This window comes from Devosia sp. P2_G7 (genome assembly GCF_056403495.1).
This window is the reverse complement of the sequence record NZ_JBFUFI010000008.1, coordinates 114,121-222,874: the sequence shown is the minus strand read 5'-3', so window position 1 is coordinate 222,874 and position 108,754 is coordinate 114,121. Positions and strand designations below refer to the sequence as shown.

Annotated in this window: 114 protein-coding genes, 1 tRNA gene and 1 other RNA gene (1 of these 116 cut by a window edge); 67 read left to right on the top strand and 49 right to left on the bottom strand. The window is 65.9% G+C overall.

Annotation, left to right across the window (positions count from 1 at the left end; translation table 11 throughout):
* On the top strand, positions 1–1,489 hold a 1,489-nt coding region (locus AC1DWU_RS15095), incomplete at its 5' end, for a cobaltochelatase subunit CobN (protein ID WP_477150817.1).
* Positions 1,486–2,127: a cob(I)yrinic acid a,c-diamide adenosyltransferase gene (gene cobO / locus AC1DWU_RS15090; RefSeq protein ID WP_477150816.1), complete on the top strand. Its 642-nt coding sequence runs from the start codon at positions 1,486–1,488 to the stop codon at positions 2,125–2,127. The genes AC1DWU_RS15095 and cobO, both read left to right, overlap by 4 nt.
* A 56-nt stretch (positions 2,128–2,183) precedes the next feature.
* Here the strand turns inward: cobO and AC1DWU_RS15085 are convergent, their stop codons facing one another.
* The 5 genes from AC1DWU_RS15085 to AC1DWU_RS15065 all read right to left on the bottom strand — a co-directional run bounded on the left by AC1DWU_RS15085 (position 2,184) and on the right by AC1DWU_RS15065 (position 4,764).
* Positions 2,184–2,516, bottom strand: coding sequence for a cupin domain-containing protein (locus tag AC1DWU_RS15085; RefSeq protein ID WP_477150815.1), 333 nt, complete (start codon positions 2,514–2,516; stop codon positions 2,184–2,186).
* Positions 2,516–2,956 carry a hypothetical protein gene (locus AC1DWU_RS15080; protein ID WP_477150814.1) on the bottom strand — a complete coding sequence of 147 codons (441 nt, stop codon included), beginning with the start codon at positions 2,954–2,956 and terminating at the stop codon, positions 2,516–2,518. Before AC1DWU_RS15080 ends, AC1DWU_RS15085 begins: the two co-directional genes overlap by 1 nt.
* Positions 2,957–3,066: 110 nt before the next feature.
* The gene (locus AC1DWU_RS15075) at positions 3,067–3,237 is read right to left on the bottom strand and encodes a hypothetical protein (RefSeq protein WP_477150813.1); all 171 of its coding nucleotides are present in this window, start codon (positions 3,235–3,237) and stop codon (positions 3,067–3,069) included.
* Positions 3,238–3,371: 134 nt separating this feature from the next.
* Positions 3,372–3,542, bottom strand: a complete 171-nt coding sequence (locus AC1DWU_RS15070) for a hypothetical protein (protein WP_477150812.1) — start codon at positions 3,540–3,542, stop codon at positions 3,372–3,374.
* A 319-nt stretch (positions 3,543–3,861) separates the two neighbouring features.
* Complete coding sequence (locus AC1DWU_RS15065; RefSeq protein ID WP_477150811.1) at positions 3,862–4,764, bottom strand: cation diffusion facilitator family transporter; 903 nt, start codon at positions 4,762–4,764, stop codon at positions 3,862–3,864.
* Between the two features lie 250 nt (positions 4,765–5,014).
* Between AC1DWU_RS15065 and AC1DWU_RS15060 the strand changes: the two genes are divergently transcribed.
* The 7 genes from AC1DWU_RS15060 to cobM are packed head-to-tail and all read left to right on the top strand — an operon-like array spanning position 5,015 to position 12,502.
* On the top strand, positions 5,015–6,304 hold the full coding sequence (locus AC1DWU_RS15060) for a sirohydrochlorin chelatase (RefSeq protein WP_477150810.1): 1,290 nt from the start codon (positions 5,015–5,017) through the stop codon (positions 6,302–6,304).
* Positions 6,304–7,260, top strand: coding sequence for a hypothetical protein (locus AC1DWU_RS15055; protein ID WP_477150809.1), 957 nt, complete (start codon positions 6,304–6,306; stop codon positions 7,258–7,260). Before AC1DWU_RS15060 ends, AC1DWU_RS15055 begins: the two co-directional genes overlap by 1 nt.
* Positions 7,257–7,880, top strand: coding sequence for a precorrin-8X methylmutase (locus AC1DWU_RS15050; RefSeq protein WP_477150808.1), 624 nt, complete (start codon positions 7,257–7,259; stop codon positions 7,878–7,880). Before AC1DWU_RS15055 ends, AC1DWU_RS15050 begins: the two co-directional genes overlap by 4 nt.
* Positions 7,877–9,232 carry a precorrin-6y C5,15-methyltransferase (decarboxylating) subunit CbiE gene (cbiE, locus tag AC1DWU_RS15045; RefSeq protein WP_477150807.1) on the top strand — a complete coding sequence of 452 codons (1,356 nt, stop codon included), beginning with the start codon at positions 7,877–7,879 and terminating at the stop codon, positions 9,230–9,232. The genes AC1DWU_RS15050 and cbiE overlap by 4 nt, the downstream gene beginning before the upstream one ends.
* Positions 9,229–9,951 carry a precorrin-2 C(20)-methyltransferase gene (cobI, locus tag AC1DWU_RS15040; protein ID WP_477150806.1) on the top strand — a complete coding sequence of 241 codons (723 nt, stop codon included), beginning with the start codon at positions 9,229–9,231 and terminating at the stop codon, positions 9,949–9,951. The genes cbiE and cobI overlap by 4 nt, the downstream gene beginning before the upstream one ends.
* On the top strand, positions 9,948–11,723 hold the full coding sequence (locus AC1DWU_RS15035) for a cobalamin biosynthesis protein (protein ID WP_477150805.1): 1,776 nt from the start codon (positions 9,948–9,950) through the stop codon (positions 11,721–11,723). Before cobI ends, AC1DWU_RS15035 begins: the two co-directional genes overlap by 4 nt.
* Positions 11,720–12,502 carry a precorrin-4 C(11)-methyltransferase gene (gene cobM, locus AC1DWU_RS15030; RefSeq protein WP_477150804.1) on the top strand — a complete coding sequence of 261 codons (783 nt, stop codon included), beginning with the start codon at positions 11,720–11,722 and terminating at the stop codon, positions 12,500–12,502. The genes AC1DWU_RS15035 and cobM overlap by 4 nt, the downstream gene beginning before the upstream one ends.
* Positions 12,503–12,684: 182 nt before the next feature.
* On the opposite strand, the gene AC1DWU_RS15025 is transcribed toward cobM, so the two are convergent.
* A complete protein-coding gene (locus AC1DWU_RS15025) occupies positions 12,685–13,410 on the bottom strand; it encodes a cobalt-precorrin-6A reductase (protein WP_477150803.1) in 726 nt (241 codons plus the stop codon).
* Between the two features lie 134 nt (positions 13,411–13,544).
* On the opposite strand from AC1DWU_RS15025, the gene AC1DWU_RS15020 reads away from it, so the two are divergent.
* Positions 13,545–14,876 (top strand): cobyrinate a,c-diamide synthase, encoded by a 1,332-nt coding sequence (locus tag AC1DWU_RS15020; RefSeq protein ID WP_477150802.1) that lies wholly within the window; start codon positions 13,545–13,547, stop codon positions 14,874–14,876.
* Here the strand turns inward: AC1DWU_RS15020 and cobF are convergent.
* Positions 14,864–15,625, bottom strand: coding sequence for a precorrin-6A synthase (deacetylating) (gene cobF / locus AC1DWU_RS15015; protein ID WP_477150801.1), 762 nt, complete (start codon positions 15,623–15,625; stop codon positions 14,864–14,866). The two genes, AC1DWU_RS15020 and cobF, sit on opposite strands and share 13 nt — an antisense overlap.
* Before the next feature lie 45 nt (positions 15,626–15,670).
* On the opposite strand from cobF, the gene AC1DWU_RS15010 reads away from it, so the two are divergent.
* Together AC1DWU_RS15010 and cbiB are read left to right on the top strand one after the other, a co-directional pair.
* Entirely contained in the window at positions 15,671–17,122 is a 1,452-nt protein-coding gene (locus tag AC1DWU_RS15010) for a cobyric acid synthase (RefSeq protein WP_477150800.1), read from the top strand.
* A complete protein-coding gene (cbiB, locus tag AC1DWU_RS15005; protein WP_477150799.1) occupies positions 17,122–18,075 on the top strand; it encodes an adenosylcobinamide-phosphate synthase CbiB in 954 nt (317 codons plus the stop codon). The genes AC1DWU_RS15010 and cbiB overlap by 1 nt, the downstream gene beginning before the upstream one ends.
* Here cbiB and cobU read toward each other — a convergent pair.
* Positions 18,072–18,629: a bifunctional adenosylcobinamide kinase/adenosylcobinamide-phosphate guanylyltransferase gene (gene cobU / locus AC1DWU_RS15000; RefSeq protein ID WP_477150798.1), complete on the bottom strand. Its 558-nt coding sequence runs from the start codon at positions 18,627–18,629 to the stop codon at positions 18,072–18,074. The genes cbiB and cobU overlap by 4 nt on opposite strands.
* 231 nt (positions 18,630–18,860) lie before the next feature.
* Between cobU and AC1DWU_RS14995 the strand changes: the two genes are divergently transcribed.
* The 4 genes from AC1DWU_RS14995 to edd are packed head-to-tail and all read left to right on the top strand — an operon-like array spanning position 18,861 to position 23,846.
* Positions 18,861–19,787, top strand: coding sequence for a glucosamine kinase nucleotide-binding domain-containing protein (locus AC1DWU_RS14995; protein WP_477150797.1), 927 nt, complete (start codon positions 18,861–18,863; stop codon positions 19,785–19,787).
* A 36-nt stretch (positions 19,788–19,823) separates the two neighbouring features.
* Positions 19,824–21,305 (top strand): glucose-6-phosphate dehydrogenase, encoded by a 1,482-nt coding sequence (zwf, locus tag AC1DWU_RS14990; protein WP_477150796.1) that lies wholly within the window; start codon positions 19,824–19,826, stop codon positions 21,303–21,305.
* Positions 21,302–22,000: a 6-phosphogluconolactonase gene (pgl, locus tag AC1DWU_RS14985; RefSeq protein ID WP_477150795.1), complete on the top strand. Its 699-nt coding sequence runs from the start codon at positions 21,302–21,304 to the stop codon at positions 21,998–22,000. Before zwf ends, pgl begins: the two co-directional genes overlap by 4 nt.
* A 31-nt stretch (positions 22,001–22,031) precedes the next feature.
* On the top strand, positions 22,032–23,846 hold the full coding sequence (edd, locus tag AC1DWU_RS14980; RefSeq protein ID WP_477150794.1) for a phosphogluconate dehydratase: 1,815 nt from the start codon (positions 22,032–22,034) through the stop codon (positions 23,844–23,846).
* Here the strand turns inward: edd and AC1DWU_RS14975 are convergent.
* Complete coding sequence (locus tag AC1DWU_RS14975; protein ID WP_477150793.1) at positions 23,843–24,337, bottom strand: hypothetical protein; 495 nt, start codon at positions 24,335–24,337, stop codon at positions 23,843–23,845. The two genes, edd and AC1DWU_RS14975, sit on opposite strands and share 4 nt — an antisense overlap.
* 219 nt (positions 24,338–24,556) lie before the next feature.
* Here AC1DWU_RS14975 and AC1DWU_RS14970 point away from each other — a divergent pair, with 219 nt between their 5' ends.
* Complete coding sequence (locus tag AC1DWU_RS14970; RefSeq protein WP_477150792.1) at positions 24,557–25,141, top strand: hypothetical protein; 585 nt, start codon at positions 24,557–24,559, stop codon at positions 25,139–25,141.
* Between the two features lie 120 nt (positions 25,142–25,261).
* Here AC1DWU_RS14970 and AC1DWU_RS14965 read toward each other — a convergent pair whose 3' ends face one another.
* Genes AC1DWU_RS14965 through AC1DWU_RS14955 form a run of 3 tightly spaced genes read right to left on the bottom strand, consistent with a single transcriptional unit; the run spans position 25,262 to position 28,969 of the window.
* Positions 25,262–26,812, bottom strand: coding sequence for a hypothetical protein (locus AC1DWU_RS14965; protein ID WP_477150791.1), 1,551 nt, complete (start codon positions 26,810–26,812; stop codon positions 25,262–25,264).
* A 4-nt stretch (positions 26,813–26,816) separates the two neighbouring features.
* A complete protein-coding gene (locus AC1DWU_RS14960) occupies positions 26,817–27,758 on the bottom strand; it encodes a DUF6384 family protein (RefSeq protein ID WP_477150790.1) in 942 nt (313 codons plus the stop codon).
* A 26-nt stretch (positions 27,759–27,784) separates the two neighbouring features.
* On the bottom strand, positions 27,785–28,969 hold the full coding sequence (locus AC1DWU_RS14955; protein WP_477150789.1) for a cell surface protein: 1,185 nt from the start codon (positions 28,967–28,969) through the stop codon (positions 27,785–27,787).
* Positions 28,970–29,203: 234 nt separating this feature from the next.
* Here AC1DWU_RS14955 and AC1DWU_RS14950 point away from each other — a divergent pair, with 234 nt between their 5' ends.
* From AC1DWU_RS14950 to AC1DWU_RS14915, 8 genes are all read left to right on the top strand, one after another.
* Positions 29,204–29,665: a CoxG family protein gene (locus tag AC1DWU_RS14950; RefSeq protein WP_477150788.1), complete on the top strand. Its 462-nt coding sequence runs from the start codon at positions 29,204–29,206 to the stop codon at positions 29,663–29,665.
* Between the two features lie 332 nt (positions 29,666–29,997).
* On the top strand, positions 29,998–31,008 hold the full coding sequence (locus tag AC1DWU_RS14945; protein WP_477150787.1) for a BMP family lipoprotein: 1,011 nt from the start codon (positions 29,998–30,000) through the stop codon (positions 31,006–31,008).
* Between the two features lie 24 nt (positions 31,009–31,032).
* Positions 31,033–32,682 carry an ABC transporter ATP-binding protein gene (locus AC1DWU_RS14940; RefSeq protein WP_477150786.1) on the top strand — a complete coding sequence of 550 codons (1,650 nt, stop codon included), beginning with the start codon at positions 31,033–31,035 and terminating at the stop codon, positions 32,680–32,682.
* Entirely contained in the window at positions 32,679–33,812 is a 1,134-nt protein-coding gene (locus AC1DWU_RS14935; protein WP_477150785.1) for an ABC transporter permease, read from the top strand. Before AC1DWU_RS14940 ends, AC1DWU_RS14935 begins: the two co-directional genes overlap by 4 nt.
* 1 nt (position 33,813) lies before the next feature.
* Entirely contained in the window at positions 33,814–34,779 is a 966-nt protein-coding gene (locus AC1DWU_RS14930; RefSeq protein ID WP_477150784.1) for an ABC transporter permease, read from the top strand.
* Between the two features lies 1 nt (position 34,780).
* Positions 34,781–35,185, top strand: coding sequence for a cytidine deaminase (locus AC1DWU_RS14925; protein ID WP_477150783.1), 405 nt, complete (start codon positions 34,781–34,783; stop codon positions 35,183–35,185).
* A 56-nt stretch (positions 35,186–35,241) separates the two neighbouring features.
* On the top strand, positions 35,242–36,276 hold the full coding sequence (deoC, locus tag AC1DWU_RS14920; protein ID WP_477150782.1) for a deoxyribose-phosphate aldolase: 1,035 nt from the start codon (positions 35,242–35,244) through the stop codon (positions 36,274–36,276).
* Between the two features lie 99 nt (positions 36,277–36,375).
* Entirely contained in the window at positions 36,376–38,751 is a 2,376-nt protein-coding gene (locus AC1DWU_RS14915; RefSeq protein WP_477150781.1) for an aldehyde dehydrogenase family protein, read from the top strand.
* A gap of 59 nt (positions 38,752–38,810) precedes the next feature.
* Here AC1DWU_RS14915 and AC1DWU_RS14910 read toward each other — a convergent pair whose 3' ends face one another.
* Together AC1DWU_RS14910 and AC1DWU_RS14905 are read right to left on the bottom strand one after the other, a co-directional pair.
* On the bottom strand, positions 38,811–39,206 hold the full coding sequence (locus AC1DWU_RS14910; RefSeq protein ID WP_477150780.1) for an SRPBCC family protein: 396 nt from the start codon (positions 39,204–39,206) through the stop codon (positions 38,811–38,813).
* Between the two features lie 89 nt (positions 39,207–39,295).
* Complete coding sequence (locus AC1DWU_RS14905; RefSeq protein ID WP_477150779.1) at positions 39,296–39,727, bottom strand: VOC family protein; 432 nt, start codon at positions 39,725–39,727, stop codon at positions 39,296–39,298.
* Positions 39,728–39,802: 75 nt separating this feature from the next.
* Here AC1DWU_RS14905 and AC1DWU_RS14900 point away from each other — a divergent pair, with 75 nt between their 5' ends.
* Genes AC1DWU_RS14900 through upp form a run of 4 tightly spaced genes read left to right on the top strand, consistent with a single transcriptional unit; the run spans position 39,803 to position 43,833 of the window.
* Positions 39,803–40,633, top strand: coding sequence for a helix-turn-helix domain-containing protein (locus AC1DWU_RS14900; RefSeq protein ID WP_477150778.1), 831 nt, complete (start codon positions 39,803–39,805; stop codon positions 40,631–40,633).
* Between the two features lie 60 nt (positions 40,634–40,693).
* Complete coding sequence (gene deoA, locus AC1DWU_RS14895) at positions 40,694–42,007, top strand: thymidine phosphorylase (protein WP_477150820.1); 1,314 nt, start codon at positions 40,694–40,696, stop codon at positions 42,005–42,007.
* Between the two features lie 3 nt (positions 42,008–42,010).
* Positions 42,011–43,189, top strand: coding sequence for a phosphopentomutase (locus AC1DWU_RS14890; RefSeq protein ID WP_477150777.1), 1,179 nt, complete (start codon positions 42,011–42,013; stop codon positions 43,187–43,189).
* 14 nt (positions 43,190–43,203) lie between these two features.
* Complete coding sequence (gene upp / locus AC1DWU_RS14885) at positions 43,204–43,833, top strand: uracil phosphoribosyltransferase (protein WP_477150776.1); 630 nt, start codon at positions 43,204–43,206, stop codon at positions 43,831–43,833.
* Between the two features lie 169 nt (positions 43,834–44,002).
* On the opposite strand, the gene AC1DWU_RS14880 is transcribed toward upp, so the two are convergent.
* From AC1DWU_RS14880 to AC1DWU_RS14865, 4 genes are all read right to left on the bottom strand, one after another.
* Positions 44,003–44,626: an HAD family hydrolase gene (locus AC1DWU_RS14880; protein ID WP_477150775.1), complete on the bottom strand. Its 624-nt coding sequence runs from the start codon at positions 44,624–44,626 to the stop codon at positions 44,003–44,005.
* 59 nt (positions 44,627–44,685) lie between these two features.
* A complete protein-coding gene (locus tag AC1DWU_RS14875; RefSeq protein ID WP_477150774.1) occupies positions 44,686–45,264 on the bottom strand; it encodes a TadE/TadG family type IV pilus assembly protein in 579 nt (192 codons plus the stop codon).
* Complete coding sequence (locus tag AC1DWU_RS14870) at positions 45,246–45,857, bottom strand: TadE/TadG family type IV pilus assembly protein (RefSeq protein ID WP_477150773.1); 612 nt, start codon at positions 45,855–45,857, stop codon at positions 45,246–45,248. Before AC1DWU_RS14870 ends, AC1DWU_RS14875 begins: the two co-directional genes overlap by 19 nt.
* Before the next feature lie 108 nt (positions 45,858–45,965).
* Entirely contained in the window at positions 45,966–46,412 is a 447-nt protein-coding gene (locus tag AC1DWU_RS14865) for a pilus assembly protein N-terminal domain-containing protein (protein WP_477150772.1), read from the bottom strand.
* Between the two features lie 359 nt (positions 46,413–46,771).
* On the opposite strand from AC1DWU_RS14865, the gene AC1DWU_RS14860 reads away from it, so the two are divergent.
* From AC1DWU_RS14860 to AC1DWU_RS14825, 8 genes are all read left to right on the top strand, one after another.
* Positions 46,772–46,951 (top strand): Flp family type IVb pilin, encoded by a 180-nt coding sequence (locus AC1DWU_RS14860; protein ID WP_477150771.1) that lies wholly within the window; start codon positions 46,772–46,774, stop codon positions 46,949–46,951.
* 129 nt (positions 46,952–47,080) lie between these two features.
* Entirely contained in the window at positions 47,081–47,593 is a 513-nt protein-coding gene (locus AC1DWU_RS14855) for an A24 family peptidase (RefSeq protein ID WP_477150819.1), read from the top strand.
* 129 nt (positions 47,594–47,722) lie between these two features.
* A complete protein-coding gene (cpaB, locus tag AC1DWU_RS14850) occupies positions 47,723–48,592 on the top strand; it encodes a Flp pilus assembly protein CpaB (RefSeq protein WP_477150770.1) in 870 nt (289 codons plus the stop codon).
* A 17-nt stretch (positions 48,593–48,609) separates the two neighbouring features.
* A complete protein-coding gene (locus tag AC1DWU_RS14845; RefSeq protein ID WP_477150769.1) occupies positions 48,610–50,103 on the top strand; it encodes a type II and III secretion system protein family protein in 1,494 nt (497 codons plus the stop codon).
* 15 nt (positions 50,104–50,118) lie between these two features.
* A complete protein-coding gene (locus AC1DWU_RS14840) occupies positions 50,119–51,393 on the top strand; it encodes a CpaE/TadZ family protein (protein ID WP_477150768.1) in 1,275 nt (424 codons plus the stop codon).
* Positions 51,394–51,405: 12 nt separating this feature from the next.
* Positions 51,406–52,896 carry a CpaF family protein gene (locus AC1DWU_RS14835; protein WP_477150767.1) on the top strand — a complete coding sequence of 497 codons (1,491 nt, stop codon included), beginning with the start codon at positions 51,406–51,408 and terminating at the stop codon, positions 52,894–52,896.
* A gap of 9 nt (positions 52,897–52,905) precedes the next feature.
* Positions 52,906–53,886 (top strand): type II secretion system F family protein, encoded by a 981-nt coding sequence (locus AC1DWU_RS14830; protein WP_477150766.1) that lies wholly within the window; start codon positions 52,906–52,908, stop codon positions 53,884–53,886.
* A gap of 9 nt (positions 53,887–53,895) precedes the next feature.
* Positions 53,896–54,909: a type II secretion system F family protein gene (locus tag AC1DWU_RS14825; protein WP_477150765.1), complete on the top strand. Its 1,014-nt coding sequence runs from the start codon at positions 53,896–53,898 to the stop codon at positions 54,907–54,909.
* Between the two features lie 76 nt (positions 54,910–54,985).
* Here AC1DWU_RS14825 and AC1DWU_RS14820 read toward each other — a convergent pair whose 3' ends face one another.
* Positions 54,986–55,774, bottom strand: coding sequence for a tetratricopeptide repeat protein (locus tag AC1DWU_RS14820; protein ID WP_477150764.1), 789 nt, complete (start codon positions 55,772–55,774; stop codon positions 54,986–54,988).
* Between the two features lie 161 nt (positions 55,775–55,935).
* Here AC1DWU_RS14820 and AC1DWU_RS14815 point away from each other — a divergent pair, with 161 nt between their 5' ends.
* Positions 55,936–57,279, top strand: coding sequence for a leucyl aminopeptidase family protein (locus tag AC1DWU_RS14815; protein WP_477150763.1), 1,344 nt, complete (start codon positions 55,936–55,938; stop codon positions 57,277–57,279).
* A 35-nt stretch (positions 57,280–57,314) separates the two neighbouring features.
* Positions 57,315–58,229 carry a GNAT family N-acetyltransferase gene (locus AC1DWU_RS14810; protein ID WP_477150762.1) on the top strand — a complete coding sequence of 305 codons (915 nt, stop codon included), beginning with the start codon at positions 57,315–57,317 and terminating at the stop codon, positions 58,227–58,229.
* Here AC1DWU_RS14810 and AC1DWU_RS14805 read toward each other — a convergent pair.
* On the bottom strand, positions 58,226–59,173 hold the full coding sequence (locus AC1DWU_RS14805; RefSeq protein WP_477150761.1) for a 2-hydroxyacid dehydrogenase: 948 nt from the start codon (positions 59,171–59,173) through the stop codon (positions 58,226–58,228). The genes AC1DWU_RS14810 and AC1DWU_RS14805 overlap by 4 nt on opposite strands.
* 71 nt (positions 59,174–59,244) lie before the next feature.
* Positions 59,245–59,955: a c-type cytochrome gene (locus AC1DWU_RS14800; protein WP_477150760.1), complete on the bottom strand. Its 711-nt coding sequence runs from the start codon at positions 59,953–59,955 to the stop codon at positions 59,245–59,247.
* Positions 59,956–60,199: 244 nt separating this feature from the next.
* On the opposite strand from AC1DWU_RS14800, the gene AC1DWU_RS14795 reads away from it, so the two are divergent.
* Entirely contained in the window at positions 60,200–61,030 is an 831-nt protein-coding gene (locus AC1DWU_RS14795; RefSeq protein ID WP_477150759.1) for a prephenate dehydratase, read from the top strand.
* A 24-nt stretch (positions 61,031–61,054) separates the two neighbouring features.
* On the opposite strand, the gene AC1DWU_RS14790 is transcribed toward AC1DWU_RS14795, so the two are convergent.
* Both AC1DWU_RS14790 and AC1DWU_RS14785 read right to left on the bottom strand, forming a co-directional pair.
* Entirely contained in the window at positions 61,055–61,276 is a 222-nt protein-coding gene (locus AC1DWU_RS14790) for a hypothetical protein (RefSeq protein WP_477150758.1), read from the bottom strand.
* Positions 61,277–61,578: 302 nt separating this feature from the next.
* Positions 61,579–61,974, bottom strand: coding sequence for a hypothetical protein (locus AC1DWU_RS14785; protein ID WP_477150757.1), 396 nt, complete (start codon positions 61,972–61,974; stop codon positions 61,579–61,581).
* A gap of 97 nt (positions 61,975–62,071) precedes the next feature.
* On the opposite strand from AC1DWU_RS14785, the gene ffs reads away from it, so the two are divergent.
* From ffs to recR, 4 genes are all read left to right on the top strand, one after another.
* An RNA gene (gene ffs, locus AC1DWU_RS14780) (signal recognition particle sRNA small type) lies at positions 62,072–62,167 on the top strand.
* 82 nt (positions 62,168–62,249) lie between these two features.
* Complete coding sequence (locus tag AC1DWU_RS14775; protein WP_477150756.1) at positions 62,250–64,040, top strand: DNA polymerase III subunit gamma/tau; 1,791 nt, start codon at positions 62,250–62,252, stop codon at positions 64,038–64,040.
* On the top strand, positions 64,037–64,360 hold the full coding sequence (locus tag AC1DWU_RS14770; RefSeq protein WP_477150755.1) for a YbaB/EbfC family nucleoid-associated protein: 324 nt from the start codon (positions 64,037–64,039) through the stop codon (positions 64,358–64,360). Before AC1DWU_RS14775 ends, AC1DWU_RS14770 begins: the two co-directional genes overlap by 4 nt.
* An 8-nt stretch (positions 64,361–64,368) precedes the next feature.
* On the top strand, positions 64,369–64,962 hold the full coding sequence (gene recR / locus AC1DWU_RS14765) for a recombination mediator RecR (RefSeq protein WP_477150754.1): 594 nt from the start codon (positions 64,369–64,371) through the stop codon (positions 64,960–64,962).
* Here the strand turns inward: recR and AC1DWU_RS14760 are convergent.
* Entirely contained in the window at positions 64,959–65,423 is a 465-nt protein-coding gene (locus AC1DWU_RS14760) for a hypothetical protein (RefSeq protein WP_477150753.1), read from the bottom strand. The two genes, recR and AC1DWU_RS14760, sit on opposite strands and share 4 nt — an antisense overlap.
* A 198-nt stretch (positions 65,424–65,621) precedes the next feature.
* Here AC1DWU_RS14760 and AC1DWU_RS14755 point away from each other — a divergent pair, with 198 nt between their 5' ends.
* Positions 65,622–68,012 carry a bifunctional diguanylate cyclase/phosphodiesterase gene (locus AC1DWU_RS14755; protein WP_477150752.1) on the top strand — a complete coding sequence of 797 codons (2,391 nt, stop codon included), beginning with the start codon at positions 65,622–65,624 and terminating at the stop codon, positions 68,010–68,012.
* Positions 68,013–68,059: 47 nt separating this feature from the next.
* Here the strand turns inward: AC1DWU_RS14755 and AC1DWU_RS14750 are convergent, their stop codons facing one another.
* Positions 68,060–69,235 (bottom strand): DNA recombination protein RmuC, encoded by a 1,176-nt coding sequence (locus tag AC1DWU_RS14750; protein ID WP_477150751.1) that lies wholly within the window; start codon positions 69,233–69,235, stop codon positions 68,060–68,062.
* Positions 69,236–69,385: 150 nt separating this feature from the next.
* Here AC1DWU_RS14750 and def point away from each other — a divergent pair, with 150 nt between their 5' ends.
* From def to truA, 3 genes are all read left to right on the top strand, one after another.
* Complete coding sequence (def, locus tag AC1DWU_RS14745) at positions 69,386–69,907, top strand: peptide deformylase (protein ID WP_477150750.1); 522 nt, start codon at positions 69,386–69,388, stop codon at positions 69,905–69,907.
* A gap of 199 nt (positions 69,908–70,106) precedes the next feature.
* Complete coding sequence (gene fmt, locus AC1DWU_RS14740) at positions 70,107–71,027, top strand: methionyl-tRNA formyltransferase (protein WP_477150749.1); 921 nt, start codon at positions 70,107–70,109, stop codon at positions 71,025–71,027.
* A complete protein-coding gene (gene truA / locus AC1DWU_RS14735; protein WP_477150748.1) occupies positions 71,027–71,764 on the top strand; it encodes a tRNA pseudouridine(38-40) synthase TruA in 738 nt (245 codons plus the stop codon). Before fmt ends, truA begins: the two co-directional genes overlap by 1 nt.
* Here the strand turns inward: truA and AC1DWU_RS14730 are convergent.
* The 7 genes from AC1DWU_RS14730 to dapD form a co-directional block, all read right to left on the bottom strand.
* Complete coding sequence (locus tag AC1DWU_RS14730; protein WP_477150747.1) at positions 71,748–72,350, bottom strand: hypothetical protein; 603 nt, start codon at positions 72,348–72,350, stop codon at positions 71,748–71,750. The genes truA and AC1DWU_RS14730 overlap by 17 nt on opposite strands.
* The gene (locus tag AC1DWU_RS14725) at positions 72,350–72,889 is read right to left on the bottom strand and encodes a hypothetical protein (protein ID WP_477150746.1); all 540 of its coding nucleotides are present in this window, start codon (positions 72,887–72,889) and stop codon (positions 72,350–72,352) included. Before AC1DWU_RS14725 ends, AC1DWU_RS14730 begins: the two co-directional genes overlap by 1 nt.
* Entirely contained in the window at positions 72,886–73,434 is a 549-nt protein-coding gene (locus AC1DWU_RS14720; RefSeq protein ID WP_477150745.1) for a hypothetical protein, read from the bottom strand. The genes AC1DWU_RS14725 and AC1DWU_RS14720 overlap by 4 nt, the downstream gene beginning before the upstream one ends.
* Complete coding sequence (gene dapE, locus AC1DWU_RS14715) at positions 73,434–74,588, bottom strand: succinyl-diaminopimelate desuccinylase (RefSeq protein WP_477150744.1); 1,155 nt, start codon at positions 74,586–74,588, stop codon at positions 73,434–73,436. The genes AC1DWU_RS14720 and dapE overlap by 1 nt, the downstream gene beginning before the upstream one ends.
* Before the next feature lie 19 nt (positions 74,589–74,607).
* The gene (locus AC1DWU_RS14710; protein WP_477150743.1) at positions 74,608–75,165 is read right to left on the bottom strand and encodes a DUF805 domain-containing protein; all 558 of its coding nucleotides are present in this window, start codon (positions 75,163–75,165) and stop codon (positions 74,608–74,610) included.
* Between the two features lie 83 nt (positions 75,166–75,248).
* The gene (locus AC1DWU_RS14705) at positions 75,249–75,764 is read right to left on the bottom strand and encodes a DUF805 domain-containing protein (protein ID WP_477150742.1); all 516 of its coding nucleotides are present in this window, start codon (positions 75,762–75,764) and stop codon (positions 75,249–75,251) included.
* Between the two features lie 59 nt (positions 75,765–75,823).
* The gene (dapD, locus tag AC1DWU_RS14700; RefSeq protein ID WP_477150741.1) at positions 75,824–76,663 is read right to left on the bottom strand and encodes a 2,3,4,5-tetrahydropyridine-2,6-dicarboxylate N-succinyltransferase; all 840 of its coding nucleotides are present in this window, start codon (positions 76,661–76,663) and stop codon (positions 75,824–75,826) included.
* Positions 76,664–76,786: 123 nt separating this feature from the next.
* Here dapD and AC1DWU_RS14695 point away from each other — a divergent pair, with 123 nt between their 5' ends.
* Entirely contained in the window at positions 76,787–77,641 is an 855-nt protein-coding gene (locus tag AC1DWU_RS14695) for an LOG family protein (protein WP_477150740.1), read from the top strand.
* Here the strand turns inward: AC1DWU_RS14695 and AC1DWU_RS14690 are convergent.
* On the bottom strand, positions 77,638–78,018 hold the full coding sequence (locus AC1DWU_RS14690; RefSeq protein ID WP_477150739.1) for a VOC family protein: 381 nt from the start codon (positions 78,016–78,018) through the stop codon (positions 77,638–77,640). The genes AC1DWU_RS14695 and AC1DWU_RS14690 overlap by 4 nt on opposite strands.
* A complete protein-coding gene (locus AC1DWU_RS14685) occupies positions 78,015–78,719 on the bottom strand; it encodes a pyrimidine 5'-nucleotidase (protein WP_477150738.1) in 705 nt (234 codons plus the stop codon). Before AC1DWU_RS14685 ends, AC1DWU_RS14690 begins: the two co-directional genes overlap by 4 nt.
* A gap of 203 nt (positions 78,720–78,922) precedes the next feature.
* On the opposite strand from AC1DWU_RS14685, the gene AC1DWU_RS14680 reads away from it, so the two are divergent.
* The 3 genes from AC1DWU_RS14680 to AC1DWU_RS14670 all read left to right on the top strand — a co-directional run bounded on the left by AC1DWU_RS14680 (position 78,923) and on the right by AC1DWU_RS14670 (position 81,513).
* Positions 78,923–79,540 carry a TetR/AcrR family transcriptional regulator gene (locus tag AC1DWU_RS14680; protein ID WP_477150737.1) on the top strand — a complete coding sequence of 206 codons (618 nt, stop codon included), beginning with the start codon at positions 78,923–78,925 and terminating at the stop codon, positions 79,538–79,540.
* 2 nt (positions 79,541–79,542) lie between these two features.
* Positions 79,543–81,039 (top strand): MFS transporter, encoded by a 1,497-nt coding sequence (locus AC1DWU_RS14675; protein WP_477150736.1) that lies wholly within the window; start codon positions 79,543–79,545, stop codon positions 81,037–81,039.
* 105 nt (positions 81,040–81,144) lie between these two features.
* Positions 81,145–81,513, top strand: coding sequence for a YciI family protein (locus tag AC1DWU_RS14670; RefSeq protein ID WP_477150735.1), 369 nt, complete (start codon positions 81,145–81,147; stop codon positions 81,511–81,513).
* A gap of 9 nt (positions 81,514–81,522) precedes the next feature.
* On the opposite strand, the gene AC1DWU_RS14665 is transcribed toward AC1DWU_RS14670, so the two are convergent.
* Together AC1DWU_RS14665 and AC1DWU_RS14660 are read right to left on the bottom strand one after the other, a co-directional pair.
* Positions 81,523–81,681 (bottom strand): hypothetical protein, encoded by a 159-nt coding sequence (locus AC1DWU_RS14665; protein WP_477150734.1) that lies wholly within the window; start codon positions 81,679–81,681, stop codon positions 81,523–81,525.
* A gap of 11 nt (positions 81,682–81,692) precedes the next feature.
* A complete protein-coding gene (locus tag AC1DWU_RS14660; protein WP_477150733.1) occupies positions 81,693–82,925 on the bottom strand; it encodes an FAD-dependent oxidoreductase in 1,233 nt (410 codons plus the stop codon).
* Between the two features lie 52 nt (positions 82,926–82,977).
* Here AC1DWU_RS14660 and AC1DWU_RS14655 point away from each other — a divergent pair, with 52 nt between their 5' ends.
* Both AC1DWU_RS14655 and AC1DWU_RS14650 read left to right on the top strand, forming a co-directional pair.
* Complete coding sequence (locus AC1DWU_RS14655) at positions 82,978–83,451, top strand: MarR family winged helix-turn-helix transcriptional regulator (RefSeq protein WP_477150732.1); 474 nt, start codon at positions 82,978–82,980, stop codon at positions 83,449–83,451.
* A gap of 123 nt (positions 83,452–83,574) precedes the next feature.
* A complete protein-coding gene (locus AC1DWU_RS14650; protein ID WP_477150731.1) occupies positions 83,575–84,540 on the top strand; it encodes a hypothetical protein in 966 nt (321 codons plus the stop codon).
* 188 nt (positions 84,541–84,728) lie between these two features.
* Here the strand turns inward: AC1DWU_RS14650 and argB are convergent, their stop codons facing one another.
* The gene (argB, locus tag AC1DWU_RS14645) at positions 84,729–85,637 is read right to left on the bottom strand and encodes an acetylglutamate kinase (RefSeq protein WP_477150730.1); all 909 of its coding nucleotides are present in this window, start codon (positions 85,635–85,637) and stop codon (positions 84,729–84,731) included.
* Positions 85,638–85,778: 141 nt separating this feature from the next.
* Here argB and AC1DWU_RS14640 point away from each other — a divergent pair, with 141 nt between their 5' ends.
* The 5 genes from AC1DWU_RS14640 (at position 85,779) to AC1DWU_RS14620 (ending at position 89,398) form a co-directional block, all read left to right on the top strand.
* The gene (locus AC1DWU_RS14640; protein ID WP_477150729.1) at positions 85,779–86,327 is read left to right on the top strand and encodes a sigma-70 family RNA polymerase sigma factor; all 549 of its coding nucleotides are present in this window, start codon (positions 85,779–85,781) and stop codon (positions 86,325–86,327) included.
* A complete protein-coding gene (locus AC1DWU_RS14635) occupies positions 86,324–87,034 on the top strand; it encodes an anti-sigma factor (protein WP_477150728.1) in 711 nt (236 codons plus the stop codon). Before AC1DWU_RS14640 ends, AC1DWU_RS14635 begins: the two co-directional genes overlap by 4 nt.
* A gap of 319 nt (positions 87,035–87,353) precedes the next feature.
* Positions 87,354–87,917, top strand: coding sequence for a fasciclin domain-containing protein (locus AC1DWU_RS14630; RefSeq protein WP_477150727.1), 564 nt, complete (start codon positions 87,354–87,356; stop codon positions 87,915–87,917).
* Between the two features lie 148 nt (positions 87,918–88,065).
* The gene (msrB, locus tag AC1DWU_RS14625) at positions 88,066–88,569 is read left to right on the top strand and encodes a peptide-methionine (R)-S-oxide reductase MsrB (RefSeq protein ID WP_477150726.1); all 504 of its coding nucleotides are present in this window, start codon (positions 88,066–88,068) and stop codon (positions 88,567–88,569) included.
* Between the two features lie 124 nt (positions 88,570–88,693).
* Positions 88,694–89,398 carry a type 1 glutamine amidotransferase gene (locus AC1DWU_RS14620; protein ID WP_477150725.1) on the top strand — a complete coding sequence of 235 codons (705 nt, stop codon included), beginning with the start codon at positions 88,694–88,696 and terminating at the stop codon, positions 89,396–89,398.
* On the opposite strand, the gene yihA is transcribed toward AC1DWU_RS14620, so the two are convergent.
* The 5 genes from yihA to rpmH are packed head-to-tail and all read right to left on the bottom strand — an operon-like array spanning position 89,395 to position 93,205.
* Positions 89,395–90,045: a ribosome biogenesis GTP-binding protein YihA/YsxC gene (yihA, locus tag AC1DWU_RS14615; protein ID WP_477150724.1), complete on the bottom strand. Its 651-nt coding sequence runs from the start codon at positions 90,043–90,045 to the stop codon at positions 89,395–89,397. The two genes, AC1DWU_RS14620 and yihA, sit on opposite strands and share 4 nt — an antisense overlap.
* 37 nt (positions 90,046–90,082) lie before the next feature.
* A complete protein-coding gene (locus AC1DWU_RS14610) occupies positions 90,083–90,784 on the bottom strand; it encodes a hypothetical protein (protein ID WP_477150723.1) in 702 nt (233 codons plus the stop codon).
* Between the two features lie 18 nt (positions 90,785–90,802).
* The gene (gene yidC / locus AC1DWU_RS14605; protein WP_477150722.1) at positions 90,803–92,662 is read right to left on the bottom strand and encodes a membrane protein insertase YidC; all 1,860 of its coding nucleotides are present in this window, start codon (positions 92,660–92,662) and stop codon (positions 90,803–90,805) included.
* Positions 92,662–93,057: a ribonuclease P protein component gene (rnpA, locus tag AC1DWU_RS14600; RefSeq protein WP_477150721.1), complete on the bottom strand. Its 396-nt coding sequence runs from the start codon at positions 93,055–93,057 to the stop codon at positions 92,662–92,664. Before rnpA ends, yidC begins: the two co-directional genes overlap by 1 nt.
* Before the next feature lie 10 nt (positions 93,058–93,067).
* A complete protein-coding gene (rpmH, locus tag AC1DWU_RS14595; RefSeq protein ID WP_477150720.1) occupies positions 93,068–93,205 on the bottom strand; it encodes a 50S ribosomal protein L34 in 138 nt (45 codons plus the stop codon).
* A 277-nt stretch (positions 93,206–93,482) separates the two neighbouring features.
* On the opposite strand from rpmH, the gene AC1DWU_RS14590 reads away from it, so the two are divergent.
* The 6 genes from AC1DWU_RS14590 (at position 93,483) to AC1DWU_RS14565 (ending at position 99,698) form a co-directional block, all read left to right on the top strand.
* Positions 93,483–94,916 (top strand): dihydrolipoyl dehydrogenase family protein, encoded by a 1,434-nt coding sequence (locus AC1DWU_RS14590; protein WP_477150719.1) that lies wholly within the window; start codon positions 93,483–93,485, stop codon positions 94,914–94,916.
* A gap of 60 nt (positions 94,917–94,976) precedes the next feature.
* Entirely contained in the window at positions 94,977–96,407 is a 1,431-nt protein-coding gene (locus AC1DWU_RS14585) for a sensor histidine kinase (RefSeq protein WP_477150718.1), read from the top strand.
* A gap of 102 nt (positions 96,408–96,509) precedes the next feature.
* A tRNA-Arg gene (locus tag AC1DWU_RS14580) sits at positions 96,510–96,586 on the top strand.
* Between the two features lie 136 nt (positions 96,587–96,722).
* A complete protein-coding gene (locus AC1DWU_RS14575) occupies positions 96,723–97,805 on the top strand; it encodes a type III polyketide synthase (protein WP_477150717.1) in 1,083 nt (360 codons plus the stop codon).
* 1 nt (position 97,806) lies between these two features.
* On the top strand, positions 97,807–98,517 hold the full coding sequence (locus AC1DWU_RS14570) for a class I SAM-dependent methyltransferase (RefSeq protein ID WP_477150716.1): 711 nt from the start codon (positions 97,807–97,809) through the stop codon (positions 98,515–98,517).
* The gene (locus AC1DWU_RS14565) at positions 98,514–99,698 is read left to right on the top strand and encodes an NAD(P)/FAD-dependent oxidoreductase (RefSeq protein ID WP_477150715.1); all 1,185 of its coding nucleotides are present in this window, start codon (positions 98,514–98,516) and stop codon (positions 99,696–99,698) included. The genes AC1DWU_RS14570 and AC1DWU_RS14565 overlap by 4 nt, the downstream gene beginning before the upstream one ends.
* 52 nt (positions 99,699–99,750) lie before the next feature.
* On the opposite strand, the gene AC1DWU_RS14560 is transcribed toward AC1DWU_RS14565, so the two are convergent.
* The 7 genes from AC1DWU_RS14560 to AC1DWU_RS14530 form a co-directional block, all read right to left on the bottom strand.
* A complete protein-coding gene (locus AC1DWU_RS14560; protein WP_477150714.1) occupies positions 99,751–100,518 on the bottom strand; it encodes a GntR family transcriptional regulator in 768 nt (255 codons plus the stop codon).
* Positions 100,519–100,525: 7 nt separating this feature from the next.
* Positions 100,526–101,413, bottom strand: coding sequence for a carbohydrate ABC transporter permease (locus AC1DWU_RS14555; RefSeq protein WP_477150713.1), 888 nt, complete (start codon positions 101,411–101,413; stop codon positions 100,526–100,528).
* Positions 101,414–101,420: 7 nt separating this feature from the next.
* Positions 101,421–102,365, bottom strand: a complete 945-nt coding sequence (locus AC1DWU_RS14550) for a carbohydrate ABC transporter permease (protein ID WP_477150712.1) — start codon at positions 102,363–102,365, stop codon at positions 101,421–101,423.
* Positions 102,366–102,427: 62 nt separating this feature from the next.
* Positions 102,428–103,648 carry an ABC transporter substrate-binding protein gene (locus tag AC1DWU_RS14545; RefSeq protein ID WP_477150711.1) on the bottom strand — a complete coding sequence of 407 codons (1,221 nt, stop codon included), beginning with the start codon at positions 103,646–103,648 and terminating at the stop codon, positions 102,428–102,430.
* Between the two features lie 51 nt (positions 103,649–103,699).
* Positions 103,700–104,788, bottom strand: coding sequence for an ABC transporter ATP-binding protein (locus tag AC1DWU_RS14540; protein ID WP_477150710.1), 1,089 nt, complete (start codon positions 104,786–104,788; stop codon positions 103,700–103,702).
* Between the two features lie 8 nt (positions 104,789–104,796).
* Entirely contained in the window at positions 104,797–106,020 is a 1,224-nt protein-coding gene (locus tag AC1DWU_RS14535) for an enolase C-terminal domain-like protein (protein WP_477150709.1), read from the bottom strand.
* Positions 106,021–106,028: 8 nt separating this feature from the next.
* Positions 106,029–106,814, bottom strand: a complete 786-nt coding sequence (locus AC1DWU_RS14530) for an SDR family NAD(P)-dependent oxidoreductase (protein WP_477150708.1) — start codon at positions 106,812–106,814, stop codon at positions 106,029–106,031.
* Between the two features lie 142 nt (positions 106,815–106,956).
* On the opposite strand from AC1DWU_RS14530, the gene AC1DWU_RS14525 reads away from it, so the two are divergent.
* Positions 106,957–108,054 (top strand): lactonase family protein, encoded by a 1,098-nt coding sequence (locus AC1DWU_RS14525; RefSeq protein ID WP_477150707.1) that lies wholly within the window; start codon positions 106,957–106,959, stop codon positions 108,052–108,054.
* 45 nt (positions 108,055–108,099) lie between these two features.
* Positions 108,100–108,754 carry the 5' portion of a glycoside hydrolase family 38 N-terminal domain-containing protein gene (locus tag AC1DWU_RS14520; protein ID WP_477150706.1) on the top strand. It continues 1,970 nt past the right edge of the window, so 655 of the gene's 2,625 nt are visible here — the first part of the coding sequence; its start codon is at positions 108,100–108,102; the stop codon falls past the right edge of the window.

Genomic DNA, 108,754 nt, shown 5'->3' with positions numbered 1-108,754 from the left:
CCTTGATCCTCCCCCGCGGGGCGGGGGAGGGGGACCAGCGAAGCTGGTGGAGGGGGCGACCCCACGCACGGTCGGCGACGTCGTCGAATTCCTGGAAGCGCTGGCGGCAGAGTTGGTCGAGGGCAGGGCCCCTGACGCCGATTGGCACGCGACAAAGTCTGTTCTCGAAACGATAGAACACGTTATCCGCCCCCGCCTCGCCGCCTCCGGCCCGAACGAGCTCGCCTCCCTCCTCCTCGGCCTTGATGGCAAGTTCATCGCCCCCGGCCCGTCTGGCGCCCCCTCGCGCGGCCGCCTCGACGTGCTCCCCACCGGCCGCAATTTCTACTCCGTCGACATCCGCGCCGTGCCCACCCCCACCGCCTGGGAACTCGGCAAAAAATCCGCCGAGAACCTACTCACCCGCCACTTCCAGGACCACGGCCTCCCGCTCCGCTCGCTCGCCCTCTCCGTCTGGGGCACCGCCAACATGCGCACCGGCGGCGACGACATCGCCCAGGCCCTCGGCTTCATCGGCGCCAAGCCCGTATGGGACCCGTCCTCGCTCCGCATTTCCGGCTACGAGATCATCCCGCTGGCGAAACTCGGCCGCCCCCGTGTCGACGTCACGCTCCGCATCTCCGGCTTCTTCCGCGATGCCTTCCCGGCCCAGATCGCCCTGTTCGACAAGGCCGTCCGCGCCATCGGCGCGCTCGATGAACCGGAGGATCAAAACCCCATCGCCGCCCGCATGCGCACCGACGCGCTGGCCCTGATGAGCGCCGGCGCCGACGATCGCACGGCCGCCCTCGGCGCCGGCCACCGCATCTTCGGCAGCAAACCTGGCGCCTATGGCGCAGGCCTCCAGGGCTTGATGGATTCCGGCAACTGGGAGACCAAGGCCAACCTCGCCGAGGCCTTCCTCAATTGGGGCCAGTACGCCTACGGCGCCAACGCCGATGGCGTGCCCGAGCGCGCCCGCTTCGCCGCCCGCCTCTCCGACATCGAAGCCGTGGTCCACAACCAGGACAACCGCGAGCACGACCTGCTCGACAGCGACGATTACTACCAGTTCGAGGGCGGCCTCGCCGTCACTGCCGAAACCCTCACCGGCCGGGCCCCCGCGGCCTATCACAACGACCACTCCCGTCCCGACCGCCCGTTGGCCCGCACGCTGTCCGAGGAGATTTCGAAGGTCGTCCGCTCCCGCGTCGTGAACCCCAAATGGATCGATGGCGTGAAACGCCACGGCTACAAGGGCGCCTTCGAGATCATCGCCACGGTCGACTACATGTTCGCCTTCGCCGCCACCACCGGTGCGGTGAAGACCCACCATTTCGACCTCGCGTTCGAAGCCTTCGTCGAAGACGACGCGACGCGTACTTTCATCCAGCTCAACAACCGTTTCGGCTATGACGAGCTGATCGAAAAGTTCAACGAAGCCCGCCGCCGCGGCTTCTGGACACCCAGGTCCAATTCCGCCTACGCCTTCCTCGAGGAGTCCAAATGACCGACCGCGCCCCCAAGAAGACTGACCTGATGAGTGAAGCCGAGCGCGACGCCTATCACGCCGAAAAGATGCGCAAGAAGAAGGAGGCGCGGAACAAGATCCTCGCCACCAAGACTGAGGAACGCGGCCTGCTCATCGTCCACACCGGCAAGGGCAAGGGCAAATCCACCGCCGCCTTCGGCATGGTGTTCCGCGCCATCGGCCACGGCTTCAAGGTCGGGGTGGTGCAGTTCGTCAAGGGTGCCTGGTCCACCGGCGAGCGCGACGTGCTCGATAAGTTCCCCGACCAGGTCACCATCAAGGCGATGGGCGAGGGCTTCACCTGGGACACCCAGGACCGCCAGCGCGACCTCGCCGCCGCCCGCGGCGCCTGGGAGATGGCCAAGGAACTGATCGCCGACGAGAGCTACAAGCTCATCCTGCTCGACGAGCTCAACATCGTGTTGCGCTACGATTATCTGCCGCTCGACGAAGTGCTCGAGGTCCTGCGCAACAAGCCGCGCGACACCCACGTCATCGTCACCGGCCGCAATGCCAAGGACGAAATCATCGAATTAGCTGACCTTGTCACCGAAATGGCGGAGATCAAGCACCCGTTCCGTGCGGGCGTGAAGGCACAGGCGGGGATCGAGTTTTAGGAGGCGCTCCCTAAGCTCCGAAACGTCCGCCCCGGTGGATGGGCAAACCAGCCCGCTCACTCCAGCCACCGCGTCTCAAACTTCGGGCTCGCATGAATGTGCAGGCTCTTCATCGGCCCGAGCGTCCGGAACTTGTGCGGCGTGTTCGCCGGCACCACCAGAATCTGCCCCGGCCCGGCCTCGATCTCCTCGTCCCCCACCGTGAACACCGCGCGTCCCTCCTCGATGATGAACGTCTCGGGGTAGGGATGCGTATGCAGCCGCGGACCGTTGCCCGCCTCGACGCTGTCGTGCAGGATCAGCGTCACATTGGCGTCGCCCCCTTCCCACTCGCCGGAGCGGCGCGTCGGATGCACCGCCCAGTCCTCGCGCTGGTAAACCCGCACCATCAGCACCCTCCCTCAAGGCTCTGCACCAACCGATCCACCACCGGACCCAGCGCACCGATGTCGACCGCCGAGTATTCCAGCCGAAACGCCGCATATTGCCCGTCGCACAACGCGATCATCCGCTGGTACAGCACGCGCTGGCCCTGCGTGCCGGAGTAACTGGCCCAGCTCGGCGTCACCGCCTCATATGTGATGGTCCAGCCATCCCCGATCGCGAACGCCTTCGCTGCAGCGACCGCGCTTTCAAAACTGTGCTCGGTGATATTGCCACCCCACACCAGCAGCTTTCTGGCGCCATCGCGGAAGGCGCGGCCATCACCGTTGTCCGCCTCCTCGCCCCACTCGAACCCCGGCGGCACGTCGATCGTGTAGCCGAAGCGGGCGTTGCCATAGGTCTCCCACCCGGCGGCAAGCGCCGGGGCAGCGAGGGCGATAAGCATGAAACAAATCAGAACGCGCATGGCGGCGAGGATTGCCCGCCATGCGCTTGCCTGCAACCTCAAACCCCAAATGCTTTCGCCGTTTCACCAAACGGCGAAATGCCGGGGCGTCAGGCCCCCTTCATCATCACCGCTGCGGCGAGAATGATGAAGGCAACGATCAGAATCCAGAACGCGTAGGCACTGACGAAAGGTATCGCGACGATTGCCCCCAGCAACGCGATAACCGCGATGACGACGGCGACGATGAACATGGTCTGGCTAGGCGCATTGAGAGTCATAGAAGACCTCCTGGGTCATGCACACGAGCAGAAGCTTAGGCGCGCCGCTGAATCGCAGCCATGCCGCGAAGGCGGCTTTGCACAAGTTGTGCGGCGCGCAGCCGCCATGGGTTGCGCGCCGTTGCACCAGCGTATCAGGCGGTTTTCACCAGCACTGCGACGGCGAGCACGACGAACGCGATCACCATCAGCCAGAACGCCCAACCCACGATCGCGCCGAGCACGCCGAAATAGGCGAGCACGCCGACAATCGCGAGGAGCAGCGCCAGCAGGTACATCACCATGTTGGGAGCATTGAGAGCCATCTTAGCCTCCATGTGCCAAGATGCAGAGCCCGCGGATCGAGCCCGCATCGGCTGCTGAATATGTAGGAATGCGCCCAACCGGCTGCAATAGTTTGAAGTACTTAGGCTTTCACGGGCTGTGCTGGTGCGAAGCGCCGACGGTAGCGCCTCCTTCCTGACGCCGGTGTTTTGGTCTCCGTCCCCCTTGCGGGCTTCGAGCCGGCCGAAGGTAAAATCGCTCCAGTGGAGCGATTTTAGGGGAGAAGGCCATGAGAGCTATGCTCGAATGGCTTGGACAGGGGGTGGGGGGCGGCTCGCACCAGCTCATCGGTGCGCCCCCTCAGACCACCACGATCCCCGAGTGCTTCGCCTTGTTCTCCGGCTCGACATGGATGGTGATCTGCGCCCGCTCCACGGTCTCGCGCAGCTTCGCCTCGATCCCGTCGCAGATCGAGTGCGCCGCCTCGACGCTCATCGCGCCGGGCACCACGAGGTGGAAATCGATGAACGTCATCTTTCCCGCCTGCCGGGTGCGGATGTCATGCGCCTCGATCGCCCCCTCGGCATTGGCTGAGATGATCTCGCGGATCTGGTTGAGCAGCTTGGGCTCCACCGCCACGTCCATCAGTCCGATGACGCTCTGCTTGATCAGCTCCCACCCCGACCAGAGGATCGCGATACCAACCAACGCCGCGAGAATCGCATCAAGCTGCACCCAGCCGGTTGCCGCCGCCAGCGCCACGCCGATCAGCACGCCGAGCGTCGACACCACGTCCGTCCACAGGTGCCGCCCATCCGCCACCAGGGCCGGCGAGCCTTCCTGCCGCCCCCATCGCATCAGCCAGAACGCCCACCCGGCATTGATCGCCGTGGCCAGCAGGCTCATGCTCAGCCCCAGCGGATCGAGTTCGAACGGGCGCGGATGGATGAAGCCGAAATACGCCTCGCGGAAAATCAGCAGCGCCGCCACAGCGATGAAGATGCCGATCACCACGGCCGAGAAATACTCGGCCTTGTAGTACCCATAGGGCAGCGACGCATCCGCCGGACGTGCCGACAGCCGTACCGCGATCAGCGCCACTACCGACGTTACGAGGTTGACCACGCTCTCGAGCGCGTCCGAGTAGAGCGCGATCGATCCCGTCGACCATGCCGCAAAGCCCTTCAACGCCAGCACCAGGATGCCGATGGCGAGGCTGCCATAGGCGACACGGACGGCGAGGTTGGAAGAGCTGATGGCCATCAACGGCCAATAGACGAGCCGCCTCGCGCTGACAAGCTGCTGTATTTGCAAGTGATTTTCAGAAGCGTTCGCGGGTGATGGGGGAATCGTTTGACCCCTCATGGCCCCCTCACTACAACCCCTTGATAGCGCAGCGTTCCTTGATGGACTGAAACTCACGCTCGGTGCGGTCGACCCAAATCGGGGACCAAATCCGGGGCTGCTGGTTGGTCGAAAGCGAACTCTGCCTTTGTGATAAACAGAGGCGAGAATGGAAAAATCCCTGATCCTGCCGGCTGAGACCGGAATCATGCTGTGCGGCCATGGCAGCCGCAACCAACTCGCCGTCGGCGAGTTCGCCGTGCTGGCCGAGCGCCTGCGCGAGCGCCTGCCGGGCGTCCCGGTCGAGTACGGCTACCTAGAATTCGCCAACCCGGTGATCCACCAGGGCCTCGACAAGCTCCGCGCCGCCGGCGTCAAGCGGGTCCTCGCCGTCCCAGGCATGCTGTTCGCCGCTGGCCACGCCAAGAACGACATCCCCTCGGTGCTCAACACCTATGCCGCCGGCAAACCCGTCGAGATCACCTACGGCCGCGAACTGGGCGTCGACCTCAAGATGCTGCGCGCCGCCGGCGATCGCATCCAGGAGGCCATCGACTCTTCCCCCAACGACGTCCCGCGCCACGATACCCTGCTGGTCGTCGTCGGCCGCGGCGCTTCCGATCCCGATGCCAATTCCAACGTCGCCAAAGTCATGCGCCTCCTCTGGGAAGGCATGGGCTTCGGCTGGGGCGAGATCGCCTATTCCGGCGTCACCTTCCCGCTCGTCGCTCCGGCGCTCGATCATGCGGTGAAACTCGGCTACCGCCGCATCATCGTCTTCCCCTACTTCCTGTTCACCGGCGTGCTGGTCAAGCGCATCTACGACGCGGCCAACGAAGCCGCCGCCAAATACCCGCACATCGAGTTCCTCAACGCGCCCTACCTCAACGATCACCCGCTGGTGGTCGAGACCTTCGTCGATCGCATCCAGGAAATGCTGGTCGGGCAGAACCTGATGAACTGCGCCATGTGCAAGTACCGCGAGCAGGTCCTCGGCTTCGAAACCGAAGTCGGCCTCGCGCAGGAAAGCCACCACCACCACGTCGAAGGCATCGGCGGCGGCCTCGAGAACTGCCCCTGCAAGGGCGATTGCGACTCCTCCTGCCGCGACGAAGCCTTCTGCCTCAAGCACGGCCTGCCTTGGACCCCGCTCCCCAGCCATGATCATGGGCATGACCACAACCACGATCACGCCCACCCGCATGCGCACCCACACACCCACGCGCCGGCCCAACACGCCCTCGTCGCCAACCCTGCCTTCCCGGTGATCCGCCTGGGCGGCAGCCACGATCACGGCTACCCCGAAGATCACGGCCATCACCACGGCGACGGCCCCCATCACCACCACGATCACGCCGATCATCACCACCACCCCTATCCCCACGCCGACCACCCACTCGGGCCCGTGACCCTCCCCAAAATCCCCGGCCGCCTCGCTCGCGAGGACCAGGAGAGCTAATGCCGCTCTTCGATCGCTACATCGCGGTGGATTGGTCGGCGGCGAACACCCCGAAGCGCGGCAAGGACTCGATCTGGATCGGCGAACTCGGCCCCGACGGCCGCGCCCCGAGCGAGAACCCACCGACCCGCTACCTGGCGATGCAGCACATCGCCAGCCGCCTCCTCGCCGCCCGCCAGCGCAGCGAGCGCATCATGCTCGGCTTCGACTTCGTCTTCGGCTACCCCCGCGGCGCCGCGGCAGCCATCGCGCGAGCCACCGGCCGCTCAGACACCTCCCCCCTGGCGGGGGAGGATGGGTGGGGGGGCGATGAGCCCCGATGGCTGCAGTTGTGGTCAACGCTCCACCGCCTTGTGGTGGACGCCCCTGACAACCGCTCCAACCGCTTCCAGCTCGCCGAGTCCCTCAACCTCCGCCTCGCCGACGGCCCGCACTTCTGGGGCCACCCGCACCAGCACAGCTACCCCGGCCTAACCCCGAAGCGCCCCGCCACCGCTTACTCCACCATCCCGGAACGCCGCCTCGCCGAGCGCTATGTCCGCAGCGCCCAGCCGGTTTGGAAACTTACCGGCGTCGGCTCCGTCGGCAGCCAGGCCATGCTTGGCATCGCCCGCCTCGAAGCCCTGCGCACCGACCCGCGCTTCGCCGCCGACATCGCCGTCTGGCCATTCGAAACCGCCTTCGCCGACAATCTAGCCAAGCCCATCACCATCGTCGAAATCTACCCCTCGCTGTTCCCGGTCACCGATGCCGACGGCCTGCCGCGCGACCGCGCCCAGGTCGAAGTCACCACCAGCCGCTTCGCCGAACTCGACCGCGCCGGCCTCCTCGCCACGGTCCTCAGCCCGCCACCCGTGCTGGCCGCCGATGAGCGCGCCATCCTCCTCGCCGAGGAAGGCTGGATCGCCGGCGCTGGCCACGAAGCGCTGCTCGCCGAGCTGCGGAGCGCCGCATGAGCTACCTCCGCGACCCCGACGCCATCTACATCAAGAGCTTCGCCACCATCGCAGCCGAAGCCGACCTCTCCTCGCTGCCGCCCGAACTCCACCCCGCCGCCATCCGCATGATCCACGCCTGCGGCATGGTCGACCTCGCCGCCGACATCGTCGGCGATCCCTCCGTCGTCGCTGCCGCGCGCCACGCCCTCAACTCCGCCGCCCCAGTCCTCTGCGACTGCGAAATGGTCCGCTCCGGCATCATCCGCCGCCACCTTGCGGAGACCACCGAGCTCGTCCTCACCCTCAATGATCCGTCCGTCCCGGCTCTCGCCAAATCCCTCGGCACCACCCGGTCCGCTGCCGCCGTCGAACTCTGGCGCCCCCGTCTCGAAGGCGCCGTCGTCCTCATCGGCAACGCCCCCACCGCCCTGTTCCACCTCATCGAACTGATCGAAGCAGGCGGCCCGCGCCCCGCCGCCATCATCGCCGCGCCGGTCGGTTTCGTGGGGGCGGCTGAAAGCAAGGCCTTGCTCGCGACCAACGCGCTTTCTATTCCATTCCTCACGGTGCGCGGACGCCGCGGTGGCTCGGCCATCGCCAGCGCCGCCTTCAACGCCATTTCGAAAGACCTCGCATGACCGCCTGGCTGCACATCATCGGGGTAGGGGAGCGCGGCCCGAGCGAGCTGCCGGCGTCCTACAAGCTGCTGCTCAACTATGCCGACACCGTCATCGGCCCTGCCCGCTTCCTCGCCGATCTCGAGCCCATCACCCGGCCCAATGCCAGCGCTGACCTGTTCAATCCCGAGTTCGTCACCAAGCGCAGCTTCGAGGCCGTCGCCCGCGCCCTTTCCGGCGAGGAACCGGACCATTCGCCGGCCTCCTCCTATGCCGATGGCCGCACCCTGATCGAATGGGAACCACCGCTCGACAACATGATCGAGCAAGTGATGGCGCTGCGCGAAACCCCGACCGTCATCCTCGCCTCCGGCGATCCGATGTGGTTCGGCATCGGCGCGACGCTGACGCGCTACCTGCTGCCGTCCGAGTTCGTCATCCACGCCCACCCCTCGGCCTTCCAGCTCGCCGCGGCGCGCCTCCACTGGCCGCTGCAATCGGTCTCGGCCATCTCGCTGCATGGCCGCGCCGTCGAAACGCTGCATCCGCACCTCGTCCCCGGCAACCGCATCCTCGCGCTCACCGCCGATCACACCACCGTCGATCTCGCCATCGAGCTCCTGGTCGATCGTGGCTATGGCCGCAGCCTCGTCACCACGCTCGAAAACCTCGGCGGCCCTGAGGAGAAGATCACCTCCGACGAGGCCGAGGCCTTCAACACCCGCGAAGTCGATGATTTCTACGTCCTCGCCATTGATTGCGTCCCCGATTTCACTGCCCCGCTGCTGCCCCCGGTCCCCGGCCTGCCCGACGAAGTCTTCGTCAACGATGGCCAGCTGACCAAGCGCGAAATCCGCGCCGCCACCCTCGCCAAGCTCGGCCCGTTCCCCGGCGCGCTGCTGTGGGATGTCGGCGCCGGGTCGGGCTCCATCGCCATCGAGTGGATGCGCGCCGCCCGCGACGCCAAGGCCATCGCCTTCGAGCGCGAAGGCGAGCGCCTGCAGATGATCGCGCTGAACGCTGCCGCCCTCGGCGTCCCGCACCTCGAGATCGTCAGCGGCGAGGCGCCCGGCACCTTCGGCCGTACGGCCCCGCCTGACGCTATCTTCATGGGTGGCGAGGTCGGCAACGACGATCTGTTCGACGCCTGCTGGAATGCGCTGAAGCCCGGCGGCCGCCTTGTCGCCAACGCCGTCACCCTCGATGCCGAGCACGCGCTCTACTCACGCCACCTGCAACTGGGCGGCGAGCTCACCCGCATCGAAATCTCGGCGCTCGATCGCGTCGGCGGCCACCGCGCCTTCAAACCGCGCATGGCGGTCACTCAGTGGTCCGTCACCAAGGCGCTGCACGGCCTCGTGGTGACACCGTGACCGGTGCCCTCCATCTTGTCGGCGTCGGCCCCGGCGATCCCGAATTGCTGACGCTGAAGGCCGCCCGCCTGCTCGCCTCCATCCGGGTCGTTGCCTACCCCACCACCGGCGAGGACGCCGCGCTCGCGCTCGAAATTGCCGGCCCGCACCTCAATCCCGCCGCCGAGCGCCTCCCCATCAGCATCCCGATGTCGGTGGAGCGCGGCCCGGCCCAGGCGGCCTATGACGCCGCCGCCGAGGCTATCCTCGCGCACCTCCGCGCCGGCCGCGATGTCGCCTGGCTGTGCGAGGGCGATCCGCTGTTCTACGGTTCCGCCATGTACCTGGTCACCCGCGTCGGCGCCCATGCCCCGGTCGCCATCGTCCCCGGCGTCACCTCGCTCACCGCCGCCGCCGCCGCCATCGGCCGCCCGCTCGCTGCCCGCAACGAAATGCTGAAGATCCTGCCCGCCCCCCTCGACGACGCCACCCTCCGCGCCGAACTCGCCGTCACCCCTGCCGCCGCCATTATCAAGGTCGGCCGCCATTTCGATCGCGTCCGCGCGCTGCTCGCCGAAACCGGCCATGCCGCTGGCGCCATCGTCGTTGAACACGCCACCATGGATCGCCAGCGCATCACCCGTCTCGCCGATTTCGCCCATGACGAGCGGCCCTACTTCTCCACCATCCTCTGCTATCGCGGCGCCGAAGCCTGGGGCAGCGGGGAGAACGCGGCATGACCACCCCCGCCATCATCATCTTCGCCGACACCGGGCTCGATACCGCCACGCGCATCGCCGAGGCGACCGGCGGCGAGATCTACACCTGCGGGCAGGGCGGTGCCGATGCGCTGAAGCTGCTGCCGCGTCTGTTTTCCGAAGGTCGCCCCATCATCGGCGTCTGCGCGGCCGGCATCCTGATCCGCCTGCTCGCCGCCAGCCTTGAGAACAAGCAGAAGGAACCGCCGGTCCTCGCCGTCTCGCTCGGCGGCGGCAGCATCGTGCCGCTGCTCGGTGGCCACCGAGGCGCCAACCGACTGGCGCGCGAGCTCGCCGATGAACTCGGCGGCCACCCCGCCATCACCACGGCGTCCGACAGCAAGTTCCTCCACAGCCTCGACGAGCCGCCCGCGGGGTGGGTGCTCGGTACCCCGCAGGATGCCAAGCCCGCCATGATGGCGCTGCTGCTGGGCGCCAAGCTGCAGATCGACGGCGAGGCGCCGTTCCTCGCCGAGGCCGGCTATCCGGTCTCTTCGATGGGCGCGGTCAAGGTGCTGGTCACTGAGCAGAAGCTGCGCATCGAGCGCGGCGTCGTCTATCACCCAAAAACCCTCGTCGCCGGTGTAGGCTGCGAGCGCGGGGCGGAAGCCGAGGAGGTCATCGCCCTCATCGATTTCGCCCTCGCCAAGCAAAACCTCGCCCCCGAAAGCCTCGCCGCCCTCGCCTCGATCGACATCAAGGCCGACGAGCCGGCGCTGCTCGAAGCCGCCCGCCACTTTAGGGTGCCGCTCCGCCTGTTCTCCGCCGCCGAACTCCTGCAGGAGCGCTACCGCCTCAAGTCTCCCTCCGACTACGTCGAGGAAACCGTCGGCACCCCCAGCGTCGCCGAAGCCTCGGCCTTGAAGGCCGGCCCGCTGGTGGTCGAAAAGCTGAAATCCGAGCGCGCCACCTGCGCCATCGGCAAGGCGCTACACCCCATCGACCCTGCAACCTTCGGTCGCCGCCCCGGCGTGCTTCATCTCGTCGGCATTGGCCCGGGCGAAGCCATCTCTCGGACCGCCGCTTCCGTCAACGCACTCGAGCAGAGCACCGACTGGGTCGGCTACGACCTGTATCTCGATCTCGTCGCCGATCTCCGCCGCGGCCAGGTCGAACACCGTTACGGGCTCGGCGAGGAAGAAACCCGCGTCCGCCACGCCCTCGAACTCGCTGCCGAAGGCAAGGTCGTGTCGCTCATCTGCTCTGGCGACGCGCAGATCTACGCCATGGCCGCGCTCGCCTACGAGCTGCTCGACGCCACCGGCCCGCGAGCCGTCTCCGACGTCGCCCGCCGTGTCAATCTCGAAACCCACCCCGGCGTCTCCGCCTTCCAGGCCGCCTCCGCCGCCGCCGGGGCGCTCATCGGCCACGACTTCTGCTGCATCTCGCTCTCGGACCTCCTCACCCCCCGCGACGACATCCTGAAACGCCTCGATGGCGCCGCCCGCGCCGATTTCGTCACCGCGCTCTACAACCCGCGCTCGCAGCGCCGCACAGACCTGATCGAGGAGACCAAGCGTATCTTCCTCGAATACCGTCCGCCCTCGACCCCGGTCATCATCGGCTCCAACCTCGGCCGCCCCACCGAGCGCGTCCGCGTCGTCGAACTCAGCGAGTTCGATCCAACCGAGATCGACATGCTCACCATTGTCATCATCGGCGCCAGCACCTCCCGCACCTTTCAGCGCGGCTCGGGTACCGTCGCCTACACGCCGCGCGGCTACGCGGCCAAGTCCGTCGAAAGCAGCAAATGACCGTCTACTTCATAGGCGCCGGCCCCGGCGCGCCCGACCTCATTACGCTGCGTGGCCAGCGCCTGATCGAGCGCTGCGAAGTCTGCCTCTATGCTGGCTCGCTGGTCCCCGCCGAAATCGTCGCCGCCGCTCCCACCGGCGCGCTGGTGCGCGACACCGCGCCGATGCACCTCGACGAGATCATTGACGAGATCATCAAAGCCAATGACGTCGGCAAGGATGTCTCACGCGTCCATTCCGGCGATCCCTCGATTTATGGTGCCGTTGCCGAGCAGATGCGCCGCCTCGACGCCCTCGGCATCCCATACGAGGTCGTCCCCGGCGTCCCGGCCTTCGCCGGCGCTGCCTCCCGCATCGCCGCCGAACTGACCCTGCCGGAAATCAGCCAGACCATCATCCTCACCCGCACCTCCGGCAAGGCCTCCGCCATGCCGGAGTCCGAAAGCCTCGAAATCCTCGGGCTGTCGAAGGCGACGCTCTGCATCCACCTGTCGATCCGCAATCTCGGCTACGTCGAAACCGCGCTCACCCCGAACTACGGCGCCGATTGTCCGGTGGTTATCATCTACCGCGCCACCTGGCCGGACGAGGAAGTGATCTTCACCACGCTCTCCGAGATGAAGGCCCGCGTCCGCGAGGAAAAGATCACCCGCACCGCCCTGATCCTCGTCGGCCGCGTCCTGGGCGAAACCCGCTTCCGCGAGTCAAAGCTCTACGACGAGAGCTTCGCCCACGTGCTGCGGAACGCGGGAAAGAAGAAGTCGCGGGCAGGGGCATGACCGCCGATAGGGCCGTGCGGGAAGAGCACCCCCACCCCTGTCCCCTCCCCGCAAGGGGGAGGCAGACCCTCCCTGTCAGCCGTCGCAGCCTCACGCGGGGTGCAAGTGTAAGCGTCTCCTCCCCCCTTGCGGGGGAGGGACAGGGTGGGGGGTGCGTTTCCCGCACCAGCCCCTCGACCAACCTACCCCAGCTTCAGCGCCGCAATCGCTTGCCCGACCGTCGGCACCTCATGCGCTGGCGGCAGTGCCGGCCGGTCGATCATGAACACCGGCAGCCGCAGCCTGAGCGCTGCCTGCAGCTTGGCCTCCGTCTGCGCCCCGCCCGAGTTCTTGCAGACCAGGTGGGTGATCCCCTGTTCCTGCATCATCTGGAACTCGCCGTTGAAGAAGAACGGCGGCCGCGCCAGGAGCGAGGTGGCATTGACAGGCAGTTCCTTTTCCGGCGGCTCGATCGAGCGCACCACGAAGCTGCAGTCGGTGCGCTTGAGGTACGCATCGAGATGTGTGTGCCCCACCGTCAGCAGCGCCCGAGCCCCCTTGGGCAGGCTCGCCCCCGCTTCCTCTGCCGATGCGACGTGCTTCCAGAACGCATATTGCGGCTCGCTCCAGGCCGGCCGGGTCAGCCGCACCAGCTTCAGCGCGGCAAGCTCGGCCGCCCTCACCGCGTTTCGCTTGATCTCCTCGGCATAGGGATGCGTTGCATCCACCAGCCGGTCGAACCGCTCGGTGATGATGTAATTGCCCATCCCGTCGCCACCGCCAAAGCCGCCCACCCTCACCGCGCCTGCGGGCAGCAGCGGATCGCTGGTCCGGCCGGCGAGCGACGTGGTGACGTCGTGGCCCATCTTGGTCAGTTGCCCGGCAAGCTGCCGCGCTTCCTCTGTCCCCCCAAGGATCAGGATCTTCATCGTCTGGTCGCTTTCCCCAAGTCCGGCGCCCTGACGGCCCGCCGTGGCGCCGCTAGTACCCCCCGGTCTCACGGCGCCGTCCCCACCATAACTGCTAGCCCCAAGATTTTGCAGCACAATCTTCGGGTGGCCAGATGAACGGCCTCGTCATCGCTGCCCCGCGCTCCGGCTCCGGCAAGACCACCATCACGCTCGGCCTCCTCGCCGCCCTCAGGGCGCGCGGCCTAGGCATCGCCCCGGCGAAGACCGGCCCCGACTATATCGACACCACCATCCTCAGCCGTGCCGCCCGTCGCGCCGCCATCAATCTCGATCCCTGGGCCATGTCGCCCGCCCGCCTGCGCCACCTCGCCAGCACCCACGCCGCCGATGCCGATCTCCTCCTCGTCGAGGGCGTCATGGGCCTGTTCGACGGTGCTGCCGACGGCCGCGGCTCCACAGCCGATCTCGCCGCCACCCTCGGCTTGCCCGTGATCCTCGTCCTCGATGCTGAGCGCCAATCCCAGTCCATAGCCGCGCTCGCCCACGGCTTCGCCACCTGGCGTCCCGACGTGAAAGTCGCCGGCCTCATCGTCAACCGCGCCGCCTCCACCCGCCACGAAGCCATGCTCCGCGCCGCGCTGACTGCCATCGATATCCCACTCCTCGGCGTCATCCCCAAACGCGAAGCCCTTGGCCTCCCCGACCGCCACCTCGGCCTCGTCCTCCCCGACGAAATCGCCCACTTCGACAAGGTGGTGCAGACCACCGCCGAAGCGATGGAGGACTACCTCGACCTAAACCGTCTTCTGTCGCTGTCATCCCCCCTAGCACCGGCCAGCACCTCCCCCCTTGTGGGGGAGGTTGGGAGGGGGGAAGCCACGCCCACCAAGCTCCCCCCTCTAGGCCAACACATCGCCATCGCCCGCGACGACGCCTTTGCCTTCCTCTACCCCCACTGGCTCGCCGACTGGCGCAGCGCCGGAGCCAATCTCAGCTTCTTCTCTCCCCTAGCCGACGAATCTCCCGATCCCACCGCCGACGCCGTCTTCCTCCCCGGCGGCTATCCCGAGCTCCACGCCGCCCGCCTCGCCGCCGCGCAGAATTTCATGCGCGGCCTGCGTGCTTCTGCTGAAAGGTCAGCGCTTATCTATGGAGAGTGCGGGGGCTTCATGGTGCTCGGCGCCACCCTCACCGACAAGACGGGCGCCACCCACCCGATGTCCGGCCTGCTCCCGCACGAGACCCGCATCGACCGCCCCAAGCGCGCCCTCGGCTACCGCCGCCTGACCCACCAAAGCCCGCTACCCTTCCCGCGAGCCCTCACCGGACACGAGTTCCACTACTCGTCCGCCCGCAAAACCCACGGCACCCCGCTCTTCCGCGCCACCGATGCGCTAGGCGAGGAACTCCCTCCGATGGGCCTCGTCTCGGGCCGCATCATGGGCTCCTACGCCCACGTCATCGACGTCGATCAGTCCGCCTGAGGCTTCCGGATCATGTACGTATCCATGATCCACCCGTTCCGCGCCTGCGCCTCGCGTCGCTTTACATCGATCTCGTCCATCACCTCGGACACCTTCCCCGCGACGAGGATTTCGTCCGCCGTCCCCAAGTAGGCCCCCCAGAAAATCTCCGCCTCACCCCCGGCAAACCGCCGGAACACCTGGTGGTTGTCCAGCATCACCACTGCACTCGTCAGCCCATCCGCCTCGCCTTCGCCCACCCGTCGCCCGGTGGTGATGGTCACCGCTTCGCCCACCCGGTTCAGCGTTACCTGATGCTGCGCCGCCAGCGCCTGCGGCGCCGAAATCCCGGGGATCACCTCGATGGCGATTGGGCAGCCGGCCGCCTGCATGTCCCTGAGAATCCGCAGCGTCCCGTCATAGAGCGTCGGATCGCCCCACACGAGAAACGCCCCGATCCCGTCCTCCGGCAGCTCCGCGAACATCCGCTGGTAGGCCGCCTCGAGCTTGTCCCGCCATTCCTGCACACTGTCGCGATAGTCCGGCGTCTCCGCCCGCCGCCTCGCTGGAATAGCGAATTCGACCAGCCGGTAGCGCGGGTCGGTCACGAATTTCTGCAGCATTTCCAGGCGGATCGCGTTAAGCCCCGCCTTCTCCTCACCCTTGTCAGGCATGAAGAACACCTCGGCGCGGTTCATCGCCTTGATGGCCTGGAGCGTGAGGTAGTCCGGGTTGCCGGCCCCGATGCCGATGACGAGGATGGTGCGCATCCTTCCTCCCTATCGGATCGCAACGTCACGGGCTAGAACGGCGGCATGGCGAAATCCCTCATGTTCATGGGCACCGGGTCCGATGTCGGCAAGTCGCTGCTGGTCGCAGGGCTTTGTCGCGCCTACACAAACCGCGGGTTGCGCGTGGCGCCGTTCAAGCCGCAGAACATGTCGAACAACGCCGCCGTCACCACCGATGGCGGCGAGATTGGTCGCGCTCAGGCGCTGCAGGCTCGGGCTGCCCGTCGGGATCCGGTGACCGCTATGAACCCCGTTCTGCTGAAGCCGGAGCATGAAACTGGGTCACAGCTTATCGTGCGTGGGCAGCGTGTTGGATCATACAAGGCACGGGATTATTGGTCGAAAAGACATGAACTTCTGCCAGCTGTGCTCGCCGCGCACCACGAACTCGCCGCCACTGCCGACCTGATCCTGGTCGAAGGCGCCGGCAGTGCCTCCGAGGTCAATCTTCGGCCAGGTGACATCGCCAATTTCGGTTTCGCCCGCGCCGCCGACAAGCCGGTGGTGCTGATCGGCGACATCCAGCGTGGCGGCGTCATCGCCGCCCTGGTCGGCACCTTCGCGGTGATCGATCGGGCAGATGCCGCGCTGATCGCCGCGACGCTGGTCAACAAATTCCAGGGCGATCCAGAATTGTTTGACGGTGGCAAGCAATTCATTGCCGATCGCACCGATGTGCCCTGTCTCGGGCCGATCCCGTTCTTCGCCGACGCGCGAAAACTCCCGGCCGAAGATGCACTCGCGCTCGAGGAACAGCAGACGCCGGGGCAGGGTGCCTACCGCATCGTCGTGCCCCGCCTGCCGCGCATCGCCAACTTCGATGACCTCGATCCACTCCGCCTCGAGCCCGGCGTCAGCCTCGAAATCATCGAGCCCGACCGTCCGCTGCCCTATGCCGACCTGATCATCATCCCCGGTTCGAAGGCCACCCGCAGCGATCTCGCCGCGCTCCGCGAATATGGCTGGGACATCGATATCCTCGCCCATCATCGCGCCGGCGCTCGCGTGCTTGGCCTCTGTGGCGGCTTCCAGATGCTGGGCCACACCGTGTTCGATCCGGAAGGCATCGAAGGCACCATCGGTACCTCGGCCGGCCTGAACCTCCTCGATATCGACACCGTCCTCGGCCCCACCAAGGAACTCCGCGTCGAGCAAGCCACCTCGGCTCTGACCGGCGATCCGCTCGTCGGCTACCACATGCACATGGGCGTCACCCGCGGCCGCGGCCTCGAAGCCCCCTTTGCCCGCATCGGTGATGCCGCCGATGGAGCGGTCAGCGCCGATGGCACGGTGATGGGTACCTACCTCCACGGCCTCTTCGCCGCCGATGCCTTCCGCCGCAACTTCCTCGGCCCCGCCGCAACCGCCACGTCGAGCCTCGCCTACGAGGCCACCATCGACACCACCCTCGATGCCCTCGCCGCGCACCTCGAACGCCATCTCGATCTCGACGCCCTGCTGAGGCTCGCCCGCTGATGCAGGCGCTCCTCGCCCCTCTCGCGCTGCTGATCGAGCGCCTCGCCGGCTACCCCAACAGCCTCGTCGCCCGCATTGGCCACCCGGTGATCTGGATCGGCAAGCTGATCTCGCTGCTCGATCTCCGCCTCAACCGCGACGCCAACCGCCGCGGCAAGGGCGTCCTCGCACTCATCATCCTGCTGGCGGTCAGCGGCATCCTCGCCGGCCTCGTCAGCTGGCTCTGCCGCCTCATCCCCTTCGGCTTCATCCTCGAAGCCATCCTCGCTTCGACCTTCCTCGCCCAAAAAGCTCTCGGCGACGCCGTGCGCACCGTCGCCACCGCGCTCCGCCGCAGCCTCCCCGAAGGCCGCACCGCCGTCAGCCACATTGTCGGCCGCGATCCGCAATCCCTCGATGAGGCCGGCGTCGCCCGCGCCGCCATCGAGTCGCTCGCCGAATCCACTTCCGATGCTGTCGTCGCCCCGCTGTTCTGGCTGCTGCTGCTCGGCCTCCCCGGCATCGCCCTCTACAAGGCCGTGAACACCGCCGACTCGATGATCGGCCACAAGACCGAGCGCCACCTCGAGTTCGGCTGGGCCAGCGCCCGCTTCGATGATCTGCTGAACCTGATCCCGGCCCGCCTCACCGCCCTTCTGATCGCCGGCGCCGCCTTCTTCGTCAAAGGCGCCCACCCGGAGGTCGCCTGGTCGACGGCGCTGCGTGACGCCAGAAAGCACGAAAGCCCTAACGCCGGCTGGCCGGAAGCCGCCATGGCCGGCGCCCTCGGTTTCCGCCTCGGCGGCCCGCGTAGCTACGACGGCGAAGTGGTCGACCTGCCAAGCTTCGGCGAGGGCCGGGCGGAGCTGAACGCTGATGATATCGATCGCGGCCTCAAGCTTTACGCGATGACTCTAAACCTGACGCTGGTCGTGACGATGCTGATCGCCCTGGTGCTCTGGCGCCTCAGCTAAGCCTCGTACCCCCGCCGCGCCATCACTTCCGCCTGCGGTGCCACTCCCTTCAGCACCATCGGCAACCCGGCCACCACGAAATACGCATCGTCGCAGATCTCGGCCAATCGCTGGTGCGCCGAACCCGCGAGATCCCTGAACATCCGTGCCATCGCGTTGTCCGGCACGATCCCCAGCCCCACCTCGTTCGACACGAGGATCACCCGGGCACTCGTCGTCGCCGCCAGTGTCGCCAGCAACTCGTCCACTGCCGCCGCCACGTTCTCGTTGGCGACGATCAGGTTGGTGATCCACAGCGTCAGGCAATCGACGAGGATCACGTCGTGCACCTTGGCCGCGCTGGCGATGGCAGCACTGAGCCGCAACGGCTCCTCGATCGTTGCAAACGCCTGCGCCCGCTGCTGCTGATGGCTCTGCACCCGGTCGCGCATCTCTGCGTCCAGCGCTTCGGCCGTAGCGAGATAGGCCGGCCGCTCTCCCGCTCGCATCGCCAGCCGTTCGGCAAATCCGGTCTTGCCCGAGCGCGCCCCGCCCAGCACCAGCACATGACCCATTTCTTGCCTCCTTGCCCTTCGCGCCGCATGAAGGAATGCGCGTTTCCGACGCTTCGATCCATCAGCGCCGGACTTTTGTCCGCATGCGAGCCATGCGGCAAGCGGCCTTTCCAGTCGCGCTCCCATGCTTATTCTACTTTCGTCTGAAAACCTTTGGCATTAAGGTCCGCGCCGGACTCGGGGGGCTCCTGGGTCGGCAAGCCAACAATCGTGGCAGGGAGTGCGCGTTCGGTGCCTAGGTACTATCTCGGGGTGGATGGTGGTGGCACCAACTGCCGTATCCGCCTCGCCAACGAGAATCTCGAGACCCTCGCCGATGCCGCCGGTGGTCGTTCGAACCTGCAGATCGAGGCCGGCGAGCCGGCTTTCCGCTCCATTACCGAGGGCACCAAAGAGGTGTTCAAGAAGGCCGGCGTCGATATCGCCGAAGCCGCCAACACCTATGCCTGCTTCGGCATGGCGGGCGGGCGCCTGCCGTCCGCGCGCGAGGCCTTCGAGCAGCGCCCGTGGCCCTTCGCCAACGTCAAGGTTTACGACGACATCGATATCGCCCGTGCCGGCGCCCATGGCGGCGCCGATGGCGCGGTGATCATTGTCGGCACCGGCTCCGCAGCCATGGCCATCGTCAATGGCCAGCGCCACCAATGCGGCGGCTGGGGCTTCCAGATCGGCGACCAGATGTCGGGCGCCATCCTCGGCCGCGAACTGGTGCGCCGTGCCGTGGAAGCGACCGATGGCCTCGTCTCCGGCTCACCGCTCACCGAAGCCGTGATTGCGAAGCTCGGCGGTAGTATCGACGCGGTGATGGATTGGTCGTTCCCGCAGGATCCGCGCGGCCCGATGCCCGCCGGCGATGGTGCGCCCTCGACGTTGCTCGGCCGCGCCCCGGCCGAATTCGGGGCATTGATCCCGATGTTTTTCGACTACTATGAGCAGGGCGACCCGGTGGCCAAGGAGCTGATGGAGCTCGAGCTGAGCTACATCGACACCTATGTCCGCTGGTTCAAGGCGCGCGGCGTCACCCGGATGGCCGCCGTCGGTGGCTTCGGTACCCGGCTTTATCCGCTGATGATCGAGCGCCACGGCGATTTCATCGTCCGCCCCGTCGACGAGCCGCTTCACGGCGCCGTCATCCTTGCCAAGCAGAACTTCGCCTGAGTTGCCATGAACTATCTCGATAGGAGCCTGAAGAGCGTGTCCAGCCGTATCATCCCGGTCCAGCCCTTCGATTATGTGGTGTTCGGCGCAACGGGCGACCTCACCAAGCGCAAGCTCATCCCGGCGCTCTACCATCGCTTCAAGGATGGCCAGTTCGACGAACACAGCCGCATAATCGGCGTGTCGCGCACCAAGCTGACCGATGCCGAGTTCCAGAAGCTCGCCCGCGAGTCCATCGAAGCCTTCGTCGAGAAGGACTACCAGGACAAGAAGACCATCGATCGCTTCATCGGTGCCTTCTCCTACGTCCCCAACGACGTCACCGACGAGGCCCACTGGGGCGATCTGTCGAAGAACCTGCGCGATGACCCGAAGGTCGTCCGTGCCTTCTACCTCGCCATCGCGCCAGACTTGTTCGGGCCGACCTGCGAGTACATCCTCAAGAAGGGCTATTACCGCCGCGACGCTCGCGTGGTGATCGAAAAGCCCCTCGGCCACGACCTCGACTCGTCGATCGAGATCAACGACGAAGTGTCCAAGATCTTCAAGGAAGATCAGGTCTACCGGATCGACCACTACCTCGGCAAAGAGACGGTGCAGAACCTCTTGGCGCTGCGCTTCGCCAACATCCTGTTCGAGCCGATCTGGAACTCCGCCCACATCGACCACGTGCAGATCACCGTCGCCGAGTCGGTTGGCGCCGGCACCCGCGGCTACTACGACGAGTCCGGCGCGCTGCGTGACATGGTGCAGAACCACATCATCCAGCTGCTCTGCCTGGTCGCCATGGAGCCCCCGGCCTCCGACGCCGCCAACGCGCTGCGCGACGAAAAGCTGAAGGTGCTGCGCTCGCTGAAGCCGGTTGCCGGCGCCGATGTCGGCCGCGTCACCGTGCGCGGCCAGTATCGCGGCGGCAGCGTCGACGGGTCCGCCGTCGCCAGCTACCAGGACGAACTGCCCGAGGACAAGAAGGGCTCGCGCACCGAGACCTTCGTCGCCATCAAGGCCGAGATCGAGAACTGGCGCTGGTCCGGCGTGCCGTTCTACATCCGCACCGGCAAGCGGCTGGTGTCGCGCGCTTCCGAGATCGTCATCCAGTTCCGCAACATCCCGCACTCGATGTTCGATCACGCCCAGGGCGCGCCCAAGCCCAACCGGCTGGTCATCCGCATCCAGCCCGATGAAGGCGTAAAACTGTTCCTGATGATCAAGGATCCGGGCCCGGGCGGCATGCGCCTGCGCGAGGTGCCGCTCAACCTGAGCTTCGCCGAAGCCTTCCAGGAGCGCACGCCCGAGGCCTACGAGCGCCTGCTGCTCGACGTCATCCGCGGCTCGCAGACGCTGTTCATGCGCCGCGACGAGCTCGAGGCGGCCTGGCAGTGGATCGATCCGATCCGCAACGGCTGGGACCTCGCAAGCGACGCGCCGCAGACCTATACTGCCGGCACATGGGGCCCCACCGGCGCCATCGCGCTGATCGAGCGCGACGGCCGCACCTGGCATGAGGAAGGCCATTGAACGCGACCCGGCGCAGCTTCGGCACCAAGGAAGACCTGGCGCTGGCGCTCGCCGAAACCGTCGCTGAGCACCTGAACGACGGCATCGAGGCGCGCGGCCAGGCCGTGCTCGCCGTCTCCGGCGGCTCGACCCCGGCGCGGTTCTTCTCGGTGCTCGGGCGGCGGAAGGACATCGACTGGTCGAGGGTCACCGTCACCCTGGTCGATGAACGCTGGGTGGACGAGACCAGCAACCGCTCCAACGCGCTCTTGGTCAACGAGAAGCTGCTGCAGGGGCCGGCCGCGTCGGCGCATTTCGTGCCGCTCTATTCGGGCGGCGACGAGCCGGACGGCCCGGCCATCGCCCGCACCAACATCGCCATCAACGCCCTGCCGACGCCGTTCGACGCGGTGATCCTCGGCATGGGCAATGACGGCCACACTGCATCGTTCTTTCCCGGCGGCGACAACCTCGCTGCGGCGCTGACCGGCGAGGGGCCGGCCCTCGCCATCCGGGCGCCTGGGGCAGGGGAGCCCCGGGTGACGCTGGTCCTGAAGCGCCTTCTCGACGCGTCGGGGCTCTATCTGCACATCGAGGGGGAGGAAAAGCTGGCGACGCTGGAGCAGGCTGCGGCGGAAGGTCCCGTTGAGGACATGCCGATCAGGTCTATTCTCCGGCAGAGCCAGACACCGCTGACTATCTTCTGGAGCCCCTAGGAACCGCTAGGGCTCCCCCAAGGAGCATGAGATGTCCGTCGTCAAGATCGTCCAGGAAGTCACCGACCGCATCGCGGCCCGGAGTGCCGGCTCACGCCGCGAATATCTCGAGCGCATCGACGCCGCGCGCGGCCAGGGCGTCAACCGCTCGGTGCTCGCGTGCGGCAACCTCGCCCACGGCTTCGCCGCCTGCTCGCCGTCGGACAAGGCAAAGCTCGCCGGGTCGAAGGCGCTGAACCTCGGCATCGTCACATCCTACAACGACATGCTGAGCGCCCATCAGCCCTACGCGACCTATCCCGACATCATCAAGGACGCAGCCCGTTCGATCGGCCAGACCGCGCAGGTCGCCGGCGGCGTCCCCGCCATGTGCGACGGCGTCACCCAGGGCCAGGCGGGCATGGACCTCAGCCTGTTCAGCCGCGACGTCATCGCCATGTCGACCGCCATCGCGCTCAGCCACAACATGTTCGATGCAGCCGTCTATCTCGGCATCTGCGACAAGATCGTCCCCGGCCTGATGATCGGCGCGCTGACCTTTGGGCACCTCCCCGCCGTGTTCGTCCCCGCCGGCCCGATGCCCACCGGCATTTCCAACGACGAGAAGGCCAAGGTCCGCCAGCTTTATGCCGAGGGCAAGGTCGGCCGCGCCGAGCTGCTCGAGTCGGAGGCCAAGTCCTACCACTCGCCCGGCACCTGCACCTTCTACGGCACCGCCAACTCCAACCAGATGCTGATGGAGATCATGGGCCTGCATTTGCCGGGCGCCAGCTTCGTCAATCCCAACACTCCGTTGCGCGATGCGCTGACCCGCGAAGCCACCAAGCGCGCCCTGTCGCTCACCGCTGAGGGCAACGACTACACCCCGATCGGCCACGTCGTCGACGAGAAGGCCATCGTCAACGGCCTCGTCGGGCTGCTTGCGACAGGTGGTTCCACCAACCACACCATGCACCTCGTCGCCATCGCCGCCGCGGCCGGCCTCAAGGTGACCTGGGAGGATATGTCGGAGCTTTCCGGCGCCGTCCCGCTACTCGCCCGCGTCTATCCCAACGGCATCGCCGACGTGAACCACTTCCACGCCGCCGGCGGCATGGGCTTCCTCATCCGCGAACTGCTCGAAGCCGGGTACCTGCACGAAGACGTCAAGACCGTCTGGGGCCAGGGCCTCTCGGGCTACACCGTCGAAGCCAAGCTGATCGAGGACAAGCTCGCCTTCGAGCCCTCGCCGGCCGTCTCCGGCGACCCCAAGGTGCTCGCCCCGGTCAAGGACGCCTTCTCCGCCAATGGCGGCCTCAAGGTGCTGTCCGGCAACCTCGGCAAGTCGGTGATCAAGGTCTCGGCTGTGAAGCCCGAGAACCGCGTCATCGAGGCCAAGGCCCGCGTCTTCCACACCCAGGAGGGCATGCAGGCCGCCTTCAAGAACGGCGAGCTCAACGGCGACGTCATCGCCGTGGTTCGGTTCCAGGGCCCCAAGTCCGTCGGCATGCCCGAGCTCCACAAGCTCACCCCGCAGCTCGGCATCCTGCAGGACCGCGGCCATAAGGTTGCGCTGGTCACCGACGGCCGCATGTCGGGCGCCTCGGGCAAGATTCCTGCCGCCATCCACATGACCCCCGAAGCCAGCGACGGCGGTGCCATCGCCAAGATCCGCGACGGCGACCTGATCCGCCTCGACGCCAACGAAGGCACGTTGACCTTCATCGGCGACGAACGCGAATTCCTCTCCCGCACCCCCGCGACCGAGGATCTCCGCCGCGAGCACTATGGCATGGGGCGCGAACTTTTCGCCGGCTTCCGCGCCCTGGTGGGCACGGCGGATCGCGGCGCGAGCGTCTTCGGCTAGTTCGGCCGCTTGCCGGCGCGCGCCTCGGAAACCTTGATCCCCACGGGCTCGACATGTGTCGGGTCCCAGCCGATCTTGACGTTGGCATCCCAGTCGGCGTTCTCGATAGCCTGTTCCAGTCCTCCGAGCAGATGCTGGGGCACGCCCCAGCGGACGCCGGTCGCTACGCCGGCCGCCCGCGCCGCCGCTGCCAGCTGCAGCAGGTAGGATTTGCGCGAGTTGAGCGGGTTGTCGTCATCGAGCAGGTCCACCGCCAGCGCCTCGGGCGTCCCGTCCTTGCCGGTGACATTGTGGAACCCGTATTTCAGCTTCGAGTGGCCCGCGTTGAACGCCTTGAGCTGATCCTCCTGCGAACGCCACGCGTCCTGGATGCGCGGCCTGAGCCCTGCTGCCTCCAGCGTCTCGATCACCCGCCGCAGTCGAGCCGCGAATGCTGGATAAAGCTGCTTGAGCCGCTCGACGTTACGCGCCCGACGCTTGCTGTCTTCCATGAACCTGTCCCTTCCCCTGTTCGAGGGGAGGATAGGACTGGCTGAAACTGCGGGGATTAGTCGGCGCCCTTAAGTACCATCACGCACGAAGCGGCCCCTCCGGCCGGAAGAATGGGGGAGCCATGATGCAGGGCGGGAACCCGTCTCCGCCATTCCCCCAAGCCCGGGAATCTCGTACCCATCGGTCGACGCTCCTTCACTGGGGCAGGGGAGGGGAACTTGATCCGCCGGACCACCCGCATCGCCGTCATCCTGGCCGCCACCGCGCTCGCCGCCTGCTCCTCCATCCCCATCGGCACCGCCAGCAAGCTCCGCGGCCTCGACTATCTCAATGACGACGTCGGCAGCCTACTCCTCGCCTTCGATCTGCCCCCGGCCCTCGAGCCGGTCCCGGACGGCTCCACGCTCAGCTTCGACATCACCACCCCGGCCAGCGGCGAGCGCCACATTAAGGCGACCCTGGTCGCCGCCGACGCCGCCGAACTCGCCGGCACGCTGCCGCCCCCCAGCGGCGAGCGCAACTACTACCTGTTCGGCTTTTCTGACCCCGACAAGCAGGCGATCCGCGAAGCCCAGGCCTGGGCAAAAACCCTGCCACAGGGCAACAACGCCCTCTCCGTTTCGCTGTCGCCAAAGTTCTGCCGAACCGAAGCGATCGATCCCGCCAAGACCACCGTCTCCGCCCTCATCGCCCTCCCAGGCGTCACCGGCCTCGCCCCGCTCCTCAGCAACCAGCCCCTGTCCACGGTTCTCACCGGCGCCCCTATCAAGGACATCCCAGCCTGCGCCGGTCACTCGGGGTAGGGCAAACGGCAGCAGGTGATCGCTATGCTGGTTGTGCGTGTCGGTCAGCACGAGATGTGAAACCCAGGGCGCGCGACAAAGCGCTCGCCATCTGGCCACGAGCGGACGTCTCCAGCCCGCCTAAAACCCGCCGCCAGTCTTGAATCCGCCGGTCGTCCGGTTGCCGCTGGAGCCCGTGCGCGGCCGCGAGAACCCGCCGCCGCCGCCGCTCGAGCCACCGCCGCCAAACCCGCCGCCGCCCGTTGGCAGGCGGCCCCAGCCTCCGCCGAACCCGCCATCCCGGCGTCCGCCCGAAGGCCCGCCGCCAAAGCTCGAATCCGGCCACTGGAAGCCGCCGCTATTGCCGCCCCACGGCGAGTCCTGCTGCTGTTGCCGTGGCTCGACGCCGCCCGTCCAGTTCTGGCTCCGCCGCCACTGGCCCCAGTAGTCTGCGGCAGTAATGCCGCCGCGCAGGAAATCGTTGAGCAGGTCCCCGACCAGCTTGTCCTCGCGGAAGGTCGAGCGTGGGTTGTCGAAATTCTGCTTCTTGAACTCGTACTGGATGTCCTCGAGCTCGCGCCGCCGCGCCGCCAGCGTCTTCAGCCGGCTCTTCTGCTCGCGGCTGTCGCCGTCTTCCTCGCTGGCGCGCTGCCGGGTCTCGTCGATCTGCTTGACGATCGTGTCGTCCTGCCCGGTCTCGGTGGCGCGCGCCTCCGCCAGCAGCGTCTTGATATCCTCCCGGCCCAGCGCCTCCGCCAGCCCGCTCACTGCCGAGCTGAACGCCGGGTCGCTCCCCTGCGCCAGTTCGCGCTGCTGGCGCGCCTGTTCGTCGCGCTTGTCCTCGGCCGCCACCATCTCCTGGTCGATGGCCGCGATCCGCGCTTGCGCCTTCTCCAGCAGCTCACGCGTCGGCTTGCCGCCGGCCGCATCCACCGCCGCCTTCTCGAGCCGGGTGACCTCGTCCACTGCCGCCTGCGCTATCTGCTGCTGCCGCTCGGCATGCTCTCGCAGCCGCAGCGGGATTTCGTTCAGCATGGCGAAGTTCACCCGCGCCTCGGGGAACCCGACGAGCCGCGCGATCAGGCTGTCGAAATACTGGATGAGGTTGTTTTCGCGATAGTTCTTGGTGCCGAAGCCGCGTTCCCACAGGTACATGAACAGCGGGTCGTCGCGATACGGTCGCCCCTTCTGCTCCCGATCGGCTTCCGCCTGCTGCGTCTTGCGGATGCTCTCGCCGGCGACCTGCGCCAGCTGCTCGGCCGCCTTGCGCTTCTCGGCGTATTCAGGGTTCTTCACTGCCTCGACCGACACCTTGTCGGCCAGCACCTTCAGCTCGCCCTGCGCCTTCTCGGCCGCCGCGGCCTGCTCGGCGCGTTCCTTGGCCAGCGCCGCAATCTGCGCATCGAGCCCCTTGAGCTCGCCCTCCGCCGCATCGAGGTCGGCGCCGTGCTTGCTCAGCAATTCACGCGCCTTCAGCTCGGCCTGGCTCAGCCGCCCGGTCAGCGCCGCCTGCACCGACGGGTCGAGCCGCACCTCGGCCAGCTGCCTGAGCAGTTCGCTCTCGGTTTCCTTGAACTTGGTGACGAGTTCGGCCGAGCGCGCCAGGCGCTTGGCGATCTCATCCTCCTCGCGGCGGATGTCGCGCAGCGCCTCGTCCAGCGAACGCAGGGCCTCGGGTCCGGAAAGGCTCATGGCGCTACCACCGCGTTACTGCCCCGCCCAGAACCGGCATCACGTAATCCGGCTCCAAGAACCCATACTCCTTCAACCCCAGCACGTTGCGCTGCAGGATGCCGTCATCCTTCTTGTCGCTCTCCACCGCGCGATAGGTGCTCTCCGGCACCCGCACGCCCCAGATTGCGACATTCTCGGTCTGGCCGTTCTCCTCGTTGGTGATCGGCAGCGTCAGCGGCTTGCCGTCATCGTCGATCGCCTCGACCACGACATAATAGTTGGTCGCCGCCGTGTTGATCTCGGGGAAGGTCCAGAACCCGGTCTTCTGGTCGGGCCGGTTGACGATCTTGAGCTGGTATTCCTGCCGGATTTGGTCGCGCAGCCCGGTGAGCGAGGCGATCGCCTGCTCGGCGCCGGTCCGGTTGCCCTCGGCCGCCGCGGTCTTGCCGCGGGCGCGCATCTCCTCGGCTTCGCCGACCGCCTGCTGCACCTTGGTCTCGTCGAAGATCGTCTGGTACAGCGCATCCATCTCAGCCGGCAGCTTCTCGCTGAGCTCGATCCGCGCGCCCTCGATCTGCGCCTGCTGGTAGGGCTTGTAGGCGAAGAAATAGCCGCCAAGCCCGATCACCAGGATCAGCGTGATGGCCAGCGCCGCCGGCCCCCATTTCTTCCGCCCGACATAGAGCTTGGCGAGGCTCACCCCGAGGCTCGGCTTGGGCGGCGTGTAGACGAAGCGGCTCTCGTCGAGCGCTTTCACCCCCTCGGCGAGCACCGCGTCGGTCACCTCGATGCCCTGCTGGTGATAGATCTCGCGCAGCTTCTCGATCAGTTGCTTCTCGCGGGCATCGCCCGCGAGTTCGCGCTCGACGAGGTCCTGTCGGTGACGGAGCGTGTCGACCACGTCCATCGCCAGCATCACTTCGTCGAGCGGGGCCTTCTCGGCGGTCGCCGTAGTCGTGCTCATCTGCTGCGAGCCTGCGGTTCCCCGGCCTAGTTCTTGGTTTCGAGCAACAGCGCGTTGCCGTCGGCCGCGAGTTGCGCCAAGCGGCGTTTGCCGTCTTCCACGGCATCGCGGATTTCGGCCGAATTCTTGGTCGCCTGGTCGCGCATCTCGTTGATGATGACCCGCGATTTCTCCTGGAACGTCACCACCGAGTCGACCAGCTTCTTGACCGCATCGGCGCGGATCGTCGGGCCGTAGCCGGCCTTCACCGCCGCCTCGCCAACCCGGTCGCCGATCTCCGAGAGCGTCTCGAGGCTCTTGGACATGCCTTCCTTCATGGCGTTCAGCGTCTCGGTCGATTCATGCAAGCCGAACAGGCCAGTGAACGAGGCCGACAGCGCCGTGAACACCGTCTCGTTGGTAGAAAAGAACGAAATCGCCTGCTGGTACACCCGCTCCTTGGCCTGCGTCGTCTGCATCAGCCGTGCCATCACCACTTCCGACGTCGAGTAGGAGATGGTGAGGTTGTCCGAAAGGTCCTTGGCGATCTGGTAGCGGCGCTCCTCGTTCTGCAGGTCGCGCAGCTTCTCGTCGCGGTCCATTTCGAGCTTCGCCCGGTCCGCCGGCGTGCCGGTGGTGAACGCTGCGAGTGCATCGCTCGAGGCGCTCAGCGTAGCTTTCCTCTCGTCGAGCTTCTTGGTGGCGATATCGAGCAGTTCGAGCGCCATCACTTCGGCCTGCTTCAACGCGCCGCGGAAATCGCGATACGCCTCGAGAATGGTGTGCTCGCGGTCGACCTGGTTCTTGGTCTCCTTGGAGACGTCGAGATAGGTGTCGCGGATCTTGTCGAAGCGCGTCGCGATATCGCCGCGGCTGACCTTCATCCAGACGTTGGAAACCCGCTCCATCAGGTCGAGCTTGCCGTCGTCGAGCTGGTCCACCAGCCCCTTGGCGTCGTCGCGGATGGAGTTGAAGCCGTTGGTGATGTCCTCGTAGCGCTCGCCGACATTCATCGCCGCCACCTGGCTGCGCACCACCTCGTTGAAGGCGCTCGCCTGCGTCAGCGTGCGGCCGATGAGGATGACCTTGTTCTCGTCGAGGTCGGTAATCTCGTTCAACAGCCCGGTGATCGGCTGTTCGGCGGACTGCTCAGGCCAAATGCCGAGCTGCTTGATCGCCCCCATCGCCTTGTCGAGATACTGCAGGGGCTTTTCCATCACTTCAGTGGCCATTTGGATGCGTTCCCTCTATCGGTCACCTTGAGGTGACATGATTCACGTTCCCGGCGTCAGTTGCCAATGTTGCTTATATCGGCACCGCCTATTTTGCGCGATATGGTGCTTAAAAGCCTCACGAAAAGGGCCTTGCACCAAGATTGCGGCAACCGTTGCAGTGGTGCCGCGGTTGTGGCTTCAGGCATCGCGCACTAGCTAAGTATTACAGCATCGGCACGAGGGAATGACGGCATGGAATTCGGCGGCAAGTACCTCGTTTCGGCGCCACGGCAGGCCGTCTGGAAGGCGCTGAACGACACCCAGGTGCTGAAGGCCACTATCCCCGGCTGCCGCCGCATCGACTGGACCGGCGAGACCACGCTGGAGCTCGAGATCGAGGTCAATCTCGGCCTCATGCAGCCCGTCTTTTCTGGCGACCTGGAACTCCGCGACATCATCCCGGCCGAACGCTACACCCTCGCCGGCAAGGGCCGCGGCGGCCTCCTCGGCAAGGCCGAAGCCGCCGCCGACATCGTCCTCACCGACGCCGGCCACGACACCCAGCTGGTCTTTGTCGCCAATGGCGGCGCCGACGGCGGCATCATGAAGTTCGGCAAGGCCCTCATCGGCTCCTCCGCCCAAAAAGTCATCGACGGCTTCTTCGAACGGTTTGGCGAGGCGATGGGGGTAGAGGTAAAGCCGATCACCGCGTGATGCTCCCCTGAGCTCCCCACCCACCGGCGTCATCCCCGCGAAGGCGGGGACCCGGTGCGGTCTTTCAACTTCCGGTGGCGTTGCAGCATCCCACTAGGTTCCCGCCTTCGCGAGGATGACGTCGGTGGGATGCTATTGGACCAACACAGAGCCGCACAGCCGCCGTCGCGCCCGCGCGTAAACCCTCGCATCACGAATTTTGCCCACTTGGTCAAAATCTGCACAGCCCCCTCTTGCAGAGCGTCGGTTTGCAGGATTGTATTCCTTCCCAACGCGCCGGGCTGTCAGGGCGGCATGTGCCGTTGCCGGACGCGACACAGGGAGACTGATCCATGAACTTTTTTTCGAAGCGCATCAGTGCGCTCGCCGCGGGCGTGGCGATGTCGGTTCTCGCAGCCGGTGCTGCCCTTGCCGATCCGGCGATCATCTACGATCTGGGTGGTAAGTTCGACAAATCCTTCAACGAAGCGGCCTTCAACGGCGCCGAAGCCTGGAAGAAGGAAACCGGTGGTTCTTACGTCGATCTCGAGCTGAAGGACGACGCGCAGCGCGAGCAGGCTCTCCGCCGCTTCGCTTCGCAGGGTGCCAACCCGATCGTCATGGCCGGCTTCTCGTGGGGCACCGCGCTCGGCACCGTCGCCGCTGAATTCCCCGATACCAACTTCGTCGTGATCGATGCCGTCGTCGATGCGCCGAACGTGCAGTCGATCATCTTCGACGAGCACACCGGCTCGTTCCTCGTCGGCGCCATCGCAGCGCTGAAGTCGACCACCGGCACCGTGGGCTTCGTGGGCGGCATGGACGTGCCGATCATCCACAAGTTCTACTGCGGCTATGCCCAGGGCGCCAAGGCCGCGAAGGCCGACGTCAAGCTGATCGAAAACTACACCGGCACTACCCCGGCTGCCTGGAACGACCCGGTCACCGCCGGTGAGCTCACCAAGGCCCAGTTCGATGCTGGCGCCGACGTGGTGTTCGCGGCAGCCGGCGGCTCGGGCCTCGGCGTGCTGCAGGCCGCTGCCGACGCGGGCAAGCTCTCGATCGGCGTCGACAGCAACCAGAACTACCTGCACCCCGGTTCGGTCCTGACCTCGATGCTGAAGCGCGTCGACGTCGCCGTCACCACCGCGATGAAGGAAGCCGGCGACGACGCTACCTTCAAGCCCGGCATCACCGTCATGGGCCTCGCCCAGAACGGCGTCGGCTATGCGCTCGACGATAACAACAAGGCGCTGATCACCGACGACATCAAGACCAAGGTCGACGACTTCTCGGCCAAGATCCAGTCGGGCGAGATCAAGGTGCACGACTACACCACTGACTCGACCTGCCCGGGCGTCTGACCCTTGGTCGAACCTGGCACCCCCATGGGTGATCAATCAGCGCAGCGGCCCGAAAGGGCCGTTGCGTCTTCGGCCGCCTCCGATTTCGCCATCGAGCTGATCAAGATCAACAAGCGGTTCGGGCCGGTCCACGCCAACAAGGACATCGACCTGTCGATCCGCCGCGGCTCGGTCCACGGCATCGTCGGCGAGAACGGCGCCGGCAAGTCGACCCTGATGTCGATCCTCTACGGCTTCTACCACGCTGATAGCGGCGAGATCCGCGTCAACGGCACCCCCCACGCCATCACCGACAGCCGCCACGCTTTGGCGCTCGGCATCGGCATGGTCCACCAGCACTTCATGCTGGTCGACAATTTCTCCATCCTCGAAAACGTCGTGCTCGGCGCCGAGGACAATGCGCTGCTCGGCCCCAGCCTCGAGCGCGCCAGGAAGGAACTGACCCGCCTCGCCAAGGAGTACCGCCTCGACGTCAATCCCGATGCGATCATCGAGGACGTTTCGGTGGGCACCCAGCAGCGCGTCGAAATCCTGAAGGCCCTCTATCGCGGCGCCGACGTGCTGATCCTCGATGAGCCTACAGGCGTCCTCACCCCGTCAGAGGCCGACGACCTGTTCCGCGTGCTGCGCGAACTGCGCGACCAGGGCAAGACCATCATCCTGATCACGCACAAGCTGCGCGAGATCATGGCCATCACCGACTATGTCTCGGTCATGCGCCAGGGCGCCATCGTCGAGACCCTCAAGACCTCCGACACCAATCCCGAGCAACTCGCCGAACTGATGGTCGGCCGCCGCGTGCTGTTGCGCGTCGAAAAGGGCCCTGCCAATCCGGGCGAAGTGCTGCTCGGCGTCGAGCACCTCGTGGTCAAGGACGACCTCGGGGTCACCCGCGTCAAGGATGTGAGCTTCACCGTCCGCGCCGGCGAGATTGTTGGCATCGCCGGCGTCGCCGGCAATGGCCAGTCCGAATTGCTCGAGTCGGTCTCCGGCATGCGCGACCAGACCGCCGGCATCGTGCGCCTCAAGGGCACGCCGCTGTCGCTCGAGGGCGACGACGGTGCGCACCGCGCGCGCCAGGCCGGCCTTGCCCACGTGCCGGAAGACCGGCAGCGCATGGGCCTGATCACTGCCTTCGAGGAATGGGAGAACGCCATCCTCGGCTACCAGGACGACAAGGCCTACGGCAAAGGCTTCATCCTCGACCTCGATGCCGCCCGCGCCCAATCGCGCGAGCGCATCAAGAAGTTCGATATCCGCCCGGCCAACGAGCGGCTGAAGACCGCCAACTTCTCCGGCGGCAACCAGCAGAAGATCGTCCTCGCCCGCGAGATGGAGCGTAACCCCGACGTGCTGATCGTCGGCCAGCCGACCCGCGGCGTCGACATCGGCGCAATCGAGTTCATCCACAACCAGATCATCAAGATGCGCGATGCCGGCAAGGCGATCCTCCTCGTCTCGGTCGAACTCGACGAGATCCGCTCGCTATCCGACCGCATCCTCGTGATGTTCGACGGCCACATTGTGGGCGAAGCTGACCCGGCCACCGCCACCGAACGCGAACTCGGCCTGATGATGGCCGGCATCGGCGACAAGCAGGCGGCCGCCCCCCAGGCGCGCGCAGCGGCCGACGATTCGACTCCGCGCGCAGCGGGCGAGGGATCGACTTCATGAGCGCGGTTCTGAAACCCTTGCCCCGCTGGGCCGATATCCTCCTGCTGCCGGTGATCAACCTGGCGCTGGCCTTCATCGTCTCCGGGATAGTCGTGTTTGCCATCGGCCAGAATCCGCTGGCGGCGCTAGAGGCCATCGTCAACGGTGCCTTCGGCAACGGCTACAATTTCGGCTATACGCTCTACTACTCGACCAACTTCATCTTCACCGGCCTTGCCGTGGCGGTCGCCGCCCATGCCGGCCTGTTTAACATCGGCGGTAACGGCCAGGCCTATATCGCCGGCCTCGGCGTTATCGTCGTGGCGCTCGCCATGCAGGCGCTGCCTTGGTGGCTGACCTTCCCGGCCGCCATCCTCGCAGGCGGCGCCGTCGGCGGCCTCTGGGCCTTCATTCCAGGCTACCTGCAGGCCAAGCGCGGCAGCCACGTCGTCATCACCACCATCATGTTCAACTTCATCGCCTCGGCGATCATGGTCTACATGGTGGTCAACGTGCTGAAGCCCGCCGGCATCATGGCGCCGGAATCGGCGATGATCGCCGTCGAAGGGCGCATGCCGAAGTTCGGCACGTTCATCCCGTGGTTCAAGAATACCGACGTCAACTTCACCCTGGTGCTGGCCGTTCTCTGCCTCATCGGTGTCTACGTGCTGATCTGGCACACACGCTTCGGCTTCGCCATGCGCGCCCTTGGCTACAACCCCACCGCCTCGACCTACGCCGGCATCTCCAACTCGCGCATCATCATGATCGTCATGACGCTGTCGGGCGCGCTCGCCGGCATGGTGGCGGTCAACCAGGTGGTTGGCGTGCAGTACCGGCTCGTGCTCGACTATGTCGCCGATGCCGGTTTCGTCGGCATCGCCGTGGCGCTGATGGGTCGCAATCACCCAGTCGGCATCGCCTTCGCCGCCCTGCTGTTCGGCGCCCTCTACCAGGGTGGCAACGAGTTGCAATACGTCATTCCCGGCCTGTCCAAGGAAATGGTGGTCGTCATCCAGGCCTTGGTGATTCTCTTCACCGGCGCCATGGAGGGCATGTTCCGCCCCGGCCTGCAGCGCGTCTTCGCGCTGTTCACGCCGGCACAGAAGGCCGAGGCGGTGGTGCGCAACACCGTCGGCAAGGAGAGCTGAGATGGATCTCGCACTCGTCCTCTCGACGCTCGACGCCACCATCCGCCTGTCGACGCCGCTGCTGCTCGCCTGTCTTGCCGGGCTCTATTCCGAGCGCGCCGGAATTTTCGATATCGGGCTTGAGGGCAAGATGCTCGCCGCCGCCTTCGGTGCCGCCGCCGTGGCCGCCGTCACCGGCAATGTCTGGCTCGGCCTCCTCGCCGGCCTTGCCGTTTCGCTCACCACCGCCGCCCTTCAGGGTCTCGCGGCCATCACGCTCAAAGGCAACCAGCTCATCGCCGGCGTCGCCATCAATATGCTGGCGGCCGGCCTCACCACCTTCCTCGGCATCCAGTGGTTCGCCCAGGGCGGCCGCACCCCACCGCTTTCGCCCGGCGGCCGTTTCGGCAATATAGATCTGCCCTTCGCAGCCGAACTCGCCAACGTCCCGGTCATCGGCCAGATCTATTCCGAGCTGATCTCGGGCCATAACCTCCTCGTCTACATCGCCTTCCTCGCCGTACCGATCACCTGGTTCGTGCTTTACCGCACCCGTTTCGGCCTGCGCCTCCGCGCCGTCGGCGAAAACCCCAAGGCCGTCGACACCGCCGGTATCTCGGTGGTCCGGCTGCGCTACCAGGCGGTGCTGATCACCGGGCTGCTCTGCGGCTTTGCCGGTGCCTTCTTCTCGATCGCGCAGGGCTCCGGCTTCGGCAACAACATGACTGCCGGCAAGGGCTTCATCGCGCTCGCCGCGCTGATCTTCGCCAAGTGGAAGCCGGTGCCCGCCATGTTCACCTGCCTGCTCTTCGGCTTCCTCGATGCGCTGCAGATACGCCTGCAGAACGCCGAGCTGTTCGGCATCCACATCCCGGTGCAGGCCATCCAGGCGCTGCCCTACGTGCTGACCGTCGTCGTCCTCGCCGGCTTCATCGGCAAGGCGGTCGGTCCCAAGGCCGGCGGCGTCGCCTACACCAAGGAGCGCTAGCATGGCCGTCACCGACGCCGAGCTTTTCGCCGCCGCCGTGGCCATTCGTGCCAAGGCCTACGCGCCGTACTCGAAATTCCAGGTCGGGGTCGCCATCCTTGCTGACGACGGCAAGATCTATTCCGGCTGCAACGTCGAGAACGCCGCTTACCCCATCGGCAATTGTGCCGAGGCCTCCGCCATCGCAGCCATGATCGCCGGCGGTGCGCACCGCATCAAGCGCGTCTACGTCACCGGCCCGGGCGCAACCCCCGTGACCCCCTGCGGTGGCTGCCGTCAGCGCATCCGCGAGTTCGCCGATCAGGATGTCGTCGTCGTCTCGCACGGTATCGACGGCACGCCGCTCGAGCAGACCATCGCCCAACTGCTCCCGCACTCTTTCGGCCCCGAGTTTTTGGGCCGATAATGGCAGTCAGCAAAGTGCCGCAAAGAGGGGCTAACCCGATGCGGCAAGGAGGCCACATGGAACTTCGCGTCGTCGATCAGCCAGCCGGAACGAAGCCTGCCGCGGCCAAGTCGAAAGACCTCACCGTCTCGCCCGCCGGCTCCCATCGCCGCAATCCCGGCTTCCCCCTCGATCTCGATTGGGTCGAACGCGTCCGCATGAACCGCTCGGCGCTCGAACGCCGCGCCGCGACGCTTCCCGCTCGCCGCACGGTGAAGAAGGACTGGCAGGCCGCCTGGCTGCTCAAGGCCATCACCCTGATGGACCTGACGACGCTCAATTCCGACGACACGCCCGGCCGCGTCGAGCGCCTCTGCGCCAAGGCCCGCCACCCGGTGCGCCAGGATATCCTCGATGGCTTCGGGGTCAGCGACCTCAACGTCCAGCCCGCCGCCGTCTGCGTCTACCACTCCTTCGTCAAGACCGCCGTCGCGGCGCTCGAAGGCACCAACATCAATGTCGCGGCCGTCTCCACCGCCTTCCCGCACGGCCTCGCCCCGCTCTCCACCCGCCTCGCCGAGATCGAGGCTTCGGTCGCCGATGGCGCCAAGGAGATCGATATCGTCATCGAGCGCGGCATGGTGCTGCGCGGCGACTGGCAGGCGCTCTACGACGAAATCCGCGCCATGCGCAAAGCCTGCGGCGACGCCCACATCAAGACCATCCTCGGCACCGGCGAACTGGCGACGCAGACCAATGTCGCCAAGGCCTCGCTGGTCTGCATGCTGGCCGGCGCCGATTTCATCAAGACCTCGACCGGCAAGGAAAAGGTCAACGCGAACCTCCCGACCTCGCTCAGCATGGTCCGCATGATCCGCTGGTTCCACGAGGAAACCGGCATCGAGATCGGCTACAAGCCCGCCGGCGGCATCGCCACGGCCAAGCTGTCGCTCGACTACATGGCCCTGATGAAGGAAGAGCTCGGCGCCCACTGGCTCCAGCCCCACCTGTTCCGCTTCGGGGCGTCGAGCTTGCTGACCGATATCGAACGCCAGTTAGAACACACGCTCACCGGCCACTATGCCGCGGACTACCGGATGCCGATGGTCTGACGCACCGAGGGTGCGGTTATCCTCCCCCGCGTGGCGGGGGAGGGGGACTAGCGAAGCTGGTGGAGGGGGCGGTCAAACGCTCCGTCGTTGGAGAATGAAATGAACAAAATCGCCGAAATCTTCACCTCCCTCGACTACGGCCCCGCGCCGGAATCCCCGGATGTCGCGCTCGCCTGGCTCTCTGCGCACGACAACAAATTCGGCCATTTCATCAACGGCGCCTGGACCAAGCCCGGCAAGACCTTCGCCAGCGAAAACCCCGCCAACGGCAAGGTCCTGGCGCAAGTCACCGATGGCACCGCCGAGGATGTCAACGCCGCGGTGAAAGCCGCCCGCGCCGCCGCAAAACCCTGGGCCGCCCTCTCGGGCTACCAGCGCGGCAAGTACCTCTACGCCATCGCCCGCCTGATCCAGAAGCACAGCCGCCTCTTCGCCGTGCTCGAAACCATGGACAACGGCAAGCCGATCCGCGAGAGCCGCGACGTCGATATCCCGCTCGTCGCCCGTCATTTCTACCACCATGCTGGCTGGGCCCAGCATCTTGAGCGCGAGTTCCCCGATCACGTCCCCTACGGCGTCTGCGGCCAGATTATCCCGTGGAACTTTCCGCTGCTGATGCTCGCCTGGAAGATCGCCCCGGCGCTCGCTGCCGGTAACACGGTCATCCTCAAGCCCGCCGAGTTCACCTCGCTCACCGCGCTGCTGTTCGCCGAAATCTGCGAGAAGGCCAAGCTCCCCAAGGGCGTCGTCAACATCGTCACCGGCGAGGGCGACACCGGCGCCGCCATCACCAATCACCCGGACATCGACAAGATCGCCTTCACCGGCTCGACCGAAGTCGGCAAGATCATCCGCCGCGCCACCGCCGGCTCCGGCAAGGGCATCTCGCTCGAGCTCGGCGGCAAGTCGCCCTACATCGTCTTCGACGACGCCGACATCGATAGCGCCATCGAAGGCCTGGTCGATGCCATCTGGTTCAACCAGGGCCAGGTCTGCTGCGCCGGCTCGCGCCTGTTGGTGCAGGAGTCGATCGAGGAGCGCTTCATCGAAAAACTGAAGAAGCGCATGTCCACCCTCCGCGTCGGCGACCCGCTCGACAAGGCCGTCGATATCGGCGCGCTGGTCGCCCAGGTGCAGGTCGAACGCGTCCGTGACCTGGTGAAAAGGGGCATCGCCGAAGGCGGCCAACTGTACGAGCCCGATATCGACCTGCCCAAGGGTGGCGGCTGCTTCCTCCGCCCCGCGCTGATCACTAACGTCTCGCCCGCCAACACCGTCGTCGCCGAAGAAATCTTCGGGCCGGTGCTCGTCGCCATGAGCTTCCGCACCCCGGAAGAGGCAGTGGCCTTGGCCAACAACACCAAATACGGCCTCGCCGCCACTATCTGGAGCGAGAACATCAACCTCGCCCTCGATATCGCGCCCAAGCTCAAGGCCGGTGTCGTCTGGATCAACGGCACCAACAATTTCGACGCCGCGGTCGGCTTCGGCGGCTACAAGGAGTCCGGCTTCGGCCGCGAAGGTGGCAAGGAAGGCATGGCGAGCTACCTGAAGCCCGCCTGGGAGAAGGAGCTCAAGCCCTTCGCCGCTCCCAGGGCAGCGCCCGCCAAGGCCGCCAACCCGCTCGACGACAGCGCCGACATCGACCAGACCGCCAAGATGTACATCGGTGGCAAGCAGGCCCGCCCGGATTCCGGCTATTCCCGCCCGGTCCATGGCCCGAACGGCGCGCTCGTCGGCGAAGTCGGCGACGGCAACCGCAAGGACATCCGCAACGCCGTCGAAGCCGCCCGCGCCGCCCTCGGCTGGTCCACCACGGCCGCCCACACCCGCGCCCAGATCCTCTATTTCCTCGCCGAAAACCTCGAATACCGCGCCGACGAATTCGCCGCCCGCATCAAGGCGCAAACCGGCGAAGACGGCACCGCCGAGGTCGAGGCCAGCGTCGAGCGCCTCTTCGCCTTCGCCGGCTGGGCCGACAAGTACGACGGCGCCGTGCACAACCCGCCGCAGCGGATGATCGCCACCGCCATGGTCGAAGCCATCGGCGCCATGGCCATCCTCGCCCCGCCGAGCCGCCCGCTGCTCGGCTCCATCGCGCTGATCGCCCCGGCCCTCGCCATGGGCAACACCGTGGTGCTGGTCCCCTCGGAAAAGTCTCCGCTCTCGGTCACCGACCTCTACCAGGTCATCGAAACCTCGGACGTCCCCTCCGGCGTCATCAACATCGTCACCGGGGAGACGAAGGTGCTGGCCAAGACCCTTTCCGAACACGACGGCATCGACGCCATCTGGTTCGCCGGCGACGCCGAAACCTCCGCCATGGTTGAAAAGGCCAGCGCCGGCAACGTCAAGCAAACCTGGACCAGCCGCGGCCTCTATTACGATCTCGCCGACAAGGCGAAGTTCGAAGGCGACTACTTCCTGAGGCGCGCCACGCAGGTAAAAAACGTCTGGATCCCGTACGGGGCGTAACCCACAACCGTCCCACAGCGCCTCCCCCTGTTGAGGGGGAGGCTGGGGAGGTAGCCGCCTCAAACCTCGAGCATCGACTTGAGCGCCGTAAAGTCCGCTCGGATCCACTCCAGCGCCGATGCCAGTTGCTCGTCATCCATTCCCGGCCGCCGGTAGAACGTGAAGGTCACCAGCGTCCGGTTGCCATCGGCGACAACTCGCATCGGCATCATCACCGGCTCCTCGCCCGCCTTGTAGACGGCGTGGTCGAGGATGCCTTCGCCATTGGGTGGGCTGAACCGCACGATGCGTGGCCCGAACTCGGTTTCACCAGACCATTCGAGCGGCCCGATCTGCTTGAACGACGCCTCCTCCACCGCCGCCCAGCGCGGATAGTTCCGCGGCGCAGCCAGGAACCGATAGACCTCGGTGACCGGCTTCTCGATATACGTCTCGATCGGATGGGGCTCTAGCATGGCGTCTACCACGGCCGCCTAACTGGCCGCATGCTACACCGTAATCCCTTCTGGATGAATGCCGTGTTGACGCCGCCGGCATCGCGGCGTCAGGCCGCGTGCCCGGCCACCGTCTCTACGTAGTGCGGGTTGTACATGATCCCCAGTACGTTGCCGAACGGGTCGACCACCGACGCCGTCACGAACCCGGTCTCGCCGCGCTTGGTGATCGGGTCGTACTCTTTGGCGCCCATCTCCTTCAGCCGCGCGAACGCCGCCTCGATGTCGTCGACATGCCACAGGAGGATCGCGCCGCCCGGTCCCGGCTGCATCGCTGCCGGCGCATAGCGGCGGTCGATGATGCCGAATTCGTCCTCGCTGTCGCCGATCCGGAACTCGACATAGGCCGGAGCCTCGCGGCTCGGCATCTGGAAATAGGCCTCGACGCCGAACAGCTCGGTATACCAATCGCGGGCCGCGGTCATATCGTCGGCAAAGAAGCTGACCGTGGCCATGCCGCGCAGAAAGTGCTTGTTGTTCATCGTCGTAACCTTCCTCGTTGAGTTGATGACCCGACAATGACCGATGCTCCGAGGCCTGTATTTCAGAAACCCGCAGTGCCCAGCGAGCCGCGCCAGCCCGGGGAGCCCGGGCAACCTCCATACGATCCGCGCGGCCGCCTCGATCCGGCGGGCTTCGATCGGCACGTCAAATTCCGCACTGTGCTGCCGCCCCCCGATCTCGCCCGCTTCATCGAGCATTTCTGGATCATCCGCTGGGACAGCGCGCTCGGCCCCTACGATTCCGACGAGGTGATGCACCGGCCCTATGTCGATCTATTCTTCTCGGCGCAGGAATCCGGCATCCAGGGCACCTTTCGCGGCAAGCGCACCTATTCCGCCGCCGGCAGCGGCCGCATCATCGGCGTCCGCTTCCGCCCCGGTGGCTTCCACGCGTTCTGGGCAGGCGAAATGGCCGACCTGCAGGACAAGGTGGTGCCGCTGACCTCGGTCTTCCCCTGGGCCGATGCCAGAGGCGTCGCCACCATCCTCGCCCACGATGACGACAAGGCCGTCGCCGCGCTGCTCGAGCGTATTCGCGCCGCCGCCCCCACCGCAGACGAGGCGCTAGAGGAGATCAATGCCATCATTGCCGCCGTCGAAACCAACGGCACCCTCACCACCGTCGCAGCGGTAGCCGAAGCCTTCGGCCGTAGCGAGCGCTGGCTACAGCAGGCCTTCCGCGACCATCTCGGCATCGGCCTCAAGTGGCTGCTGCAGCGCAAACGCCTGCTGGCCGCCGCAGCCGAGATCCGCGCCAGCGACGAACCCGATTGGGTCGGCATCGCCTACGATCTCGGCTATAGCAGCCAGCAGCATTTCATCACCGATTTCCGCACCGTGCTGGGGGCGACGCCAGTGCAGTACCACAAGGGCCTCACCCGGTAGCGATGTGCCTGTCGTCGCTTGAGTTTCCGGCGGCCAGAGCGCAAGAAAGCGGCCATGACCGTGCTCCCGCAAGAAACCATTATCCGCAAGCGTGATGGTCTCGCCCTCACTGCCGGCGAGATCTCCAGCTTCATCGCCGGCCTCACCGATGGCTCCGTCTCGCACGCCCAGGCCGCCGCCTTCGCCATGGCCGTGTTCTTCCGCGACATGGCCACGTCGGAGCGCGTTGCGCTCACCGAAGCGATGCGGGACTCCGGCACCGTGCTCGATTGGTCCGATCTCGATGGCCCGGCCGTCGATAAGCACTCGACCGGCGGGGTAGGGGACAATACCTCGCTGATGCTGGCGCCGATCCTCGCCGCCTGTGGTGTCTACGTGCCGATGATCTCCGGTCGCGGCCTCGGCCACACCGGCGGCACGCTCGACAAATTCGACTCCATCCCAGGCTACTCCACCAGCCCTGACAGCGCCCTGTTCAGGAAGGTCGTGCAAGAGGCCGGCTGCGCCATCATCGGCCAGACCCCCGACCTCGCCCCGGCGGACAAGGTCCTCTACGCCATCCGCGACGTCACCGGCACCGTCGAATCCATCCCGCTGATCACCGCCTCGATCCTGTCGAAGAAGCTCGCGGCCGGCCTCAGCGCCCTGATCCTCGACGTCAAGACCGGCTCCGGCGCCTTCATGTCGACGCTGGAGAAATCCCGCGCCCTTGCCGAAAGCCTGGTCTCGGTTGCCAACGGCGCCGGCCTTCGCACTGCGGCGCTGATCACCGACATGAACGAGCCGCTCGCCTCCGCCGCCGGCAACGCGCTGGAAATCCGCAACGCCGTCGACTTCCTTACCGGCAGGCACCAGGACGCTCGACTACGTGAGGTCACGCTCGATCTCTGCGCCGCCGCCCTGCAGCTCAGCGGCTACGACGGCGATGCCGCGGCAGCGGTTGAGCAGGCGCTCACCAGCGGCAAGGCAACCGAGCACTTCTCGCGCATGGTCGCGGGGCTTGGCGGCCCCGCGGACTTCGTCGAGAACATGGACGCACACCTGTCCCCGGCACCCATTGTGCGTGATATCCTCGCTCCCGTCGCCGGCACCATCACCGCCATCGACACGCGCGGCGTCGGCATGGGCGTCGTCGCCCTCGGCGGTGGCCGCCGGCTCCCCTCGGACAGCATCGATTTTGCCGTAGGATTCGACCAAGTCCTTGGTCTGGGTGCGAAAGTCGACGTTCATACTGTGTTGTGCCGCGTTCATGCACGCACCGAAGATATGGCAGCAGATGCGACCCAACGCTTCCTCGCCGCCTACACCATCAGTGACGGGCCGGCCCCAAATCACCCGCTGATCGCCGACTACGTCCCGCCTACGGAGGCCTGATCCATGCCCCGCGCCATCCTCTGCATCCTCGACAGTTTCGGCATCGGCGGCGCCCCCGACGCAGCCGATTACGGCGACGTCGGCTCCAACACGCTCGGCCACATCGCCGCCAACTATCAGATATCGCTGCCGAATCTGGACGCCCTCGGCCTCGGAGCCGCGGCAAAGCTCTCCACCGGCGAGATCCCGCGTGGCCTCACCGACCAGCCCAAGGGCGGCCGCTGGGGTGTTGGCCGCGAGGTCAGCAGAGGTAAGGACACCCCGTCAGGCCACTGGGAGATCGCCGGCGTGCCGGTGCCGTTCGAGTGGGGCTATTTCCCCCAGACCGAGCCCACCTTCCCGCCCGAGCTGATCGCCCAACTGATTGAAAAGTCTGGCATTCCCGGCATCCTTGGCAACAAGCACGCCTCCGGCACCACCATCATCGCCGAACTCGGCGAGGAGTCGATCCGCACCGGCAAGCCGATCTGCTACACCTCGATCGACAGCGTCTTCCAGATCGCGGCGCACGAGACCCACTTCGGCCTCGAGCGCCTCTACGAGCTCTGCAAGACCGCCTTCGAACTCACCGAGCCGCTGCGCATCGGCCGCGTCATCGCCCGCCCGTTCGTTGGCGAAAACGCCAATGATTTCAAGCGCACCGGCAACCGCCGCGACTTCGCCATCGCCCCACCCGAGCCGACTCTGCTCGATCGCGCCAAGGACGCCGGCCGGCAAGTCTACGCCCTCGGCAAGATCTCGGACATCTACGCGGGCCACGGCGTCACCCATAAGATCAAGGCCACCGGCAACATGGCCCTGTTCGATCGCACCCTCGAAGCCATGCAGATGGCCGCTGACGGCGCCTTCATCATGGTCAACTTCGTCGATTTCGACCAGGATTTCGGCCATCGCCGCGACGTCCCGGGCTACGCGCAAGCTCTTGAAGCCTTTGACCAAAGGCTCCCCGAGCTGATCGCCGCCCTGCGCGCCGACGATCTCGTGGTGCTCACCGCCGACCACGGCAACGATCCCACCTGGCGCGGCAACGATCACACCCGCGAGCAGACCCCGATTCTGGTCTTTTCCCCAAGCCTCACGCCCGGAACCATTGGCATTCGGCCGACCTTCGCGGATATAGGGGAAAGCATCGCCCGCTGGCTCGGCCTCGCGCCCGGACCGCACGGCAAATCCTTCCTCTAGCTCACGAGGCCTCCATGCGTGGCGTAACGGTCGTCGATCACCCGCTGATCCAGCACAAGCTCACGATCATGCGCGACAAGGACACCTCAATCGCGGGATTCCGCAGGCTGTTGAGGGAGATAGCTCACCTCATGTGCTACGAGGTGACGCGCGATCTCGAACTCGAAATGGTCGAGATCGAGACGCCGATGACCAAGATGGATGCCCCCACCATCAAGGGCAAGAAGCTTGTTTTCGCTTCGATTTTGCGCGCCGGCAACGGCCTGCTCGATGGCATGCTGGACCTCGTCCCCGCCGCCCGCGTGGCCCATATCGGCATCTATCGCGACCACGAGACGCTGCAGCCGGTCGAGTACTACTTCAAGGCTCCGTCCGAGCTCGACAACCGCCTGATCATCGTCGTCGATCCGATGCTGGCCACTGCAAATTCGTCAATTGCTGCAGTCGATAAGCTGAAGGAACGCGGCGCCAACAACATTCGCTTCCTCTGCCTGCTCGCGGCACCCGAAGGCATCGAGAAGTTCTCGACCGCCCACCCCGACGTGCCGATCTTCACGGCCGCCATCGACAGCCATCTCAACGAGAAGGGCTACATCATCCCCGGCCTCGGCGACGCCGGCGACCGCATGTACGGCACGAAGTAGGTCCTCACGCGCTGGTCGCGCTCCGGACCGGGCGCGCCACGCGCGGCGTCCTCGCTTCGCTCGTCCGGACAGCACATTGCCTGGAAATCAATGCCTTAGACGCCCGGCAGTCTGGCAAAAGTCCAACGCTAGATCGTGGACTTCTGCCAGTCGTCGGCTAATACGAGCCTCAGCTCTTCTTCAGCGGCAGGCCGAGCCCGATCAGTTCTTTCCGCAGCGCCTTCGTGTCGCCGGTGAAGTGGATGGCGTTCATCCCGAACTTGCGGGCCGAGACCACATTGGGCTCGCTGTCGTCGATGAAGACGCACATCTCGGGCGCCATGCCGTAGCGTTCGCAGAACACGCGGTAGAGGCGGGGGTCGGGCTTCACCAGCCCTTCGAGGCCGGAGACCACGACGCCGTCGAACTTTTCGAGGAACGGCCATTCGCCGAGGCAGCTCACCCACTTCTCCCACGAGAAGTTGGTGATGGCGAAGGTGGGGATCTCCGCTGCGATCAGCTCGTCGTGGATGTCGATCGTGCCCTGGATGAACTCCCCGACAGTCTCTTTCCAGCGCAGGTCGAACGCCTGGATCTCGCGCCAGTAGCGCGGGTAGCGGGTGATCAACTCAGCGACGCCCTCAGCGAAGATGTCGCCGGCGTCGAACTCGAGGTTCCAGTCCTTGGTGCAGATATTGTCCCAGAACCACTGCGCCTCTTCCTCGGACGGAAAGAGCTTGCGGAACAGGTACATGGGGTTCCAGTCGACGAACACCCCGCCGAGGTCGAACACGGGGATCAGGGTATCTTGCATCGGCTGGCCTCGCTCTGGAACGCGCCCGGCCTATGCCACGCCCGCTGACCGGCGGCAAGCTACTCGCCGGCCTTGAACTCGATCTCACTGCTGAAGCGGGGCAGGAAGTACTCGACATGCCGAATGTCGATCGTGTCGGTGATCACGAGCCCCACGATCGGCTGGTGCGGATACTCGATCTCGGACACCACCAGCCAGCCACTCGCTTCGCGCGCCAGAATGTTGATTTTCGCAGTAGCGTCAAGCGGGTAGACGCTGTCCACCTCGCGTCCTTCCTCGGCGCCGCTGGCCGCGCTCCATGAGACCGTGGCAACACCGTCGGCGTCGATGCTCAGCAGCGACACCGTCTGCACGAGGCCGGTGGTCGAATAGGGCTGCATGATGCTCGCCGCGGCCTCGAAATAGTTGTCGAGCGTCGATTCCTTGATCTCGGCTTTCTCTCGAGACACCAGGTCCGCAACGGTGCTGGCAACCGTCGCAACCTTGTGGTCGACCGTATAGAGCGTCGCCGTCTCGATCGCTCCGAGGTAAAGGCCAAGCAGCAGCGGCAGGATCAGCGCGAACTCGACGGCGGCGATGCCCTCGACGTCCCGACGAAATCTCTCAATGAGGCCCAGGGTCACGTGCAGGTGCCGCATACGAACGGCTCATTGCGGAACACGCGTGACGCACCAAGCAGACGCGTACCGTCCGGCAGGGTCTGCCAGTTGAATCCAGGCAGGCGAACGACGGTGGGCCACTTGTAGTAGGCCCGCACCAGCACCACCGACCCGCCTTCGCCGGGGTCGTAGTCGTCGGCGAGGGTCCAGTCGCACTCGTCCTCGTCGCAGTCCTCGCCGGTCTTGAGCGGATAGCCGATCGTAACGTCCGAAAAGTCGTCGATCACGGTGACGTTGATGCGCAGCTTGCCGTCCGCCTCGGCGCAATCGAACATCTCGTACAGCCCATCGCAGATCGCTTCCCGGAACGCCTCCCTGTTATAGGCCGGCGTACTGTTTTGCGCCTGGCCGGTCCGGATCAGCCGCGAGGAGTCCTGCACGGCGCTATCGAGGATCTGCCCGGCAAGAAAGATCAGCGAGCTCTCGAGGATTGCGGCGACGATGGTGAAGAAGGGCAGGGCGAGGAATGCGAACTCGATCGCCGTCACGCCGCGCTCGTCGCGGCCGAACGCACGCCCCCGGCGGATCGCCGGCGACATGAGCTTTCTCAGCCATCTGGAGCGTTTGGACATTCGGCCACTGCATTCCGTTCGCGACCGGAACCTAGCGGTTCGTACCTAGTGATTGGTTAGTGTCTGGCTCGCATTTGCTTGCGATGCGGTGGCGTGGTTAACCGCCGGTTAGTTCGCCGCGGACTCGATCGCGTTGGCCGCGCCAATGGTCTCGCCGGTGAAGCTGGAGTCGTCGCCCAGCATGATGATCGGCTGGCACACCGGCTCGCAAGCGAGGCTGGTCCGCTTGTCGCCGAGGTACACGGTAACGAGGCCCGCCTGCTCCTGTACTACTTCGATCATCGTGTCGGCGATCGGGTTGCCCTGCGCGTCGAGCACGATGAGATTGGTCTGCCCGTAGCTCTTGCCGGTCAGTACCAGCGTCTGCGGGTCCTGTATCGCCGCATCCGCAATGGCCGGGTTGCCGATGATCACGGTCGCCGCAGGCGCATTGATCCTCAGGATGCGCGCCATGTTCACCTTGACGCTCACCGGCGCGCTCTCCGCCACAGCGGCCACCGGCGCAATCAGCGCCGAAGCGAGGGCAAGGGCGGCAAGGCTGGAACGAAACGACATGGCGGACCCTTGGGAAACGGTACTAGAACGCAAACAGAGTGTTGCGCGGAATGGTGAACAATTCGCAAATGCGGCGCCAAGCCCGCGTGAAGCGCGTCGGCGGCAATTATCGGCGCCTGGGCCAACGTCATTGCGCCATCATTACTGTGTGGATGATTGGAACAATTGCGTCGACTGCTTTAACGATCTGCTCAGTATGCTGGAAACCCTTGCAATCCGGGGCTCTTGGGGCCTCGCTATTAACTCAATTTCAAGACGTGGCGACTTAGCCTAAGGCCATGTTCGATGTGTGACGTGTCGAACGGTGCTGACGCATCACTTGATGCTGTCACTGAATGACGTGTGCAAGGAGCCAAAAAATGAACACTGTCGCTCGTTTCGTGAATGACGAGTCCGGCGCTACCGCGATCGAATACGGCCTGATTGCCGCGCTCATCGCCGTCGGTATCATCGTTGCTGCCACCGCCCTCGGCGGTAGCCTCTCCACTCTGTTCACCGGCATCTCCAGCAAGCTGGATACGGTCGAAATCCCGGAATAATAGCCTCCCGGGGGCTACGAATTCGGAGGGGACCCAACAGGGTCCCCTTTGCATTTCAGCTTTCTTAACCACGATGCGCCAAGACTGCGGTCAGGACCGAAGCCCGGCCCACCGCAACAGCCGGCCCTCATGCCCACATTCATCGCCTTCCCCGCAATGCTCGTGTTTCCGCTGCTGATGGCCTATGCGGCCTCCTCGGATCTGTTGACGATGCGGATCTCCAATCGCCTGGTGCTGCTGCTGGTAGGCGGGTTCTTCGTCCTGGCCCTGCTGGCCGGTTTCTCGCTGCAGACGATCGGCATGCACGTGGTGGCCGCCATCGCGGTATTGGCATTCTCGTTCGGCTTTTTCGCGCTGGGATGGATCGGCGGAGGCGACGCCAAGCTGATCGCGGCAACCACGCTGTGGTTCGGCTTCGGTTCCATGCTGCCCTACCTCGTCTATGCCTCGCTTCTCGGCGGCGCCCTGACGCTGCTGTTGCTCAGCGTGCGCCGCTGGCCCTTGCCGCCGCAATTGAAGCAGGTGGCCTGGATAGATCGGCTGCACGACAGCAAGACCGGGGTGCCCTACGGCATAGCGCTCGCTGCTGCCGGCCTTCTGGTCTTTCCGAGCAGCGCGATCTTTCTGCACCTTCTCGGCTGAAGTCTTTGAGATACGGGCCGTTAACCGTAATTGACAAGCATCGATTAACCAAACTTTGACCCTTTGGCCCGATAGTCGAGTGCAAGTGTAGCCGGGCTCTTTCGGGCCCAGTCGCGTGGAGTTTGGGCAATGGGAGTCTCGCGTATCATCCTGCTGGTGGTGGCCCTCTTGGCAGGAGGGCTGGCCGCCTTCCTCGCCACGCGCGGCACCGCCCCGCAGCAGGTTGTTGTGGAGGGGCCCACCCAGGTCATCGAGGAAAAGAAGGCCAAGGTCCTCGTCGCCAAGACACCGATCGGCGTCGGGCAGCGTCTCACCGCCGAAACCATCGAATGGCAGGCCTGGCCGGAATTCGCGGTTCGCCCCGAGTATATCAGCGAGGCCGTGCTGCCCGATGCGCCGACCAAGATGCTCGATGCGGTAGCGCGGTTCGAGTTCTTCCCCGGTGAGCCGATCATCGACAAGAAGCTGGTCCATTCCAACCAGGGCTACCTCTCGGCAGTGCTGACCAAGGGCATGCGAGGGGTCTCGGTCCCCGTCAGCGCCGATGCGGCCGCCGGCGGTTTCGTGCTTCCCAACGACCGCGTCGACGTCGTGATGAGCCGCGGCAGCATCAGCCAGACCATTCTTGCCAACGTGAAGGTCCTCGCCATCGGCACCCGCCTCGGCGAGGCCGGCACGACCGGCGAGAAGGCCGACCCCGAGAATCCGCGCGCCGATGTGTTCCAGGGCGGTACCATCGCGACGCTCGAACTCACTCCCGCGCAGGGCGAGCTGATCATCAATGCCGCCAAGATCGGTTCGCTGTCCGTGGTCCTGCGCTCGATCGCCGATTTTGCCCAGACGCAGGACGACACGACCGGCAACGAGACTAGCCGCGCCATCCGCATGATCCGCTTTGGCGTCGGCACGGATGTCATGCCGAGCAGTTCCAGCCCAGGCGTGGTCGCCGAGGCCTCCTTCGACGAGACGCAGGCCAACTCAGAAGAGCAGGCCCAATGATGCGTGAGGATTACGTGATGTCTCCGACTATCACTGCCCGCCCACCCCGCGGCCTCCTGGCCAACACGCTGCGCCTGATGGCGGCAGCGGCTGTTGTCGGCGCGGCCCTGGGTCTCGCTCCTCTCGGCTTCGGACAGGCCCACGCCGCCGACGCTACCCACCTGCGGATCAGCGCCAATTCCTTCGGCTCCACCCAGCCGGTCAGCATGAACCTGAACAAGTCGATGATCATCGACCTGCCGGTCGACGTGCAGGAAGTCATCGTCTCGCAGCCCAGCGTCGCCAACGCGCTCCTGCGTTCGAAGCGCCGGGCCGTGCTGCAGGCGGTTGGCTCGGGCGATACCAACATCTTCTTCCTCGATGCCGCAGGCCGGACCATCGTGGTCCTCGACGTGAGCACGACGGGCAGCAACAACAGCTCCGGCGGCTCCAACGTCGCCGCCGCGCTGCGCGCAACCTACACCAAGGTCATGCCCAACTCCGACATCCAGGTGGAGTCGGTGGCTCTCATCGACGGCGACGGCAACACCACCAACCGCATTGTTCTGTCCGGTAGCGCCGGCAGCGCCGACGATGCCGACAAGGCGCTGGCCATCGCGGCGCAATTCGCCGGCGCCCCGGAGAATGTCACCAGCGTCATCACCGTCGATGGCCCCCAGCAGGTCATGCTGAAGGTCACGGTTGCCGAAGTGAACCGCAGCCTTGCCAAGCAGTTCGGTATCGATCTGTCCGGCAGCTTTGCCGGCGGCGGGTTGACCACCAGCTTCGTCAGCGAGCAGCCGCTCGGCGGCGCGTCCAACCTGTTCAGCGACAACGGCATCGAACTTGGGCTCAAGGCGGGCGGCTTCAGCATCGACGCGCAGATCCGCGCGATGGAACAGCGCGGCGCGGCTCGCACCCTCGCCGAACCTCTGCTCACCGCCGTCTCCGGCCAGCAGGCCGATTTCACCGCGGGCGGCGAGTTCCCCATCCCGACCAGCGTCTCGGACGGCGAAGTGTCGGTGGGCTACAAGGATTTCGGCATCAGCCTCACCTTCACGCCGACCATCAAGTCCAACGGCAACATCGGCCTCGTGGTCGATACCTCGAGCAGCGAACTGAGCGCGGAGGGCAGCATCACGGTGGGCAACTCGTCGCTTCCCGGCATCAAGAAGCGCCAGGCCAAGACCACCGTCGAGATCGGCGCCGGCCAGACGCTGGCGATCGGCGGCCTGATCCAGGACCAGACCCGCACCCAGATCCATCGGTTGCCCGGCCTTGGGGACATCCCGATCCTCGGCGCCTTGTTCCGGTCGCGCGACTTCATCCGCTCGCAGAGCGAACTGGTGATCCTCGTCACCCCCTATCTCGCCAAGGGCAGCGACCATAAGCCGGTGTTGCCGACCGACCGGCTGGAGTTTGCCAACGACGCCGAGGCGATCTTCCTCGGACATATCGAAACGATGTACGGCGTCGGCCCCGCGGGCACCCGCGGCAGCTACGACGGGTCCGTCGGTTTCCTGCTGGATTGATGGAGTGCTGTAGTCATGAGTTTCCTCTCCCGCGATAACGCCAAGTCGGCCGATGAGCCCGCCCTCGAGGTGGCAACGGGCGCGCGGCTGATCCCGCGCATCACCATCCAGGCCTTCTGCGAACACTCCCAGACCGCCCAACTGGTCGAGTCGGCGGTGCATGATCGCCGCATGTCGAAGGTGGCGCTCACCACGCACAATGGCGGCCTCGAGGGCGCCATCGAGACCTACAAGTCGAACCCGACGCCGAACCTGATCATCGTCGAGACCTCGCTGCAGCCCGACGAGATTCCCGGTGCCCTCGAGCGTCTCGCCGAGGTGTGCGACGCCTCCACCCGGCTCATTGTCCTTGGCCACGTCAACGACGTGCTGCTCTACCGCGAGCTGATCCGTTCCGGCGTCTCGGAGTACATCGTGCTCCCTGCCTCGGCGCAGTCGATCGTCTCGGCGATCAGCGAGCTGTTTGCCGCCGAGGGCGCCGCGCCGATCGGCCGGACCATCGGTTTCATCTCGGCCAAGGGCGGCGCCGGCGGCTCCACCGTCTCGCACAACGTGGCCTGGGCCATCAGCCAGGCCCTGCGGCAGGACACCCTGATCCTCGACATGGACTTCGCCTTCGGCACCGCCGGGTTGAACTTCAACCAGGACCCGCCGCACGGCATCGCCGACGCCATCGGCAACAACCAGAAGATGGACCAGACGATGCTGGACCGGCTCGCCAGCAAGGCGGCCAACCACGTCAACCTGCTCACCGCCCCGGTGGTGCTCGACCGCGTGTTCGACTTCGACGAGCGCGAGTTCGAGCAGGTCGTCGAGCTGAGCCAGAAGTCGACGCCCATCGTGGTGCTCGACATTCCCCATATCTGGAGCGCCTGGGTTCGGCACACCATTGCCACCATCGACGAGGTGATCATCGTCGCCGAGCCCGATCTGGCCAACCTGCGCAACGCCAAGAACCTTTCCGACACCATCAAGGCGCTGCGCCCGGCTGAGAGCGAGCCGCTGCTGGTCATCAACAAGGTGGGCATGCCGCGGCGTCCGGAGATCGCGGCGAACGAGTTTGCGGCGTCGGTGGAATGTCGGTTGCTCGGCCAGCTCGCCTTCGACGCGGCAACCTTCGGCACGGCAGCCAACAACGGCCAGATGATCGCCGAAGTGTCAGCCAACAACCGCGCCAACGAGGTGTTCCGCTTCATCGGGATGCACGTCACCGGTCGCAACGCCCCCGAAAAAAGTGCCTCGAAGAAGCCGGGCATTAAGCTCCCGTCCTTTATGAAGAAGCGCGCCTGAGAGGCAGTCTAGATGTTCGGCAAGCGTACCAGTTTCGGTGGCAACACTCCCGGCGCCGCGCAGCCGCCGCGCCCGGCGATAGCTCCGCTTGTTCCGGCAGCGCAGAGACAGGAAGTCGCACGCCCGGCCGACACCGCCAAGCGTGGCGGCGGCGGTGACGATGGCGGCGTGCTCGATGTTCGTAGCCCCGAGGCCGTGGCGCGCGACAAGGAGTACTTCCAGACCAAGTCGGCGATCTTCAACGCACTGATCGACTCGATCGATCTCAGCCAGCTCGCCACCATGGAGCAGGAGTCGGCGCGCGAGGAAATTCGCGACATCGTCGCCGAAATCATCGCGCTCAAGTCGATCATCATGTCGATCTCCGAGCAGGAAGACCTGCTCGAAGACATCTGTAACGACGTGCTCGGCTACGGCCCGCTGGAGCCGCTGCTGGCCCGCGACGACATCGCCGACATCATGGTGAACGGGTCGCAGAAATGCTACATTGAGGTCAGCGGCAAGGTGAAGCTCACCAACGTGCGCTTCCGCGACGACGCCCACCTGATGAACGTCTGCCAGCGCATCGTGAGCCAGGTCGGCCGCCGCGTCGATGAAAGCTCGCCGATCTGCGACGCGCGCTTGCCCGACGGCTCGCGCGTCAACGTCATCGCCCCGCCGCTCGCCATCGACGGCGCCGCGCTCACCATTCGTAAGTTCAAGAAGGACAAGCTGACCCTCCAGCAGCTGGTCAAATACGGCTCGATCTCGCCCGAGGGCGCCGAAGTGCTGCGCATCCTCGGCCGCGTCCGCGCCAACATCCTGATCTCTGGCGGTACCGGTTCGGGCAAGACGACCCTGCTCAACTGCCTCACCGGCTTCATCGAGAAGGACGAGCGCGTCATCACCTGCGAGGACTCGGCCGAACTGCAGCTGCAGCAGCCGCACGTGGTGCGCCTCGAAACCCGCCCGCCCAACCTCGAGGGCGAGGGCGAGATCACCATGCGTGATCTGGTCAAGAACTGCCTGCGTATGCGCCCCGAGCGCATCATCGTGGGTGAAGTGCGCGGACCCGAGGCGTTCGACCTGCTGCAGGCGATGAACACCGGCCACGACGGCTCGATGGGCACGCTCCACTCCAACAGCCCGCGCGAAGCCCTGTCGCGTCTCGAATCGATGATCACCATGGGCGGCTATTCGCTGCCCAGCCGCACCATTCGCGAGATGATCGTCTCCTCGATCGACGTGGTCGTGCAGGCTGCCCGTCTTCGCGACGGCTCGCGCCGCATCACCCACATTTCCGAGGTGTTGGGCATGGAAGGCGACGTCATCGTCACCCAGGACGTGTTCCTCTACGACATCCTCGGCGAAGACTCGAACGGCAACTTGATGGGTCGCCATCGCTCGACCGGCATCACCAAGCCGCAGTTCACCGAACGCGCCCGCTACTTCAACGAGGAAGCCAACCTGGTCGAAGCGCTGGAGAAATCCAACGTCGAACAGCACGAGATCCTCGGTGCATAAGGCCCAACGATGACTCCGATCATTCTCGCCCTCCTCGCTGCCGTATGCGTAGGCGCTGCCGGCTTTGCGCTGGCGCCGGCCCTGTTCGGCAACAGCGGACGGGCGGGAAAACGCATCAAGGCGATGCAGGGCGATATCCAGGCCAACCGGCGCAACGCCGACGTGGCGCGCAACCGCGATACGCGCCGCAAGGAGATCCAGCAGACCCTGCGGGCGCAGACCGCGGTGCTCGAAAAGCGCAAGAAGCGCATCCCGCTTCAGGATCGCCTCTATCAGGCCGGCATGAAGCTCAAGCGCGGCGCCTTCATCCGCAATTCGGTGATCTTCGGCGCGATCATCTTCGTGCTCTGCTTCGTGCTGCAGCTCGAGCTCATCTACTGCCTCGTATTCTCCATTGCCGCGGGCTACCTGCTGCCGCGGATGTACCTGGGGCGGCGGCGCAAGAAGTACCAGAACGCTTTCCTCGATGAGCTGCCCAACGCCGTGGAAGCCATCGTCCGCGGCGTGAAATCCGGTTTGCCGCTCAATGACTCGATGCGACTCGTGGCCAAGGAAGCCAAGGAGCCGATCAAGTCGGACTTCCAGCGGGTGCTGGACCAGCAATCGGTCGGCAAGACCATCCAGGAAGCCGTCGTGACGCTTTACGATCGCGTGCCGCTGCCAGAGGTCAACTTCTTCGTGGTCGTCATCACGGTTCAGGCGCAGGCCGGCGGCAACCTCAGCGAAGCGCTGGGCAACCTGGCGCGCGTGCTGCGCAACCGCAAGAAGATGAAGCAGAAGGTCAAGGCCATGTCCTCGGAAGCCAAGGCTTCCGCCGGCATCATCGGCTCGCTGCCGATCATCGTGGCGGTCCTCGTTTCGCTGACCACGCCCAGCTACCTGTTGCCGCTGATCCAGACGCCGATCGGCAACGTGATGCTCGGCATCGCCGCGGTCATGATGTTCCTCGGCGGGTTCATCATGAACCGCATGATCCAGTTCGATATCTAGGGGCCAGCGATGGACAACCTCGTCGCAACGCTGACCAACACCCAGTTCCTGGTGGCAGTCCTCGCCGCAGTCGCTGCCGCCGCGGTGGTCTTTTCCGTCGGCGCCACCTTCTTCGGCGGCAACTCGCAGATGCGCCAGCGCATCAAGCGTGTCGCGCTTGAGCGCGAGAAGATGCGGGCCGAGGAAATGGCCCGCCTGCGCGGCACCGGCGCTGGCAGCGACCCGCAGACCCGCACCATCCGCCAGGCCGCCGGCCGCGACTACATGAAGAACATCGTCGAGCGCTTCTCCCTCGAGAAGGCGTTCATGAACGAGAACACCGCCGAGCAGCTGGCGCGCGCCGGCTATCGCGGCCAGTCGGCGATGACCACCTTCCTGTTCCTGCGCTTCGTCACGCCGGTGGTGCTGTTCGTCCTCGCCTTCGCCTACATGGCGCTGACGGTCTTCGCCGACAAGCCGCTGTGGATGAACGCGGTCTACGCGCTGTTCGTCGCCCTGATCGGCGCCTACCTGCCGAGCCTGCTGCTCAAGAACAAGACCATCAAGCGGCAGCAATCGATCAAGCGCTCGTGGCCGGATGCCCTCGATCTGGTGCTGCTCTGCGTCGAGGCCGGCATGTCGGTGGAGCACTCGCTCAAGCGCGTCGCCAAGGAAATCGGTGCCCAGAGCATCGAGCTCGCTGAAGAGATGACGCTGACCACCGCCGAACTCGCCTTTCTCGAGGATCGCACCCGCGCCTACGAGAACCTCGGGCGCCGTACCGGGCTCGACAACGTGAAATCGGTGATGCAGGCGCTGATCCAGGCCGAGCGCCATGGTACCTCGGTCGGCTCGGCGCTGCGCGTCATGGCCGAAGAAGGCCGCGAGACCCGCATGATGGAGGCGGAAAAGAAAGCCGCCGCCCTGCCGCCCAAGCTCACCGTGCCGCTGATCGTGTTCTTCCTGCCGGTGCTGTTCATCGTCATCCTGTCGCCGGCCATGATCCGCGTCTTCTCCAACAGCTACATCAGCGGCGGCAACTGATCTCGGTCGGCAGCCACAATGACAAAGGGCGCCCCAGCGGCGCCCTTTGTCATCTCCGACGATAGGGGGCGTGGCGTCAGCCGGCGCCCTTGATCAGGTCCCAGCGGTTCTGCTGCGTCAGCAGGGCCCGGATGTACTCCATATTGGCCTCGACCTGATCGGCGGGGAGTTCCGCCGAGAACAGCGCACGGCTCTCGTCGAACCGCCCCTGCAGCCCGACCACCAGCGCCAGGTTCTGTCGCACCTGGCTGTTGGCGCCGCGCATCTTCACCGCCATCCGCAGTTCCGACTCGGCCTTGTCGAGCTCGTTGGTCATGGCATAGGAGAGCCCGAGATTGGCATGCAGCGACGCCTGGTCGGGAGCGATCTTCAGCGCCTGCCCATAGGCCACCCGCGCTTCGTTGTTGCGCCCGCTCTGGTCGAGGATCGCGCCCTTGACCATCAGCGCATTCCAATCCGGCGAGGTCGGGTTGATCGCCCGGTCGATGACGTTCAGCGCTTGGTCGAACCGGCCGGCCGCCGATAGGGCCTTGCCATATCCGATCAGGACATCCGGATCGTCCTTGAAGCGGGCGACGCCGGTCTCGAGCACCGCCACGGCCTGGTCGTTCTGGCCGTTGGCGCGCAAGGCGGCTGCGTAATAGACGATCGTCGCCTTGTCGTTGGGCGATTTCTTGTAATGCGCGGCGAGCTGCGCCAGCGCGGCCTGCTTCTGGTCCATCGGTTGGCCGGTGAAATCGGCGTCGCCGATGCTGCCGGTGGTCATGGGGTTGGTGGCGCAGGCGGAGAGCGCCAGGGCTGCCACGCTCACGAGGAGCAGGGCGCGCAACGGTTTCAGATCAGTCCGGACAAGACGCAACAACACGAAACACTTCCTCTGGGCCATGCGATTTGCAGTTCCCGAGCCCCAGAGCAGCAATAATTGATTAACCCTAATACGGGGTTAAGGTACGCTTTCGGACCGTTGCCACGCTCTTTGGCGGGGCGTAAATCCACCCTGTCCCGCCTCTTGCAACGGATTGCCCAATGGCCAAGTCCAAGTCGCTGCCGCTCATTGCCGTGGAGCAGGGCGCGCTCCCCCCGAGCCTGACGCCCGCCGAGGCCAAATGGGCCAAGGCCAATGGTTTCACTGGCCAGCGCGGCCGCCTGCTGGCGCTTCCGGGCAGTGACGGCGCGCTTGCCGGCCATCTCTTCGGCCTCGGTGAAGCCACGGGCCGCCCGGCGCTGACCCTGGGGCTGGCGGCGGCGGCGCTCGAGCCCGGCCATTACCGGCTCGCCGGCAGCTTCGGCGATCCCACCCTCGCTGCCCTGGGGTTTCGCCTCGGCGCCTATCGCTTCGACCGCTACCGCAAGGCTCGCGACCCCGTGTCGCTCGATGCCGTCGAGGGCGCCGATGCGGCCGAGGTGGCACGGCTGGCGGATGCGGCTTATCTGGCGCGCGACCTGATCAACACGCCGGCCAATGATCTCGGCCCCGACGCGTTCGAGAAGGAAATCCGCGCCTTCTGCAAGCGGCACAAGCTCGACATCAAGGTGATCGCCGGCGACGATCTGCTGAAGCAGAACTTTCCGATGATCCACGCCGTCGGCCGCGCCGCCGCCGAGGCACCACGGCTGGTCGAGTTCAACTGGGGTAAGGCCAAGGACCCCAGGATCACGCTGGTGGGGAAGGGTGTCACCTTCGATACCGGCGGGCTCGACATCAAGCCATCGGCCGGCATGCTGCTGATGAAGAAGGACATGGGCGGCGCAGCCAACGTGCTGGGCCTCGCCCACGCCATCATCGACGCCGGGCTCCGCGTTCGGCTGCGCGTGCTGATCCCGATCGTCGAGAACGCCATCTCCGGTCCGGCCTTCCGGCCCGGCGACGTGCTGCGCGCCCGCAACGGCTCCACCGTCGAGATCGGCAACACCGATGCCGAGGGCCGGCTCATTCTCGGCGACGCCCTGGCGCTCGCCGACGAGGAGGCACCCGATCTGATCGTCGACATGGCGACCCTCACCGGCGCTGCCCGCAGCGCCCTCGGCCCCGACCTGCCGCCGCTCTACGCCACCGACGACGCGCTGGCCCGCGACATCATCGCCGCCGGTGCCATGTCCGACGACCCGCTGTGGCAGATGCCGCTCTGGGCCGCCTATGATGCGATGATCAGCTCCAAGATCGCCGACGTAAACAATGCCGGTGCCAGCGCCTTCGCCGGCTCGATCACCGCGGCGCTGTTCCTCAAGCGCTTCGTCAGACAGGCCAAGGCCTGGGCGCATCTCGATATCTACGGGTGGGCGCCAGAAGCCAGGCCCGGTCGCCCGTTCGGCGGCACCGACCAGGGCATTCGCGCCGTGTACGGTTACCTGAAACAACGGTATAGTTGACAAGATCAACGATATCGGCGCCAATCTCATCCATCATGGATGAGACGCAGATCGCCGAGATTCGCCGCTTCAACCGCGCCTTTGCCCGCTGGCTGGGGCTGTTCGACGAGCATTACTCGAAGACCGACTACAGCCCGGCCGAGAGCCGGTTGCTCTACGAACTCGACGCGGCGGGCCATTCGAACAGTGCCACGCTGGCCCGGGCCATGGGCGTCGATCCGGCCTACATGAGCCGCATGGTCTACAAGTTCGTCGCCGCCGGGCTGATTGCCAGTTCACCCGGCACCCGCGACCGGCGCCGCAGTGAACTCGCGCTCACTGCCGAAGGCGACCAGGCCGCGGCCGATGTCGAAGCCGCCGCCGATCGCGCCATCGCTGACTTGGTCGCGCCGCTGTCGGAGGCCGAGCGGCAGGAACTGGTCTCCGCCATGCAGACCATCGTTCGCATTCTCGATCAGGAGGACGGCGCTGCCTCGATCGTCCTCAGGCCCCACCATATCGGCGACGTCGCCCACGTCGTCGCCCGCCAGTCGCGTCTCTATGCCGAGGAGTTCGGTTGGGACGGCAGCTACGAGGCGCTGGCGGCGGAGATCGGCGGCAAGTTCCTGCAGGACTTCGATCCGACGACCGAAGGCTGCTGGATCGCCGAGCGCGATGGCAGGGTCATCGGCTCGGTGTTCGTCGTCGATGCCGGGCAGGGCGTGGCTCAACTGCGCCTGCTCTATGTCGAACCCGAAGCCCGCGGCCTCGGCGTCGGCAAGCTGCTGGTCGACCAGGTGGTCCGCTTCGCCCGCGACAAGCGCTATTCGAAAATCCGGCTCTGGACCCAGTCGAACCTCGCTGCGGCCCGCAAGCTCTACACTGCCGCCGGCTTCACCCTCACCGAAAGCAAGCCCCACCACAGTTTCGGCAAGGACCTCGTCGGCGAGTACTGGGAGCTGAAGCTCTAGTAGCCGCGGCTGAAGTCGATCACGTTCGGCAGCGGCAACCCCGCCTCGTGATCCCGGATCACCTTGGAGAAATACGCAACGCCCGTCCGCTCGCTCGAGGCAGCGGCGATGTGCGGGGTGATGTAGACATTGTCCATGTCCCAGAGCGGGCTGTCCTGCGGTAGCGGCTCTACCTCGAACACGTCGAGGCTCGCCGCCTTCAGCGTGCCATCGTTGAGCGCCCTGACGATATCGGCTTCCCTCTGGTGCCCGCCGCGCGCCGCGTTGATCACCACCGGCCCCTCGTTGTCGATGCCGCCGCGCTTCAGCTTCGAGAACGTCTCATAGTTGAGGATGCCCTGCGTCTCGGCGGTCAGCGGCAAGAGGTTGACGAGAATATCGGTGCCCGAGAGGAACGCCTCGAACTGCTCCGGCCCGGAGAACGCCTCGACGCCCTCGACCTCCTTGGGCGACCGGCTCCAGCCGCGCAGCTTGTAGCCGAACACCTTGAGATGCCGGATCGCGTCGAGCCCGAGCTGGCCCAGCCCCATGACGCCGACTGTCGCGTCCCATGCCGGCGCCGGGTAGAGCTGGCGCCACTGCCGGGCCGCCTGGTCGCGCTTGAAGCGGGTCATCAGCCGCTGGTGCATCGTCACCTGCGAGACGACGTAGTCGCTCATCCGCTGCGTCAGGTCTTCGTCCATGAACCGCGCGATCGGCACGTCCTTGGGCCGCGACGGATTGCGTAGCAGCGCATCGACGCCGGCGCCCAGCGACAGGATGGCCTTGAGGTTGTGGAGGCCTTCGAAGGCATCCGGCTTGGGCTTCCAGATGAAGATGTACTCGATCTCGTCGGGGTCATAGCTGTCGGCCCGGGTCACCACCTTGCGGCCGGGCAGGGCGGCGGCAAAGCCATCGGCCCAGCGCCGCTCGTTGAAATCGGCGAGGTGCAGCAGCAAGGTCATCGGTGGTCTCCCCAAAACGAACGAGCCGCACCAGGGGCGCGGCTCGGTAAATCAGTTGCCGTGAGCCAGGCTCACTGAGCGGCCGGCGCTGCCGGTTCGGTCGTCGCAGCCGGAGCCTCAGCGGCCGGTGCAGCTTCTGCGGCCGGCGCAGCAGCGGCATCGGCAGGAGCAGCTTCCGCGGCGGGAGCAGCGGCGGCATCGGCCGGAGCCGCAGCCGGAGCGGCTTCGGCGACCGGGAACGGCACGGGCGACGGCGACAACGTCTGCAGGTAGGCGAGGATATTGGCGCGCTCGGCCGGATCCTTGACGCCGGCGAAGCTCATCTTCGTGCCGGGCGTGAAGGTCTTTGGCGAGGTGATGAAGGCGTTGAGGTTCTCGTACGACCACACGTCGCCCTTGGCCTTGTGCTCTTCCATACCGGCCGAATAGGCAAAGCCCTCGTGGCTGCCGATCGGGCGACCGACGACACCGTAGAGCAGCGGGCCGGTCTTGTTCGATTCGCCTTCGCCGAAGTTGTGGCAGCTGGCGCACTTCTTCGTGGACGCCTGGCCCGCAGCGGCATCCGCGCTGGCCAGCAGCGTGCCGAGCGGCACTTCCGGAGCAGCCGGCTCGGCGGCGCCGCCACCATGCTCGCCGGCGACTTCCGCCTCGGCTAGCGTGAGGCCCGGACCGCGATCTTCGATCGGGTGATAAACGGCCTCGGCCAGGAACCCTACGCCCATGACGAACAGCAGGGTGCCGAGAATGGCGCCAATGATCTTGTTGAGTTCGAACGAATCCATCGGGGGTATCTTTAGCCTTTGACGCCGGTTTGATGAACGGCGGAACAGCGATAGGCCATAGCTAGCCAACCCCGGCGCTTCAAGCCCTGTCCCGACGCGGGCGGAAGATAGTCTGTCCCTCCCCATGGCGCAACGGGGTAACGCGCACTGCGACAATAGTGGAAAGAGGAGGCTTCTCCTCAACATTGACTTGGCTCGCACCGGGTCGCATTAAGGCGCGCCTTTCGTTTGGGAGTTCCAGTACATGTCCAGAAAGATCGCGTTCCAGGGTGAGCCCGGCGCCTTCAGCCACGCGGCGGCACATGCGCTGTTTCCGAGTGACGAAGCGCTGCCCTGCACCACTTTTGAGGACACCATCTCGGCGGTGCAGAACGGCGATGCCGAATTCGGCGTGGTGCCGGTGGAAAACTCGCTCTACGGCCGCATCACCGACATCTACCACCTGCTCCCCAAGAGCGGGCTGTTCATTACCGGCGAGCATTTCCTGCGCGTCGAGATGAACCTGCTCGGCGTGCCCGGCGCCAAGCTTGCCGATATCAAGTCCGTGCAGTCGCTCTCGGTGGCGCTCGGCCAGTGCCGGAAGTTCATAGCCAAGCACAAGCTGAAGACCATCAACGGCGTCGATACCGCCGGTTCCGCGCGCGAAATCGCCGAAAGGGGCGACAAGTCGGTGGGCGCCATCGCTTCGCTGTTCGCTGCCGAGGTTTATGGGCTCGACGTGCTGGCACAGAACATCGAGGATGCCGCTCACAACACGACGCGTTTCCTGGTGATTTCGAAAAAGGCCGAGGAGCCGGCGCCCGAAGCGGGCAAGGTGAAGACCACCTTCGTGTTCCGCGTCCGCAACGTGCCGGCAGCGCTTTACAAGGCGATGGGCGGCTTTGCCACCAACGGCGTCAACATGACCAAGCTCGAAAGCTACATGCTCGACGGCTCGTTCACCGCCACGCAGTTCTACGCAGATATCGAGGGACATCCGTCGGATCGCTCGGTGCAGCTCGCCTTCGAGGAGCTGCGGTTCTTCACCGACCACTTCCACGTACTGGGCGTCTACAAGGCCGCGTCCGCGACCTAGCAAGCTCGCCTCGAGCTTGTCGGCTCAGTAGAAGTCGTCGTCCTCGTCGGCGCCGATGGTGAGGCCGCCAGCCTCGACACCCCAGTCGAGATCGTCGGACTTGTCTTCCTCGCGACGGGCTTCGGCTTCGAGGATCTGGTGCTGGAACGCCGGCAGGTAGAGCGGGGCACCAATTTCGCGGGTAGCGGCGCGCTGCATCTGGCTGAGCGCGATGAGTTCGTGTGGAACGCGGACTGACTTCAACATGACAAGCCTCCTTGGGGCTCGTGAAGTCATTAGAATGCGCCCCAGTTTGTTAACAAGGTCTGAGGGATGCGTTCAGGGTGGGACGGTTGCCTGCACGTGATCATCCAACCCACGGGCCGTCATCCCGGCGAAAGCCGGGACCCACTGCTCGGACGGTCGGGTAGGCGCGAACCCATCCGGTCCATCACAGCAAGGTCGGAGAGGCTCGAGCGAGTGGAGCGCTCAGAGCACTGGGTCCCGGCTTTCGCCGGGATGACGGCCGGTGGGGTAGGTGAGAGGCAGGGCCAAGTCGAGGGCCAAGCCTAAGCCCCCAGCCCCGCATCCCGCTTCAACTCGCTCAGCAGGTACTTCAGCCCAGCGATGTTCTTGCTCGCCTCGATCCTCGGCCCCATCTGCTCGGCCGAGATCGCGATGCTCTCGCTCAGCGCTTCCAGCGCTCCTTCGATCTGGAACAGGTCGGGCCGCATCTCGTGGCCGGGAGCCAGGTTGTCGATCAGCCGCTCGCAGTGATCGAGCGCATCGCGGATGCGCCAGCGCGTGCGATCGGCTTCGCGAAGCAGGTGCGGGCTGGCCTGCGCCCTGCCGCGCGCCGCGTCGCGATACTCGTCGGCAATGGTGTTCCAATGCCCGATCATCCCCTGCCACAGCGCGATGTGGTGCCGGGCCTCGGCTTCGTCACTACTACCTCGGGCGATCATGGCCGCCTCCAAGCTCTCAAACTCGCCCAACTAACGCCGCCGAGCACCGGGGAGTTGCATCTTGCCATCGCCGCAATGTCGCGCCATATAGCGGATCGGGAGGTTGGCGCGGACGTGTTCCTCGCCAACCGGGTCAGGACCGGAAGGTAGCAGCCCCAACGAGACCTTCACGGGTCGTTGCCAGCCTCCTACTTCCCACATCTTTCTGATCAGGCCCCGCGCTTTGATGGCATGAACTTTTGCGATCCGCGTCCGCGGTCGCTATATGCTCTGCCATGGCTGACGGAATGTTCCCCGACGATCCCCCTGCGCCCGCCGCCAACGCGGCGAAGTCGCCCTATCTGGTGCTGGCACGAAAGTACCGGCCGCTAAGCTTTGCCGGGCTGATCGGTCAGGACGCCATGGTCCAGACCCTCAGGAACGCCTTCAAGTCGGGCCGCATCCACCACGCCTTCATCCTCACCGGCGTCCGCGGCGTGGGCAAAACCACCACTGCCCGCATCCTCGCCCGCGCCTTCAACTACGAGGACGAGACCGGCCGCCATCCAACCCTGGATTTCGAGAAGGAAGGCATCCACGACCGCGCCATCATCGAGGGCCGCCATGTCGACGTGGTGGAGATGGACGCCGCCTCGAACACCGGCATCAACGATATCCGCGAGATCATCGACTCGGTGAAGTACGGGCCCGTCTCGGCGCCCTACAAGGTCTACATCATCGACGAAGTGCACATGCTCTCGACCGCGGCCTTCAACGGCTTGCTGAAGACGCTCGAAGAGCCGCCGCCCTATGTGAAGTTCATCTTCGCCACCACCGAGATCCGCAAGGTCCCGGTGACCATCCTCTCCCGCTGCATGCGCTTCGATTTGCGCCGCGTGCCGCCCGAGACGATGACCGCCCACCTCATCGACCTCCTCGCTCGCGAAAAGATCGACTACGAGCCCGAGGCGCTGGCGATGATCGTCCGCGCCGGCGAAGGCTCGGTGCGCGACAACCAGTCTCTGCTCGACCAGGCGATCAGCCACGGCGACGGCAAGGTGACCACCGCGACGGTCAAGGCCATGCTCGGGCTGGGCGACCGCGCCCGCACCATCGATCTGTTCGAGGCGCTGATGGCCGGCCGCATCGGCGATGCGCTGGGTAACCTGCGCGAGCTCTACGATGCCGGCGCCGACCCGCAGACCATCGTCGCCGACCTCTGCGATTTCACCCACCTCGTCACCCGCATCAAGATCGTTCCGGCAGCCGCCGACGACGTATCGCTGACCCCGGACGAGCGCACCCGCGGCGCGCAGCTGGCGACAAAGCTCGGCATGCGCGCTCTGTCGCGCACCTGGCAGATCCTGTTCAAGGGCTATGACGAGGTGCAGCAGGCCGGCAACGCGCTGCAGGCCGCCGAAATGGTGCTGGTCCGCCTCGCCTATGCCTCCGACCTGCCGACGCCGGACGAGCTGATCGCCAAGCTCGGCAACCTGCCCGCTCCCACCCAGCCGCAGACTGCCCCGGTGGCCCGTGGCAATGGCGGCAGCGGTGGTGGGCCATCGGCCGCCCGGCAGTATCAGCCGGAAGTTGCGCCGCGCTTCGAAGCCGCGCCGCCGCAGCAGGCCATTCCGCAATCCACCCCGCAAGCCCAGGTCTTCGCCAATCCGCGCACCTACGCCGACCTCGTGGCGCTCGCAGGCGAGAAGCGCGACCTGATCGTCAAGCACGCGCTAGAATCCTCGCTGCGCCCGGTGTCCATCGGCGACGCGCGGCTAGAGGTGGCGCTCGTCCCCAATGCCGACCCCGGCATCATCCAGACCCTCAGCGCCAAGCTGAAGCTGTGGACCAACCGGCAGTGGATGATCACGCTCAAGACCGACGCACAGCACGTGCCGACCATGCGCGAGCAGCGCGAGGAGCGGCAGGAAGCGGTGCGCCAGGAGGCCCACCAGGATCCGTTGGTGCAGGCCATCCTCGAGACGTTCCCCGGCGCCACGGTGCGGGTGACCGTCAAACAGGAGCAGGTACCGATCGAAGCCTACGCGGATGCCATCCGCGACAGCGATGAGGAAGACGACGAATGAAAGACCTGATGGGAATGATGAAGGCCGCCCAGGAGATGAAGGGGCGGATGGAGGAGTTCCAGAACAAGGTCGCCGAGATGACCATCGAAGGCCGCTCCGGCGGCGGTCTGGTCACCGTGACACTCACCGGCAAGGGCGAGATGCGCGGCCTGAAGATCGACCCCAGCCTGTTCAGGGAAGACGACGTCTCGGTGCTCGAGGACCTGATCCTCGCAGCCCACAACGACGCCAAGTCCAAGGCCGAGACCGAAATGAACGCCAAGATGCAGGAGATGACGGCGGGCCTGCCGCTGCCTCCAGGCATGAAGTTCCCGTTCTAGAGGACGCTTTGGCTAACGGCGGACCCGAAATCGAACAGCTGATCCTGCTGCTGGCGCGCCTGCCGGGGCTTGGGCCGCGCTCGGCCCGGCGCGCCGTGCTGCAGCTGATCAAGAAGAAGGAACAGCTGATGATCCCGCTGTCGGCGGCGCTTGATCGCGCCGTCCAGGCGGTGACGGTCTGCGAGACCTGCGGCAACGTCGATACCCGCTCGCCCTGCCACATCTGTGCCGATCCGCGCCGCGACAGCGGGCTGCTGATCGTCGTCGAGGACGTCGCTGACCTCTGGGCGCTGGAGCGCGCCGGGGTAGGGCAGGTGAAATACCATGTGCTGGGCGGCGTGCTCTCGCCGCTCGACGGCGTGGGCCCCGATGACCTCTCGATCGATGCGCTGCTTCGCCGTGCCCCCGAATTCAATGAAATCGTCCTGGCGGTGAATGCCACGGTCGAGGGCCAGACCACCGCGCACTATATCACCGACCGCCTCGCCCCCAGTGGCGTGAAGATCACCCGGCTGGCCCATGGCGTGCCGGTGGGTGGCGAACTCGATTATCTCGATGAGGGCACGCTCAGCCAGGCGCTGAAGGCGCGTACTGCGCTCTAGTGCTTCTTGTCGGTATCCAGTCCGTCGCCGTCGATCCACTCGTTCTTGTCGATCGGCCCCTCCTCGTCTTCCGAGAACGACGCCTCGTCGGCCGCCTCGATCGCGTCGAGTTCGTCTGAATCGGGTGACAGGGTCTCGCGATGCGCCGTCGCGTCGTGATCGATCGAGGTAGGGTCCATGCCCTCCCCATCTAGGCTGCTGAGCTGGGCGATCGCCTCGTCGATGGCGCCGATCATGCTGCGCGGGTCGTCGTCGCCGAAATCGGGGGCTTCGAGATCGGCGAGTTCGGCCCGGATCGATCTCAGCCGCGCCAGCCGTTCGACCGCGGGCCAATCGTCGCCATAGAGCAGTTCCTCGAGCTCGGCCTGGCTCACCGGCTGGGCGAATCCTGGGGTATCGCCGTCATTGCCGGCTGGTGTGTCCTCCGCGATCAGGCCGCGGAAGTGGTTGTTGGCGCTCATCGGTCATACTCCCTTTGGACCTTAACGCACGCACCCACTGGCGGGTTCAGCCGAACATCTTAAGCCTCCATTTACGCCGTATCGAGAGGGCAGGCGGTTAAGCACAAGTCGTATCAAGCGAGGCAATACTCTCTTCACCACCGCGGGCCGAAAGCAGTGGCACTGCCTCCAGAAGGACGCGCCATCTTGCAGATCATATTGTCTACGCTTTTCGAGCATCACGACCTCCGCCTGGTGGCCCTGGCGGCACTCGTATGTGCTCTCTCCGCTTTTGCCGGTATCACGCTGCTCAATCATGCCCGGCGCACCGTCGGCCCGATGCAGAAGGCATGGCTTGCCGTTGCCGCCGTATCGGTGGGCTTCGGCGTCTGGGCGACGCACTTCGTCGCCATGCTGTCGTTCTCGGCCGGCATGCCGGTGGGCTACGACCTGCCGCTGACATTGGTTTCGCTGCTCTGCGCCATCACCATCGTCGGTGGTGGCCTGTGGTTCGCAACCATCGGCACCCGCCGCTCCGACACCATACTTGGTGGCGCCATCGTCGGCATCGGCATCGCCGGCATGCACTATGTCGGCATGGCGTCCGTGCTGCTGGGCGGCCACATCGTCTGGGATCCGACGCTGGTCACCACGTCGCTGCTCCTCGGCATGAGCCTGGGCGCGGCCTCGTTGTGGGTCGGCACCGAGCGCGACACGCTGCGCTGGCGGCTCGGCTCGACCGGGTTGATGACGGTGGCAATCTGCGCCATGCACTTCACCGCCATGGGCGCCGCGGGCCTAGAGAACTGCTTCCCCGTGGTTTCCGCCGCCGACCAGACGCCGCAATGGCTCTCGCTGGTGGTCGCGGTGGTCTCGGTGATGATCCTGCTGTTCGCCCTCGGCGGCACCTATCTCGACCTGCTCGATCGCCGCCGCACGGCTGCCGAAAGCGATCGCATGCGTGGCCTTGCCGACGCCGCGGTGGAGGGCCTGCTGGTGGCCCGCGATGGCGAGATCGTCACCGCCAACCAGAGTTTCCTGGCCCTGGTCGACCTGCCGCAGGTCGATGTCAGCGGCCGGCAACTGTCGGAGTTCCTCGGCTCCGCCGTCTGCTCCATGCTGCTCGAGCGCCCCAATATCGCCATCGAGACCGATCTCAAGACCGGCTTCGGAGTCGTGCCTGCGGAGGTGATCCTGCGGCAGGTCGATTTCGCCGGCCAGCCGCACCAGGCGATCGCCATCCGCGATCTGTCGGCCCGCAAGCAGGCCGAGCAGCATATCCGCTTCCTCGCCCACAACGACCCGCTGACCGGGCTGCCCAACCGCGTGAGCTTCTCGCGCAAGCTCGAGGACGAGATCAGCCACGCCCGCCGCCACGGCCAGACGTTTGCCGTGCTGTGCCTCGATCTCGACCGCTTCAAGGAGGTCAATGACCTCTTCGGCCACGCCGCAGGCGACTCGCTGCTGCAGCGCGTCGGCCAGGCCTTGCTCGGGGCCATCGAGGGCCAGGGCGACGCAGCGCGGCTGGGTGGCGACGAGTTCGCCGTGCTGTTGGGCGATATCGGCACGCCGGCCCGCGCCGGCCGCATCGCCGAGCAGATGCTCGATGCGTTCCGCCGGACCAACGATCAGTCGTCGAGCGGGGCACTGATTTCGGCCTCGGTCGGCATCGCGCTGTTCCCCGACAACGCGGATACCGCCGAACAGCTGATGACGCACGCCGACACCGCGCTCTATCGCGCCAAGCAGGACGGTCGCGGTATCTACCGCTTCTTCGAAAATGCCATGGGCGCCGAAGTGCGCGATCGCCGGCTGCTGGAGCACGACCTGCGCCACGCCGTGTCGCGCAACCAGCTGCGCCTCGTCTATCAGCCGCAGGTCGATATCCAGTCCGGCGAAGTCACCGGCTTCGAGGCGCTGGTGCGCTGGCAGCACCCCGAACGCGGCGAGATACCGCCGTCGGTGTTCGTTCCCGTCGCCGAGGAGAGCGGTTTGATCCTGCAAATCGGTGAGTGGGTGCTCCGCACCGCCTGCAACGAGGCTGCGCGCTGGAAGTCGCCGCTGTCGATCGCGGTGAATGTCTCGGCGGTGCAGGTGCATTCGGCCAGCTTCGCGCAGACTGTGCACGAGGTGCTGATCCAGACCGGGCTCTCGCCCTCGCGGCTCGAGGTCGAGATCACCGAGACGGCGCTGATCCGCGATATGATGCGGGCGGTGACGACGCTCCGGCAGATACGAGCGCTCGGCGTCCGCATCGCCATGGACGATTTCGGCACCGGTTACTCGTCGCTGGCCAACCTCCGCGCCTTCCCGTTTTCGAAGATCAAGGTGGACCAGTCGTTCATCCGCTCGGTCGACAACAACCACCAGTCCGCGGCCATCGTGCGCGCCGTGCTGGGTCTCGGCAGCGGCCTGAACGTTCCGGTGGTCGCCGAAGGCGTCGAACGGGCCGAGGAACTGGCCTTCCTCAAGGGCGAGGTCTGCCAGACGGCGCAGGGCTACCTCTTGAGCCGCCCCGAGGACATCCGCACCTTTGCAGCCGTCACCGAGGGGCGCACCAAGCTGCTCGACAGCATCCTGCCGGCGCCGATGCACGTGCTCGCCAGCTAGTCTTTCAGCATCAGGGCCGGCTGACCCCCACCTGCCCCAGTGATTCACTACTCTCCAGCGAGACGCTGCTCCGGCCGCGCCTCGTCGAACTCCATCGCCTCGATGCGCTCGCCGCGCTTCACGATCTTCGACGACGACGTAACGATGTCGCCGATATCCCCGGCGGCCTGGGTGAAATGCGTCTGCAGCTTCCGCACCCGCTCGTCCAGCCGGCCGACATCGGTGAGCAGCGCCCGCACCTCGGTCTGGATGCGATACGCCTCTTCGCGCATCTTCACGTCGCGCAGCAGCGCCTGCACCACCTGGATCGACAGCATCAGGATCGACGGCGAGACGATGACGATGCGGGCCTTGAGCGCGCGCTGCACCACATCCTCGAAATGCTCGTGCAGGTCCGCGAAGATCGATTCCGACGGCACGAACAGGAACGCCGTATCGGCAGTCTCCCCGGCAATCAGGTACTTTTCCGAAATCGCCTTGATGTGGACGCCCATGTCGTTGCGGAACCGGCTGGCCGCAAACCGCGGGTCCTCGCCTTCATCGGCGCCCGAAAAACCCTGCCAGCTCTCGAGCGGAAACTTGGCGTCGATCACCAGCGAGGGCGCGCCGTTGGGCATGTAGACCAGTGCGTCCGGCCGGCTGCCGTTCGAGAGCGTCGCCTGGAACGCATATGCATTCTGGGCCAGCCCATCCCCGATGATCGCTTCCATCCGGCCCTGGCCGAACGCCCCGCGCGTCTGCTTGTTGGCGAGGATCGACTGCAGCGACACCACGTTCTGGCTGAGCTGCGTGATGTTGGATTGCGCCCGGTCGATCACCGCCAGCCGCTCCTGGAGCTTTGCAAGGCTCTCGTTGGTCTTCGCGTTGCCTTCCTGCATTGCCGCGCCGATGCGCTGGCCCTGGCTGTCGAGTCGATCATTGACGAGGCGGGCGAGGTCGGAGGTGCGCGAGCCGAAGATCTCGCTCATCGTCTGCATCCGGCCGGTCATCTCCGACTGTACCCGCAGCATGTCGGCGATATAACGCTCGGTCTCCTGCGCCTTGAGCTGCGCCGCGGCCGCCTCATCGGCCCGCTGCTGCGCTTCCTCGGTGCGGATGCGCGACTGCCGCACCATCACCACCAGGAGGGCGATCAATAGCGCCGCGAACAGTCCTGCCGCCGCAAACGCGGCGATCTCGAGCGTGACGGGATAGTCGGCGATGACGAAGAGCACACGATCCATCGCGGCAGCCTACACGATTCGACCGAGTTGTTCCCGCATTGTTCACGTTCGCCCCAATTATCGTTGACGAAGCGTAAACCGGCTGGCCGTTGACCGGCGCCCGGGAAATACCATATTCAGCGGCAACCCCCGATGAAGGACTGAACGTTCATGGCCAAGCGCCCCATCCTGATCCTGCCCGACGAGCGCCTGCGCGCTATTGCAGAGCCGATCGAGAAGATCGACGATGGCATCAAGCAGCTCGCCAAGGACATGCTCGACACCATGTACGACGCGCCGGGCATCGGCCTCGCCGCGCCGCAGATCGGCGAGCTGAAGCGCATCGTGGTGATGGACCTCGCCAAGGAAGACGAAACCCCGGCGCCGCTGGTCATGATCAACCCCGAGATCCTGAAATACTCGGACGAGACCGTGACGACGGAGGAGGGGTGCCTGTCGATCCCCGAGCTCTACTACGACGTCGAGCGCCCGGCCGAGGTTACCGTCCGCTACACTGATCTCGACGGCAAGGAAGTTGAACTCGACGCCAAGGACCGCCTCGCGGTCTGCGTGCAGCACGAGCTCGATCACCTCGATGGCGTGCTCTACATCGACTACCTCAGCCGCCTGAAGCGCGACCGCGTGCTGAAGAAGTTCCAGAAAGCGGAGCGCCTGGCCAAGAAGGTCGGTTAGCACCTTAGTGAGGCGATCGCCTTCTCCCCTTGTGGGAGAAGGTGCCCGAAGGGCGGATGAGGGGTCTCTCTCCGCGCACTGGGTCGCTCCTCGCTCCGCTCGGATCGCGCTACACTTCGTTTCGCGGGACCCCTCATCCGGCGCTGCGCGCCACCTTCTCCCGCAAGGGGAGAAGGCGACCACCGAGAGACCGGAACATATGAAAATCATCTTCATGGGCACGCCGGAATTCGCCGTGCCCACCCTCACCGAGATCGTCTCCACCGGCCACGAAGTCGTCGCCGTCTACACCCGTGCGCCAAAGCCCGCCGGCCGCGGCCAGGCCGAGCGCAAGTCGCCGGTGCACGAGGCGGCCGAGAACTTCGGTATCCCCGTCTTCACCCCGCGCAGCCTCAAGCAGGCGCCCGAGCAGGAAGTGTTCGCCTCGCTCGATGCCGATGTTGCGGTGGTCGTCGCGTACGGCCTGATCCTGCCCAAGCCGATCCTAGAAGCGCCGCGTCTCGGCTGCCTCAACCTCCACGGCTCGCTCTTGCCGCGCTGGCGCGGCGCCGCGCCGATCCAGCGTGCGGTGATGGCCGGCGACGCGCGCACCGGCATCATGGTGATGCAGATGGACGAGGGCCTCGATACCGGCGCCGTCGGCCTGATCGAGGAAATGCCCATCGGCCCCGACATGACCTCGGGCGAGCTGCACGACAAGATGATGCTGGTCGGCGCCGACCTGATGGGCCGGGCGCTGGCGGCACTCGAACGCGGCAGCCTGCACTTCACCCCGCAGCCCGAAGAAGGCGTGACCTACGCCGCCAAGATCGACAAGGCCGAAGCCCGCATCGATTGGGGCAAGCCGGCGGCTGAGGTCCACAACCTGATCCGCGGCCTCTCGCCATTCCCCGGCGCCTGGTTCGAACTCGAGCTCAACGGCACGCCGACCCGCATCAAGGCGCTGCGCTCGACCCTGATCCCAGGCTTCGGCGCGCCCGGCACAATCCTTCCCGATCTTACCATCGCCTGTGGCAGCGGTGCCGTGAGGCTGACCGCGGTGCAGCGCGAGGGCAAGGGCGCGATGGATGCCGCCACGTTCCTGCGCGGAGCCGGGGCGCTGCCGGAACGGGCGGGCTAATGCCCCGCTACCGCCTCAGCATCGAGTATGACGGCCGCCCCTTCTGCGGCTGGCAGCGGCAGGCGCACGATCTGTCGGTTCAGCAACTGCTTGAGGAAGCCATCGAGCGCTTCTCCGGCGAGAGCGTCGTCACCCAGGCTGCCGGCCGCACCGATGCCGGCGTCCATGCCCTCGGCCAGGTCGTCCATTTCGACCTCGAGCGCGACTGGGACCCGTTCAAGGTCCGCGAAGCCCTGAACTATCACACCAAGCCGCACCCGGTGGCGATCCTCACTGCCGACCTGGTCGACGAGAGCTTCGAGGCCCGCTTCTCCGCCATCGCCCGGCACTACGAGTACCGCATCCTCAACCGCCGGGCTCGTCCTGGCCTCGACATGGGCCGTGTCTGGCACGTGCCCGTGCAGCTCGATGCCGACCGTATGCACGAGGCCGCCCAGCTCATCCTCGGTAAGCACGACTTCACCACCTTCCGCGCCGCCGAGTGCCAGGCAAAATCGCCCGATCGCACCCTCGATATCTTCACCGTGTCGCAGCAGTCCGACATGATCGTCGTCACGGCCAAGGCGCGGAGCTTCCTTCACAGCCAGGTGCGCTCGATGGTGGGTTCACTGAAGCTGGTGGGCGACGGCAAATGGCAGCCACGCGACTTCCGCGCTGCGCTCGACGCGCGCGATCGCGCCCGCTGCGGCCCGCTGGCCCCGCCCGACGGGCTCTATCTCACTAGGGTCGACTACTAGCCGCCGCGGCGTTCAGTTCGGCCAACTGCTCCGGCGACAGCGGGAACACCACGCCGACGATCAGCAGTGCGATGCTGACCCCGACCAGCTGCGCCACGAGGAACATGGCAATCTGCCACGCCGACAGCGTGACGATCAGGCGCGCGATATTGATCTCGATGACGATCACCACGATGCCGACGGCAATCAGCAGGAATTCGCCGCCGATGCCGAACAGGCTGAGCAGCGTGCTGGCGAGCGTGAGGAAGAACGAGGCCCAGTTGTCGGCAACCAGATAAGGCACGAGGCCATCGAGGCGTCTCAGCTGCCGCAGCAAGATGGCCGAGAAAGCGATCTGGAAGCCGAACAGGATGATGACCGTCATCACCGCCCGGAACACCGATCCCTTGGCGCCTGGCACCCCCAGCAGCAGCGGCAGCGCAGCGGTAATCAGCGTGACCGTGAGGAAGGCAATGAAGCTGCCGACGAGGCCGCGCGTCGAGAAATCGAAATACCTGCCCGACTGGCGATTGCCGATGACCAGCCCCGCGACGCCGCGCGCGGCCGAGCTCACCTCATCCCAGATCTCGTTGCTGCGTTCGGGCACTAGCCAATTCCCTGCATACCGGAGGTCAGCATGTAGAGCCCGACTCGGACGGCGACAAGCGCGGCGACCGAAAGAATGGCAAACGCGACGGAAATGCCGATCCGCAGTTTGCCGATTTCGCGCGCCACCCGATACTGCATGAAGCCGGTGACCCCGAGCGTCGCAACGATCAGGTTCGGCCCGCCGAAATAGGCGAGGGGCAGCGACAGCGCCAGGATGAACGCCATCGCATAGGTGCTCGGCACCGCCATGGCGACGGCCGGCGCCGAGAGCAGCCGCGCCGTGATCCAGATGACCGCCCAGACGGTCGCGAGCCGCCCCGCATTCACCGCGAGGCTGAGGGCGATCAGCCCCCAGCCGGGAAAGCCGCTCAGCATACTCTCGGCGGCAATCAGCAGCATCACCACCGCGAAATAGCAGCCGGCCGCGTTGACGAGGCCCAGACCCGTAAGATTGAACTTCTCCGCCGCCCCCGGACGCGCCGTCAGCAGGTCGAGCCAGCCGATGATGGCGCGCCACAGCTCGCCGAAAGCGTTCATGGCGCCGCCAGCATCGCCTGCCCGGTCGGCAAGGCCAGGAACAGGAAGCTCGCGGCGAATGTGCCGACCGCGACCAGCGCGCCGATCAAGATCGCCCCACCCCAGCCGACCCCGAGCAGGCTTTTCGACGCCCGTGCGGTGAAGAAGGCGAGGATGCCGATCAGCGCCGTGCCCGAGCTGACGCCGAGCGCGCCGAGCACCAGCCCGACGATCTGGCTGATCGCCAGCACCAGTGCGAGGAACAAGAAGAGCGCCGGCAGCTTCTCGCGCTTGTTCAGCAGCAGCGCCGCTCCGCCGAGCACTACGAACGGCACCGCCAGCATGATCAGCGCCACGGCAGCGAAGTCGACTACGACCCGCAGCGCCTCAGGTAGCATGCCGGCAAAGGGAACCATGAGGATCGCGGCCTGCAGGACCGCCAGCACGACGATGCCGGTCACCGCATGCGTCCAGGTCACGCTCGCCGCAGCGTCGCCAGGGGCTGGGGCCTTACCGAACACTGCCCGGCTCACCACGTCGATGGCGCGGTAGAAACCGTTGGCCATCACTTGGCTCCCAGATAGTCGGCAATGAACGCGGCGTAGACCGCCGTCAGATCCTCGACATCGGCGACCCGCACGTTCTCGTCCACCTTATGCATGGTCGGACCGGGCAGCCCGAACTCCACGACCGGGCAGTATTCGGCGATGAACCGCGCGTCCGATGTGCCGCCCCCGGTCGAGAGCTCCGGCGGGATGCCGGTGCGCCGCGCGATCGTCTCGATCAGCGTCTCCACCCCACCCCCGAGCGGCGACAGGAACGAGCGCGATGGCCGCCCCGCCACGGTGAATTCCACCGCGCAGCTGCGCGCGTCCTGGTTGCCGATCACCTCGTTGATCGCCTCGATCAGGCTCTCGGGCGTCCAGCGGTCGTTGTAGCGCACGTTGAAGCGCAGCAGCACCGAGGCCGGAATGACGTTGGTCGTCTCGTTGCCCACGTCGGCCGAGGTGAATTCGAGGTTCGACGGCGGAAAATGCTCGGTGCCGTCATCGAGCTTGCCGGTCAGCGCGCCGATCAGCAGCGCCGCCACCGGCAGCGGATTGTTGGCCTTGTCCGGGTAGGCAACATGCCCCTGCGTCCCGGTCACCCGAATCTGCCCGTTGAGCGACCCGCGCCGCCCCACCTTGATGCTGTCACCCACCCGCGCCGTAGCGCTCGGCTCGCCGACAATGGCGAAATCGAACCGATGGCCCTCAGCCTCCGCCCAGGCCATCAGCTTGTCGGTGCCGTTGACCGAGTCGGCTTCCTCGTCATTGGTGATCGCAAGCGAGATGTGGCCGGCGTCAGGCACGCGGGACAGCGCGGCAACGAACGCCGCGATCCCCGACTTCATGTCCGCCGACCCGCGCCCATAAATCGTCCCGTCGACGATCTCGGCAGCGAACGGCGGGTGCCGCCACGCCGCCGTGTCACCCGGCGGCACCACGTCGGTATGCCCTGCAAACAGCAGGTGCCTGCCGCCGCTGCCGCGCGTCGCGAACAGGTTGTCGACCGGATATGAGCCATCACCCTCGAAACGCAGGCGCTGGCAGCTGAACCCGAGCGGCGTCAGGGTCGCCTCGAGCACATCGAACGCCCCGGCAAGCTCTGGGGTGACCGAAGGTTGCCGGATCAGCTCTGCGAGAAGTTGGACGGGATCGATCCCGAGTGATGCGGGCATGTCCCGTCCGTCGTTCTGGTTACGCGGTCGCGGCCGCGCCGCTGGTCAGCGGATCGGGGCCGTAGTCATTGGTGCCGTCGGTGCCCTTGAGGAACCCGAGGACGACCAGCATGTAGATGCCGAAAATGCCGACCGCCGCGCCGATCACCGAAAACAGCATGCTCGGCATCGGTACCGTCACGCCCTGGATGTCGGTCATCGTGTAGCCCAGACCCAGTGCCTGGATCAGCAGCAGCACGACCGTGACGCCGAAGTAGATCAGCACGTCGCGGCCGGCATTGTTCTTGTCGTGCCGGCGCTTCACCGACAGGCAATAGGCCGGATAGGCGAAGATCAGGAACACCACGAGGCTGCCCCATGCCGAGGCCTGGATCACTCCGGTGGCAATGGTCGCGATCTGCGCGGGATCGGTGGTGTTGGCCATGATCGCCGCCATGTTGGGGCCGCCCAGGCCCACCAGCGGCAGGATGAGCATCGAGATGAGGATGTTGGCAACCGCCAGCACGATCGCGCCGATCCACCAGCTCTTGCGCGAAATCCGACCTTCGGTCTTGGTGTAGAGATACTGAAAGTCCATTATTCCCTCTATGGCTTCCCGCGGCGCCCTCATGCCGCAGGCGCGAGCCTAGTAGAGTCGCCGCAATCCTACCAGCCGCGCCGCTAGGCCGCGGGAACCGGGGGTCGGAGGGGATCGGGGCCATGCTTATTGGCGCCCTTCGTCCCCATCTGGAACCCGAGCAGGTAAAGCAGATAGAGACCACATGCCGACTGGATTGCGGTGAGCGCTCCGAGGACGTTGCTGAGCGTCGAGAAGGACGGCATCAGCATGGTCGTGAGCGACGCCCTCGTCTCCATGCTGGGCAGCAGGACCGTCGTGATGAACCATGTCTGCGCGATCATTGCGATAGCCGAGAGGACCAGGTAGGCCAAGAGGAGACGGCCGTTCTCGTTGCCATCGTGCAGGCGTTTCACCGACAGGCAATAGTAGGGATAGGAAGCCGCGACTGAGGTTGCCCCGAACAACCAGAAGAAGGCCGCCGGAGATAGAGCTGCACCACTGAACATGGCGGCCATTACGAAGGCGATCACCAATGCGCCGAGCACCAAGGCTCCCAGCCACCAGGCCTGCCGCGTAATCCGCCCCTTGGTCGAAAAGTAAAGAAACCCGACGCCCACCGCTGCCCCCGCCGCGACTGTATCCCGACGGCGACCCTATTTGAGAGTCGGCGGTATCACTAGTCCCGCAGCAGTTCGTTGATGCCGGTCTTCGACCGCGTCTGCGCGTCCACCGTCTTCACGATCACCGCGCAATAGAGGCTCGGGCCCGGCTGGCCGTTCGGCAGCGGCTTGCCCGGCAGGTTGCCCGACACCACCACGGAGTAGGGCGGTACCTTGCCGATGTGGATTTCGCCGGTCGCCCGGTCGACGATCTTGGTCGAGGCGCCGATATAGACGCCCATCGACAGCACCGAGCCCTCGCCGACCACCACGCCCTCGACCACCTCGGAGCGGGCGCCGATGAAGCAGTTGTCCTCGATGATGGTCGGGCCGGCCTGCATCGGCTCGAGCACGCCGCCAATGCCGACGCCGCCGCTGAGGTGCACGTTCTTGCCGATCTGCGCGCACGAGCCGACCGTCGCCCAGCCATCGACCATCGAGTTCTCGTCGACGAATGCGCCGATATTGACGAAGCTGGGCATCAGCACCACGCCGCGGCCGATATGCGAACCGCGCCGCACGATCGAGCCCGGCACGGCGCGGAAGCCGGCCTCGCGGAAGCGGTTCTCGCCCCAGCCCTCGAACTTGGATGGCACCTTGTCCCACCAGGTGGTGCCGCCGGGGCCCTGGATAACGGCGTTGTCGTTGAGCCGGAAGCTCAGCAGCACCGCCTTCTTCAGCCACTGGTTCACCGTCCAGCCGTCGGCAGACTTCTCGGCGACGCGCGCCTTGCCGCTGTCGAGCAGCTCAAGGGCAGTCTCCACGGCCTCGCGGACCGCGCCCTGCGTGCTGGAGCTGATCTCGGTGCGCGCCTCCCAGGCGGCATCGATGGTCTGGGCGAGATCGGCATGCGACATGGAAAGTGCTTTCGGATCGGGTGGCAGGAAGGCGCGCCGGACATTATCCGGCTCGGTTCGCCTGTCAACGATCCTTAACCCCGGCCATGACAAGCTCATCGCCTAGTTTCGGAGACTGCCAGAATGGCCACACGCGCCCATACCCCGCTTCGCACCTCGGTCGAAGACATCGATGCGGCAAAACGTGCGCCGTCGACGCCGCAGACCGAATCCGCCGCGTTCCGCCTCGCCTTCTCCGACGACGAGTTCATGACCTCGGAGGATACCCGCGGCATCCGCTTCCAGCTCGAGTATTTGAAGACCGAGTTCCGCCTGCGCGAGCACGGCATCCGCTCGACCGTTGTGCTGTTCGGCGGTGCCCGTATCCCCGAGCCGGGCAAGCCCGCCTGGGCTGCTCGCAACGAGACCCAGAAGAAGAACCTCGAGATCGCCTCGCGCTACTACGAGGAGGCGCGGCGCTTTGCCCAGTACGCCTCGCTCACCTCGCGGGCGCTAGGATTCCGCGACTACGTCGTGGTGACCGGCGGCGGGCCCGGCGTCATGGAGGCCGGCAACCGTGGGGCCGATGATGTCGGCGCACCGAACATCGCATTCAACATCGTCCTGCCGCACGAGCAGGCGCCGAACGCCTACATCACCCCCGACCTCTGCTTCAATTTCCACTATTTCGCGACCCGCAAGATCCACTTCCTGCTGCGCGCCCGCGCCGTCGCCATCTTCCCCGGCGGCTTCGGCACGCTGGACGAGTTCTTCGAGACGCTCACCCTGATCCAGACCGGCCGCATGGACCGGATCCCGCTACTGCTGTTCGGCAAGGAGTTCTGGAACAAGGTGATCAACTTCGAGGCGTTGGCGGAAGCCGGCACCATCGCGCCCGACGATCCGAAACTGTTCACCGTGGTGGATAGCGCGGAGGATGGCTGGAACGTGATCCGCGAGCACTACAATTTGCCGGAAGTGACGCTGGCCACTGGCTAGCGCTTCGGTGCGAACGTGCCGTCGAAGTGGTTGCGCAACTCACACCGGTTGCCGTCCGGATCGACGAAGCCGCCGATGATGCCCCAGTCCCAGTGGCTCACCTCGACCGCGATGCCCTTGGCGCGCAGCTGATCGGCCGCCGCATCCACGTCGGCGACGTTGAAGCGTAGCGTCACCGGGCTCTGGGCGCGTGACTTTCCCGTCGCTGCAGCTACCCCGCCGCCCTCGACCATGATGTAGCCATCGCCGAACTTCAGCGCCGCCACGCTCGCCGTGGTGAGCATCACCGGCAGCCCGAGGAGGTCGCGATAGAAGGCGAGGCAGCGCTCGAAATCCTCGGTGAAGAGGATGACGCCGGCTTGCTCGTACCAGCTCATGGCAGCTTTCTGAGGAATCCGGCCAGGTCCGCCGTCATATGGTGCACATGCGCCCCGCCGGTGCGTTCCAGTTCCCAGGCTTCCACCTGCTCGTGTGCAAACGCCTCGCCGGCGATCACCTGCACGGTGGTCATGCCGGTATCGTGCGGCACCACGAGGTTCTTCTCGAGATCGTCGAACATCGCGGCCCGCCGCGCGTCGATCCCGTGCTTGCGGAAGAACGCGTCATAGGCCTCGGGCAGCGGCTTCGGCCGGTAGCTCATGGCGCGGATGTCGAAGATGTCCTCGAACAGCTCGTCCGCGTTACCCAGCCGGTTCAGTACCGCCCTCGCGTGGCCCACGTCGCCATTGGTGAGAATGAACTTCCGCCCCGGCAGCGCACGGATCGCGTCGACCAGGTCGGGGTGTGCCGCGACCGGCGAATAGTCGATCGCATGTACCGTGTTGAGGAAGTGGTCCGGATCGACCTCGTGCAGCTGCATCAGCCCGTTCAGGGTCGTGCCGTAGTCGCGGTAATAGGCCTTCTGCAGCGCCCGCGCCTCGTCGAACGGCAGCTGCGTCACCCCGACCATGTAGTGGGAGATCAGCATGTCGATCTGCGCGAACAGGTTGCACTCGCGCGGGTAGAGCGTGTTGTCGAGGTCGAACACCCAGTCGGTGACGTGGGAGAGCGAACGGGGCGGAGGAGTAAGATCGTTCATCCCACCAATATGGCAGATAAGCCGCGAACTTTCACCCCGCGCTGATTGCAGGGCTGTGCACCGCCACCACCTCGACCTCCGCAATTTGATCAATCAATCACTTGATTGAAAGATTTCCCGGGTGTATGTGCCTGGCCTCGCCCGGAGCCGAATGTCGAAATGCCGATGTTTGGCGCGACATTGTCGGCGAGCCAGGAAATCCGATGACCCTCACCAGCCCGACCAGCAAGCGCGAGACCACCGACGATCGCCGCCGCGCCATCGCGGCAGCGGCGCGCGATCTCATCGTCGAGAAAGGCTTCGAGGGCCTCAGGACCCGCGATATCGCCGCGCGTGTCGGCATCAATGTCGCGACGCTGCACTATCACGTGCCCACCAAGGAGGCGCTGATCGGGCTCGTCGCCGACACCATGCGCGACGATTTCCGGGCCCAGTCGCTGCTCCGCCCGCGTGCCCACCTGTCGCCTGGCGAGCGACTGGAGCACGAGTTCTTCGACTTCCGCGAGATGTTCTACGAGCAGCGCGAGACCCTCGCGGTGATGTCGGAGCTGATGGAGCGGGCCCGGCGCGACGCCGTGATCCACGCCGCCATGCAGCCGATCCTGCACAAATGGCACCAGATGGTTGCCGCCATTTTCGTCGCCGGCCTCGCCGACGGCACCTTCCGGCCGGACCTCGACCCCGAGGCGGCCTCGAGCATGTTCATCGGAGCATTGGTCGGCTTCGGCCGCGGCCCCGATACCACCCCCCAGTATTTCGAACGGCTGTGCGCCGAGTTGCGCCGCGCCGTTCGCCACCAAACGCCAGAGACCAGGAACTAGCCATGTCTTCGCAATTCCACGTGCCGCAATCCAAGGCCGATGCCGATCCGCGCCGCTGGGTGGCGCTTGCCGTCCTGCTGCTCGCCAGCTTCATGAATCTCATCGACGTCACCATCGTCAACGTCGCGCTGCCCAGCCTGCAGCAGAACCTCGGCGCCGATCCCAGCCAGATCGAGTGGGTCATCGCCGCTTATGTGCTCGCCTTCGCGCTGGGCCTTCTGCCATTCGGCCGGCTCGGCGACATCGTCGGCCGCACCCGCATGTTCCTCATCGGCGTCGCCGCCTTCACGCTGGCCTCCGCCTTCTGCGGCCTCGCCCCCTCGATCGAGTGGCTGATCGTTGCCCGCGTGCTGCAAGGCCTCGCCGGTGCGGCGATGACCCCGCAGGTCCTCGCCATCGCCCAGGTCACCTTCCCGCCCGAGGAGAAGGGCCAGGCCTTCTCCCTGTTCGGCCTCAGCGCCGGCCTTGCCGCGGTTGCCGGCCCGATCGTCGGTGGGCTGCTGATCGGCGCCAACTTCGCCGGCCTGGACTGGCGTCCGATTTTCCTCGTCAACGTCCCGTTCGGCATCCTTGCCGTCGTCGCCGGCTGGTACCTCATCCCCCGCACGCCAGGCCATCCGACGCTGAAGAACGATTTCGTCGGCATCGCGCTGTTCGGCGCGGCCACCGTCGCCATAGTCTATGCCTTGGTCGAGGGCCACACCCTCGGCTGGCCGACATGGCTGTGGGGGCTGATGGGCGTTGGCCTGCTGTTCACCGGCCTCTTCGTCATCTGGGAGCGCCACCGCGCTCGCCTTGATCTGCCGCAGCTGCTGAATTTCAGCCTGATCAGCAATCCCAACTATCTGCTGGGCCTGCTCATCACCACCATCTTCGCCTCGGGCATCCCGGCGATGTTCATGGTGATCTCGCTGCTGCTGCAATCGGGCTACAACTTCACCCCGCTGATGTCCGGCCTCACCAACACCCCGTTCTCGGTCGGCGTGCTTGCCATCTCGCTGTTTATCGGCCGTCTCGGCCAGCGTTACCTGCGCACCCGGCTGGCGCTGGGCGCGGCGATGCTGGTGCTCGGGATCGGTTGGCTCGACTTCATCATCCGCGGCCTTGGCGATTCCGTCGACCACTGGACCTTCCTGCCGCCGCTGCTGCTGGCCGGCCTCGGTCTCGGCCTCGGCTTCTCCGGCCTGTTCCAGTCGGTGCTGTCGGGCGTGCCGCCGCGCGATGCCGGTGCCGGCTCGGGCGCGCTGCAGGCCTTCCAGCAGGTCGGTGGCGCCATCGGTGTGGCGCTGGTCGGGCAGATCTTCTTCACCCAGCTTTCCGCCGGCTTTGCCGCCGGCAACCCGCCGCATGTCGCCTTCGCCCAGGCTGCGGGGCCGGCGATCCTCTACCAGATCGTCGCCTTCGGGTTGGTCGTGGTGCTGGTGCCGTTCCTCAGGATCAAACGCCCGGATCAAGGTGCCGGCGCCCCGGCGGCGCCCGCGGTGCCGGTCGAGGCATAGAGCAATGGACAGGGCGCCCCTGCGGGCGCCCCTTTCTTTTTTGCCCGGCGAATGTCGATGTCGCCGTCGCTACCTCGACTAGCTGTGAAGCCGAAGGAGGAACCCATGCGCTATGTCTGCCTCGTCCACGTCGACAAATCGCTGATCGAAGCCGCGACGCCCGAAGAGCTGGCGGCGATGGATCGACAGAACCAGGAAACCAATAGGGCGCTCAAGGCCAGCGGCCAGTTCGTCCTCGATCTCGCCCTCAAGGAGCCGGAGACCGCGAGGGTCGTCCGCTCCCGCGGTGGCAAGGTTTCGGCTACCGACGGCCCCTACGTCGAAAGCAAGGAGCACCTGGGCGGCGTCCTGGTGATCGAGGCGCGCGATCTCGCCGAGGCGGCGGAGATCGCCGGTCGCGATGCCATGGCCCGCTTCGGTAGCATCGAGGTGCGGGCTGAAATGGGCCTCTCCTGGCAGCAGCCGGAGCCGTGACCGGCTCGGCTAGAACCCGAGGATGACGAAGCGTCCGACCAGCGCGGCGAGGCTGAGGCAGACAAGCCCGATGCCGAGGCCGACGGGCGAGCCCCAGCCATGCCAGCTGAGCGCCGTCTGCGCGTAGCGCCATTCTTCATCGGGGGTGAGGGGTGGGCGGTTGGCCATGTCGTTCTCCTTTACTGGGTTGGTTGGGTGAGCGGGGTGCGGTCGGCCCTGAAGCCGAACATTCGCTGCTGCGCCCTCACCCCCATCGGCATCACCACGGGCAGGATCAGGTCGCGGATGCGGAGGGAGAGCCAGCTCTGCGCGTGCTTCTGCGATCCGGCCATCCGGCCGATCTGGATGGCGGTCTCGACTCGCTGCCGGCGCAACGCCTCGAAGCGCCGGAACGCGGCAGCCGGCTCCGGCTGTTCGTCGAGGCAGGCGGCCAGCACCACGGCATCCTCGATCGCCATCGAGGCACCCTGGCCCGAATGCGGCGCCACCGCATGGGCGGCATCGCCCATCAGCAGCACGCGCAGCGTCGACCAGCGGCTCAAGCCGTCCATGTCATAGACCGGGAAATTGCGATCGATGCGCGTCACCGCGGCAAGGATCCGCCGATTGTCGAGCGGATCGTCCGCGTGCATGGCCGCGACCTTGGCCGCATAGGCTGAGGGATCGGCAACCGGCCCGGCCTCGTTTTCGGCGGCGGGATAGGTGTTGAACCACAGCACCGGTCCGTTCCCCTGCTTGAGGTAGCCGAAGAACGCCCGTTTGCCGAAGGTCATGTACATGACGCCATCAGTCGGGGCGATCTCCGGCACGTCGACCAGCCCGCCGGTACCTATGAGGCCGGAATAGCGGGGCGCCGGCAGCTCCGGGAAGCAGAGCCGCCGCACCGTCGAGCGCAGGCCGTCGCAGGCGATCGCCATGTCGAACATTTCGCGCGTTGATCCGGTTTCGATGGTGACGCCGGCTTCGGTTTCATCGATGCCGGTCAGGTCTTCACCAAGCCGCAGCATCACGCCGGCTGCTTCCGCCGCATCGAGCAGCGCGCCGCCGAGCGCGCCGCGTCCGATGGTGACCGACGGCGCGCCGAACGCCTCGCGATGCCCGGCGTAGTCCATCAGCCCCAACCGCTTGCCGTGCTCGTTGAAGATGGCAATGCCGCTGGTATCGAGGCCCGCCGCGATCACCGCATCGGCGAGGCCGAGCGCCCTCAGCGCATTGATGCCATTGGGGGCCAGCGTCAGGAACAGCCCGTCTGAGCGGATCTGAGCCGCGCGGCGCCGTTCGATGACCACCGGCCTCAGTCCCTTCTGCTGCAGTGCCAGAGCCAGCGCCAGGCCACCGATGCCGGCGCCGCAGATGGCGATCTGGGGATGGTTGGTTTTTGCCCTTGCGGGGCGACTATCGATAGGTGACATTGTACGAACGCCTTATTATTAGACAATCTAACAATTAGATGATCGAACAATAATGTCAACCCCCGACAAAGCCGCCCTCATCGAAACCCTCGGTCGCATCGTGGTGCGCTGGCAGGATGCCACGCAGAAACATGATGAGGCCGTGGGCGCCATCTACGGCCTCAACGCGTCCGAGCGGCTGTGCCTGAGCTTCCTCTGGCTCGGCCCGCAAACTGCCAGCGCCATCGCCCGCGAGATCAGGCTGACCCCGGCGGCGGTGACGGCGCTGATCGACCGGCTGGAAAAGCGCGGCTTCGTCCGCCGGCGTCCCGACCCCGGCGATCGGCGAAAAGTCTGGGTGGAGGCCGCCGAGGAGGCGCACCGGGTTACCGCCGAGGCCTATTTGCCATTGGGCGCGGCGGGCGAAGTTCTCCTCGCCAAATACTCGGTAGCGGAACTGCAGGTAGTCGAGGCAGTGCTCACCGAGTCGATGGCGCTGCAGGAGAAGATGACCGGCGAACTGCTGGCCCGGCATCAGAAGCCCTGATCGATCCGCCACGTTGGCAATTGGCTAACCATTGCTGACGAGTTTCCGTAAAATGCCACATAGCGGTCGCGGTGTCGGCCAACTGCGCCTCCATCTCGCGTGCACCAAACGCCAGGAGCCGCCGTGAACAGCCTCACCACCTTCGGCCTGACCGCCGTCGTCCTCTTCGCGCTGGCCACCGGCCTCGCCGCCAACGCCCGCGCCGCTGAGAACTTCATCTATACCGGCAACGGCGACCTCGAAGCTGCCGAGTCCGTGCTGGCGCGGCCCGACATCGAAGGTGCCCAGGTGGTCTACAACTGGCGCGCCCTCGAGCCGGCGAAAGGCGAGTACGACTTCTCCGCCATCGAGCGCGACCTGGCGCAGACCGGGCGGCTCGGAAAGAAACTCTTCATCCAGATCCAGGACCGCTTCTTCTCGCCCCTCGCCCGCAACATCCCCGACTACGTGCTCGAAGGTGCCGAATATGGCGGTGGGCTGGTACCGCAGGTCGACAACCCGGGCGAGGACAAGACTCAAGCCTATGGCTGGACCACCATGCAGTGGAACCCGGCGGTGAGGGCTCGCTACCAGGCGCTCCTGCAAGCGCTGGCTGTGCGCTTCGACGGCAAGGTCTACGGCGTCAACCTGCCGGAGACGGCGATAGACATCGACATGAAGGCCGACAAGACCGGCTTCAGCTGCGACGCCTACTTCGACGCCGAGCTGCAGAATCTCATGGTCGCCCGTCAGGCTTTCACAGCATCCAAGGTGGTCCAGTACGTGAACTTCTGGCCTTGCGAGTGGGAGAACGACCACACCTACATGAGCCGCCTGTTCGAGCTAGCCGCCGCCAACAACATCGGCCTGGGCGGCCCCGACATTGTCCCTTGGCGCAAGGGCCAGATGAAGAACTCCTACCCATTCTTCAATCAATACAAGGGCAAGCTGGATTTCGTCGGCATGGCCGTGCAGGAGCCGACGCTCACCTACAAGAACGACAAGACCGGCAAGCCCTTCACCAAGGACGAGTTCATTGCCTTCGCCGACGATTACCTCGGCGTCGACGCGGTATTCTGGAGCCTCGAAACACCGTGGCTGAAGCAGTAAGGGGCAGGGCGATGCACAACCGGACAACGTCGCGCAGCCTCCCGCACACCAGCCGCCAGCCGGGCGAGAGCCGCAACTCGCGTCTCATGGGACACGATCTGACGGCGCGGTCGGAAAAACCGAGCGACTGGATGGGGCTGAGCACCGGGTCACGGCCTGCGCCGTGACCGCCGGAGGAACTGCTCGCCCTACCGGACGATCAGCGTTCCGGCGCCATGCTCGGTGAACAGCTCGACCAGCACCACGTGCGGGGTCTTGCCGTTGAGGATCACGACGCCCTCGACGCCGTTGTCCAGCGCCTCGAGGCAGGTCTCGACCTTCGGGATCATCCCGCCATTGATGGTGCCGTCGGCGATCAGCGCCTTGGCATCGCGCATCGACAGCTCGGGGATCAGCTTCTTGTTGGCGTCGAGCACGCCGTCGACATCGGTCAGGAACAGCAGGCGCTTGGCGCCGAGCGAGCCGGCAATGGCGCCCGCAAACGTATCGGCGTTGATATTGTAGGTGTTGCCGTCGCGCCCTGGCGCCACCGGCGCGATCACCGGGATCATCTCGGAACGGGCGAGCTGGTCGAGCAACGTGCGGTCGACTTCCACCGGCTCGCCGACGAAGCCGAGATCAAGCTCGCGCTCGATGTTCGAGCCGGGGTCCTTGACGGTCTTGGTGGCCTTCTTGGCAAAGACCATGTTGCCGTCCTTGCCGCAAAGTCCGATGGCCCATTCGCCTTCGGCATTGATCAGCGCCACGATCTCTTTGTTGATCGAGCCGGCCAGCACCATCTCGACCACTTCCATGGTCCGCTTGTCAGTGACGCGCAGCCCGCCCTCGAACTTCGATTCGATGCCGAGGTTCTTCAGCATCGAGGCGATCTGCGGCCCGCCGCCATGCACCACGATCGGATTGACGCGCGATTGCTTCAACAGCGCTATGTCGCGCGCAAAGGCCTGGCCTAGCGCGTTGTCGCCCATGGCGTGCCCGCCATATTTCACGACGACGGTCTTGCCCTCGTAGCGCTGCATATAAGGCAGTGCCTGAGACAGGACGGCGGCGTCCCGGGAGAAGCTCTCGATATCGGGCATCTTGCGCTGTGTATCCATTGTGTCTCGTCCTATAGCGCATTCCGCCGGAGTCGAAAGCGCTTTTGAGCCCCGGCGCGCATCAACAAAACAAACACGAAGATTTCGTGACCGGCGGGGGCAGGGATAGGCATATGACGAGCCTTTGGCTAAGTTCGCGCCATGAGCAGCCCCGCGAGCGCCGAGATCGCCGACCTCATTGCCCGCATCGCGTTGCGGGATCGTGCGGCCTTTCGTGATCTCTACGACCGCACCAGCGCGAAACTTTTCGGCGTAACGCTGCGTATCCTCAAGGACAGAGCGGAAGCCGAAGAGGCGCTGCAGGAAGTGTACGTCAAGATCTGGCAACGCGCCGACCGCTATGTGGCGGGAGGTTACAGCCCGATCAGCTGGCTGGTGGCGGTCGCCCGCAACCATGCCCTGGATGCACTTCGGGCGCGAAAGCCGGTGAGCGATGATATCGACCTCGTGCTCGACCTTGCCGATGGTGGGCCTGATCCAGAACAGGCAACCATCGACAGTTCCGAGCGCACGCGCATCGACGGCTGCCTCGATGAGCTCGAGAGCGACAAGGCCGATTGTGTGCGCGGGGCCTATCTCGACGGCTTCAGCTACGAGGAACTGGCGACGCGCCACAGCGTGCCGCTGAACACGATGCGAACCTGGCTGCGGCGCAGCCTGTTGAAACTGAGAGAGTGCCTGTCGGCATGAGCACGGAAGGTCACAGCGGCGGTAGGGAAGACGACCAGGTCCTGGTCGCCGAATACGCGCTCGGCCTGCTCGAGGGCCCCGAGCTGACCGCCGTCGCGCATCGCATCGCCGCCGAGCCGAACCTCGCCATCGACCTCCGCCTGTGGCGCACCCGGCTCGCGACGCTCGACAACGAGTTCGCCGAAGTGACGGCGCCCGCCGGCGGGCTGTCCCGGCTGGAAACGCGGCTGTTCGGCGGCCAGCCGGAAGCGCGCGGCGGCTGGTGGAATTCGCTGGCGCTGTGGCGTGGCTTGGCCGGGGCAGCCGCCGCGGTCGCCGTGGTCGCCATCGGCGTCAACCTGTTGCAACCGCCACGGCTCGACCCGCAGATGTTCGCCAACCAACTGGTGGCTGCATTGAGCGAGCAGGGCAGCAATGTCAGCTTCGTCGCGCTCTACAACCCGATGACCGGCAGCGTCCGGCTCACCGCGCTGAGCGGCGATGCGGTGCCCGACAAGGACTACGAGCTCTGGGCCATCCAGGGCGCCAACGCCCCGATCTCAATGGGCGTGGTTCCGATGGGCCGCTCCGACATGAAGATGCCACCCATGCCCGGCGAGTTCGGCGAAGGCACCGTCCTCGCCGTCACCCTCGAGCAGAAGGGCGGTTCGCCCACCGGCGCCCCCCAGGGGCCCATCGTCGCCAAGGGCATGGCGACCGCGATCTGACCGGTCGCATCCACCAGCAGACGGCCCCCTTCCGGCCCCCCCATGAAGGGGGAGGTGCCGCATCGAGCATCGGGCACGACCGAACCACAGCCTCGACTCTTCACCTCCCCCTTCATGGGGGAGGCCGGGAGGGGGCCGTCTAGGCCAGCAACCCCTCCCGCGCGGCTACGAAAACTCCATCTAAGAAGTTTCGCCACCACCCCCAAATAATCCCGCCAGAAGCGAAATGTGATCCGAAACCGGCCGGAAGTTCCCTCCGTATCTCACGCTGTCCCGCCAAGAGAACAACGCGGACACTGCCAAAGGAAGGAACCAAACAATGAAGCTCTCCACTCTTCGCGCACTTGCCGTCTCGGCCATGCTGTCGGTCTCCGCGATCTCCGGTGTTGCCTTTGCCGAGAACCCGATGGTCGGCGGCGCGCCGATGTCGGAAACCAAGGACATCATCGACAACGCCGTGAACTCGGCCGATCACACCACGCTCGTCGCCGCCGTGAAGGCCGCTGGCCTGGTCGAGACGCTGAAAGGCGCTGGCCCGTTCACCGTGCTGGCTCCCGTCAATGCCGCCTTCGATGCGCTCCCGGCCGGTACTGTCGAGAACCTGCTGAAGCCCGAGAACAAGGACCAGCTGGTGAAGATCCTCACCTGCCACGTCATCGCCGCCAAGGCGATGTCGACCGACATCACCAAGATGGCGATGGACGATGGCGGTACCCACGAGGTCACCACGGTGGGCGGCTGCAAGCTGTGGCTGAAGGCCGATGGCGGCAAGGTCACAATCACTGACGAAGCCGGTGGCGTCGCCAACGTGACCATCGCCGACGTCGTCCAGTCGAACGGCGTGATCCACGTCATCGACAAGGTGCTTCTGCCCAAGATGTAACCTTCGGCACTGGCCCATCTGTCCGCCGCAAGATGGGCCTTGCCTGTTTCGTGTCCCGCTGGGTTTGCCTTGCGGGACACGAGCATTTGAATGCTCCTGGCCGACAGGGCGGATAAACTGCCGGCAACCGCTGAAAAGGCCTCATCCCATGCAAGTCGATCGCCGTACTTTTCTACTCGGCGGCACCGCCGTAGCCGCCCTCGGCGCGGCAGCGCTGATGTTCCGCCCGATGGGCGCCAGCCGCGCCGCGGAGGGCACTTTCGAAATCACGCTCACCGAAGAGGAGTGGAAGGCCAAGCTCCCGCCAAAGGTCTTCGAGGTGCTGCGCCACGAAGCCACTGAGGCGCCGGGTTCCTCTCCGCTGCTCAACGAGCATCGGGTCGGCACCTTCAACTGCGCCGGCTGCGAACTGCCACTGTTCGATTCCAAGACCAAGTACGAGAGCGGCACCGGCTGGCCCAGCTTCTATCAGCCGCTCGACAACGCCGTCGGCGAGGCCACCGACAACACGCTCGGCATAGCCCGCACTGAAGTTCATTGCCGCCGCTGCGGCGGCCATCTCGGCCACGTCTTCACCGACGGCCCGCAGCCAACGGGCCTGCGCTACTGCATGAACGGCCTAGCGCTGACCTTTACCCCCGCCGAGGGCTGATCCCGATCACCGAACTCTCCAAACTGGGGCTCGCACAGAAGCGCGGGCCCCTTTTTCTGCGCAACCCAGCCGCGCTGCCCGCCATCTTGCGTCCCCGCGCGAACCGATCCATTTCTCGTTCGCCATGAAGCTCACGATCATCCAGACCGGCGACGTCCCCGCCGCCCTGCGCCCCCAGTTCGGCGCTTACCCGCCAATGTTCAAGCGCATGTTCGACGAGGCCGGCCAGCCCTTCGAATACGAGACCGCGCCGGTCTACGACGGCGCCGCGTTCCCCGATGCGAGCAAGCTCGACGGCATCCTGATCACCGGCTCCGCCGCCGGCGTCTACGACGACTACGCCTGGCTCGATCCCCTGCGCGCCTTCATCCGCTCGGCCTACGCCGCCGATACGCCGATGCTGGGCATCTGTTTCGGCCACCAGATCATGGCCGACGCCCTGGGCGGTGACGTGCGCAAGTCCGAGAAGGGCTGGGGCCTCGGCCGCCACACCTACGAGGTGAAGGCGCGCCCCACCTTCCTCGCCACCGACCTGCCAACCCTCTCCATCGCCTGCTCTCACCAGGACCAGGTGATCGTCCCGCCAAAGGACGCGGAGGTGTTCCTCGGCTCCGAATTCACCCCGAACGCCGGCCTCGTCTACAAGAACGGCAAGGCCCTGAGCCTCCAGCCGCACCCCGAATTCCTCGACGACTACACCCTGGCGTTAGCCGAACTCCGCCGCGGCAAGGCACCGGACGAGGTGGTGGACACGGCGGTCGGATCGGTAGCAAAGCCGTCGCACAGCAAGGACGTTGCCGGCTGGCTAGGGGCGTTCCTCGCCCGCTAGTGCTCCATCAGCTGCCGGATCTCGGCCCGCAGCTGTTCCATGCCCAGCTTGGTCTCGCTCGACGTGAGGATCAGCTCGGGATGCGCCGCCGGGCGCTTGGCAATCGCCGCGCGCGTCTTGGCGAGGGCCGCGTCGAGTTCGGTCTTGTTCGGCTTGTCCGCCTTGGTGACGACGATCTGGTAGCTCACCGCCGCCTTGTCGAGCTCGTTCATCACTGAGGCGTCGTTGGCGTTCGGCCCATGGCGGCCGTCGATCAGCACATAGACGCGCCGGAGGTTCGGTCGGCCGGTGAGGTACTGGTGGATCAGCCGCGTCCACTGCTTCACCTTGTCCTCGGGCGCCTTGGCATAGCCATAGCCGGGCATGTCGACGATGCGGAGTTCGTCAGATTGGCTCTCGAAGATGTTGAGTTCCTGCGTCCGGCCCGGCGTGTTCGAGGTGCGGGCGAGGGCAGTGGTGCCGGTCAGCGCATTGATCAGCGACGACTTGCCGACATTGGAGCGGCCGGCAAAGGCAATCTCCATCCGGTCGGCCGGCGGCAGGTCGGCGATGCGCACGCACCCCTTGATGAAGACGAACGGCCGCGCGAACAACAGCCGCCCGGCCTCGATCTGGTCTTCGCTGAACTTTGCTTGTGTCTCGCTCATCGCCTTCCCATAGGGGAGGCGGCGCCGGAAGGGAAGGCTAGACCGGATAGCCGAAGGCGCGCTTCTCGAGGTCGCGCGCCACCAGCGCCTTCGAGAAAGCTGGCCAGTTGTCGACCTTGTCGGCGGCGGCCTTGATCCGGTCCTGCTTGGTGAGCCCGGCGACGGGAAGGCTCGCCGGCACCCGCAGCGTCACTCCGACCTGTGCCGCGGCAGCAGCGAAACGGCGCAGCGCCCATTCCGGTGGCTGGTCGAGATCGGTCTCATAGCGGAGGATCGGGGCTGGCAGGAACCGCCGGTTGAGCCAGTTGCGCCAGCGGTCGTACCAGCGCTCCTGCGCCTCCATCCACGCCGCGAAGTCGTTGGCATCGAGAGTGAGGCGGACGCCCGAGGTATCGACGCCCTGCCATTTGCCCAGCTCGATCGCCTTGCACCAGCTGACATAGGCATCGATCTGGCGGCGGACGACGAAGATCACCCGTGTGCCTGGGCGCGACAGCACCAGCTGCTCCACCGTCTCGGCTTCGAGTGTATCGTGCCAGAGCTTGAAGGTGAGGACCCGCTTGCGTTCGGCCTGCGCTTCGGCCGCCGCGCGCTCGAGCACGTTGTCCGGCTCGATGCGCTCCGCAAGGCTCTCGAACAGTTCGGGGAAGGTCTTCAACTCGGCGAAGTTGCCGCCGAGCTGCATCAGGTGGTTGGCCCCGGTGCGGGGCCCGGTGATCAGGCAGATGGTGTCCAGCACCTGATCACCCTTGTTGCGTCAGCTCGCCTTGCCGTCCGCGGCCTTCGGCTTGCGCTTGAAGGTGGCGGCGATGTTGCTGAGCAGGTTCACCTCGGCGCCGTGGCGCTTCATGATGAAATACTGCTGCGTCACCGAGAGCAGGTTGTTCCAGGCCCAGTAGATTACGAGGCCGGCGGGGAACGAGCCCAGCATGAAGGTGAAGATGATCGGCATCCAGTTGAAGATCATCGCCTGCGTCGGATCCGGCGGCGGCGGGTTGAGCTTCATCTGCACCCACATGGTGATGCCCATGAGCAGCGGCCAGACGCCGAGGTGCAGCAGGTTGCCGACGAACGGCAGCGTGGTGGGGTTCCACGGGATCAGGCCGAACAGCGTGAAGATGTTGGTCGGATCGGGCGCCGCGAGATCGACGATCCAGCCGAAGAACGGCGCGTGGCGCATCTCGAGCGAGATGAAGATGACGGTGTAGAGCGAGAAGAACACCGGAATCTGGATCAGCACCGGCCAGCAGCCGCTGAGCGGGTTGATCTTCTCTTTCTTGTAGAGCTCCATCATCGCCTGCTGCTGGGCAGGACGATCTTCCTTGAAGCGTTCCTGGATCGCCTTCATTTCCGGCTGCACGCGCCGCATCGCCGCCATCGAGGCGTAGGAGCGGTTGGCCAGCGGGAAGAACAGCGCCTTGACGATGACGGTCACCCCGAGGATCGCGAGGCCGAAATTGCCAAGGATGCCGTAGAGGAACTGGATCAGCTCGAACATCGGGCGGGTGATGAAGTGCAGCCAGCCCCAGTCGATCAGCAGCTCGAGCCGATCGAAGCCGTAATTCTTGTCGTAGGCATCGATGATGCGCGTCTGCTTGGCGCCGGCGAACACGAAGGACTTCGATTCGGCCTTGCCGCCCGCCGGCACGACCACCGGGGTGCTCTCGACGAAGCTGGTCTGGAAGATATCGAGCGCGCCGGACAACGACCGCGAGAAGCGCGCATTGAGCGGCTTGCCGGGTTCCGACAGCACGGCCGTCGCCCAGTATTTGTCGGTGATGCCGAGCCAGCCACCGGTCGGGCTGGTATAGTCCACCGGCTCGTTGGCCTTGAGGTCAGAGTACTTCTTCGACACTAGGTTGTTGGGTCCGAGCACGCCGAGCGGGCCTTCGTGCTGGACAAAGAAGTTCTGCACGTGCGGGATGCCCTGCCGCACGATGCGCGAGTAGGGGTAAAGCGCCACATCGCCGCCGGTCTTGTTCTCGACCGACTGGGTGATGGTGAACAGGTAGTTCTCATCGACGCCGACCGTGCGGCGGAAGATGAGCCCGGCGCCATTGTCCCATACCAGCGTCACCGGCGTCGCAGTCGTGACGGTCTGGTTGTCGCCCTCGACGGCCCAGACCGTGTCGGCGCCCGGGAGCACCGTGGTCGCACTGCCTACGGGCGCCCAGCCTTGCTCGACATAATACCCACCCGGCGCACCCGGCGGGATCAGCAGAGTGACGATCGGGGAGCTGGCGTCGACTGTCTCGGTGTAGCGCTTGAGCTGCAGGTCATCGAGGCGGCCGCCAGTGAGGGCGACCGAGCCGCTGAGCGCCGGGGTATCGATCTTGATGCGCGGCGTCGCGACCAGCGCGGCGTTGCGGTCGGCAAAGGTGGCATTGCCGACGCCCTCGCCAACTGCGGCGGGGGCCGTACCATTGGCTGCGGGCGTCGCGAGGCTGGTGTCCGTCGCGGCAGGCGCACCGGCCTGCTGCTGCGCCGCCTGCTCGAGGGCGGCGCGCTTCTGCGCCTGCTCCAGCTGTGGTCCGGCAATGAAGAACTGCCATCCGAACAGCACCACGACGCTGAGCACGATCGCAATGATCATGTTGCGGTTGTTTTCGGACTGCATCAGCTCTTCTTCTTCAGATGAATCTTGGAAATGGCGGCACCGAGGTCATCGACCAACTGGCCGTACGGAATGCTCAACGCCTCGCGGCGCCCGACGAGCACGTAGTCATGTTGGGGTTCGAACCCGCTGGCGCAAGCCTTGGCGGCCGCCCGGAGGCGACGGCGAATACGATTGCGCTGTGGCGAATTGCCCATCTGTTTGGTGACCGTGAAGCCGATACCCGGCTCCTCGAGGTCACGCGCGTTCGCCTGTAGCGAAAACGCAGAGCGCCCGACGCGCTTGCCTCGGGCGGCTCCCAGAAATTCGGACCGGTTCTTGAGGCGCCGCAAAGCGACCTCCTGCGGCAAAGCGCTTTCGTGCGGCAAAGCGCTTTCCTGCGGGTTGGCCGTGTTCACGGCCAATGCCTTAGGCCGAGAGCTTGGCGCGGCCGACAGCGCGGCGGCGGTTCAGGATCTTGCGGCCGTTCTTGGTCGCCATGCGGGCGCGGAAGCCGTGGCGACGGGTACGAACGAGTACGCTCGGCTGGAAAGTGCGTTTCGACATACGATCTGACCACGCCGGCGCGCGGTTCCTCTTATTCTTGACTGCAGCAAGGTGCTTGCCGGTCGAGCCCTCGAAAGGGCGCCTACGGCAGATTGGGGCGGCTTATAGGGAATTGGTTCGGTGAAGTCAACGCGACGGCGCTGCGGCAGAAAGGCTTTTCCGGGCGACGAAAACTGCCGATTTCCACACTGGCTTGATCTCGCCCACTATTGTCGTGCACGAAGCCGGTGATAATGAGGCGCGGGGCCTTAGTCCCCAAGGCACCGAGAGGGCGAGATTGGCCGATATCCTTACTCCCGACCTCTGCGTCATCGGGGCCGGATCGGGCGGGTTGGCGGTGGCCGAACTGGCCCGCGCCTATGGTGCCTCGGTGGTGCTGGTCGAGAAGGCTAAGCTGGGCGGTAACGCCCTGAGCCATGGCGCCATCCCGGCCAAGGCCCTCGTTGCTGCCGCAGCCCATGCGCAGGCGATGCGCGACGGCGCAGCTTTCGGCATCACCGCCGAGGACCCCAAGATCAATTTCCGCCGCGTTCACGATCATGTCGATCAGGTGATCGCCGCGCTGTCGCCGCAGAACGCCGCCGGTCGCCTCGAAGCGCTGGGGGTTGAGATCGTCCGCGGCACGGCGCGCTTCATCAACCGCCGCGCGGTGACGGTCGGCGACATCGAGATCCGCGCCAGGCGTTTCGTCATCGCCACCGGTGCGAGACTGCCCGTGCCGTCGATCCCCGGGCTCGACGCGGTCCCGTATTTCACCAGCGAGACAATTCTCGACAACACCCGAAAGCTCACCCATCTTGTCGTCATCGGTGGCGGACCGCTGGGGCTCGAACTCGCACAGGCCTATTGCCGGCTCGGCACCGAGGTCACAGTGGTCGAGAACGGCCCCATGCTCGCCGGCTTCGACCCCGAGCTTGCCGCGGTAGCGCTGAAGCGCCTGGTCGAGGAGGGGGTAAGCCTTCGTCCCCACGCCGTCGTTACCGCCATCCAGCCGCGCTCGCTGGGCATCGGCGTCGCCTTGCAGAACGGCGAGGTCGACCAATTGCTGGACGCATCGCACATCCTCGTCGCCCCCGAGCGCATCCCCAATCTCTCCGGCCTCGAACTCGACAAGGCCGGCGTCAAGATGAACAAGGCCGATCCGCGCTTGCCGCAGCTGTCGCGGGGGCTGAAGACCAGCAACCCGCGCATCTACGCAGTCGGCGATGCCGCCGGCGGCCAGTCGGTGCAAGCGGCGGTGCGGCAAGCCCAGATCGTCGTGCGCCACGCGCTACTCGGCGTCGTTGCGCTGCCGGACGCGCTGCGGGTGCCGCGCGTCGTCTCGACCGACCCGGAACTTGCCGAAATCGGGCTCAACGAAGCCCTGGCGCGGACCAGGCATGGCGTCAATTTCCGCGTCACCCGCTGGTCCTACGCCGACAATGACCGGGCCCGAGCCACACGTGAGACCTATGGGCTCGCAAAACTGATCACCGATCGCTCGGGCCGCATCCTTGGCGCCGGCGTCGTCGGAGCCGGTGCGGGCGAACTGGTCTCGATGTTCTCTCTCGCCATGACGGGGGGGCTCCCTGCCGGCAAACTCGCCGAACTCGTGGCCCCTTACCCCTCGTTTGCCGAGATCGTCGTCCGCCTCGGCGAAGAGTTCCGCCGCGGCGAGACGCAGAAGCCGCTGGTCAAACAGTGGATCAGCCTCAACAAGCTGCTCGGGTAAGCGGTACTTGTCGTGTGTTGCCGCTGGAAAGCGGCGCCTTTCCCCGCTAATCATCGATCAATGGCCACAGCAAACCGCGCGATGCCGGGCCCGTTTTCGGGGCTCTCCGTCAAGATCATCGCCACCCTCATCGTGGTGATCCTGGCGGTCGAGGTGGTGATTTACCTGCCGTCGGCTGCCAACTTCCGCCAGAGCTGGCTCAATGACCGGCTGCGCGTCGGCGTCGTCGCGGCGCGCGTGCTCGATGCAGTGCCCGACGCGATGAACCTGCCGCGCATGCTGACCGACCGGCTGCTGACCTCCGCCGGGGCGCTCGCCATCGTCTATCGCCGCGAGGGCCAAAGCCAGCTGATCGAGCTCGAGAACGTCACCATGCCGCGCGAAGCGGTGACGGTGGACCTGCGCCAGCGCGACCCGGCAACGCTGATCCTCGGTGCGCTGGAGACGCTGGTGCTCGGCTCCAACCGGACCCTGCGCATCGTCGGCGAGGAAGACGGCATGCCCGACCGGGTCATCGAGGTGCTGATGCCGGAGGCCCCGCTGCGGACCGAGCTGCTGCTCTATTCGCGCAACCTGTTCTTCCTGTCCCTGATCCTCGCCATCATCACCTCGGCGGTCCTCTACGTCTTCGTTTCGCGCATCCTGATCGCCCCGATCCGCCGCCTGACGGGCAACATGGTGGAGTTCTCCGAAGCGCCCGAGAATGCGGCGCTGATCGTCACCCCCAGCGACCGGCGCGACGAGATCGGCATCATGGAGCGCGAGCTGGCCGACATGGAGTCCGACATCTACTCGATGCTGCGCCAACGCCGGCACCTCGCCGACCTCGGCCTCGCCGTGGCCAAGATCAACCACGACCTGCGCAACACCCTGACCTCGGCACAACTGCTCTCCGACCAGGTGGCCAATCTCGACGACCCGAAGGTGCAGCGCCTGGCGCCGCGCCTGGTGCTGTCGATCGACAAGGCCATCGGCTTTGCCCAGTCGGTGCTCGACTACGGCCGCCAGAGCGCCACCCCGCCGCGCCCGGTGCCGGTTGACCTGCATTTGCTGCTCGATGAAGCGGCATTCGATGCCGGCCTCGTCGGCCACCCTTCGATCCGCTGGACCAATGGCGTGCCCGACGCCGTCTCGATCTCGGCCGACCCCGACCAGTTCGCCCGCATCTTCGACAACCTGTTCAAGAACGCCCGCGAGGCGCTGGAAGCCGCCGGCAGCAAGATCGAGGCGCCCTATGTCGAGGTAGACCTGACCGAGACCCCGGAATGGCTGACCCTGTCGGTGACGGACAACGGTCCCGGCCTGCCGCCACGGGCGCGCGAGAACCTGTTCGTCGCCTTCGAAGGTTCCGCCCGCGCCGGCGGCACAGGCCTCGGCCTAGCCATCGCCCGCGAACTGACCGAAGCGCATGGCGGCAAGCTCAGCTTCGTCGACCAGCCGGTGGGCACGCGCTTCGACGTAACGCTGCCCCGCGCGATCCGTATCGCCTGACTGTCACGGACGCGTCAAAATTGTCGTCGCAACCCTGCTTGCAATGCTGCGGAACGCAATGTATGGGTCACGCCGTCCGCCGGAACACTATCCCGGCCGTGCGCGCCCTTAGCTCAGCTGGATAGAGCACCAGACTACGAATCTGGGGGTCAGGAGTTCGAATCTCTTAGGGCGCGCCAATCCTTCACCCGCTGCTGATATTGCGTCGCGGTCGCCACCGGCCGGTGGAATAAACCGACACCGCGAGTGTTACCCCTGAGAGCCCAGGGGTAAGCGTCCGCTCCCCGGTCCCTTGGGCCTAACCAAGGAGCCGTGATGTCTACCCAGGTCTACGTGAACAAGATTTCCGCCGCGGTTCCCGACCACGACGTCCACCAGTTCTCGCTCGGTTTCGCGAGCTCGCAACTGGCCGACGATCCGCGCCGCCAGGCCATATTCAATCGCATGGCGACCAAGAGCGGCATCGAGCATCGTTTCGCCTGCTATCCTTCGGCCGATGACCCCAATGGCCCGACCGTCGACGCCGCCGGCCGCTTCCGGCGCGGTGCATTCCCGGGGACGGCGGTGCGCATGGACCTGTTCGCCGAGGCCGCACCCGCATTGGCCCAGAGGGCAGTGGAGGGGCTCAACCTTGGCGAAGATGCCGCGCGGATCACCCACCTCATCGTCACCACATGCACCGGCTTCTCCGCGCCGGGAGTCGACCTCGAAATCATCGCACGTTGCGGGCTGAACCCGTCGATCGAGCGGACGATCATCGGCTTCATGGGCTGCTACGCCGCGGTCAACGCGCTCAAGCTGGCGCGCCACATCGTCCGGTCCACTCCCGAAGCGCGGGTCCTCACCGTCAACATCGAGCTCTGCACGTTGCATCTCAAGGAAACCACCGATCTCGAGCGCTTGCTCACCTTCCTCCTGTGGGGCGACGGCTCAGCGGCGGCGCTGGTTACCGCCGAGCCGACCGGCATCGCGCTCGATAGCTTCCATGGCATCGTCGCGCCGGGCAGCCGCGACCTGATGACCTGGACGGTGCGCGACGACGGCTTCGATATGGTGCTGTCCGGCCAGGTGCCCGCTGCCATCCACGAGACGCTCGGCACCGGCATCTCGGATATCCTCGGCAATCGCGGGCTGAACAATGTTGACCTCTGGGCCATCCACCCAGGCGGCAAATCCGTGCTCGACGCCGTTGAGCGATCGCTTGGCCTCGACGGCGAAGCGCTGCGGCCGTCGCGCGAGGTGCTGCGCAAGAACGGCAACATGTCGTCGGCGACGGTGATGTTCGTGCTGGCGGACATGCTGGAACATCGGCAGGCGGACCAGATCGGCTGCGCTATGGCTTTCGGCCCGGGTTTGACGGCCGAGACCTTCATGTTCCACACCGCCGACGCTGCCTGAAATGGCCGGCGTCCTGGCGCAGCGCCGGCTCACGCCGGAACTGCTCGACCACCTGCCGCCGACCGACGCGCAAGCGATCGGGTCGCGCCGCGACTTGGCCTGGATCAATGCCATCATGTTCCAGGCCGCCATCATGTCCCGGCGGTTGCGCAAGGACCTGCAGAGGCCTCCGCGGCGGATCCTCGAGATTGGCTGCGGCGACGGCGCTTTCATGCTGGCGGTGGCGAGGCGGATGGCGCGACACTGGCCCGACGTGCAGGTCGTGCTTCTCGACCAGCAGGACCTGGTTCCATCTGAGCGGCGACGGCCGTTCGTCGAGCTCGGCTGGCGGGTCGACACCGTCACCTCGGATGCCTTGGCCTGGATGGAGCAGCGCCCGGCAGGGGAGTTCGACCTCGTCACTGCCAACCTGTTCCTGCACCACTTTGATGAAGCCCAGTTGACCCGGCTGCTGGCCGCCGCAAGGCGGCTGGCCCCGGCGTTCGTGGCGACCGAACCAAGACGCGGCGCGGTGGCGCTGGCGGCAACCGGACTGCTGCGAGTGATCGGGGCCAACGCAGTCACGCTGCACGATGCCGCCGTCAGCGTCCAAGCCGGCTTCGCGGGCCAGGAACTGTCCCGCCTATGGCCGGACGCCGACCGCATGAAGATTCGGGAACGAGCCGTAGGGCCCTTCACCCACGTGTTCTCAGCAGTAGAGGCCGCGCCGTGAGGTACGACGCCATCATCATCGGTGGTGGTCCCTCCGGCGCCTCGACTGCGATCGCGCTCGCTCGGCAGGGGCGCGCGGTCGCCATTGTCGAAAAGAGTGCCTTCCCGCGCAGCAAGGTCTGCGGCGAGTTCATCTCGCCGGTGAACCTCGCATTGCTCGACCGGCTAGGGGTCGGCGACAGAGTGCGCAGTCTCGCCGGGCCCGAGGTGCGGCGCCTCGCCCTGTTTGCGGCGGGGCGAGGTATCGAAGCCATGATGCCGCGGGCCGCGTCCGACGCGTTCGGGCGGGCGCTCGGGCGCGATGTGCTCGATACGCTGCTGCTCGAGGTGGCAGCCGAAGCGGGGGCGACGGTGTGGCAGCCCTGGCAGGCGGTTGCAGCGTTCCGCGATGGCGAGGATTGGGCCATCCGCATCGAAAGCGGTAGCGAGCATCACATCCTGACCGCCCCGGTGCTCATCGCCGCCCATGGGTCGTGGGAGCCGGGCGGCCTCCCAACTCAGTCGAAAAAACAGCACCGCCCCTCCGACTTTCTCGGCTTCAAGGCGCATTTTCGGGATTCGGCCCTGCCGCCCGATCTGATGCCGCTGCTGGCCTTTCCCGGCGGCTATGGCGGCATGGTCTGGGCAGATCAAGGCCGGATGTCGCTATCCTGCTGCATCCAGCGAGATCAACTGGATACCATCCGCGCCGCCAGTCGGCGCCTGTCTGCGGGCGAGGCGGTCCATCAGCACATCCTCGCCTCCTGCCCCGGCGCTGCCCTTGTCCTGCGTGATGCCAGTCTCGATGGTGCGTGGCTGGCGGCAGGCCCCATCCGCCCCGGCATTCGCGCTTGCTACGCGGCCGACATCTTCCGCGTCGGCAACGTCGCCGGCGAGTCCCACCCGATCATTGCCGAGGGAATTTCGATGGCGCTCCAGTCCGGCTGGCTGCTGGCATCGGAACTGGCCGGTGTTCGCACGTGGGACGAAGCCGGGCGCGAGCAGGCCGGGCAGCGCTATGCAGCCGCCTGGCACAAGCAGTTCGCCCTGCGGATCCTCACGGCATCGGCGCTGGCTGGCCTCGCTTCCCGGCCCATGACCGCCGGCCTGATGCGCCGCTTTGTCCGCACCTTCCCCGCGAGCCTGTTTTTCGGGGCCCGCCTTAGCGGCAAGGTCGCGGCAATACCAGGCCTCGGCGGATAACAGCCCGAACGTTGGGCACCATCCACGTGCCGATATCGTCGAAGCGCGGCCTCTAGTGCTCCGCCGCGGCGGCCACGCGCACGAAATACTCGGGGTGCGCCGAGCGGATGACGTCGAGTTCGCGCATCACCGAGACGAGGTGCACCGCCATGCTCTCGTCAGCGCCCTTGGCGTCGCCTGCCTGCAGGCGGGCGAGGATTTCCTCGTGTTCGCCGACGATGAAATACATGTGCTCCTGGCTGAGCAACGACAGCCGGCGGATGCGGTCCATGTGGAACTTCGCCTCGCGCACGTCGTCCCAGATCGTCTCGAAGCCGGCCGCCTTGGCGATAAGCGCGTGGAAGCGGTCATCCGACTTGAGGAAATCCTGGTCGTCGCCGAGCCCCGCGAAGGTCTGCTGCAGCACGATCTCGCGCTTCAGGAGCGCCGCAATCTCCGGTGTCAGCCGCTCGGCCGCGAGGCGGGCGAGGGGGCGCTCCAGCGCCTCGCGGATGAAACGCGACTTGGCGATCAGGTTCTCGCTGAGCGGCGACACCACGGTGCCGCGCTGTGGCAGGATTTCCACCAGCCCGCGCCGGGCGAGGCGGGCGAAGGCTTCGCGCACCGGGGTACGGCTGACCCCGAACTCGGCGGCGAGGCGGGCCTCGGACAATTCCTGGAACGGCTGCAATTGCATATCGAGGATCTGCTGCATCAGGTGCTCGTAGACCTGGCTGGCGATCGAGCCGCCATCCTGGCGCGGGCTGTAGACGCTGTCGCTCCCCAACTCCGCTGCTGCCGTTTTCGCAGCTGATATCGCCTTGGGCGCCTTCATTGCCATTTTGCCGTCATTTGGTCCCCAGCTGCAGTCCAGCCATGAAGTACTTCCTCAGGGCGATGAACAGCAAGACCGTGGGGATACTCGAAATCAGCGTCGCGGTAATCACCACGTTTGGCCCCAGCGTCGAATAGGTGCCCTGCAGCGACTGCAACGCCACCATGATCGAACGGACCTCGATGCCGTTGGCGAGAATTGAGGAGAACAGCAGGTCGTTCCAGATGAAGGTGAACTGCAACAGGAACAGCGCGATCAGCGGGCCCATAGCGTTGGGCACGATCATCGAGGTGAACACCCGCCATTCGCTCGCCCCCTCGATGCGTGCCGCCTCGTCGACCTCGCGGGTAATCGCCGAGAACGAGTTGCGCAGCACCAGCAGCGGGAACGGGATGCAGATCGCTACGTAGACCAGCAGCATGCCGAACCAAGTGTTGACCAGTCCAAGCCGCTGATAACCGAACAGCAGCGGCACCAGGTACATCTGGAACGGGAACAGCGTGCCAGTGAAGATCAGCATGAACCAGCCGTTCGAACCCAGCAGGTGCAACCGCGTCATGCCGTAGGCCGCCGCCGCGGCAAACGACACAGACAGCACCGCCCCGACCAGCGCATAGCTGAACGAGTTCATCGCCGCCTGGCCGAGGTTGGCGATCGTCCAGGCCTGCACCACGTTGTCGGCGAGCGGCGCGAGGCTGTCCGGCAGCTCGAGCACGCCCTTCTTGGCGTACTCTTCGCTCGTCTTGAAGATCGTGACGAACAGGTAATAGAGCGGCGTCAGGTAGGCGATGGTGAGCGCCAGGATCGGGACCACCAGCCAGCGGCCGCCCTGGCGCTGCGTGCGCTTCTCCTTCGCGATCAGGCCCGAGATGAACGCCTTGTCGGTGATATCGACTGCCATGATCTGCCTACCGGATGTTCTTGCTGACGCGCGCCTGCACCACGGCGAGCAGCGCGCTGACGGTGATCACCATGGCGCCCAGCACCACGGCGACTGCCGAGCCATAGGCCCAGGCGCCGTTCGAGAAGCTCTCGTAATACATGTAGACCGCCAGCGAGAGCGTGCGCTTGCCAGGGAACGAGGTCGCCATCACCCACAGCAGGTCGAAGGTGGTGAAGCCCGCCGCGACGTTGAGAATGGTCACCACCAGCACCGTCGGCAGCAGCAGCGGCCAGACGATGTGGCGGAAAATCTGGAAGTTCGAGGCGCCATCGACCCGCGCCGCCTCCACCGGATCCTTGGGGATCGCGGCAAGCCCGAGCAGCAGCAGCACCATGGTGATGCCGACGGTCTGCCAGACGAAGGTGACGATCACCGAGCCGGTGATGGTCGCCGGATCGTACAGCCAGCCGAAATCGAACGGTGTGCCGGTGATCCCGGAAACGGCTGAGTTGAGCACGCCGCGCGGCGCGTAGACGTAGTACCAGATCGCGGCCACTGCTGTCGGCGCCAGCACGCGCGGCAGGAAGAACAGGCTCTTGAAGGTTTCCTGGAACGGGATGTTGCGCAGCAGCAGCGCCAGCCCGAGGCCGACCGCCAACGGGAAGATGACGGCGCCCACCACCCAGACTGCGGTATTGGACAGCGCTTCCGAGAAATACGGCAGGCGGAACAGCCGGGCGTAATTGTTGAAGCCGGCGAACTGGTCGAGCCCGGTGAACTTCTGCCACTTGGTAAAGCTGAGAATGACGTTGAACACCACCGGGGTGAGCAGGAACAGCGTCACCATGATCACCGCCGGCGCGATGAACAGCCAGGCGACGCGCGTCTGCTGCCAGGCGACCCGCCGTTCCCGCCGGCGCGCTTCCTTCAACACTTCCGGCGAGAGCAGGGCCGAGGCGGTGGCGATCATCTGAGGCGCTCCAAACGGGGTGCCGGCCGCGCCCGAGAGCGCGACCGGCGGGAGGAACTGGCTTACTTGCTGGCCCAGTAGTCGGCGTTGATGGTCTGCATGGTCTTCATCGACTCGGCCGCCTGCTCGGGGGTCGGGTTGAACATGAAGGCACCCATGGCAGCGACGAGGTCGCCCTGGATCTGCGACGGCACGGCTTCCCACCAGCGCACCAGGGCGCGCGGCTTGGCGGCAGCCACCATGTCCTTGTTGGCCTGGATCGTGGCGTTGGGCGCTGCGGCCTTGAGGTTGCCGTTGTAGACCTGGATCTTGGTGCCGAGCGCGTTGGAGGCGTCGACGCCCATCATCGACTGCACGGCCTTGGTGAGTTCAGGGTTGGCATCGAGCGCCGCCTTCGAGACGACGATCGGCGAGGCCTCGACGATTACCGACTGCTGCACGTCCGGCGACAGCGACGGCATCAGGAAGGTCTTGAAGTCCTTGCCCGGCTCCATCCCGGCTTCGGCGAACGAGCCCGAGTGCCAGTCGCCAATAAGGTACATGGCGGCCGTGCCGTCGACGAAGAACTTCTGGTCGTCCTGCTCGCGCGGGTCGGTGAAGTAGCCCTTGGCGTACATGTCGCCCCAGACCTTGAAGGCGTTCTGCACGGCCGGGCCGTCATAGGGCACGGTGCCGTCGGTCAGCCCGACAAAGGCGTCCGGATCGCCGCCGAGCACCAGCTGGCTGAACCAGATGAACGGCATCCAGCCGCCCGAGGTCGGGCCGTTGAACGGGGTGTAGCCCGCCGCCTTCAGCTTGTCGGCGTCGGCCATCAACTCTTCCCAGGTGGTGGGAGGCGCTGCGATGCCGGCCTTCTCGAACGCTGCGGTGTTGTAGAACACCACCCAGTTGGCGACGTTCAGCAGCACGCCGTAGGGCTTGCCGTCGACGCTGACCAGCTCGCGCTGCGCTTCCGAATAGTCGCCGTTGGCGATGGCCGCGTCCCAGTTGGCGCTGAGGTCGGCGGGAATGCCCGTCGCCACCAGGTCGCTCAGCTGCTGGCCGTTCCACCAGGTGAAGAACGCCGGCGCATTGTTGCCGGCGATCGAGGTCTGCATGTACGCCTGATACTTGTCGGTCGGCGTGATGTCCTGCACCGTGACCTTGACGCCCGCGGCGGCGCCGGCAGCGTCCATCATCGCGGTAATGCCCGGGTTCCACTCGGTCTTGTCCGAGTTGAGGATCAGGTCCTGGGCCTGCGCGGCGCCGGCTGACACGAGGGCAGCTAGGCCCACGCTAGTCATAGTCCTCATAAACGACATGTCTCTCTCCCTTGTCGTTGTTCCCGCTGCCCCTTAGCGGAGCAGCGAATTCTGGCTTCCGTTGTCGAAGACGTGGACGCGCGTGCCGTCGATGCGGAACCGCACCGACTGGTTCGGCTCGAGCGCGCGCGGGTGCTGCATGCGTGCGACGATCTCGGTGCCACCGAGGTCGGCAAACAGCAGGCTTTCGTTGCCGAGCATCTCGGCGAAACTCACTTCGGCGCTGAAATCGGCGCCAAGGTCGGGTCGAGTGCCGTGCCCCTCGGGCACGATGTCCTCGGGCCGGATGCCCAGCGTCACCGCCGTGCCCTGGGCGGGGAGGGCGAACCGATCCGCGGGCACCGGGATATCGAGCCCGGCCGCCCGGATGGTGTTGCCCGGGCCCACCTCAGCCTTCAGCATGTTCATCGACGGCGCGCCCATGAACCCGGCGACGAACATGTTCGCCGGCCGCTCGAACACCTCGAGCGGCGTGCCGATCTGCGCCACCCGGCCGTCGTTCAGCACCACGATCTTGTCGGCCAGCGTCATCGCCTCGACCTGGTCGTGCGTCACGAACACCACGGTCGCGCCGAGCTGGCGCTGCAGCCGCTTGATCTCGATGCGCGTCTGGTTGCGGAGCTTGGCATCGAGGTTCGACAGCGGCTCGTCGAACAGGAACACCTTGGGCTCGCGCACCATGGCGCGGCCGATGGCGACGCGCTGGCGCTGCCCGCCCGAAAGCTGCGACGGCCGGCGATCCATGTAGGGATCGAGCCCCAGCATCTTGGCCGCCTCGCCGCGCCGCCGGGCGATCTCAGTCTTTGGCACGCCACTGATGCGCAGCCCGAAGCCGAGATTGTCGGAAACGCTCATGTGCGGATAGAGCGCGTAGGACTGGAACACCATCGAGATGCCGCGGTCGCGCGACGGCAGGTCGTTGACCGGCTTGCCGTCGATCTTCAGCTCGCCATGCGAGATGGTCTCGAGCCCGGCAATCATCCGCAAGATCGTGGACTTGCCGCAGCCAGATGGCCCGACCAGCACCACGAAGGTGCCGTCCTCGATGTCGAGGTCGACGCCCTTGATGGCGACGTACTCGCCGTAGATCTTGATGATGTCCCGGAGGGTAACGGTTGCCATGGCGCCTCTTATCGTCCGGCTGGGTCGGCGTAGCGCATCTCGGGCTGGATCGAGTACCAGTCCGGGCGCTGCGGATCGCGGTCGTAGGTGTAGCCGCCGACCTCGCGGTAGTAGGCGGCGTACTGGGCGAGCTTGTCTCGATCGACCTCGACGCCGAGGCCGGGGCCCTTGGGCAGCGCGATCTCGCCATCGACGTATTTGAGCTTCCCGCCCACGATGATGTCGTCGAGCAGGTGGTGGTAATGCGCGTCGGCGGCAAAGCTCATGTTGGGCAGCGCCGCGCCCAGGTGCAGCATCGAGGCGAGCTGGATGCCGAGTTCGCCCGACGAGTGGACGCTGGCGCCGAACTGGAAGGTCTCGAGCACTTGGCCGGCCTTGTAGGCCTGCCGCAGCCCGCCCCAGAACGTAGTGTCGAGGAGGATCACGTCGACCGCGTCGTGCTTGATGCAGGCTGCGAGCTGCTCGAAATTGACCACCACGGTGTTGGTTGCGGTCGGGATCGAGATGCGTTCACGCAGCCGACGCATGCCCTCGAGGCCGAAGCACGGGTCCTCGAAATAGTCGTTGCGGATGTGCCCAATCTCTTTCGCCACCCAGATCGACTCTTCCACCGACCACACCGAATTGGGGTCGAGCCGGAAGCGGTCACCGGGCAGTGCGTCGGCGATGGCCGAGAACACCTCGACATCGTGCTCGGGGGCGAACACGCCGCCCTTCAGCTTGTGCGACTTGAAGCCGTGCAGTTCCTTCTGGCGCTTGGCCTCGGCCACCAGCGCCTCGGCCGAGAACTCGTCGCCAAAGCCGTTCTTCTCGTTGCCGTAGCGATAGAACAGGTAGCTGGCGAAGGGGATCGACTCGCGCAACGCCCCGCCGATCAGGTCGCAGGCGCGCACGCCCAGCGCCTTGCCGGCCACGTCCATGCACGCCATCTCGAGCGCCGCATGCACCTGCATGCGTGAATTGTAGAGGCTGGCCACCGGGTTCATGATCTTCCAGCGCAGCTGTTCCAGCTGCAGCGGATCATGCCCTTTGAGGTAGGGCAGGAGGCCCTTCACCGCGTTCTCGGCGCTCTCGCCGCCGCCGCCAAGTTCACCCCAGCCGGAGATGCCCTCGTCGGTCACCACCTCGACGATGGTGCGCACGAACCGCCCCCAATGGGCGCCCGACGCGTGCCGCAGCGGCGCCTCGAGCGGCACTGCGACGGTGGTGGCCTTGATGTCGACGATCTTCATAAGTGGTCTCAGCTTTTTCGGGGAGCGCCGGGGATGCGCGCCAGCATGCCGCCATCGACGCGCACGGTTTCCCCGGTCATGAACGAGGCCTTGTCGGAGAGGAGGAACGCGATCACCTCGGCGATCTCGCGCGGCTGGGCGCGGCGGCCGATCGGGTGCATCGCGTCGATCTCTTCGTCGAGCGCGGCAGGGTTGGGATCGAGATTGATAGCCCAGCGCAGCATCGGCGTTTCGACCGAGCCTGGCGCCACGCCGAGGACGCGCACGCCATTGGCGGCTTCATCCATCGCCATGCCGGTGACGAGGCCGATCAGCCCGTGCTTGGCGACGACATAGGCCAGCGCACCCTTCTGTGCCGCCATGCCCTGCACCGAGGCGGTCAGGACGATCACGCCCTTGTTGCGCCGCAGCTCAGGCATCGCCGCTTTGGCGACGTAAAAGCCACCGGTGAGATTGGTATCGAGCGTCTTGGCCCACAGTTCGGGCGTGGTCGAAACCGCGTCACCGTAGGTCTGGATGCCGGCGTTGTGGGAGACGCCGCCGAGCCCGCCGAAACGGTCCACCGCGAGCTTCACCGCGGCCTCGCAGTCGGCAAGATTCGAGACTGAACCAACCTGCACCGCATGCTTGCCGCCGAGCTCTTTCGCCGTCGCCTGCAGCGCCTCGGCGTTGAGGTCGAACAGCACGAGATCGCGTCCCTCAGCCGACAAGACCTCAGCCACGGCGCGGCCAATGCCCATCGCGGCGCCGGTCACCAGCACTGTGTTCGCTGCGGTTTTGGCTGTGTCGTTCACCGGCATCGTCCTCCCTTGCCAAGACGTTGTAGGTCTACCATACTAGTTGTGTCAATCGCCATCGATCCTGTATCCAAACGACAGGGTTGGCAAGCGCCGGCAGGGCGCAGGGGCGATGGCTGAGGAAAAAGGGAGGGAATAGTTGGCGGTCTACGCATTCACCGGGAGCCTGACGCGCCCGATGCCGCAATACGGCGCGGCCAACGGGCAGGGCATCACGCGGCTCGCGTTCGACGAGCAGGCGGGCCGACTCAGCGCCCTCGATCTCGTCGGGGGAGTCGACGACACCGCGTGGCTGGTGACCGATGCGGCGCGCGGCCGGCTGTACTCCACCTGCGAGATCACCGGCACCCGCGAGAGTGCGATTGCCGCCTACGCGGTCGAACCCGGCGGGCTCCGGCTGATCAACCGCCAGCCGACGCTTGGCAACGAAGCCTGCCACGCCAACCTCTCATCGGACGGCAAATTCCTGCTGGTCGCCAACTACAACGGCGCCAACCCGGCGGGCTGGCCGGACCATTCCGTCAGCGTCTTCCCCATCGCCAGTGATGGCTCTCTGCGCGCAACTGTTGCCAGCGTGCGCCACCAAGGTAGCGGCCCAAACGCAGCACGCCAGACAACCGCACACGCACACTGCGTCGTGCCGGCTCCATCAGGCGACATCGTCTACGTCGCCGATCTCGGCATCGACAAACTGGTGGCGTACCGCCTCGGAGCCGACGGTAGTCTGACGCACGAACCGGTACGCGACTTCACCCTGCCGCCCGGCCTTGGCCCGCGCCACCTAGTGTTCTCTGCCGATGGCCGATCCATCTTCATGGTCAGCGAGCTGATCCCCACCGTCGTCAGCCTCGCAGTCGACCCGGACGCGGGCGCTCTCACCCAGCGGGACGCCTTCTCGATCCCCTCGCTCGACGGCGGCATCGTGCAGCCGGCAGGCATCCTGCTGACCGCCGATAACCGGCATCTTTTCGTTGGTCTGCGCGTCTGCAACGAGATCCTCGGCCTCGCAATCGACGCCACTACCGGCGAGCTTACCCAGACCGGCCGCTGGCCCAGCGGCGGCGCCACGCCCCGCGATTTCGCCTTCTCCCCCTCGGGCAAGCACCTCGTCGTCGCCAACCAGGATTCCGACCGGCTGACGGTGTTCGCCGTCGACCAGTCGTCCGGCATCCTCTCCGAGCCCCTCCAGCATTTCGATGTCGGCACGCCGATGTCGGTCAAGCTCGCCGCCTTCTAGGCGGTCCACTCCTCCCAATCTCAACCCGATGATCCGAGCCACCCGATGATCAAAGAAATCCTCTTCGTCCATCACAGCCACACCGACATTGGCTACACCCACCCGCAGCCGGTGGTGATGGAACTGCACCGCCGCTTCGTCGACGAGGCGCTCGATATCGCCGAGCGCACGCAGGACTACCCCGATGACGCGAAGTTCCGCTGGACCTGCGAGGTCACCGGCGTGACCGTCGACTGGTGGAAGCATGCCTCGAACGCCGATCGCGACCGCTTCATGGCGGCGGTGAAGCGCGGCCAGTTCGAAGTGGCCGGCATGGGCTGGCACATGACTCCGCTGATGGACCACTCGATGGTGGTCGACGTGCTGCGCCCGGTGAAGTTCTTCCGCGATCTCGGCATTCCGGTGCGCTCGGCCATGAACACCGACGTCAACGGCCTGCCCTGGGGCGTCGTCGATGCGCTGCTCGACCACGGCATCACCGGCGTCTCGATGGCCATCAACGAGCACTACGGCCACGCCCTGAAGCCGTGGCCGCGGGCCTTCAACTGGGAAGCCCCCGGCGGTCGCACCATCACGGCCTATAACGGCTTCATCTACGGCGTGACCTCGGACCGCAGCCTGCGCATCCCGCTCGACATGGACGAAGCACGTATGCGTGTCCCGAGCTGGGCCAAGCGCTTCGAGGACGACGGCTACCCGC

Coding starts and splice junctions, on each gene's coding strand:
- cobO (WP_477150816.1), top strand. CDS start 1,486: ATGACCGACCGCGCCCCCAAGAAGACTGACCTGATGAGTGAAGCCGAG.
- AC1DWU_RS15085 (WP_477150815.1), bottom strand. CDS start 2,516: ATGGTGCGGGTTTACCAGCGCGAGGACTGGGCGGTGCATCCGACGCGC.
- AC1DWU_RS15080 (WP_477150814.1), bottom strand. CDS start 2,956: ATGCTTATCGCCCTCGCTGCCCCGGCGCTTGCCGCCGGGTGGGAGACC.
- AC1DWU_RS15075 (WP_477150813.1), bottom strand. CDS start 3,237: ATGACTCTCAATGCGCCTAGCCAGACCATGTTCATCGTCGCCGTCGTC.
- AC1DWU_RS15070 (WP_477150812.1), bottom strand. CDS start 3,542: ATGGCTCTCAATGCTCCCAACATGGTGATGTACCTGCTGGCGCTGCTC.
- AC1DWU_RS15065 (WP_477150811.1), bottom strand. CDS start 4,764: ATGGCCATCAGCTCTTCCAACCTCGCCGTCCGTGTCGCCTATGGCAGC.
- AC1DWU_RS15060 (WP_477150810.1), top strand. CDS start 5,015: ATGGAAAAATCCCTGATCCTGCCGGCTGAGACCGGAATCATGCTGTGC.
- AC1DWU_RS15055 (WP_477150809.1), top strand. CDS start 6,304: ATGCCGCTCTTCGATCGCTACATCGCGGTGGATTGGTCGGCGGCGAAC.
- AC1DWU_RS15050 (WP_477150808.1), top strand. CDS start 7,257: ATGAGCTACCTCCGCGACCCCGACGCCATCTACATCAAGAGCTTCGCC.
- cbiE (WP_477150807.1), top strand. CDS start 7,877: ATGACCGCCTGGCTGCACATCATCGGGGTAGGGGAGCGCGGCCCGAGC.
- AC1DWU_RS15035 (WP_477150805.1), top strand. CDS start 9,948: ATGACCACCCCCGCCATCATCATCTTCGCCGACACCGGGCTCGATACC.
- cobM (WP_477150804.1), top strand. CDS start 11,720: ATGACCGTCTACTTCATAGGCGCCGGCCCCGGCGCGCCCGACCTCATT.
- AC1DWU_RS15025 (WP_477150803.1), bottom strand. CDS start 13,410: ATGAAGATCCTGATCCTTGGGGGGACAGAGGAAGCGCGGCAGCTTGCC.
- AC1DWU_RS15020 (WP_477150802.1), top strand. CDS start 13,545: ATGAACGGCCTCGTCATCGCTGCCCCGCGCTCCGGCTCCGGCAAGACC.
- cobF (WP_477150801.1), bottom strand. CDS start 15,625: ATGCGCACCATCCTCGTCATCGGCATCGGGGCCGGCAACCCGGACTAC.
- AC1DWU_RS15010 (WP_477150800.1), top strand. CDS start 15,671: ATGGCGAAATCCCTCATGTTCATGGGCACCGGGTCCGATGTCGGCAAG.
- cbiB (WP_477150799.1), top strand. CDS start 17,122: ATGCAGGCGCTCCTCGCCCCTCTCGCGCTGCTGATCGAGCGCCTCGCC.
- cobU (WP_477150798.1), bottom strand. CDS start 18,629: ATGGGTCATGTGCTGGTGCTGGGCGGGGCGCGCTCGGGCAAGACCGGA.
- edd (WP_477150794.1), top strand. CDS start 22,032: ATGTCCGTCGTCAAGATCGTCCAGGAAGTCACCGACCGCATCGCGGCC.
- AC1DWU_RS14975 (WP_477150793.1), bottom strand. CDS start 24,337: ATGGAAGACAGCAAGCGTCGGGCGCGTAACGTCGAGCGGCTCAAGCAG.
- AC1DWU_RS14965 (WP_477150791.1), bottom strand. CDS start 26,812: ATGAGCCTTTCCGGACCCGAGGCCCTGCGTTCGCTGGACGAGGCGCTG.
- AC1DWU_RS14960 (WP_477150790.1), bottom strand. CDS start 27,758: ATGAGCACGACTACGGCGACCGCCGAGAAGGCCCCGCTCGACGAAGTG.
- AC1DWU_RS14955 (WP_477150789.1), bottom strand. CDS start 28,969: ATGGCCACTGAAGTGATGGAAAAGCCCCTGCAGTATCTCGACAAGGCG.
- AC1DWU_RS14950 (WP_477150788.1), top strand. CDS start 29,204: ATGGAATTCGGCGGCAAGTACCTCGTTTCGGCGCCACGGCAGGCCGTC.
- AC1DWU_RS14945 (WP_477150787.1), top strand. CDS start 29,998: ATGAACTTTTTTTCGAAGCGCATCAGTGCGCTCGCCGCGGGCGTGGCG.
- AC1DWU_RS14940 (WP_477150786.1), top strand. CDS start 31,033: ATGGGTGATCAATCAGCGCAGCGGCCCGAAAGGGCCGTTGCGTCTTCG.
- AC1DWU_RS14935 (WP_477150785.1), top strand. CDS start 32,679: ATGAGCGCGGTTCTGAAACCCTTGCCCCGCTGGGCCGATATCCTCCTG.
- AC1DWU_RS14930 (WP_477150784.1), top strand. CDS start 33,814: ATGGATCTCGCACTCGTCCTCTCGACGCTCGACGCCACCATCCGCCTG.
- AC1DWU_RS14925 (WP_477150783.1), top strand. CDS start 34,781: ATGGCCGTCACCGACGCCGAGCTTTTCGCCGCCGCCGTGGCCATTCGT.
- deoC (WP_477150782.1), top strand. CDS start 35,242: ATGGAACTTCGCGTCGTCGATCAGCCAGCCGGAACGAAGCCTGCCGCG.
- AC1DWU_RS14915 (WP_477150781.1), top strand. CDS start 36,376: ATGAACAAAATCGCCGAAATCTTCACCTCCCTCGACTACGGCCCCGCG.
- AC1DWU_RS14910 (WP_477150780.1), bottom strand. CDS start 39,206: ATGCTAGAGCCCCATCCGATCGAGACGTATATCGAGAAGCCGGTCACC.
- AC1DWU_RS14905 (WP_477150779.1), bottom strand. CDS start 39,727: ATGAACAACAAGCACTTTCTGCGCGGCATGGCCACGGTCAGCTTCTTT.
- AC1DWU_RS14890 (WP_477150777.1), top strand. CDS start 42,011: ATGCCCCGCGCCATCCTCTGCATCCTCGACAGTTTCGGCATCGGCGGC.
- upp (WP_477150776.1), top strand. CDS start 43,204: ATGCGTGGCGTAACGGTCGTCGATCACCCGCTGATCCAGCACAAGCTC.
- AC1DWU_RS14880 (WP_477150775.1), bottom strand. CDS start 44,626: ATGCAAGATACCCTGATCCCCGTGTTCGACCTCGGCGGGGTGTTCGTC.
- AC1DWU_RS14875 (WP_477150774.1), bottom strand. CDS start 45,264: ATGCGGCACCTGCACGTGACCCTGGGCCTCATTGAGAGATTTCGTCGG.
- AC1DWU_RS14870 (WP_477150773.1), bottom strand. CDS start 45,857: ATGTCCAAACGCTCCAGATGGCTGAGAAAGCTCATGTCGCCGGCGATC.
- AC1DWU_RS14865 (WP_477150772.1), bottom strand. CDS start 46,412: ATGTCGTTTCGTTCCAGCCTTGCCGCCCTTGCCCTCGCTTCGGCGCTG.
- AC1DWU_RS14860 (WP_477150771.1), top strand. CDS start 46,772: ATGAACACTGTCGCTCGTTTCGTGAATGACGAGTCCGGCGCTACCGCG.
- AC1DWU_RS14855 (WP_477150819.1), top strand. CDS start 47,081: ATGCCCACATTCATCGCCTTCCCCGCAATGCTCGTGTTTCCGCTGCTG.
- cpaB (WP_477150770.1), top strand. CDS start 47,723: ATGGGAGTCTCGCGTATCATCCTGCTGGTGGTGGCCCTCTTGGCAGGA.
- AC1DWU_RS14845 (WP_477150769.1), top strand. CDS start 48,610: ATGTCTCCGACTATCACTGCCCGCCCACCCCGCGGCCTCCTGGCCAAC.
- AC1DWU_RS14840 (WP_477150768.1), top strand. CDS start 50,119: ATGAGTTTCCTCTCCCGCGATAACGCCAAGTCGGCCGATGAGCCCGCC.
- AC1DWU_RS14835 (WP_477150767.1), top strand. CDS start 51,406: ATGTTCGGCAAGCGTACCAGTTTCGGTGGCAACACTCCCGGCGCCGCG.
- AC1DWU_RS14830 (WP_477150766.1), top strand. CDS start 52,906: ATGACTCCGATCATTCTCGCCCTCCTCGCTGCCGTATGCGTAGGCGCT.
- AC1DWU_RS14825 (WP_477150765.1), top strand. CDS start 53,896: ATGGACAACCTCGTCGCAACGCTGACCAACACCCAGTTCCTGGTGGCA.
- AC1DWU_RS14815 (WP_477150763.1), top strand. CDS start 55,936: ATGGCCAAGTCCAAGTCGCTGCCGCTCATTGCCGTGGAGCAGGGCGCG.
- AC1DWU_RS14810 (WP_477150762.1), top strand. CDS start 57,315: ATGGATGAGACGCAGATCGCCGAGATTCGCCGCTTCAACCGCGCCTTT.
- AC1DWU_RS14805 (WP_477150761.1), bottom strand. CDS start 59,173: ATGACCTTGCTGCTGCACCTCGCCGATTTCAACGAGCGGCGCTGGGCC.
- AC1DWU_RS14800 (WP_477150760.1), bottom strand. CDS start 59,955: ATGGATTCGTTCGAACTCAACAAGATCATTGGCGCCATTCTCGGCACC.
- AC1DWU_RS14795 (WP_477150759.1), top strand. CDS start 60,200: ATGTCCAGAAAGATCGCGTTCCAGGGTGAGCCCGGCGCCTTCAGCCAC.
- AC1DWU_RS14790 (WP_477150758.1), bottom strand. CDS start 61,276: ATGTTGAAGTCAGTCCGCGTTCCACACGAACTCATCGCGCTCAGCCAG.
- AC1DWU_RS14785 (WP_477150757.1), bottom strand. CDS start 61,974: ATGATCGCCCGAGGTAGTAGTGACGAAGCCGAGGCCCGGCACCACATC.
- AC1DWU_RS14775 (WP_477150756.1), top strand. CDS start 62,250: ATGGCTGACGGAATGTTCCCCGACGATCCCCCTGCGCCCGCCGCCAAC.
- AC1DWU_RS14770 (WP_477150755.1), top strand. CDS start 64,037: ATGAAAGACCTGATGGGAATGATGAAGGCCGCCCAGGAGATGAAGGGG.
- AC1DWU_RS14760 (WP_477150753.1), bottom strand. CDS start 65,423: ATGAGCGCCAACAACCACTTCCGCGGCCTGATCGCGGAGGACACACCA.
- AC1DWU_RS14750 (WP_477150751.1), bottom strand. CDS start 69,235: ATGGATCGTGTGCTCTTCGTCATCGCCGACTATCCCGTCACGCTCGAG.
- def (WP_477150750.1), top strand. CDS start 69,386: ATGGCCAAGCGCCCCATCCTGATCCTGCCCGACGAGCGCCTGCGCGCT.
- fmt (WP_477150749.1), top strand. CDS start 70,107: ATGAAAATCATCTTCATGGGCACGCCGGAATTCGCCGTGCCCACCCTC.
- truA (WP_477150748.1), top strand. CDS start 71,027: ATGCCCCGCTACCGCCTCAGCATCGAGTATGACGGCCGCCCCTTCTGC.
- AC1DWU_RS14725 (WP_477150746.1), bottom strand. CDS start 72,889: ATGAACGCTTTCGGCGAGCTGTGGCGCGCCATCATCGGCTGGCTCGAC.
- AC1DWU_RS14720 (WP_477150745.1), bottom strand. CDS start 73,434: ATGGCCAACGGTTTCTACCGCGCCATCGACGTGGTGAGCCGGGCAGTG.
- dapE (WP_477150744.1), bottom strand. CDS start 74,588: ATGCCCGCATCACTCGGGATCGATCCCGTCCAACTTCTCGCAGAGCTG.
- AC1DWU_RS14710 (WP_477150743.1), bottom strand. CDS start 75,165: ATGGACTTTCAGTATCTCTACACCAAGACCGAAGGTCGGATTTCGCGC.
- dapD (WP_477150741.1), bottom strand. CDS start 76,663: ATGTCGCATGCCGATCTCGCCCAGACCATCGATGCCGCCTGGGAGGCG.
- AC1DWU_RS14695 (WP_477150740.1), top strand. CDS start 76,787: ATGGCCACACGCGCCCATACCCCGCTTCGCACCTCGGTCGAAGACATC.
- AC1DWU_RS14690 (WP_477150739.1), bottom strand. CDS start 78,018: ATGAGCTGGTACGAGCAAGCCGGCGTCATCCTCTTCACCGAGGATTTC.
- AC1DWU_RS14685 (WP_477150738.1), bottom strand. CDS start 78,719: ATGAACGATCTTACTCCTCCGCCCCGTTCGCTCTCCCACGTCACCGAC.
- AC1DWU_RS14680 (WP_477150737.1), top strand. CDS start 78,923: ATGACCCTCACCAGCCCGACCAGCAAGCGCGAGACCACCGACGATCGC.
- AC1DWU_RS14675 (WP_477150736.1), top strand. CDS start 79,543: ATGTCTTCGCAATTCCACGTGCCGCAATCCAAGGCCGATGCCGATCCG.
- AC1DWU_RS14670 (WP_477150735.1), top strand. CDS start 81,145: ATGCGCTATGTCTGCCTCGTCCACGTCGACAAATCGCTGATCGAAGCC.
- AC1DWU_RS14665 (WP_477150734.1), bottom strand. CDS start 81,681: ATGGCCAACCGCCCACCCCTCACCCCCGATGAAGAATGGCGCTACGCG.
- AC1DWU_RS14660 (WP_477150733.1), bottom strand. CDS start 82,925: ATGTCACCTATCGATAGTCGCCCCGCAAGGGCAAAAACCAACCATCCC.
- AC1DWU_RS14655 (WP_477150732.1), top strand. CDS start 82,978: ATGTCAACCCCCGACAAAGCCGCCCTCATCGAAACCCTCGGTCGCATC.
- argB (WP_477150730.1), bottom strand. CDS start 85,637: ATGGATACACAGCGCAAGATGCCCGATATCGAGAGCTTCTCCCGGGAC.
- AC1DWU_RS14640 (WP_477150729.1), top strand. CDS start 85,779: ATGAGCAGCCCCGCGAGCGCCGAGATCGCCGACCTCATTGCCCGCATC.
- AC1DWU_RS14635 (WP_477150728.1), top strand. CDS start 86,324: ATGAGCACGGAAGGTCACAGCGGCGGTAGGGAAGACGACCAGGTCCTG.
- AC1DWU_RS14630 (WP_477150727.1), top strand. CDS start 87,354: ATGAAGCTCTCCACTCTTCGCGCACTTGCCGTCTCGGCCATGCTGTCG.
- msrB (WP_477150726.1), top strand. CDS start 88,066: ATGCAAGTCGATCGCCGTACTTTTCTACTCGGCGGCACCGCCGTAGCC.
- AC1DWU_RS14620 (WP_477150725.1), top strand. CDS start 88,694: ATGAAGCTCACGATCATCCAGACCGGCGACGTCCCCGCCGCCCTGCGC.
- yihA (WP_477150724.1), bottom strand. CDS start 90,045: ATGAGCGAGACACAAGCAAAGTTCAGCGAAGACCAGATCGAGGCCGGG.
- yidC (WP_477150722.1), bottom strand. CDS start 92,662: ATGCAGTCCGAAAACAACCGCAACATGATCATTGCGATCGTGCTCAGC.
- rpmH (WP_477150720.1), bottom strand. CDS start 93,205: ATGTCGAAACGCACTTTCCAGCCGAGCGTACTCGTTCGTACCCGTCGC.
- AC1DWU_RS14585 (WP_477150718.1), top strand. CDS start 94,977: ATGGCCACAGCAAACCGCGCGATGCCGGGCCCGTTTTCGGGGCTCTCC.
- AC1DWU_RS14575 (WP_477150717.1), top strand. CDS start 96,723: ATGTCTACCCAGGTCTACGTGAACAAGATTTCCGCCGCGGTTCCCGAC.
- AC1DWU_RS14570 (WP_477150716.1), top strand. CDS start 97,807: ATGGCCGGCGTCCTGGCGCAGCGCCGGCTCACGCCGGAACTGCTCGAC.
- AC1DWU_RS14560 (WP_477150714.1), bottom strand. CDS start 100,518: ATGGCAATGAAGGCGCCCAAGGCGATATCAGCTGCGAAAACGGCAGCA.
- AC1DWU_RS14555 (WP_477150713.1), bottom strand. CDS start 101,413: ATGGCAGTCGATATCACCGACAAGGCGTTCATCTCGGGCCTGATCGCG.
- AC1DWU_RS14550 (WP_477150712.1), bottom strand. CDS start 102,365: ATGATCGCCACCGCCTCGGCCCTGCTCTCGCCGGAAGTGTTGAAGGAA.
- AC1DWU_RS14545 (WP_477150711.1), bottom strand. CDS start 103,648: ATGACTAGCGTGGGCCTAGCTGCCCTCGTGTCAGCCGGCGCCGCGCAG.
- AC1DWU_RS14540 (WP_477150710.1), bottom strand. CDS start 104,788: ATGGCAACCGTTACCCTCCGGGACATCATCAAGATCTACGGCGAGTAC.
- AC1DWU_RS14535 (WP_477150709.1), bottom strand. CDS start 106,020: ATGAAGATCGTCGACATCAAGGCCACCACCGTCGCAGTGCCGCTCGAG.